The organism is Rhodanobacter spathiphylli B39 (assembly GCF_000264295.1).
Lineage (GTDB): Bacteria > Pseudomonadota > Gammaproteobacteria > Xanthomonadales > Rhodanobacteraceae > Rhodanobacter > Rhodanobacter spathiphylli.
On the sequence record NZ_AJXT01000043.1, the window covers coordinates 1 to 114,315 of the forward strand.

Consider the following 114,315-nt stretch of genomic DNA (forward strand, 5'->3'; position numbering starts at 1 on the left):
GTCCGGGCATGTACCGGACGTGCGACGGAAGAAAACCACAGGAAGTGGTTTTCTTCACAGGCTCTGCGCGAGCGGATCAGCCGCCGTTCTTCGCCAGCCAGGCGTCGATCGCGGGCAACCGTTCCTTGCGCACCATCTGCCGGTACTGGATGTTCGCGATCACCGTCTCCGCCGCGCGGCGCGAGCCCTTGGCGATGTGCGCGTCGGCGTAGGCGTTGATCTTGTCGATCATCGCCGGATCATTGGAACTGGCGCCGATGCCCGGGTAGTAGCGGCTGCTGGAGGTGGAGTCGACCAGCTTGTCGATCTGCGCCCGGTGCGCCATCGCGAATTCCCAGGCCATGTCGGGGTGCTCGTAGCCCACCGCAGCGATCATGCCGGCACTGTTGGTGGCGCCCGGTTCGTCGGTCAGCGCCAGCTCCAGCGCGCGTTTGGCCAGCGCCTTGTCCTTGCTGATCGAAAGCAGCGCGTACAGGCGGTCCTTGATCAGCGGCGTGGTCTCGGCCTTGGCCTTCGCATGCAGCTGGTCCCAGGTCGCCGCGTCGGCGTTGCGCGCCACCACCGCGTAGATGGTCTTGCGCAGGGCCGCCGGCACGGCCTTCGGATCGGTGTCCTGCGCGGCGTAGCGACGCTGCACTTCGCTGATCACGTCAGCATCGCCGAGGTCGGCCAGCACGCCGATCAGCTGGGTGCGCAGGATCGTGGTGGGGTCGCCCTCGTCGGCCTTCGCCTCCCAGCCCACGCGGGCAAACACCGGCTTCAGCTGCTTGACCGCGAACGCATCAAGACGCGCCTGACGGGCGTCGTCGCCACGGTAATAGCCGTGCAGGCCGGCGAAGCTGCCCGCGATGTCGCCCCAGATCTGCGGGTCGGCATCGGCCGGGGTGACCTGGGCCAGGTCGAGGTAGCTGGACGCCGGCTGCAGGCCGGCCATGCCCAGCGCCCAGCTGTCGCCCATCAGGCCCATCTGGTCGATCGGCGCCAGCTTGGCGAACTGGCCCTTGATCGCGGCGAATTCCGCCGGCGTGTACAGCGTGCGGTAGTAGCCGCTCTGCCCCGCGTTCACCAGCACCGGGCCGCAACCGGCCACCTCCAGCGTGGCCTTGCCGTCCACCACGGTGCGGGCGACCTCGCTGCCGCCGATGCTCTGCGCGATCACCGGCACGTGCCACTTCAGCGGCGTCTTGTTCGGGCGATCCTTGGTGAACTCGCCCTGGCTCAGGGTCAGCGTGGTCTTGCCGTTGCTGCACGCGGAGGACGCCACGCGGATCAGCGGAATGCCCGGCTGCAGGGTGAAATCGTGCGCAATCTGGGTGACCGGCTTGCCGGCCGCGCCCTGCACTGCCTTCCACAGGTCGTCCGACACCGTGTTGCCGTAGGCGTGGGCCTTGATGTAGTTGCGCACGCCGGCGCGCCAGGCATCGGGGCCGACATAGGCTTCCAGCATGTTGATCACCGCCTCGCCCTTGGCGTAGGTGATCGCGTCGAACGCCTGGCTGGCCTGCTCCACCGTCTCCACGTGCTGCACCACCGGGTGCGTGGTGGCGACCGCGTCGCGCGACATCGCGCCCTCGCGCGTGCCCACCGCATCCAGGTGGGTATGCCATTCCGGGTGCAGCTTCTCGGTGGTGCGCGCGGCCATCCACGAGGCGAAGCCTTCGTTGAGCCACAGGTCGTCCCACCAGCGCATCGTCACCAGGTCGCCAAACCACTGGTGCGCCATTTCGTGGGCGGCGGTGTTGAACACGTTCTGCTTGTCCGACTGGGTCGAGAAATTCGGGTCCAGCAGCAAGGCGTATTCGAAGGTGTAGATCGCGCCCCAGTTCTCCATCGCGGAGAAGAACTGGCTGCTGCCCGGCGAGGCGATGTTGTCCAGCTTGGGCAGCGGATACGGCACGCCGAAGTAGTCGTTGTACTCCTTCAGCACGGCCGCGCCGGACTGCAGGGTGAAGCCGGCCTGCGCCTTCTTGCCCTTCTGCGTGATCACGCCGATCTCGGTGCCGTCGGCCATGGTGGTGGCGCGCTCGAACTCGCCCAGGCCGAAGAACAGCAGGTAGGTCGACATCTTCGGCGACGGCTGGAACGTCACCCGGCTCAGGCCATTGCCCAGGTCCTTCGTCGAGGCGACCGGCATGTTGCTCACCGCCATCTCGTCGCTGGGCACGGTCACGGCGAGGTTGAAGGTGGCTTTGTAGGCCGGCTCGTCCCACGACGGGATGAAGCGGCGGGCGTCGGAGTTCTCGAACTGGGTGTACAGCGCGCGCTTCTTGCCCGCGGTGGTGTCGTAGTCGATCGCGAACAGGCCGTTGGCCTGGGTGCCGATCTTGCCGGTGTAGCTCATCGCCAGCTGGTAGGTGCCGGCGGGCAGCGGCTGGGCAAAGGTGAACGTCGCCGTCTGCGCCTTCGCATCCACCGTCACCTTGGGCGCGGCGATGGCGATCTTCAGTTTCGTCGGGGTCAGGCGCACCGACGAGAACGTCATGTCGATCGCGTTGAGCGTGATGCTGCGGGTCGGCTGCAGCACGTCGACGGTCACCGTCACCTGGCCGTCGAAGCTCAGCTTGTCCGCATGCGGCGTCACCGCCACGTCGTAATGGCTGGGCCGCACCGTGCGCGGCAGCTGGGTGGTGGCCAGGTCGGTCGCGGACGTCGCCGCCGGCGTGGCCGCCATGGCCGTCATCGAAACGCCGGCGAGCGCCAGGGCGATCGCGGAAACCAGCAAGGTGCTGCGCATGAGTATCTTCCGTGTCAGGGTGGGCGAAGTGCGGAATGCCGCGGGCCGACGAAAAACCGGCGCCGAGGCGGTCATTCCGGCGATGGTGGCGCGCATGCCCCGGCGCCGGAAAGCGCCGGAAGTCATGGACGAGCCCGGTCGCCCTTCGCCCGGCAGCGTCCGGCTCAGCGCGCCCGGGCCAACGCCCGGCCCAGGTGCAGGCTGCGGTTGCGGCAGATGTCGAAGCCCTGCACCGTCATCTGCCGCCCGTCGACGAAGTCCACGCGGAAGTCGCGGCGGCAGCCGCCTTCGCGCTGCACCGCCAGCGTGATCACGCTGTTCGCCTGCAAGGAGCGGTAGCCGACGGCCAGCGGCTCCCAGCGCAGGCCGTCCCTCGTGGCGGACACCGCCGTCACGTTGCTGGCCGAATCGTTGACCACGTCGACGTAATGGACCGAGGCCGCCTGCGCCATCGACAACACGCCACCAGACAACAGCAGAACCAGAAGTGCACGCATCAGTCATACCTCGCGGAGTCATTCGGGGGAACCGGCCGGCGTCTTCGCGGCGCCGCCGGGTGATCGGGCAGATCCTTCGTGAGGCGCGCGAAACCCCTGCAAGCCGCGCCACCCATGGATCATGGATGCGACCGGCGCGCGCGGGGTTGCGCGTGACTGATGGCACGGGTTCGTCGCGGGCGCCGCCAGAACCGGCCTGTCGCGGTGCTGAACCGCAGCGCTTGCGGTGACCCGTCACGCCGTCAACGCGCGGCGCGGAGCGGCGTTCTCCTTCCGGCATGCCGCCGTTCGTCCGGCACGACATGGCAGTACCCCAACGCCGGCCTCACACACTGAAGGACACCGTCATGAACCACGCTTCGATGATCCGCCTCGGTCTGCTCAGCCTGATCGCCTGCACCGCGTTCGCCAGCGCCAGCGCGATGGCCACCGACACCACCGTCCCCGGTCACCCCCGCGTCAACGAGGTCAACCAGCGCATCGACAACCAGCAGGCGCGCACTGCCAAAGGCGTCGCCAACGGCACCATCACGCCGCAGCAGGCGGCCAACGACGAACGCCGCGCCGCCAACATCGCCCAGCGCGAAAGCGCCGCCGAAGCGAAGCACAACGGCCACCTGACCAAGGGCGAAACCCGCCGCCTCAACCGCGCGGAAAACCGCAACAGCCGCGTAATTCACCGCCAGCGCCACTGATCGCCGGCACAAATGAAGAAGGCCCCGTCGACGGGGCCTTCCTGCGCTGCAACCCGGGCCGGCCGGTCCTCAGGCGTCGGCCGCCGGCTCGGGCTTCAGTTTTTCCTGCAGCTCTTCCAGCCCGGCGATCGCCTGCTCCAGCGCCTCATGCAGCTGTGCCTGCCGGTCCATCAGGTCGGCGATCCTCTGCGCCTGCTTCAGCTTCGACAACTCGCCGTCGTACAGCAGCCACGCCGTGGTCAGCGTCTCCACGTTGTTCTTCGCGTAGTGCCGCATCTCCTTGAGCTGCACCAGCGTGTCGCCGATGTGGTCGAGCGGTGTCTTGGCGTGTTCGTCGGACATGGTGTTCTCCCGCTGCGGTTGACCCGGTCGCGGGCACCGTAGATCGGCGGATGCGAAGTTCAGGTCAACACGCTGCAGCAGGGAAAGCGTCGACGCCCCTTTTGACATGCCAACCAAAGGCTGGAGCGGCTCTCCTCGCTAAAGCACCATGAAAAAGCCCCGCGATGCGGGGCTTCTTTCTCAGCGACATTCGCGATCAGGCGAACGGATCATCCAGGCTGATCGTGTCATCACGATCGGCACCAGTAGCGACCAGGGCCAGCTTGCAGCCCGACAGCTCCTCGACGGCGCGCAGGTACGCACGCGCTGCCGGCGGCAGCTTGTTCCATTCGCGGATGCCGGCGGTGGATTCCTGCCAGCCGGGGAATTCCAGGTAGACCGGCTTGCACTCGTCCCAGCCGTCGGCGTCGAGCGGGGCCAGTTCGCGGCGCTTGCCCCGGTATTCGTAGGCAATGCAGACCTTGATGGTTTCCAGGCCGTCGAGCACGTCGAGCTTGGTGATGGCCAGGCCGTTGATGCCGTTGATCTGGGTGGCGCGCTTCAGCGCGACCAGGTCGATCCAGCCGCAGCGGCGCGGGCGGCCAGTGCTGGCGCCGAATTCGTTGCCGACCTTGCGCAGGCGCTCGCCCATCTCGTCGTGCAGTTCGGTGGGGAACGGGCCGCTGCCGACGCGGGTGGCGTAGGCCTTGCAGATGCCCAGCACGTAGTCGATGTCGCGTGCGCCCACGCCGGTGCCGGCCAGCGCGCCGCCGATGGTGGTGTTGGACGAGGTGACGTAGGGATAGGTGCCGTGGTCGATGTCGAGCAGCGCGCCCTGGGCGCCCTCGTACAGGATGTTGCCGCCTTCGGCGCGCACGTCATGCAGGATGGTGGCGACGTCGTCGACCAGCGGGCGGATGTATTCGCCCCAGGCCAGCGCGTCGTCGAGAACCTTCTGGTAGTCGACCGGCTCGACCTTCAGCCACTGGGTGAGGATGAAGTTGTGGTAGTCGACCGCGGTCTTGATCAGTGCCGGCAGCTCGTGCGGGTACATCAGATCGGCCACGCGCACGCTGCGGCGGGCGACCTTGTCCTCGTAGGCCGGGCCGATGCCGCGGCCGGTGGTGCCGATGGCCTTGCCGCCGGCGGCGATCTCGCGCGCTTTGTCCACCGCGATGTGGTACGGCATGATCAGCGGCGTGGCCGGGCTGATCTTGAGGCGCGAGCGCACTTCGACGCCGTTGGCCTCGAGCTCGGCGATTTCCTGGATCAGCGCCTCGGGGGACAGCACCACGCCGTTGCCGATCAGGCACAGCGCGTCGTCGCGCAGGATGCCCGAGGGGATCAGGTGCAGCACGGTCTTCTTGCCCTTGATCACCAGCGTGTGACCGGCGTTGTGGCCGCCCTGGAAGCGCGCCACCGCACTGACCCGCTCGGTCAGCAGGTCGACGATCTTGCCCTTGCCTTCGTCGCCCCACTGGGCTCCGAGGATGACTACTGACTTGCCCATTGCATTACTCCGGGAGGTTTCGATCAGGTTTTGCGCCGCCGGGATGGGCCGCGCGTATCAATGAAAAATCTGCAGCAGCACCGGTGCGGTCACTTGCATGACCGATCCGCGACCGGCCGTCCCTGGCCGGGCTCAGAGGCTGAAAAACTCAGCGCTTGGAGCTGGACTGTTCGAAGTAGCGCAGGAACTCGTCGTCGGGCTTCAGGATCATCACGCCCTTGCCGTCCTCGAACGAACTGCGGTACGCCGACAGGCTGCGGTAGAAGCTGAAGAACTCCGGGTCCTGGTTGTAGGCCTGCGCGTAGATGGTGGCCGCCTGGGCGTCGCCTTCGCCGCGGACCTTGGCCGCATCGCGCTGGGCATCGGCGCGCAGCACCTGGCCCTGGCGGTCGGCGTCGGCCTGGATCGTCTCGGCCGATTCCTGGCCGGTGAAGCGCAGTTCGTTGGCCAGCTGCAGGCGCTCGGCACGCATGCGCTTGTACACCGATTCGCTGACCTCGTTGGGCAGGTCGATGCGCTTGATGCGCACGTCGACCACGGCGATGCCGAGGTTCTTGCGCGCCGACGCGTCGGTCTGGGCGCGCACGCGCTCGGTGATGTCCTTGCGGCCGCCGGAGATCAGGTCGGGCAAGGTGCGGGCGTTGAACTCGAAGCGCAGCGCGTCCTTCACGATCGGGGTCAGCCGCTGTGCGGCCTGCAGCTGGTCGCCGCCGGTGGCGCGGTAGTAGGCGGCGTTGTCGGCGACGCGCCACTTCACGTAGAAGTCGACGTTGACGCTCTTCTTCTCGGAGGTGAAGTAACGCTCCGGCGGCGCGTCCAGCGACAGGATGCGCTTGTCGAAGTTCATCACCTGCTGGATCACCGGCAGCTTGAAATGCAGGCCGGGCTGGTAGTCGGTGCGCACGATGCGGCCGAACTGCAGCAACAGGGCGCTGTGCCCCTCGCTGACCACGAACATGCTGTTGATGCCGAGCAGGGCGATCAGCACGGCTAGGACGATGGAGCCCATCTTCATCATGGCTGCGCCCCCTTGCTGGCCGCATCGCCGGTGGCGGGTGCGACCACCGTGCCCACCACCGCCGAGTCGGGCGACGTGGTCGTGGCGCCGCCCTGCAGCGTCGGCAGGTTGATGATGTTGCGACCGCCGGAGCCGTCGATCACCTTCGGGTTCTTCGCCATCACCTGTTCCATCGTTTCCAGCCACAGCCGCTTGCGGGTCACTTCCGGCGCGGCCTTGTATTCCTTCAGCAGCAGGTCGAAGCGCGCCGCGTCACCCTGGGCGCGGGCGATGCGCTCGGCCTTGTAGCCGGCCGCTTCGGCCGCGATGCGGGCGGCGTCGCCGCGGGCCACCGGCACCACCTTGCTGGCGTAGGCCAGGGCGCCGTTCTCGATGCTCTGCTTGTCTTCGCGGGCGTTGTTGACGTCGTCGAAGGCGTCCTTCACCTCGTTCGGCGGCGCCACGTTCTGGAAGCTGACCTCGGTGACGCGCAGGCCGGAGTCGTAGCTGTCCAGCGTCTTCTGCAGCGCCTGCTGCGCCTGGGCGACCAGGCTGGCGCCGGCGGCCGACAGGATCTGGTCCATGTCGCTGCCGCCGATCACCGAGCGCACGGCGGCCTCGGCCGCGGCGCTGATGGTGCCGTCGGGATCGTTCAGCGAGAACAGGTATTTGCGCGAGTCGTCCACCTGGTACTGCACGGTGAAGTCGATCGTGATGATGTTCTCGTCGCGGGTCAGCATGGCCACCTTGTCGGTCACCGAGCGGATGCGGGTGGCCTCGACCTTGTTCACCGACTCGATCGGCTGCGGCAGCTTCAGGTGGAAGCCCGGCGCCAGGGTGCGCGAATACTGGCCGAACCGCAGCACCACGCCCTGCTGGCGCGCGCCGATGATGGTGTAGCTGCTGAACAGCAGGCCGACCACCAGCAGCACCACGACGCCGGTGAGGATGCTGCCCGGCCCCTGCCCCATCTTGCCGACGCGGTTCCGGGCCTTGTTCAGCAGGTCATCCACCGGCGACTTGCCGCCCTGGCGATTCCTGTTCCACGGATCTTTTTGCCCGTTGTTGCCGGGTTCATTCCATGCCACGAGTCGGTCTCCTTTGGGGACGTCCGGGGGCCGGCAACCACGGTCGAAACACGTGTTGCACCGGGTTGCATTGAGATTCAGCCGAGGCTGTCGAAAATCCTGTGCGAGCCGCCCTTCGCGGCCGCGCAAACATCGGGGATTCTATCAGAGCGCGCCTGCCGCCGCGCGCCGGGAACGGCGTCATTCCGCCACGGCCAGCAGCTCCTGCAGCAGTTTCGCCTCGACCGGATCGCCGCCGCCAAGCGGGGCGATGACACTGCGCGGGGCGTCGATGTGCAGCTGCCAGCCATGTTCGTCGATCGACTCGCCGCTGATCGCGCCCGCCGCCTTGAGCCGGGCGTGCAGGCGCCCGGCCGACAGCGGCAGGTGCAGCGGCGAGCGCACCCGCTCGCCGCCCAGCAGCTCGCCCAGCGCCTGGCGCAGCAGGTCGAGGCCGACGCCGGTGGCGGCGGACAACCAGACCCGCACCGGCTTGCCGCTGGCATCGCGTTCGATCCGCGGCTCGGCGCCGGCCAGGTCGATCTTGTTCATCACCCGCAGTTGCGGCACGTCACCAGCGTCGATTTCCTCCAGCACGTTGTCGACCACCCGATGCAGCCGCTCGCGCTCCTCGTCGGCGGCGTCGCTGACGTGCAGCAGCAGATCGGCGTCGCGAGCCTCGGCCAGGGTGGCGCGGAAGGCGGCCACCAGGTCATGCGGCAACTCGCGGATGAAGCCCACCGTGTCCGCGATCACCGCAGGTCCGCAGCTGAGGTCCTCCAGCTTGCGCACGGTCGGGTCGAGCGTGGCGAACAGCAGGTCGGCGGCGAACACGTCGCCGGTGGTCAGTGCGTTGAACAGGGTCGACTTGCCGGCGTTGGTGTAACCGACCAGGGCCACCCGCGGCACCGTGTTGCGCATGCGCGCACGGCGCTGCTGGCCGCGCTGGACCTGGACCTTTTCCAGGCGTTTGGTGAGCTGCTTGACCCTCTCGCCGAGCAGGCGGCGGTCGGTTTCCAGCTGGGTTTCGCCGGGACCGCGGTTGCCGATGGCGCCGCCGCGCTGGGCGTCCAGATGGGTCCAGCCACGCACCAGGCGGGTGGCCAGGTGCTTGAGCTGGGCCAGTTCCACTTCCAGCTTGCCTTCGTGCGAACGGGCGCGCTGGGCGAAGATGTCGAGGATCAGCCCGGCGCGGTCGACCACGCGCACGCCCAGGTGCTTTTCGAGGTTGCGCTCCTGCACCGGGGTCAGCAGGTGGTCGACCAGCACCAGGTCGGCGTCCAGCGCACGCGCCGCCTCGGCGACCTCGTTGGCCTTGCCGCTGCCGATGTAGTAACGGGGGTTGGGATCTTCGACGCGGGCGCTGATCACGGCGAGCACCTCGGCGCCGGCGGACTTCACCAGTTCGGCGAACTCCTCCGCACGGCGTGCCGTGTCGCCCTCGCCACGCGAATGCGGCAGGACGAGGACGGCACGATCGCCTTTCTTTTGACGGTCAAACACGAGTGGGCGTGATCCTTCGGGAGCAAACCTTCTTCATGCGGGCTGACCGCCGCGGTATCAAGCGTCAGCGTCGGCACCGCCCGAGGCATCTGCCGGATGGTCGTGGCCATCGTGGCCGTCATGACCATTGCCGATGCGCACGTTGCGACTGGGCACCACGGTGGAGATGGCGTGCTTGTAGACCATCTGGCTGACCTGGTTGCGCAGCAGCACCACGAACTGGTCGAACGACTCGACGGTCCCCTGCAGCTTGATGCCGTTGACCAGATAGATGGCCACTGGCACCCGTTCGCGCCGCAGCGCATTCAAAAATGGATCCTGCAACGATTGCCCCTTGGACATTTCTTGTTCTCCCCTTGCACCAAACAGACCGGAGAAAAAACGCCAGTGGCGCCCCGGCCCAACATGACTCGATGTTAACTGCTTTCAAATGCTTGATGAAAGAAGATTTTTGCGCCCCGCAAGTGCGTGCCGTCACATTGGCGGCACGGATTCTCCCGGGCTGTCGACAAACAGCTGCACCGCGCCGGCAACGCGCGTCGCCATGCCGGCCTGATCGGGCTCGAACAGGCGTGCGCCGTAGTCGCTGCGCAGCCAGGTGATCTGGCGCTTGGCCAGCTGGCGGGTGGCGAAGATGGCCCGGTCGCGGAACTCTGCGGCGTTGCTGCGGCCATCCAGGTGTTCCCACGCCTGCCGATAGCCGACGGCGCGGATCGCCGGCAGGTCGGCATCGAGATCGCCCCGGGCACGCAACGCGCGCACCTCGTCGAGGAAGCCATCGGCCAGCATGTCGTCGAAACGGTGCGCAATGCGCTGGTGCAGCCGCTGCCGATCGGCCGGCAGCAGGGCGATCTTCAGCACCCGCCACGGGAACACCGCGCCCGCCCCGCCCCGCTGCAACTCGGACAATGGACGGCCGGTCAGCTCGAACACTTCCAGCGCACGCTGTAGGCGCTGCGTGTCGTTGCTGTCGATGCGGCTCGCCGCGACCGGATCGACCTGGGCCAGCCGCGCATGCAGCGCCGGCCAGCCGGACTGCGCCGCCTCGGCGCCCAGCCGCGCCCGCGTGGCCGGGTCGGCCTCGGGCAGGTCGGACAGGCCCGACTGCAACGCGCGGAAATACAGCCCGGTGCCGCCGACCAGCAGGGGCACCCGGCCCTGCGCGCTGATCCGCTCCATCACCGGCACCGCATCGGCGCGAAAATCCGCGGCCGAGTACGGCTGGGCGGGATCACGGATGTCGACCAGTGCGTGGGGGTGGCGCGCCAGCGTCGCCGGGTCGGGCTTGGCCGTGCCGATATCCATGCCGCGGTAGACCAGGGCCGAATCGACGCTGACCAGATCCAGCGGGAAACGCTCGCTCAGTTCGCACGCCAGCGCAGTCTTGCCGGAGGCGGTGGGGCCCATCAGGAAGATGGCGAGGGGGCGGTGATCGACGGGCATGGCGCTAGTTTAGAGGTTGCCGCAACGCAAAGGCCCGCGTCGATGACGCGGGCCCGGTACTTGCGCAAACCAGCGGGTTACTTCGCCGGCACGCCCATTTCCTTCAGCAGGTTGTCGGCGTGGTCGAGGTGGTGCATCACCCACAGCATGTAGCGCACGTCGACCTGGATCGAGCGGTTGAGCTCGGGATTGAACAGCCAGTCACCGCTCACCGATTCCCAGTTGCCGTCGAACGCCAGGCCGACCAGCTGGCCGTTCGCGTCCATCGCCGGCGAACCGGAGTTGCCGCCGGTGATGTCCAGGTCGGCCAGGAAGTTGACCGGCAGCGTGCCCAGCTTCGGCGAGGCATAGCTGTCGAACGCCTTGGCCTTGATCGCATCGAGCTCGGCCTTCGGCGCGTCGAACGGTTCGGCGCCGGTGTACTTCTCGACGATGCCCTGGGCGGTGGTGAACGGCGCGTAGCTGACGCCATCACGGGGCGCCACGCCCTGCACGTTGCCGAAGGTGACCCGCAGCGAGCTGTTCGCATCCGGGTAGACCGGCAGCTTCTGCGAATCCTTCCACGCGATCATCGCCTGCATGTAGCGCGGGCGCAGCTTGCTCATCTCGCCGTCGCGGGCATCACCTTCGTCTTCCAGCGCCTTCAGCTGCGGCTGCACCGCGCGGGCGAGCTTGAGCATGCTGTCGCTGCTGGCGTCGATCGCCTTGCTGTCTGCAGCGAACCACTTCATGCGCTCGTCGACATTGCCGAGCTTGCTGCCGGCATACAGCGCGGCAACCTTCTGCCTGAGCTGGGCTTCGGTCTTCGCACCACCCAGCCAGGCGTCGAGCGCAGGCAGACGCTGCGCCTGCGGCAAGGCCACGTAGCGCGTGAGGCCGTAGACCATGAACTGCTGGTCGACGCCCGGATCGTAGCGGCGATCCATCTGCTTCAGGCCGCCTTCGATGCGCACCCAGTCGCGCTGCTGGTAACCGGCATCGCGTTCGAGGTCGGCCTTCGGCCGCTCCTTCGCCAGATGGGTCAGGCGCACCGCCGTGCTGAACAGCGACGCGCGGGTCACCAGGCCGATGGCCAGGTCGCGATCGCGGGTGGCCTGGTTGGCGGCGATCTGCTGGCGCAGCTTGCCGATGTCCGCCGCCAGCGCGGCGTTTTCCGCCCCGCCCTGCTGCTTCAGCCAGGTTTCCAGCGCCGCCTCCTGGTTGCGCTTGACCTCGACCGCGTCGGCACGACGCAGGCCTTCGAGCTGGCCGCCGAAGTTCTTCAGGTAGTTGTTGAGGCCGGCGACCATGCTGGCGTACTTCACCGCCACCTTGGGGTCAGCCTTGCCGGCAGTATTGATGATGTCCAGCGTGTCCTCGTAGACCTTGATCTGCGTCGGGTACATCCAGTCGATCGAGCTCTGCACCTCGTCGGCGAGGCGGTAGCGGTTGGTGCGGCCGGGGTAGCCGGCCACCATCACGTAGTCGCCCGCTTCCACGCCCTGCGGGTTCACCTTGAGCACGTGCCTGGGCTGATACGGCACGTTGTCCTTCGAGAAGGCGGCCGACTTGCCGTCCTTCGAGACGTAGGCGCGCAGGTAACCGAAGTCGCCGGTGTGGCGCGGCCACATCCAGTTGTCGACGTCGCCGCCGAACTTGCCGATGGAATCCGGCGGCGCGTAGACCAGGCGCACGTCCTTGATCTCCAGCTGCCTGATCAACTGGTAGCTGTAGCCGCCGTGGAAGGTGTAAACGTCGCAGCGGTAGCCTTCGCTTTCGCAGGCCTGGACCTGTTCCTTGATCGCCAGCTCGATCGCCTTGTAGCGCTCGGCGCCGCTCATCGCATCGGTGAGATTCGCATTGACCTGCTTCGTGACGTCACGGATTTCCTCGGTGACGAAGATCCTCGAGGTGGGGCCGGCGGAGAGTTCGTCGGCTTGCGTCTTCGCCAGGAAACCCTTCTCGATCAGGTTGTTTTCCGGCGTGGAGTTCAGCTGCAGCGCGCCGTAGACGCAGTGATGGTTGCTCACCACCAGGCCTTGGGGCGAGACGAAGGAAGCGGTGCAGCCGCCCAGGCTCACGATCGCACCCATCGGATAGGCGGTCAGATCGGTCAGGCTGGCCGGGTCCAGCTTCAGTCCATGCTGTTTCAGCGTGGCGGCGATTTTCGGCAACTGGGCGGGCTGCCACATGCCTTCGACGGCACGGGCGGTACCGGCAAGACCGGCGGTCAGCGCGGCAGCAAGCAGGACACGACGCATGGAGCACTCCTCGGAGAAAGGGGGAAAGGGGGCCGAATCGCATTTTCTTGCGATTCGGCCGACCTTTATGCCGCAAACCCGTCGCCCACCGGTAGTGACTTTCGGCAGGGTGGGACCGCCTGTCACAGCCCGTCCCGTCGCGCCGCTGCCTTCGGGGCTGCCTGCGATCGCTCTATAATTGCCGCTTCCCTGCCCGCCGCGCGGGCCAACCGATGGATTCCCCATGTCGCAGACGATGAAAGCCCTGGTCAAGCGCAAGCCCGAACAGGGCATCTGGATGGAAGAGGTGCCGATGCCCGTGGTCGGCCCCAACGAAGTGCTGATCAAGATCGAGAAGACCGCGATCTGCGGCACCGACCTGCACATCTACAAGTGGGACGAGTGGAGCCAGCGCACGATCAAGCCCGGCCTCACCATCGGCCATGAGTTCGTGGGGCGCATCGCCGAGATCGGCCCGGGCGTGACCGGCTACAAGGTCGGTGATCGCGTCTCCGCCGAAGGCCACATTGTCTGCGGCCACTGCCGCAATTGCCGTGGCGGCCGCCCGCACCTGTGCCCGAACACCATCGGCATCGGCGTGAATCGCAACGGCGCGTTCGCCGAATACATGAGCATGCCGGCGTCCAACCTGTGGCCCATCCCGGACCAGATCCCGTCTGAGCTGGCCGCGTTCTTCGATCCGTACGGCAACGCGGCGCACTGCGCGCTGGAATTCGACATGATCGGCGAGGACGTGCTGATCACCGGCGCCGGCCCGATCGGCATCATCGCCGCCGGCATCGCCAAGCACATCGGCGCGCGCAACGTGGTGGTCACCGACGTCAACGACTACCGCCTGAAGCTGGCTGCCGACATGGGTGCCACCCGCGTGGTCAACGTCACCAACCAATCGCTCAAGGACGTGATGAAGGACCTGCACATGGAGGGCTTCGACGTGGGCCTGGAAATGAGCGGCAACCCGCGCGCGTTCAACGACATGCTCGAATGCATGTACCACGGCGGCAAGGTCGCCATGCTCGGCATCATGCCGCGCGGCGCCGGCATCGACTGGGACAAGGTGATCTTCAAGGGCCTCACCCTGCAGGGCATCTATGGCCGGAAGATGTACGAGACCTGGTACAAGATGACCCAGATGGTGCTGACCGGCTTCCCGCTGCAGAAGGTGCTGACCCACCAGATCCACATCGACGACTTCCAGAAGGGCTTCGACCTGATGGACGCCGGCAGCTGCGGCAAGGTCGTCTGTTCCTGGCATTGAGCTTCGGGAGGGCCGCCAGTCGGCCGTCCCGAAACCCCGGGGCATGACCGCTCGCGACCAGACTGAAAGTCGCGGGCGGCATCCCCTGCAAATCGCGGTCGCGGTAGATTTCGTCATCGGCCCTCCCGCGTCGAACGCGTCGGGTCGGATCAAGCCATTCAGTGTCTTCGGGGGGTCGGTATGTCCGGGTCGAGCTTGTCGCGGCTGCGTACCTCCCTGCGTGCAGCGTGGGATTCCGCACGAACGCGTGCACGGCAGCTGAGCCACTCGTCCCGCGCTCGCCGCATCGCCGCCATCCTCGCGGCCGTGCTGCTGGTCTACGCCCTGCTCGGCTTTCTTGCCGTTCCGCCGCTGCTGCGCAGCTACCTGCAGCACCATTCCGCGGAGGTGCTGGGTCGGCCGCTGAGTCTCGGCCAGGTGCGCTTCAATCCATTCACGCTGAACCTGCGGTTCGGCAAGCTGCACCTTCCCGAGACAGACGGACAAACCCCGTTCGTCGACATCGACCAGCTCACGCTCAACGCCTCGTGGAGCTCGCTGTTCCGCCTGGCTCCGGTACTGGACGAACTGCGCCTGGATCAGCCTCGGATCGCCATCACGCGAGGCAGGAACCAGCGCTTCAACTTCAGCGACCTGATCGAGCGCTTCACTGCCAAGCCGGCGCCGCCGGACAGCCAGCCGGCGCGTTTCTCGCTGTCCAACATCAGCGTCCATGGCGGCGACGTCCGCTTCGACGACCGCCTGCTGGGCGCGCGGCATCACGTCGAGAAGCTCGAACTGGGCATCCCGTTCCTGGCCAACCTGCCCAGCTCCACCGACATCTTCGTGCAGCCACTGCTGGCCATGACGGTGGACGGCAGTCCGCTGCGCATCGACGGCCAGACCAAGCCGTTCGCCAGCAGCCGAGAGTCGACCATCGGCTTCCAGCTCGACCGGCTCGACCTGCCGCGCTACCTGGGCTACGTACCGGCGACGATGCCGGTGGCCATTCCCGAGGGCCTGCTCAGCGGCAAGCTGTCCCTGCACTTCGTGCAGACGCAGCCGACGCCGCAGCTGCAACTCACCGGCAAGCTGCAAGTTGACGACCTCGCTCTCGACAGCAGCCGGGGCGAACCCATCGCCAAGCTGGGACACGGCAACTTCGAACTGACCGACGTGCAACCGCTGGCCTCACGCTACCATTTCGGCGCAATGCGGCTGGAACGGGCCGCGTTGTTCTACACCCGGCGTGCCGAGGGCCACGACAACTTCGACACGCTGATGTCACCTGCGGCCAGCAAGGCTGACAAGGCGCCGCCGACCGACCTGCGCATCAGCGCGCTCACGCTGCAGGACAGCGCGCTCACCTACGCCGACGCCAGCCAGGCCAAGCTGCAGCTGACCCGGCTGCAGGGCAGCCTGCTCGGCCTGGGCACGCTCGCCGGGCCGGCCGCCAAGCTCGAGCTGAGCGGCCGGCTCGCCGGCGGCAGCCTCGGCGCACGCGGCGACGTCGACCTCGCCGCCAGCCACTATGCCGGTGCACTCGAACTGAAACAGGTGTCGCTCGTGCCGCTGCAGGCGCTGGCCGCATCCGCCACGGCGGCGCGCATCGCGAAAGGCCGGCTCGACGCCAGCGGCCAGCTGCGACTGGACTGGGGCAAGGCATCCAACCTGCACATCGAACCGGCCCAACTCGGCATCAGCGACTTCGCGCTGGAGCCGCAGGCCAGCGGGCTGGCGACCCCGGTGGCATGGCGCCAACTGGATGCCGGTATCACCCGGCTCGATCTGGCCACCCGCAACGCGCAACTGGGCAAGGTCACGGCGAACGGCCTGCAGGTCGACGCCGTGCGCGAGCGCGACGACCGGATCAACCTGACCAGCCTGTTTGCCGGCAAGCACTCCGTACCCACTAGCGGTGACGAAGGTCCGGCCTGGCGCTGGAGCATCGCCCATCTTGGCGTCGAACAGGGCTCGCTGCGCCTCACCGATCGCAGCATCAATGGCGCCAGGCCGACGCCGCTGCTCATCGAGGCGCTCAACGGCAATGTCGAAGCGCTCAGCGACAAGCTCGACCAGCCACGTCGGATCAAGCTGGAGGGTCGCATCGGCAGAGGCAATTTCGCCGCCGCCGGCACGCTGCAACCGCTGCCCGCAGTCGCCGAACTGCAGCTGATCACCAAACGACTGGACATCGCCGGTTTCGTACCCTACGCCAGCGTGCCGCTGAACGTGGATGTCACCAGCGCCCGTCTCAGCAGCGACGGCAGACTGCATTACGACGGCCGCCACTCCGAGCCACGTTTCGACTACATGGGCGACGCCGCGTTCGAGCGCGTGCGCATGCAGGACAAGGTCACCGGCGACGACTTCATGCGCTGGCGTTCGCTGCGCGGCTCGCGCATCGACCTGCGCTACGGCAGCGGCACGCCGCGCGTGCATCTGGGCGCTCTGGTGCTGGATGCGTTCTACGCGCGCGTCATCGTCAACAGCAACGGGCGCCTGAACCTGTCCGACGTGATCGCCAACGGCGAGCAGGCCCCGGTGTCGGTGACCCGCGCCGCGAGCAACACGCCGGCGGCGCCGCAACCGGCGTCCAGTGCAGCCTCGGCGCCCGCCGCCGACATCCGCATCGGCGAGGTTACCCTGGCCAATGGCCAGCTCAACTACACCGACAACTTCATCAAGCCGAACTACACCGCCAACCTCACCAGCCTCGGCGGCAGGATCGGCGCGTTTGGCACCACCGCCGGCGAGCCGCCCGCCGAACTCGTGGCGCAGGCGAAACTGGACGATGCCTCGCCGGTCGACATCAGTGGCAGCATCAACCCGCTGCTGCCGGTGGCCTTCCTCGACATCAAGGGCAAGGCGACCGACATCGAACTGACCCGGCTCAGCACCTATTCCGGCAAATACACCGGCTACCCCATCACCAGGGGCAAGCTGACCGCCGACGTGCACTACCTGCTGGACCAGGGCAGGCTCAACGCGGACAACCACCTCTTCATCACCCAGCTGACCTTCGGCGAGCGCGCGAACAGCCCCGGCGTGTCGCACCTGCCGGTGAAGCTGGCGGTGGCACTGCTGAAGGATTCCCAGGGCAATATCGACGTGAACGTGCCGGTATCCGGTTCGCTGGATGATCCGCAGTTCAGCCTCGGCGGCATGATCATGCGCGCCTTCGGCAACCTCATCGCCAAGGCAGCCACCGCACCGTTCCGCCTGCTCGCCGCCGCGTTCGGTGGTGGCCACGAGGATCTTGGTCATGTCGAGTTCGCCCCCGGCTCGGCGGTGCTGGATGCCCCCGCTAGGGAGCGCCTGGGACAGATCGTGCAGATGCTCAGCCGCAAGCCCGCGCTCACCCTGGACATCAGCGGCCGGGTGGATCCGTCGCTGGACGAAGCCGGTTTGCGCAAGGTGACCGTGGATGACCAGATCCGCCGCGAGAAGCTGGCCAGGGAGTCAGGTGACGATGTCGCCGCAGACGCCTCGGCGGCGGTGCTGGCGGAGGTGACCGTGACGCCGGACGAATACGAACACTATCTGCGGCGCGCCTATCGGCACGCCGACTTCGAAAAGCCCAGGAACATCCTCGGGCTCAGCAAGTCGTTGGAACCGGACGAGATGCGCAGCCTGCTGGAAACCCACGTGAACACGGACGCCGCCGCGATGCGCGCACTGGCCGCGCGCCGCGCCGCCGCCGTGCAGGACTGGCTGCATGGCAAGCTGGACGACAAGCGGGTCGCGATCAAGCCGCCCCGACTCGACGCCAAGGGCATCGACGACAAGGGCAAGACCACTCGCGCGGACTTCGGCCTGCATTGATCGCCGCGCAGTACATACGCATGCGCAGCGAACACCTGGCGCCCTACAATAGCGCTTTGTCCAACGGCCGGAATTCACCATGAGCTACTCAGCCAAGGCGCGCTACGCCAGCGAACTCGAATCCATCCGCGAGCAGGGCCTGTTCAAGGCCGAACGCATCATCACCTCGCCGCAGTCCGCCGAGATCGAGCTGGAAGGCGGCCGCAAGGTACTGAACTTCTGCGCCAACAACTATCTGGGCCTGGCCGATCACCCCGAAGTGATCGCCGCCGCCAAGGACGCGCTGGATACGCACGGCTTCGGCATGGCCAGCGTGCGCTTCATCTGCGGCACGCAGGACCTGCACAAGCAGCTGGAAGCGAAGATCGCGGCCTTCTTCGGCACCGAGGACACCATCCTCTACGCCGCCTGCTTCGACGCCAACGGCGGCCTGTTCGAACCGCTGCTGGGCGAAGAGGACGCGGTGATCTCCGATGCGCTCAACCACGCCTCGATCATCGATGGCATCCGCCTGTGCAAGGCCAAGCGCTTCCGCTACGCCAACAGTGACATGGCCGACCTGGAGAGGCAGCTGCAGGCCGCCGACGCGGCCGGCGCGCGCACCAAGCTGATCACCACCGACGGCTCGTTCTCGATGGACGGCTTCATCGCCAGGCTCGACGAGATCACCGCGCTGGCCGCGAAATACGATGCGATGGTGCATATCGACGAATGCCATTGCACCGGCTTCCTCGGCGACACCGGTCGCGGTGCGGCCGAGGTCAACGGCGTGATGGACAGGATCGACATCTTCACCGGCACTTTGGGCAAGGCGCTGGGTGGCGCCCTGGGCGGCTTCACCACCGGCCGCAAGGAAGTGATCGAGCTGCTGCGCCAGCGCTCGCGCCCTTACCTGTTCTCCAACTCGCTGCCGCCGCACGTGGTCGCCGCCGCGATCAAGGTGTTCGACATGCTGGCCAGCGCCGGCGACCTGCGCGAACAGCTCAAGGAGAACACCCGCTACTTCCGCGAGCAGATGACCGCGGCGGGATTCGACATCAAGCCCGGCGTGCATCCGATCGTGCCGGTGATGATCTACGACGCACCGAAGGCCCAGGCGATGGCCACGGCCTTGCTGGAGGAAGGCATCTACGTCACCGGCTTCTTCTACCCGGTGGTGCCGCAGGGCCAGGCGCGCATCCGCACGCAGATGAGCGCGGCGCATACCCGCGAACACCTCGACCGGGCGATAGCCGCGTTCACCAGGGTGGGACGAAAGCTGGGCGTGATCGCGGGCTGATTCCGCGCACAGCCAGGGCATCGCCGCCGGCGGTGCCTTATGACTGGGTGACGAGGGCTCGCACTTCGTCCTGGTCGAGTCGCCGCCACTGGCCTTTCGCCAACTCGCCCAGGGCAAGTGGGCCAATCGCCACCCGGATCAGTCGCAAGACATCGAAACCCAGGGCAGCCAGCAACCGGCGGATATGCCGGTTGCGCCCTTCGTCGAGCACCACTTCCAGCCACGCATTCTTCTCGCCCACGCGCAGCAGCGTGGCCTTGCGCGCCTTCAGCCGATCACCTGCATCCTCGACGCCAGCCAGCATCGCCTGCAGCACCGCGGCATCAGGCTGGCCCGCCACCTGCACGTGGTAGGTCTTCTCCAGGTGCGTCGCCGGATCGGTGATGCCCGCGGCCCAGGTGGTGTCGTTGCTCAGCAACAGCAACCCCTCGCTGGCCTTGTCCAGACGACCGACCGGCCCCAGCCACGGCAGGCCGGCTGCGGCCAGGGCGGTATACACCGTCGCCCTGCCGTGTTCGTCGGCCGCACTGACCACGATGCCGCGCGGCTTGTTGAAAACCACGTAGACGCTTTCACTTCGCTGCACTGGCTGGCCATCGACCGCAAGACGATGCCGGTCGATCAGGGTCGGCTGATGGGGATCGCGAACCACGCGGCCATCCACGCTGACCCGACCGGCGCGAATCCACTGCTCGGCCTGGCTGCGCGAACAGGCACCCAGTTTTGACAGCACACGAGCCAGACCATGCCGCGGCGACTGCGCGGATGGCGTCGCTGCGGCTGCACGACGGAAAGAAGGAGGGCGGGGCATCGCGCTAGCGTATAAGGCCGCGCCGTGATGCGCCAACCCGACTCGTGCCCGTTTGAGGCAGGCAGACAAAAAAAACCCGGCCGAAGCCGGGTTTTTTCCGATTTACCGCGGTTCGATTACTGCTGAACCTGCAGTTCCGTACGACGGTTCTGCGCGCGACCGGCGTCGGTGTCGTTGTCACCGATCGGGTTGCTTTCGCCGTGACCGATCGGGCCTTCCAGACGGCTGGCATCGATGCCGTGGCTGGTCAGGTAGTTGTAGACGATCGAGGCGCGACGCTCGGACAGGCTCTGGTTGTACTCGTCGGTACCCTTCGAGTCGGTGTAACCGGCAACCGTCACCTTGACCTGCGGGTAACGCTGCAGGGTATCGACGGCCTGGTTCAGCACCGCGATGGAGTCGGCGCTCGGCTCGGCCAGCGACTTCGAGATGTCCGTCTCACCCTTCTTCGGGCGGTCAAACTTGAAGTTCACGCCACGCAGGTCGATCACGACCTTCTGCGCGCAACCATCAGGTCCGACGATCGTGCCAGCGGCGGTGGCCGGGCACTTGTCTTCGCAGTCGTTCACGCCATCGCTGTCGCTGTCCATCGTCGAGCAGTCAGCCGGCGGCGGGGTGGCGGCGACCGGAGCAGCCGGAGCAGCCGCCGGGGCGCCGAAGCGCGAAACGATGCTGAGGCCCAGGAACCAGTCACCGTAGCCATCCATGGTCGGCTGGCTGTCGTTGTCCCAGTCGTAACGGTAGCCGGCTTCCACGCGGAAGTCGGAGCTGTCGTCGATGGTCTTGGACAGACCGCCACCCAGCTCGGCCGCCGGAGCCCAGCCGCTGCCATGCACGCCATGATGATTGCTGCCCATCACGCCAGCCAGCAGGTACGGACGCCAGGCGTTCCAGTCACCCGCGTAGAAGCGCACCGCGGCGCCGACGCTGTTGTTGGACCAGCTGCCGATACCGTCAGCATCACGCTTGGTGCGATCGATGAAGATGTCCAGCGAGGTGTTGGAGGAAATGAAACGGCCAACGCCCAGACCGTAATAGACCTGACGGCTGTTGGTGTTGCGGTCGGTATCGTTGTAGTAACCGCCGACCGTGGGGGCGATGTACCAGCGGCCGTCGTAGGACGGCGAGGTCATCGAGCTGGAGGTGTCGGCCGGAGCGGCTGCGTCCTGCGCATGAACGGCACCTACGCCGCCCAGGGCCAGCGCGATCAGAAAATACAAGCCCTTACGTTTCATCAGGTGTCTCCTCAATTATTAGAATTTCGCGTCCGTTCAACCCTGACCGGAACTCCCGCATCAGACTGAACTACGTCACTCAGAGCTTTTAAAGCCCCTGCTTGGCGTTTATGCGACAAGCGGTGGGGATTGTAGCAAAAGCGTTAAGCCGTGATCGAATTAACACTATTCAAAACAACTACCGGTGAGGTTTCATTCAGGAAAGTCGGTTTTGCAAGGAATACGGCCCTGCTTGAAACACGGAAACGCAGGGACGAAGTAATGCCCTTTTCGGCGCTCGACCCTGTGTTAATTTTCCACTCACGTCGTCTTTACAACGTGAAGAGCCCGAGGAAGTGATGCAGCGGCATCGCATCCAGCCCTGCGGGGTCCCGGGTGGCCGCCATGATGGCCTTGACCTTGTGGGCGGGCATGTGGCCCCGCATGGCGGCCTCGAATTTCTGCAGCAGTACCGGAATGCCCTCGGCGCGACGCTTGCGATGGCCGATGGGGTAATCGATCGAAACCTTTTCCGTGCTGCTGCCGTCCTTGAAGAACACCTGAACCGAATTGCCGATATAGCGCTTGGCCGGGTCGAAGTAGTCCCGGGTGAATTGCGGGTTTTCGACGACCGTCATCTTCTCGCGCAACGCATCGATGCGCGGATCGGCGGCGATGTCGTCGTTGTAGTCGCTGGCCAACAGTCGACCGTGGATCAACGGCACGGCCACCATGTACTGGATGCAGTGATCGCGATCGGCGTAATTCGCCAGCGGACCGGTCTTGTCGATGATGCGGCAGCCGGCTTCCTGTGTCTCGATGGCGATCCTTTCGATCTGCTCGATCCGGCCAGCGGCCTGCGAATGCAGTTGCATGGCGCACTCCACCGCGGTCTGCGCATGGAATTCGGCCGGATAGCTGATCTTGAACAGCACGTTCTCCATCACGTAGCTGCCGAACGGGCGCTCGAACTCGAACGGCTTGCCGCCGAACGCCACGTCGTAGTAACCCCAGGTCTTCGCCGACAGTGCCGACGGGTAGCCCACCACGCCGCGGTAGACCGCATTGATGGCGTGGGTCACCGCGCGGCGGCACGCATCACCGGCGGCCCAGCTCTTGCGCGGCCCGGTGTTCGGCGCATGGCGATAGGTACGCAGCGCGCCGTTGTCGATCCAGCTGTGCGACAAGGCCGTTGTGACTTGTTCCCTGCTCCCGCCAAGCATCGCGGTGGCCACGGCGGTCGACGCCAGCCGCACCAGGATCACGTGGTCCTGACCCACCTGGTTGAAACTGTTCAGCAGTGCGTAGCAGCCCTGGATTTCATGGGCCTTGATCGCGTAACCCAAGACATCGCGTACGGTCAGTGACTGTCCACCTTCACGCTCGGCCTTGCGGCTCAGGTAGTCCGCCACGGCGAGGATCGCGCCGAGATTGTCCGAAGGATGCCCCCACTCCGCGGCCAGCCAGGTGTCGTTGAAATCCAGCCAGCGGATTTGCGTGCCGATCGCAAACGCCGCCTGCGCCGGGTCAAGCTCATGACTGGTCCCCGGGACGCGCGCACCACCCGGCAAGATGGCGCCAGGCACCAACGGCCCGAGATGCTTCACGCACTCGGGGAACTTCATCGCCATCATCGCCGTGGCCAGCGAGTCCAGCAGCATGTAGCGTGCGGTGTCGTACGCTTCGTGAGAGTCGATCTTGTAGTCGACGACATAGTTGGCGACCTCGACCATCGGCTGGTCGGGATCTGGACGCTTGGCGGAGCGGATGTCGTGCGTACTCATGAGTGCTGGTCTCCATGACGGCAGGAGTGCTGCCATTGTTCGAAATGAACCATCCGTGTCGCTTGACGCTTATCCTGTCAGAGGCCACCTGAGCATGTGGTGGCCCGAAGGGGAAACTTCCCCGCCCTGCGGAATCACGCTGCGGGCGCGCGCACCCAGCCTTCCATCAGCACGCGCGCGCTTCGGCTCATGATCGCCTTGGTGACGGTCCATGCACCATCAACCTGCGTTGCCTCCGCACCCACGCGCAAGGTGCCCGACGGATGACCGAAGCGCACGGCCTGTCGCTCACCACCACCTGCCGCAATGTTCACCAGCGTGCCCGGAATGGCCGCGGCGGTACCGATAGCCACCGCCGCCGTGCCCATCATGGCGTGGTGCAGCTTGCCCATCGACATCGCGCGCACGAGCAGATCGATGTCATCCGCCTTGACGGCCTTGCCGCTCGATGCGACGTAGTCGGCCGGCCTGGCGACAAATGCGACCTTGGGCGTGTGCTGCCGCGTGGCGATCTCGTCGGGTGACTTGATCAGACCCATGCGGAGCGCGCCATGGGCGCGAATGGCCTCGAACATCGCCAGAGCCGTGGCGTCGCCATTGATGGCCTCCTGCAGCTCCGTGCCGGTGTAGCCGATCGCGTCGGCTTGCACAAAAATCGTGGGGATGCCGGCGTTGATCATGGTCGCCTTGAGCGTACCGACACCCGGCACTTCCAGATCGTCCACCAGATGCCCGGTGGGAAACATGGCCCCGCCAGCGCCGTCTTCCTCGGCTGCCGGGTCCAGAAATTCCAACTGCACTTCGGCGGCAGGGAACGTCACGCCATCCAGCTCGAAGTCGCCGGTTTCCTGCACCGCGCCGTCGGTCATCGGCACATGGGCGATGATGGTCTTGCCGATGTTGGCCTGCCAGATGCGCACGGTGGCGATGCCGTCGCGCGGAACGCGCGCGTGATCCACCAGGCCGCCCGCGATGGCGAACGGACCGACCGCCGCCGAGAGGTTGCCACAGTTGCCGCTCCAGTCGACGAAGGCCTTGTCGATCGCCACCTGGCCGAACAGGTAGTCCACGTCGTGATACGGCCGGGTGCTGCTGGAGACGATCACCGCTTTGCTGGTGCTGGAGGTGGCGCCCCCCATGCCGTCGATCTGCTTGCCGTAGGGATCGGGGCTGCCGATCACGCGCTGCAGCAGCGCATCGCGCGCGGCGCCAGGCACCTGCGCGGTCTCGGGCAGGTCCTGCAGGCGGAAGAACACGCCCTTGCTGGTGCCGCCGCGCAGGTAGGTGGCGGGAATGCGGAGCTGGGGGAGCTGTGCCATGTATCCGTGATCCTGTGGTGACTGTGCCGCGCCGGCAATTCATGCAGGCGCAACTGCCAACCGCATGGTGATGCCTTGCGGCATCACCCGCGGAACAACGCGCGGTCAGGCCGCCTGCGAAGCCTCGATGAAGTCCTGTGCGAAGCGTTGCAGCACACCGCCCGCTTCGTAGATCAGCACTTCCTCGGCGGTGTCCAGGCGGCAGATCACCGGCACTTCGATGCGTTCACCATGCTTGCGGTGGATGACCAGAACCAGCTCCGCCAGGGGGCTGCGTACGCCGACGACGTCAAAGGTTTCGGTGCCATCGATGCCCAGCGTCTTGCGGTTGGTGCCCGGCTTAAATTCCAGTGGCAGCACACCCATGCCGATCAGGTTGGTGCGATGGATCCGCTCGAAGCCTTCAGCCGCGATCGCCTCCACGCCCGCCAGGCGCACGCCCTTCGCCGCCCAGTCACGCGACGAGCCCTGGCCGTAGTCCGCACCGGCGATGATGATCAGCGGCTGCTTGCGCTCCATGTAGGTTTCGATCGCCTCCCACATGCGCATGACCTTGCCTTCCGGCTCCACGCGGGCCAGCGAACCCTTCTTCAGTTCGCCATCGACCACCGCCATTTCATTCATCAGCGTGGGATTGGCGAAAGTGGCGCGCTGCGCGGTCAGGTGGTCGCCGCGATGGGTCGCGTACGAATTGAAGTCCTCTTCCGGCAGGCCCATCCTTGCGAGGTATTCGCCGGCGGCGCTGTTACGCATGATCGCGTTCGACGGCGACAGGTGGTCGGTGGTGATGTTGTCGCCAAGCACCGCCAGCGGACGCATGCCAGTGAGCGTGCGCTCACCCGCAAGGGCGCCCTCCCAATACGGCGGACAACGGATGTAGGTGCTCTGCGGGCGCCAGTCGTACAACGGCGCGGCGCGGGTGCCGGCGTGGCCGGTGCGCGCGAACATCGGCTCGTAGACCTTGCGGAACTGCTCCGGCTTCACGCTGGAGGAGACGATCGCGTCGATCTCTTCATCCGTGGGCCAGATGTCTTTCAGCGTCACCGGCTGGCCGTTGGCATCCAGACCGAGCACGTCCTTTTCTATGTCGAAACGGATGGTGCCGGCGATGGCATACGCGACCACCAGCGGCGGCGAAGCCAGGAAGGCCTGCTTGGCATACGGGTGGATGCGACCATCGAAGTTGCGGTTGCCCGACAGCACGGCGGTCGCGTAGAGATCGCGATCGATGATCTCCTGCTGGATCGCCGGATCGAGCGCGCCGGACATGCCGTTGCAGGTGGTGCACGCGAACGCGACGATACCGAAGCCGAGCTTCTCCAGCTCGGGCAGCAGGTTCGCTTCTTCAAGGTACAACTGCACCGCCTTGGAACCTGGTGCCAGCGAGCTCTTCACCCAGGGCTTGCGCGTGAGTCCGCGCGCATTGGCGTTGCGCGCCAGCAGCGCAGCCGCGATCACGTTGCGCGGGTTGCTGGTGTTGGTGCAGCTGGTGATGGCGGCAATGATCACCGCGCCATCAGGCATCTGGCCCGGTTGTTCTTCCCACTCGGCAGCGATGCCGCGCGCGGCGAGATCCGATGTCGGCAGGCGCTTGTGCGGGTTGGACGGGCCAGCCATGTTGCGCACCACGGAGGACAGGTCGAACGTCAACGTGCGCTCGTACTGCGCATGCAGCAGCGTGTCAGCCCACAGGCCCGCAGCCCTGGCGTAGGTTTCCACCAGCCGGACCTGCTCGTCGCTGCGGCCGGTAAGGCGCAGGTAGTCGAGGGTCTGCCCGTCGATGAAGAACATCGCGGCGGTGGCACCGTATTCGGGCGCCATGTTGGAGATCGTCGCGCGATCGCCCAGGGTAAGGCTGGCGGCGCCTTCACCGCGGAATTCCAGATACGCGCCGACCACCTTCTGCTTGCGCAGGAATTCGGTGAGCTCAAGCACGATGTCGGTGGCGGTAATCCCGGGCCCGCGCTTGCCGGTGAGCTCCACGCCCACGATGTCAGGCAGGCGCATCCACGAGGCGCGGCCAAGCATCACGCTCTCGGCTTCCAGACCGCCGACGCCGACGGCGATCACGCCCAGCGCGTCCACGTGCGGCGTGTGGCTGTCGGTGCCCACGCAGGTATCCGGGTAAGCCACACCGTCCTGTACCTGCACCACCGGCGACATCTTTTCCAGGTTGATCTGGTGCATGATGCCGTTGCCTGGCGGAATCACGTCGACGTTTTCGAACGCCTGCTTGGTCCAGTCGATGAAGTGGAAGCGGTCTTCGTTGCGGCGATCCTCGATCGCGCGGTTCTTCGTGAACGCGTCCGGGTCGAAGCCGCCGCACTCCACCGCCAGCGAGTGATCGACGATCAACTGCACCGGCACCACCGGATTCACCTTGGCCGGGTCGCCGCCGCGTTCGGCAATCGCGTCGCGCAGACCGGCCAGGTCCACCAGCGCCGTCTGGCCCAGGATGTCATGGCACACCACACGCGCCGGGAACCACGGAAAATCACGCTCGCGCTTGCGCTCGATGATCTGCTTCAGCGACTCGACGAGAATCGCCGGATCGCAACGACGCACCAGGTTCTCGGCGAACACGCGCGAGGTATAGGGCAGCCCGTCATAGGCGCCCGGCTGGATCGCCTCCACGGCGGCGCGCGCATCGAAATAGTCCAGCGACGTGCCGGAAAGGGATTGGCGATAGACAGTATTCATGAATGCTGGGGAACCCTGGAGATAAATACCCGGTTGAACGCAGGTCGATGCGTTGTCTGCGCTGCCGCCCGACAACGGCTGTTCATGGCAAACCGGTCATGGGGGCGAAGCGGGAGAACTAGATCATTGGACGACTGATTGTAGCGGGAGCAGGCGTTTTCCTTAAGGGCTTGGCTTGACTGGTGTGCGCGACGGCATCGACAATGCTCGGACACCTTCCCAAAAGGGAGTAGTTCCCGCGGCAGGCTTTGTCCCGCCCCGGTGCGACGATCGTCAACACGAGCGAGGTCTCGCTCCGGTCGTCCAGCAGTTGCCTGCGAACGAGACTTTTGCGGTGGTCACGGGCCGCGCGCGTCCGTGCCCACTGCATTGTCCGACGCGCAAGGAAACCTCGATGGATTTCGCTGCTCCCGACTTTCTCTCCGGCCTGCTGGCCATCATCCTGCTCGACCTGGTGCTGGCCGGCGACAACGCCATCGTCATTGCGATGGCCGCCAGCCGGTTGCCGAAGGAGCTGCAGAAGAAGGCGATTTTCTGGGGCACGTTCGGCGCCATCGCGATCCGCTTCGCACTGACTGCGGTGGTCGTCTATCTGCTGAAGCTTCCCGGGCTGATGCTGGTCGGCGGTCTGCTGCTTTTTCCGATCGCCTGGAAACTGCTGAACCACGGTGACGACCAGGGCCCGGACATCAAGTCGGGCAACACCTTCTGGGCCGCGCTGCGCACGATCATCGTCGCCGACGCGCTGATGGGCCTGGACAACGTGCTGGCCATTGCCGGCGCCTCCAAGGGCCATTTGCTGCTGGTCATCCTGGGACTCCTGATCAGCGTGCCGCTGGTGGTCTGGGGCTCGACGATGATCCTGAAACTGATCGATCGCTACCCGATCATCATGTACATCGGCGCCGCGGCCATCGCGATCACCGCCGGCCGCATGATCACCCACGACCACCTGCTGAGCAGCTGGTTCGAGGCGCACGCATGGGTGAAGTACGGCGTCGATGCGCTGGCCGTGATCGGCATCTGCGGTGGAGGCTGGCTGGTGCACCGGCGCAGGGAACAGGCCAGGCTGGCCGGCCACTGAACCGGGATACCAACCGCAGCAAACCGAACCGATCCCGTTGCGACGATGCCCGTCGACCAGCCAGGGAATCCGGGACCCCTGCCCCGGATTCGCCGTCATTGCTTCAGCGCTTGTCGATCGCCACGTAGGCCTGGTCTTCCGGGCCGGTGTAGTTCGCGCTGGGGCGGATGATCTTGCCGTCCTGGCGCTGCTCGATCACGTGGGCGCTCCAGCCGGAAGTACGCGAGATCACGAACAGCGGGGTGAACATCGCGGTGGGCACGCCCATCATGTGGTACGCGCTGGCCGAGAACCAGTCGAGGTTGGGGAACATCTTCTTGACCTCGCCCATCACCTTCTCGATCCGCTCGGACACCTCGAACAGGGTCGGGTTGCCGCCGTCGGTGCACAGCTTGCGCGAGACTTCCTTGATGATCTCGTTGCGCGGATCGGACACGGTGTAGACCGGGTGACCGAAGCCGATGATGATTTCCTTCTTCTCGACGCGGGCGCGGATGTCGGCCTCGGCATCGTTCGCGTTGCGATAGCGCGCGATGATCTCCATCGCCACTTCATTGGCGCCGCCGTGCTTCGGACCGCGCAGCGCGCCGATCGCGCCGGTGATCGCCGAATACATGTCCGAACCGGTGCCTGCGATGACGCGGGCGGCAAAGGTGGACGCGTTGAATTCGTGCTCGGCGTACAGCACCAGTGACTTGTCCAGCGCCTGCGCATGCAGGTCGCTGGGCTTCCTGCCATGCAGCACATGCAGGAAGTGCGCGGCGATCGAGTCGTCGTCGGTCTCGGTCTCGACGCGCTTGCCGTTGTGGCTGAAGTGGTACCAGTACAGCAGCATCGAACCGAAGCTGGCCATCAGGCGGTCGGCGATGTCGCGTGCGCCGGTGACGTTGTGGTCGTCCTTCTCCGGCAGCACGGTGCCCAGCACCGAACAACCGGTGCGCAGCACGTCCATCGGATGGGTCGAGGCCGGCAGCAGCTCCATCGCGGCCTTCACCGGCGCAGGCAAGCCGCGCAGGCGCTTCAGCTTGGCCTTGTAGTTCTGCAGTTCGGTCCAGGTCGGCAGCACGCCGTGCACCAGCAGGTAGGCCACTTCCTCGAAGCAGCCCTTGGCCGCCAGGTCATGGATGTCGTAACCGCGGTAATGCAGGTCATTGCCGCTGCGGCCGACCGTGCACAGCGCGGTGTTGCCGGCGGCGACGCCGGACAGGGCGACGGATTTCTTGGCCTTGGGCAGGACTTGTTCGCTCATCGGGTTCTCCAGGGTGCGGTTTTTTTGCTTGGCGTATGCGTTTGCGCAGGGATCAGCCCTGCTTCGAAAACAGCGCGTCGAGCTTGTCCTCATAGGCGTGGTAACCGAGGAAGTCGTACAGCTCCTCGCGCGTCTGCAAGGTATCGATGATGTTCTTCTGGGTGCCTTCGCGGCGCACGGTTTCGTAGAAGTTGAGCGCCGCCTTGTTCATCGCGCGATAGGCACCACAGCAGTACAGGGCGATGTCCACGCCGGCCTCGCGCAGTTCGTCGGTGGTGAAGAACGGGGTGGAGCCGAATTCGGTGAGGTTGGCCAGGATCGGCACCTTCACCGCGGCCTTGAACTTGCGGTAATCCGCCAGCGTCTTCATCGCCTCGGGAAAGATCATGTCGGCACCCGCCTCGACGTAGGCCACCGCGCGCTCGATCGCCGCGTCGATGCCTTCCGCGGCCGCCGCGTCGGTGCGCGCCATGATCACGAAGCCCGGATCGGTGCGCGCATCCACCGCCGCCTTCACCCGGTCGACCATCTCGTCCTTCGGCACCACTTCCTTGCCGGGACGATGGCCACACCGCTTCTGGCCGACCTGGTCCTCCATGTGCACGGCGGCCACGCCCACGCGCTCGAACGAGCGGACCGTGCGGGCGATGTTGAACGCCCCGCCCCAGCCGGTATCGATGTCGACCAGCAGCGGCAGGCCGGTGGCGTCGACGATGCGGCGCGCGTCGGTGAGCACGTCTTCCATGGTGCTGATGCCCAGGTCGGGCATGCCCAGCGAATTGGCGGCCACGCCGCCGCCGGACAGGTACAGCGCCTTGTAGCCCACGCGCCTGGCCATCAGGCCGGCGTAAGCGGTGATCGCACCCATTACCTGAAGTGGCTGTTCGGCGGCAACGGCCGTACGGAAACGTGTACCGGGGGATGCGGGCTGAGTCATGTCGCCTCCGTCAAAACGGGCATTTTAGCCCACCGGGGCATCCCGCCGGGATTGGACCTTCCGACACCCCTGCCATCGCCTCGAACACCGTCTGGCGCCGGGCTGGCGGCAAACCGCAATTTCTTGCGTGACGAATCCGTCGCCGCCCCGTACATTCGAGCCATGAGCACATCGACTCCTCTCGCGAAGCGCATCCTGTGGGGCCTGGTGATCGGCGTGGTCGCTGCCGTGGCCACCCTGGGCATCGGCCAGTTGCATCCACCCACGCTGACCTTCATGCAGAAGATATCCTCGGCAGTGTTCGACCCGTTCGGGCAGATCTTCCTGCGCATGCTGTTCTTCGTGGTGATCCCGCTGGTGTTCAGCTCGCTGGCCTCCGGCGTGGCCCAGCTGGGCCGACTGGACCGGCTGGGGCCGCTGGCCGGACGTACTTTTGCGCTGTTCTCCGCCAACATGCTGATCGCCGTGGCGATCGGCCTGGTGATGATGAACACCGTGCAGCCCGGCCATCACCTGGACGAGCAGGCGCGTACCCAGCTGATGCAGGAATACGGCAGCAGCGCGCAGAAGACGATCGACACCAGGGCCGCCCAGCCCAGCATGAGTTTTGCCACACTGGTGGAGATGTTCATGCCGCGCAACCTGGTCGGCGCGGTGGCCGGCCCCAGCCGCAATGCGCTGGGCGACGTGCTGCCGCTGATCCTGTTCGCGATCCTGGTCGGCGCCGCCGCCACCCAGTTGCGCGAGAGGGAGCGCAAACGGGTGCAGGTGGCGCTGGACACCATCACCGACCTGATGACGAAGATCGTGGGCTTCGCCCTGCAACTGGCGCCGTATGCGGTGCCGGCGATGATCTACAGCGTGATCGTCAAGGTCGGCGTGGACGTGCTGCTGGCGCTGTCGGTGTTCGTGGTCGGCTGCAGCGTGGCGCTGGCGCTGCACCTGTTCGGCACGATGTCGCTGTGGTTGCGTTTCCTGGCCAGGCGTTCGCCGCTGGCGTACTTCCGGCAGATCCGCGCCCTGCTGATCACCGCGTTTTCCACCAGTTCCAGCAACGCCTGCCTGCCCGCCTCGCTGGCGCTGGCCCGTGACGAATTGAAGCTCAACCCGAGCACCGCAGGCTTCGTGCTGCCATTGGGCGCGACCATGAACATGAGCGGCACCGCCCTGTTCGAGGGCTGCGTGGTGCTGTTCGTGGCGCAGGCGTTCGGCGTGGAGCTCAGCCTGAGCCACCAGGCCATCCTGATGCTGCTGTCGGTGCTGAGCGCGGTGGCAGTGGCCGGGATTCCCGGGGGCTCGCTGCCGATGATCGCCGGTCTGCTGGCTACCTTCGGCATTCCGCCCGAAGGTATCGGCATCATCATAGGCGTGGATCGCATCCTGGACATGATGCGCACTACGGTGAACGTGGGCAGCGACATCGTCACCGCCACCGTGGTGGATCAGCAGCTGCCCGGGCGACTGGCCGCGCCATGAAGCTGCAGGCACGGCCGAAATGCGGGCTTGAAGCAGGCCGGTTCGGCCACAGATCGGGACAGGACACCTGATAGCCCAGGCCAATCGTTGCGATGCCGATAATCAATTAGATTTATCGTGTCCACCCTCGTAGCATCGTCCCCACTGTTCAACCACCACGGGAAAACCAAGATGTCCCTGATCAATACCGAAGTGAAACCGTTCAAGGCCCAGGCCCTCAAGGCCGGCAAGTTCATCGAAGTCAGCGAAGCGGATCTGAAGGGCAAGTGGTCGGTGGTGTTCTTCTACCCGGCCGACTTCACCTTCGTCTGCCCGACCGAGCTCGAGGACTTGGCTGACAACTACGCCGAGTTCCAGAAGCTGGGCGTGGAGATCTACTCGGTCTCGACCGATACCCATTTCGCGCACAAGGCCTGGCACGACACCTCGGATGCGGTGAAGAAGATCAACTACACCATGGTCGGCGATCCGACCGGCACGATCAGCCGCAACTTCGAAGTGATGATCGAGGAAGCCGGCCTGGCCGACCGCGGCACGTTCGTGATCGATCCGGCGGGCAAGATCCAGATCGTCGAGATCAATGCCGGTGGCATCGGCCGTGATGCGTCCGAACTGCTGCGCAAGGTCAAGGCTGCCCAGTACGTCGCCGCCCACCCGAACGAGGTCTGCCCGGCCAAGTGGAAGGAAGGCGAGAAGACCCTGGCGCCGTCGCTGGACCTGGTCGGCAAGATCTGATTCACCGCTGCATCGGAACCGGGCGCCGCGGCGCCCGGTTCCAACCCGCCCGGATGCTTGTGTCAGCGGCTTGCGCCCGGCACCGCTCCCCGCCCTGCCGCCTCCCCTCCGGCGCAGGCTGCTGTCACAAGCCTCTTCTCTCCCCACGATTCCCACGCATCCATCACTGGAGTGGTAGCCATGCTCGACGAAACCCTCAAGACCCAGTTGCAGGCCTACCTGGAAAAGCTGGTGCAGCCGATCGAGCTGGTCGCTTCGCTGGACGACAGTGCCAAGTCGCAGGAACTGGACGAGCTGCTGCAGCAGATTGCCGCGCTGTCCGACAAGATCAGCCTGCGCCGTGACGACAGCGACGCGCGCAAGCCGTCTTTCGCGATCAATCGCGTCGGCACCGACATCGGCGTGCGTTTCGCCGGCCTGCCGATGGGTCATGAATTCACCTCCCTGGTGCTGGCCCTGCTGCAAGTGGGCGGTCACCCATCCAAGGCGGCCGCCGATACGATCGAGCAGATTCGCAATCTCGATGGCGACTTCAAGTTCGAGACGTATTTCTCGCTGTCCTGCCAGAACTGCCCCGACGTGGTGCAGGCGTTGAACCTGATGAGCGTGCTCAACCCGCGCATCCGGCACGTGGCGATCGACGGCGCGCTGTACCAGGACGAGGTGGAAAAGCGCCAGGTCATGTCGGTGCCCACCGTGTTCCTCAACGGCGAAGTGTTCGACCAGGGCCGCATGAGCCTGGAGCAGATCGTGGCCAAGCTCGACACCAGTGCCAGCGCCCGCGAGGCGGAAAAGATCAAGGCCAGGGCCGCGTTCGACGTGCTCGTGGTCGGCGGCGGCCCCGCCGGCGCGGCAGCGGCGATCTATGCGGCGCGCAAGGGCATCCGCACCGGCGTGGCGGCCGAGCGTTTCGGCGGCCAGGTGCTGGACACCATGGGCATCGAAAACTTCATCTCGGTGACCTATACCGAAGGCCCGAAGCTGGCCGCCGCGCTCGAACAGCACGTGCACGAATACGACATCGATGTGATGAACCTGCAGCGCGCCGAGAAGCTGGTGCCGGCCAGCGACGCCACCGGGGGTCTGGTGCAGATCGAGCTGGCCAACGGCGCCACGCTGAAGTCGAAGACGGTGATCCTCTCCACCGGCGCCCGCTGGCGGCAGATGGGCGTGCCCGGCGAAGACGAATACCGCAACAAGGGCGTGGCCTACTGTCCGCACTGCGACGGCCCGCTGTTCAAGGGCAAGCGCGTGGCGGTGATCGGCGGTGGCAACTCCGGCGTCGAGGCGGCGATCGACCTGGCCGGCATCGTGTCCCACGTCACCCTGATCGAATTCGACGGCAAGCTGCGCGCCGACGAAGTCCTGCAGCGCAAGCTGCGCAGCCTGCCCAACGTCGACATCATCGTCAGCGCGCTGAGCACCGAAGTGCTGGGCGATGGCCAGCGGGTCAGCGCACTGGTCTATCGCGACCGCACCAGCGAGCAGATGCACACGCTGGAGCTGGAAGGCATCTTCGTGCAGATCGGTCTGCTGCCGAACACCGAATGGCTGAAGGGCACGCTGGAACTGTCGCCGCGCGGCGAGATCGTGATCGACGAACGCGGCCAGACCTCCCTGCCCGGCGTGTTCGCCGCCGGCGACGCCACCACGGTGCCGTACAAGCAGATCGTGATCGCGATGGGTGCCGGCTCCACGGCAGCGCTGAGCGCGTTCGATCACCTGATCCGCAGCCCGCTGGTGGTCACGGAAGACCGGAAGGAAGCCGTCGCCGCCTGATCGAAATGCACGGGGCCTGCGGTCCCGTTCACCGCTCCGCCGGGCGGCGGTGCCCGCCCGGCGTCAGCTGCCCTGATCGGGCCCGTGGTCCAGCGCCTGGCGAATGCCTTCCAGCGCCCCGGGATCATCCAGCGTTGACAGATCGCCCGGATCGCGATGCTCCGCCAACGCCTGCAACGAGCGACGCAACAGCTTGCCGGAGCGGGTCTTCGGCAAGGCATTCACCACATAGATGCGTGAGGGCCTTGCCACGCCACCAAGCTGGTCGACCACGCGCTGCTGCATGGCTTTGGCCACGTCGGCGGCTCCGTCACCGGCATCGCGCTTCAAGGTGGCGAACACGATCGGCACCTGCCCTTTCAGCTCGTCCTTCACGCCGACCACGGCCGCCTCGGCCACCGCCGGATGGCTGGCCACTGACTCCTCGATCTCGCGCGTGCCCAGGCGATGGCCGGCCACGTTGATCACGTCGTCGGTGCGCCCAAGCACGAAGGTATAGCCGTCCCCATCGCGCACCGCCCAGTCCAGCGAGCTGTACAGCAGCTCCCTGAAGTGGCTGAAATAGCTGTACACGTAACGATCGTCGTCACGCCAGATGGTACTGAGGCAGCCTGGCGGCAACGGCGGCTGCAGCACCAGCACGCCCTTGCTGCCGTCGGGCACTTCCACGCCGGTGTTCTCGTCGATCACCTTCATCCGGTAGCCCGGCGCCGGCAGGCCGGGCGAGCCGAACTTCACCGTCTTCAGGTCCAGCCCCGGCATCAGCGTGATCGCCGGCCAGCCGGTTTCGGTCTGCCAGTAGTTGTCGATCACCGGCACGCCCAGCGCGCCGGTGATCCATCGGGCGGTCGGCTCGTCCAGCGGTTCGCCGGCGAGGAACAGCCACTTCAACGTCGACAGGTCGTATTTCTTCAGCCAGCTTTCATCCTGCTTCTTCAGCACGCGGATCGCGGTGGGCGAGGAGAACATGGTGCGCACCTTGTAACGCTCGCACAGTTGCCACCAGATGCCCGCATCGGGCCGCGTCGGCAGGCCCTCGTACAACAAGCTGGTGGCGCCGCCGATCAACGGCCCGTAGACGTTGTAGGAATGCCCCACCGCCCAGCCCACGTCGGAGGTGGAGAACATCACCTGTCCCGGTGCGATGTCGAACACGCGGCGGATCGACAAGGCCATCGCCACGGCATAACCGCCCACGTCACGCTGCACGCCCTTGGGCTTACCGGTAGTGCCCGAGGTGTACAACAGGTAGCTCGGCTCATTCGATTCCAGCCAGGTCACCGGCACCTCGGCATCCGCGTGCTGCGCGCGCAGGCTGGCGTAGTCCAGGTCGCGCCCGGCCACCCGGGTCATCTGCCGATCCAGCCCGCGATCGATGATCAGCACATGCGGCGGCGGTGCCGACGCCTCGTTCAGCGCCGCATCGACCAGCGGCTTGTACGGGATCACCTTGCCCGCGCGCATGCCGGCATCGGCGGCAATCAGCAGCTTCGGCTGGGCGTCGTCGATGCGCAGCGCCAGGTTGTGCGCCGCAAAGCCGCCGAACACCACCGAGTGGATCGCGCCGATCCGCGCGCAGGCCAGCATCGCGAACACCGCCTCGGCCATGTTCGGCAGGTAGATCACCACCCGGTCGCCCTTGCCCACGTCCAGCGACTGCAGCACCGCGGCGAACGTGTTCACCTCGCGATGCAGCTGGCGATAGGTGAACTCCCGGGTGGCATCGGTCTCGCTGGAAATCGCCACCAGCGCCAGTTGCTCCGCGCGCTCGGCCAGGTGGCGGTCGACCGCGTTGTAGCAAAGGTTGGTCGTGCCGCCCACGAACCAGCGCCGGAACGGCGGATTCGACTGATCGAGGATCTGCCGCGGCGGCGTCTCCCAGTGAATCAGCCGCGCCTGCTCGGCCCAGAATCGCTCCGGCTCCTCGACGGATTGCCGGTAGAACTCCTCGTAGCGCATGGGCGGACTCCAGGGTTTCGTTGCCACCAGCCTAGACCAGGCCGGCGGCCGCATCATCGCGACAATGGTCGTAGCCAAGCATGACCTTTCGCCACGCTTGACCCTCACGTAACGTGAGGCCCCAGTGTGCACGGCGCACACCGGAGGAGAAGGCTGACCATGTTGTTGACCGTGGGCGAACTCGCCAGGCGCTGCGGACTGACCGTCCGCACGCTGCATCATTACGACACCATCGGATTGCTGACACCCTCGGTGCGCTCCGCTGCCGGCTACCGACACTACGATGGGGCGAACATCGAACGCCTGCACCGTATCCAGGCCCTGCGTCAGCTGGGCCTGTCGCTGGCCGACATCGGCAAAGCCCTGTCCGGGCCGCTGCAGCCACTGGCCGAGGTGGTCGACCGGCAGATCACGCAGATCGACCTCGAACTCGCCGAAGGCACCCGCCTGCGCGAGCGCCTGGTGCATTTGCGCGGGCAGCTGGCGAACGGACAGTCCCCCGACCTGGCCGACTGGCTGGACACGCTGGAGCTGATGACGATGTACGAGAAGTATTTTTCACCCGAGGAACTGAAGACCCTGCCGCTGCACACCAACCCGGACGTGCTGACTGACTGGAGCGCCCTGGTCAGCGCCGTGCAATCGGCGATGGATCGCGGCGCCACGCCGGACGATCCCGACGCGCAGATCCTGGCGCAACAGTGGATGACGATGGTCGGCCGCGGCACCGGCGGCAACCCCGCCTTCCTGATGCGCCTGCATGCGATGAATGAAAACGAACCCGGCCTGCGCGAACGCAGCGGCATCACCCGCGAGCTGGAGCAGTTCGTGGAGCAGTCGCTGGTCGCGGGGCGACTGGCGATCTTCGAGCGCTACCTCACGCCGCACGACATGCAGCGCATGGGCGAGCATTACGGCAGGCAGATGTATGCCTGGCCGCCACTGATCGCCGAGCTGCGCCAGGCGATCGCCGACCACGTGCCCGCCGACGATCCGCATGCGCAACGGTTGGCAAGCCGCTGGATGGAATTGTTCCGTGCCTACGCCGGCGATGATCCGGCGACACATGCGCGCATCCGCCAGGCCTATGCCAGGGAGCCGGACCTGCGCAGCGGCAGCGCGGTGGACGACACGCTGCTGGATTACGTGCGGCAGGCAGTTGAGGGCCTGGCGCACACTCCGCACTGACCGGCGCGCACAAAAAAGGGTGGCCGATCGGCCACCCTTTCAGGGCTCCCTGCGGGAGCCGGCCTGTTACTTCGCGAACAGATGCTCGACGCCGGCGCGCTCCTCGCGCAGTTCCTTGTCGGTGGCATCCATGCGGGCGCGCGAGAAATCACTGACCGGCAGATCCTGCACGATCGTGTACTTGCCGTCCCTCACCGTCACCGGGTAGCCGTAGATCACGCCCGGGGCGATGCCGTAGGAACCGTCGGACGGAATGCCCATCGAAACCCAGTCGCCCTCGGCCGTGCCCAGTGCCCACGAACGCATGTGGTCGATCGCGGCCGACGCGGCGGAGGCCGCGGACGAGGCGCCGCGCGCCTTGATGATCGCCGCGCCGCGCTGCTGCACGGTGGGGATGAAGTCGCTCTCGTACCAGGCCTGGTCGACCAGGCTCAGCGCCGGCTTGCCGTCGACGGTGGTCTGCGAGAGGTCCGGATACTGGGTGGAGCTGTGGTTGCCCCAGATCGTCATCTTCTTGACGTCGGTGTTGTGCTTGCCGGTCTTCTCGGCCAGCTGCGCCTTGGCGCGGTTGTGGTCCAGGCGGACCATCGCGGTGAAGCACTTCGGGTCCAGGTCCGGCGCGTTCTGCTGGGCGATCAGCGCATTGGTGTTGGCCGGGTTGCCGACCACCAGCACCTTGACGTCGCGCTTGGCGTGGTCGTTGATCGCCTTGCCCTGCGGGCCGAAGATCGCACCGTTCGCTTCCAGCAGGTCCTTGCGCTCCATGCCCGGGCCACGCGGACGGGCGCCGACCAGCAGCGCGTAATCCACGTCCTTGAACGCGACGTTGGCATCGTCGGTGGCAACCACGCCGGCCAGGGTCGGGAAGGCGCAATCGTTCAATTCCATCACCACGCCCTGCAGCGACGGCAAGGCCGGGGTGATTTCCAGCAGGTGCAGGATCACCGGCTGATCCAGGCCCAGCATGTCGCCGGCGGCGATACGGAACAGCAAGGCATAACCGATCTGGCCGGCAGCGCCGGTAACGGCAACGCGAACGGGGGCTTTCATCATTTGTTCTCCGGGAAGGGGGAATCGGCAAAGGAAAATCGGAAGAGCGGAGCGGGCCGATGCCCGACTCCCCATGACCGATTCACGGGTTCAATTCAGTTCGGCGAAAAATTCGGCAATGCGTTGCAGACCCGGCTGCAACTGCGCGGCCGGACAGGTGTACGAGATGCGCATCGCACGCGGTTCGCCGAAGGCGGAACCGGGGACGCAGGCGACGCCCTTGGCCTCCAGCAGCGCGGCGCAGAATTCCACGTCGTTGCCGATCGCCACGCCGCGGTGGCTCCTGCCGAAGGCCACCGAAACGTCTGGGAAGGCGTAGAACGCACCCTGCGGCCGCGGGCAGACCACGCCGGGAATCGCGCTGAGCGCGGCAAACACGGCATCGCGACGGCCGGCGAATTCCTCGCACTTGGCCTGCGGGATGTCCTGCGGTCCGCTCAGCGCCGCCACGGCCGCGGCGGTGATCACCTCCGGCAGGCTGGTGATGTGGTTGGAGTTCAGCGTGGTGACGGCCTTCGCTACCGCTTCCGGCGCCGCGATCAGGCCTACGCGCCAACCCGGCATGCCATAGGTCTTGGAAACCGAATCGACGAAGATCACCCGCTCCTTCAGCTCGGGCCTGGCGAACACGAAGTTGTGGTAACCAAGGCCGTCGAACACCATCGAGTTGTAGATGTCGTCGGTGATCACCCAGGTGTCCGGGTGCCTCACCAGCACTTCGGCCAACGCCGCGATCTCCTCGCCCGTGTAGACCATGCCGGTCGGGTTGGAGGGGTTGTTGAACAGGAACACCTTCGGCTTGCGCGCCAGCGCGGCATCGAGTTGGGCCGGGGTGAGCTTGTAGTTCTGCTCCGGCCCGCAATGCATCACGTTGATCTTCGCGCCCACGATGTCGGCGATGTCGCGGTAGGTGGTCCAATACGGCGCGGCAAAGCAGATCTCGTCGCCCTCATCCAGCAGCGCCTCGGCCAGGTTGTACAACACCTGCTTGGCGCCGATGCCGATGGACAGGTTGATGCGCCCGTAGCCGGAAAAACCCAGTGCCTCGATGTGCTTGAGGAACGCGTCCAGCAGCGCGTCGGCGCCGCGGTTGCTGCCGTACTGGCCGGAGTCATGCGACAGCGACTCGCGCGCCGCGGCGTACACGTGCTCGCCCGGCAGGAAATTCGGTACGCCGATGGAGAAGCTGATGATGTCGCGGCCGGCAGCCTTGAGCTGTTTCGCCTTCTCGGCAATCACCATGATCGCGCTGGGTTTGGCGCGGCCGACACGCTGGGCGAGCTGGGGCATGGGTATCTCACGCTGAGGGGAGGAAGCAAAGGCGGTGATTTTATCACGCCATCCGGACCCGGCGCTGGTCGTGCACCCCGCGTCCACGCGAACCGGGCATGATGGCCACGCCCGCACGACGGGCGGCTCACTCAACACGGAGGAGATCCACATGCACTGGCTTTGGGTATTCGTGATCGGATTGATCGTCGGCATCGTGGCCAAGCTGCTGATGCCGGGCAAGGACCCGGGCGGCTTCATCATCACCGCCATCATCGGCATCGCCGGCTCGCTGCTGGCCACCTGGGTCGGCCAGAACGTGTTTGGCTGGTATCAGGAAGGGCAGTCGGCCGGATTCATCGCTTCGGTGATCGGTGCGATCGTGTTGCTGCTGGTCTACCACCTGCTCAGGCGCAAGTCCGCCTGAGCAGCGATCCCGGCGGAGCGCTGCTCTGCCGGGATGTTTCCGCCCAGGCTCACCTGATCGTGCCGGGCTTCATCAAGCCTGCTCATCAGGCCTGCGCCAGCCCGCCCAGCAGCTTGCCGGCCAGACCTTCAAGCATGCTGGGATCGAAGCCGCCGCCCTGCCCTGCATCCGGCACCTGGCCATCCGGCGTCATGTGATCGACCGCGTGCGGCAGCACGTGCGACAGCCCGCTGAGCACCACGCCCGGATCGACACCGAGCCTGCCGGCAGCCTCCTGCACCAGCGAACCCATGCCACCGTTCTGCAGCGCCTGACCGAGCTGCTCCCCCGAGACCGGCTGGTTCGCGCCGGTGCCCACCCATGACTGCACCGCACCGCCAAGCCCGTGCTGCTGCAGCATGCTGATCAGGCCCTGCACGCCGCCGGCGCGCTGCAGCAGATCACCCGCCACCGAGATCATCGAGCCGGCACCGCCGGCCTGCTGCTGTCCCTGGCCGCCAAGCAAATCGTCGAGGAATGACATGGTCGTTCTCCCTGATGAATGAACAAGCGTGAAGCCAGTCGATCATAGGCTGATGAAACCGGCGCGACCATGGCCTTCGACCCAAAAAAATCGCCGGCTGACGCCGGCGATTTCCTGCGAATCCCGAGAATGGAATCAGCCGCGCTGGTCGAGCACCGCGTTCCATTCCTTGACTCGATCCGACTGCGCCGCCAGCAGGGCATCGACGTCGCCGTCCACGGTGACCTTCTCGATCGTGTCGCCCTGGTTGATCGCGTTGACCACGTCCATGTCGGCGGCATCGACCACTTCGCCGAACACGCTGTGCTTGCCGTCCAGCCACGGGGTCGGGCCATGGGTGATGAAGAACTGGCTGCCGTTGGTGCGCGGACCGGCGTTGGCCATCGACAGCACACCCGGCTTGTCGTGCTTCAGCGAGGCGTTGAACTCGTCCTCGAACTTGTAGCCCGGACCGCCGCGACCGCTGCCTTCCGGGCAACCGCCCTGGATCATGAAATCGGCGATCACGCGATGGAACGACAGGCCGTCGTAGTAGCCACGCTTTGCCAGGTTGACGAAGTTGGCCACCGTGACCGGGGCCTTGTCTTCATGCAGGCGCAGATGGATCGGGCCGCGGTTGGTGGTGAAGGTGACATTGATGGTCATGGCAAATCCTTGGGTTCAAGAGCTGCACCGTGCCACGGCACGGATGTCGGGGTCGTGAAGGATAACCCAGCCCGGCCGGTCGATCAGCCACCTCCGATCGCCGATGCTCAAGGCAGGCCCAGCATGCCGCGATCGAGCGCAGCGGCGCCACGCGGCCGGGCCGCGGGCGTCGGCACGTCGACCGGCCATGCTTCGCCCTCGTACAGGTGTCCCCACAACCGCTCCAGCGCTGCGTAACCGTAGGGCAACAGCGGCACGTGGCGCTCGCCGAAACCTGGCAGCGCCAGGAACGCATCGAAGTGCTGCGCATGCGGCACCTTCCAGTAGATCGGCCGGCGCCCTTCGTCGCGCAGCCATTCGACGTACGGCTCGGAACTGAAGGCCGTGGGCAGCAAGCCATCGCTGGCGCCGTGCAGCACCCACAGCGGGAGATCCGCCCGCGGCAGGCGGGCGGCGGTTTCGGCCACCGCGGCATGCAGCGCCTGCGCCTCGTGGTCTTCGCCGGTCCACAACGCGCGCAGGCATTCGCTGCCGATCAGGGTCGGATCGGTCGATACATTGACGCCGCCGTAGAGCCCGATGCCATTACCCGGGGGAATGCCCGAACCATCGGCCCACCACGCCGCCCGCGTCGTGGCGTCCGCCACGCCCGGCGCGCCACCGGCGCCGATCGCCGCGTAATGAAATCCGCAAGGCATGTCGCCCGCGCCGCGCCGCAGGTAGGACGAGGCGTAGCCCGCCGCGACCACCCGCCACAGGTCGAACGCCGTGGTGGTCGCGGCCGTGCTCATTGCCTCGTCGGTCCAGCCCCGCGCGCGCAGATAATCGCGCGCCTGCTCCGACTGCTGGGCCAGCGTGTTGCCACTGAGCTTGCCCTGCGCGCGCAGGCTGGCGCAGCGGATCGGCCATGCCGGCAACGCCGCGCCGCGTGGCCCGCGCGCCATCGGCACGCCGGCAAACTGTTCCGCGCTCAGGGCGCAGGGCAACCAGATCGCTGCCTCGGTGGCGTAGTCATACAAGGCGCGGCCGCGATCCTTCACGTGCACATTCGGTTCCAGCGCGACCACGCCGGCGAAGAATCCGTCGTGATCCAGCCCGGCCGCCTGCAACACCGCGCCGCCGCCGTTGGAGATGCCGGTGGCGATGATCTTCGTGTTCTGCGGCGTGAACGGGGCCTCTTCCGGATACGCCCGATCGAGCATGGCCAGGCCGAACTGCGCGGCCTGGATCACGTGCCTGCCCCAGGCTGCCTCCGGGTTGTCGCCCGAATGCATGTGCTTGATCGCGATGCCGGAGACCGGCGGCCCCGGCATCGGCTGGAATTCCAGCGCCGCCTCGCCCTTCCTCGCCCGACGCCCGTCCAGCGCCACGCCGCTGTTGTCGGCGAAATCGAAGTAGCCCGTGCCGGTGCCCTTGTCGGTATACGCCACCGCGCAACCGTGCGGCAGGCCCCAGGCGCCTGCCAGCGAAATGGCGCCGTACACACCGCGCGATCCCGAAGAAGCCGTCACTACCAGACAGCGCTTCTGCCTGTCGAAGTTGTCCGGCAACTGCAGCAATACGCGATGCGGGGCGCGTGCGCCGGGAATCCGGGCAAACGCCGAATACTCGCGCCCGGGCACGTCCGGCACCGCGCCGTACACCGTGCCGTAGCCACCCAGCGGACCCAGGTCGGCGATGCCCTTCCAGCTGGCCTGGATCGCGCGGCGCCGCAGTTCTTCCGCGCCGGGGTCGAGTGGATCGGTGAAGGGCAGCGGCGCGCCGGCGAGGCCGGCAAGGCCCAGCCCTGCACTGAGCAGATCATCGTGACCGCGATGCTCGGTCACCCGCACTTCCCCGTAGTCGACCTCTGGCATGGCAGCTCCCTTCCTGTTGGCATGGCTGGCACAAGCGGACAGCATGACGGATATGGCCATGAAGCAGAACAGCCAGGACGGGCGACGGGCGGAATTTTTCATTCCCGCACCATAGCAAGCACGAGGCGCCTCGCCATCGTACGAAAGTCCATCGCCGCCGCGGCAAACTCGACGCGGCCGCGGCGGACAGCTAACTTCAGCGTCATGACCAGCCTGCTGATTGCCGACGACCATCCCCTGTTCCGTGCCGCGCTGCGGCTGGCCGCGAACGACAGCCTGCCTGGCTGCGAGATCAGGGAAGCCGGGGACCTTGCCGAGGCGCTGCAGTTGCTGTCTGCCGCGCCCGATACCGACCTGGTCCTGCTCGACCTGCACATGCCTGGCAGCCAGGGGCTATCCGGCCTTGCCGCCTTGCGCGGCCAGCACCCGGGCGTCGCCGTGCTGGTGGTTTCCGCCCATGACGAACCACGCATCGTGCGCCGAGTGCTCGATCACGGCGCCGCCGGCTTCATCCCCAAGAGCGCCAGCCCTGCCGAAATCGGCGAGGCGATCCGCAGCGTGCTCGACTGCGGCGGCTGGCTGCCGCCCGTCCTCGCCAACGCCGTCGCCGCCCTGCCCGCCGATCCCGCCGACATCGACCTCGCCAGCCGCCTGGCCCGTCTCACCGAACAGCAGTCGCGCGTGCTGGCCCTGCTGGCCGAAGGCCTGCTCAACAAGCAGATCGCCGACCGGCTGGCGATCCAGGAGCGCACGGTGAAGGCGCACGTCACCGCGATTTTCGAGAAGCTGAAGGTGCGCAACCGGACCCAGGCGGGGATGCTGCTGAAGTCGCTGGAACTGGGCGAACCGGCGCGCTCGGTGTAGGCAGCTCCACCGCCTGCGCCAACCTTCCCGATCGCGCCGCTCGACCAGCGCCAGTGGAAGCGCGGTCACCGCCTGTTACCCGCGGCCCGCTCCGGTCGCCACCCGCTGCAACACCTGCCGCAGCGCCAGCGGCTTCAACGGCTTGTACAGCACGCCGATCCCCGCATCGAGCAGTCGTTGCCGCAGTTCGCCGTCGCGATCCGCGGTGAGCATCACCGTCGGCACGTCGGCATGACGCTCGCACAGGCGCTGCCATACATCCAGGCCGGTCTGCCCGCCATCCAGATGGAAATCGAGGATGTGCAGGTCCGGTCGCCACGGCGCGGCCAGTGCCTGTTCCGCGTTGCGGGCCGGATGAACCTGCCAGCCCCAACTGCTCAGCAGGCTGCCCAGCGCGGCGAGCGCGGCCGGTTCGTTGTCCAGCAGCAGCGCGCGCCCCGTCGGCAACGACTGCGCCACGCCAGCGGCCATCGGCAGGCGTGCAGCTGCCCGCGCCAGTGGCACGGCGAGGTGGAAGACGCTGCCGTGACCCGGCCAGGAACGCAGCCCCAGCGGATGGCCGAGCAGCTCGGCCATGCGTTGCGCGATGGAGAGGCCCAGTCCGAGCCCCTGCCCGCCCGCGGCGCTGCCACGGCGGAACTCCTGGAAGATCAGTTCCTGCTCCGCCACGGCGATGCCCGGGCCGGTGTCCCACACTTCCACGCGCAGGTGGTCACCGGCTCGACGCACGCCGAGCAGCACGCGACCGTGCTCGGCATAGCGCAAGGCATTCGACAGGAAGTTCTGCAACACCCGGCGCAGCAGCTGCGGATCGGAATGCACCCACGCGCGCGTGCCAACCACGTCCAGCCGCACGCCGCGGTCGAGCGCGATGGCGCTGAACTCGGCAGCCAGCGGATCGAGCACCTCGGCCAGCGCAAACGCGCGCGGCTGCGGATGCAGGCGACCGCCCTCCAGCCGGGCCACGTCGAGCAGGCCGGTGAGCAGGCCCTCGGTGGCGCTGAGCGCACCGTTGAGATGCTGCGCGATGGCGGCGTCGCCGCCACGCTCGGCAAGAGAGTGCGCGAACAGCTGCGCGGCGTGCAGGGGCTGCATCAGGTCGTGGGTGACCGCAGCCAGGAAACGGCTCTTCGAGGCATTCGCCGCTTGCGCTTCGGCCGAGGCTGCGGCCAGCTCGCGGGTGCGTTCCTCCACCCGCAGCTCGAGTGTCTCGTTGACCCGCTTCAGCGCCGCCTCGGCCTGGCGGAAGGCAGTGACGTCGGTGAAGGTGGCCACGAAGCCGCCGCCAGGCATCGGGTTGCCGCGGATCTCGACGATGGTGCCGTCGGGAAAACGCCGCTCGGACAAATGCCGCGTGCCGGTGCGCATGTGCGCCAGCCGGCGCTGCACGCGCGCCTCGACCTCACCCGGACCCAGCATGCCGGCGTCGATGTTGTGGCGGGTCAGCTCGGCCACCGGCCGCCCCACCTGCAGCATTCCCGGCGGATAGTCGAACAGGCATGCATAAGGCGTGTTCCACGCGACCAGTTGCAGTTCGGCATCGACCACGCAGATGCCCTGGCTCATGTTTTCCAGCGCCGCCTCCAGCACGCGCTGGTTGAAGCGCAAATCCTGCGCCGCCTCACCCACGATGGCGACCACCGTGTCCAGGTCGTCGCGGCCCTGCCGGTGCACCACTTCCAGCAGCAGCCGCGCGGATGCCGCGCCGATCACCGCCGCCAGTTCGTGCTCGACCTGGGCCACCCGCGCACTGCCGGCGGAACCGGTCGCCGGCGCGCTGGCAAACAGCAGCGCGACCCGCTCCGGCGGCAGGAATCGCGCCGCGAGCGCCCGCAATTCGACCAGACCCACGTCGCCCACGCTGACGGCGTGCGCGGAACGGCCGTATCGGGAGCCGGCCAGCGCCAGCATCACCACGATGTTGACCAGCAGACTGACCACCACCGCGCGCCCCAGCCGGTTCCAGTTGCCCAGCCCCAGCAGGCCATCCGGCGCCAGCCAGTGCAGGCCGAACGGACCGCTGTGCAGCCAGGCTGGCGCGGCCGGCAACAGCGTCGGCAACACGGCATACATCCACACCAGGGTGCCTGCGGCCAGCCCGGCCATCACCGCGCGCGGCCCCAGTTGTGGCCGATACACCGCCGCCAGCAGCGCCGGGGTCAGGCCGGCCAGCGCGGAGAACGAAATCGCGCCGATGTCGGCCAGCGCCTCGTTGCGCGCCAGCAAGCGGCTATACGCCCAGGCCAGCAGGATCACCAGCAGGATCGCCACGCGCCGATGGTTCAGCAGCTCACCGCGCAGGTCGCCATGTTCGTCGCGCCCCCAGCCGGAGCGCACGCGCAGCGGCGCGATGAAATGATTGACCACCATCAGGCTCAGCGTCAGCGTGGCGATCACCACCATGCTGGTCGCCGCGCTCAGGCCGCCGAGGAAGGCGATCAGAGCCAGCCCGTGTTCGCCACGGGCCAACGGCAGCGCCAGCACGTACATGTCCGACGACACCCCGCTCGCACCCAGCCACGCATCGCCCAGCCGCGCCAGCGGCAGGATCGGCAGCGAGATCAGCAGCAGGTACAGCGGAAACAGCCAGCGCGCGGTGCGCAGCTGGCCATCTTCGCGGCATTCCACGATGCCCGCGTAGAACTGGTGCGGCATGGTGAACATCGCCAGCGCGCCGAGCAGGATCAGGGCGGGGAACCCGCCACTGTCAGGCGCCTGCGGCACGTTCACCGGCAAGCCGGGCGGCAACGCGGCGAACAGCAGCGTGCCCAGCGCCAGCATCGCGCCGAGCTTGAACAGCGACTCGAACGCCATCGCCAGCACCAGCCCGCGGTTGTGCGCCATGGTCGACGCGCGGCGGGTGCCGAACAGCATCGCGAACAGCGCCATCAGCAGCGCCACGTATAGCGCGCTGTCCTGCCAAGGATCGGATTCGGCCAGTTGTCCCTGGCTGAGGATGCCGTAGCTCATCGCCACCGCCTTCAGCTGCAGCGCGATGTAGGGCACGATGCCGATCACCACCACCGCCGTGACCAGCGCCGCCAGTCCCGAATGCCGCTCCAGCCGCACCGCGATCAGGTCGGCCAGAGAACCGGCGTTGTACTCGCGCACCAGTTGCACCAGCCGGCCCAGGAATTTCAGCGCGAACAGATACATCAGGATCGCGCCGACGAACGTCGGCGGCAGCCACCAGCCGGAGCGACTGGCCTGGGTCACGGTGCCGTAGAACGTCCACGAAGTGCAGTGGATCGCCAGCGACAGCGCATACACGATCGCCCAGCGCTTCTCGAAAATGTGCGGGCGGCGTTCGCCCAGCAGCGCCACGCCGAACAGCAGGCCCAGCCAGCACAAGGCGGCGATGGCGATGACGCTGGCGCTCAGCATGCGAAGCACATCCGTGGGGGCGACTTCCGTCGCGATGTTCCGGGCGCGGCATGCCCCGTCTTCGATGTGAAGAGGTTTCGTCCGCTCGCATCCGCAGGAGCACGCCTCGTGCGCGATGCTCTTGCTGTTGGTGGGTTCAGAGCCAAGAGCTTTCGTCCTCCTTCGGAGGGCGAGTTACTTTTCTCTGGGTGGCCACGCAAAGAGAAAGCAACTCCGCTGCCAAAGGCAGACGAAAGCCTTTCAGCTCTGCTTGATCTTCGCTCTGAATGCACAAGAGCATCGCGCACACGGTGCGTTCCTACGACAACATCGAGGCCATCGGCGTGCGGGGCCATCAATGGCCGGCGGGCAACCCCAACGCCCGTACCGCGTTCACCACCCAGCGCAACTGCACGCCGTGGCGTGTGTCGTAGTCGGCTCCGGAATAACCCCACCAGTCCCAGCATGCTTGCGGATTCAAGGGCGCGAAACTTGCGCGGGTCTGAGGATATAGCACCGCCACGTCGTAGACGTCAGCCCAGCGGTTGAAGCCGGCGTCCTCGACGAAAGCCTTGCCCACCGCATCGGCGTTCTGCTTGCAGCCGTGGAACGCCACCAGCACGCCGCAGGACTTGCCGGCGAGACAGGCGGGCGGCAGGTAGACGTAGCCGGTCCCGGCCATGAACGCATCGGCACCGTCGGGACGCAGCGCGTCCTGATCGAAGCTGCGCAACTCGCCCTTGGCCGTGGTCGCGGCGTGCGCCGGGCGGCCGAACATCTGCGCGAAAATTTCGCCCGCCGCGTCGAAACCGCAGTGGCCGAGGTAAGGCGTCACCGACTTGTCGCAATCGTCGCCGATGGCCGCCACCGGCAGATTGTGTGCGAACGCGCGCTGGCCATCGTCATGCACCTGCATGCCCCCTAGGCCCGGCGTGCCATCGCGCAGTTGTTCATAGAAATGGGCGCCGGCTTCGGCCACGGCCGGCGCCACCAGGGCGTCGTCCCTGCCGTGCAGCAGGTAGACGCGAGCATGCGCCAGGTCCTTCAACGCACCGATCTCGCCCTCGGCGGAACGTTTGCCGGCACTGGCCACCAGCGCGGCGACGTCCGGCGCGGGCACGCCCTTCATGCAGCTGCCCAGCGCCACGTCCAGCTTGCCGCCAGCGCAGCCGTACGGACCGCCGGCGACCATCGCCGCGTTCGGGAACAGCTCCGGATAGGCCAGTTGCGCCTGGGTGGCCATGTAGGCACCGGAGGAAAGACCGACCACCGCGGTGCGTGCCGGGTCGATCTTCAGCTTCGGCAAACTGACGTCAGGGCCTTTGGCGCAGGCACTGCCGGCGCTGGCCAGCAAGGCCAGCCACAGTACGCGGGTTGTCCATCGGGTGTTCATCGGTCCGCTCCACAGATTCGGTTCGACGTGGATTGTAGGGCGGGCACTGCCCGCCGCCCTGCAATGTTCTGAAGCATGGAGCCGGCGGGCACTGCCCGCCCTACGAATCCTGCAGATCAGAAGTTGTAGCGCACGTTGGCGTACCAGTTGCGCGGCATGCCGTAGTAAGCGGTGCGGATGTTGCCCACGCTGGAGAACTCCTGTCCGTCGGTCTTGTAGACCTTGTCGCCCAGGTTGCGCACGCCGGTGCGGAACTGCCAGTGACCATCGGCCGAGTCATAGATGCCGAACAGGCCGGTGACCGAGTACGCCTTCTGGCTCAGGGCGTCGTAGTTGTCCACGCTGAGCCAGGTCTCGCTGCGGTACGACCAGTCCGCACCGACCGTGATGGCGCTGCCGCTGCCCAGGTTGAACACATGGGTGGCCGCGACGCGCGAAGTCCAGCTCGGCGAGAACGGCACGTGGTCATGCAGGCGGGGGTTGTACAGCGGATCGCTGGGGTCCAGGCGATGGTCGACGAACTTGGCGTAGCGGGCATCCAGATAGCCGACCTGGGCCGACAGCCGGGTGCCGTCGTCGAACACGGCGGCGCCCTCGAACTCCACACCGTCCATCTTCAGCTTGGCCGCGTTGATCACCGGAAAGGCGAATGTCGGGGTGATCGAGCCGGGGTTCTGCACTTCGGACACGCGGGCCTGGAAGTCGGTGTAGTCACTGTGGAAGGCGGCCAGGTTGGCCTGCAGCTTGTTGTCGGCCGAGCGCCACTTCAGGCCCAGTTCGTAGGTCCACACGTACTCGGGATTGTATTCGGCGGTGCGCGTCTCCGCGGTGGAGTTGGCGCGGCCGTTGAAGCCGCCGGACTTGAAGCCGCGGCTGGCTGAAACATAACCCATGGTCTGCGGATTGAACTGCTTCTGCAGGCTGATCGTGGGCGTCCACGCGTTCCAGCGCTTGTCGCCGGTGAAGGCGACGGTCTCGTTGATCGCGGTGAACGGCTGGCCCCAGAACGTGCTGGTGGTGCGGTCGTAGTCCTTGTGGTCGCTGCTGTAGCGCACGCCGGCAGCCAGCGTCCAGCTCGGCACGAACTGCCAGTTCATGTGGGCGAAGCCGGCGTACGTCGTGGTGGTGAGGTCGTCGTCGATGGTGCGCAGGAAGGTGATCGGGGTGCCGGCGAGCGCGAACAGGTCATCGGCGTAAGCCTCCTGGTGCGACGGCACCGTTTCACGCAGGTAGTACAGGCCGTAGACCGCCTGCAGGTTGCTGCCGTTGTCGTACTGCAGCTGCAATTCCTGGCTGGCCTGCTTCTGGTGGAAGTCGACCAGCACGTCGCCCAGCTCGAATTGCGAGGCGTCGATGTCGATGTAGGAGTCGCTGTCGAGCTTGCGGAATGCGCTGATGCTCTTGAGGTTCCACTGCTCGGACAGCTTCCAGTCCAGGCTGAGCGCAGCGCCCTTGTGTTCAAGCTGCTGGCCCTTGTCTGGGCTGAACGAGGTGCGCGTCTTGAAGTCGTACTTCTGGTCCGGAGTCGGGGTGTACAACGCCACCGAACCGAACACCAGGTCGGTGCGTTTCAACGTGGAGACCGGCTGGCCCAGGGTGAGACCGGTGTCCTGCTTGGTGTAGTCGAGGCTCAACACCGCATCGAAGTTCTCCGACGGGTGATAGCGCAGCTTGCCGCGCACCGACTTGCTGTCCTCGTCGTTGTACTTGTGGCCGGTGGAGGGGTCGGTGACGTAGCCGTCGGTCTGCGTGATGCCGCCGGCGATGGACGCCGACCACGCGCCGCCCAGCGGGCCGCCGAGGTAGAACTTGCCTTCGCGCCGGCCGTAGTTGCCAAAGCCGGCCTCGACCGAACCTTCGGTGGTGTCGCCCGGGTTCTTCGTCACCACCTTGACCGCGCCACCGGTGGAGTTTTTGCCGTACAGCGTGCCCTGGGGACCGCGCAGCACCTCGACGCGCTCGACGTCGAACAGGTTGATCAGACCGCCCTGGATGCGCGAGTAGTAGACGTCGTCGACGTACATGCCCACGCCCGGGTCGAAGGTCTGCAGCGCGTCGGGCTGTCCGATGCCGCGGATGAAGATGTTCACCGCCGAGGACGAACCGCGGCCCTGCACGATGTTCATGTTCGGCACCGCGCCCTGCAGGCCGTCGATGCTGTTCGCCTGCAGGTCCTTCATGTCCTCGCCGCTGAACGCGGTGATCGCCACCGGCACCTTCTCCAGCGACTCGTCGCGGCGCCGCGCGCTGACCGTCACTTCCTGCAGCTGCTTGGCGTCGGCCTGCTTCGCTGCCGTGGTCTTCGCGCCGGCATCCCCGTTCGCCTGCTGCGCCTGCAGTGGCGCCACCAGGACCAGGCCCAGAACCAGACCGATCGCCGAACTTAGATGCGTGCGTTTCATGACGTCCCCTTGCTGGTGAATGCATCGCTCGCGCGAATGCTGATGAGGGGAGCTTAGGTGGGCCTTGCCGCAGCAACACTTGTACCTTCGTACAGTGCCCGCATGGCCGGTGCTTCGGGATACTCGGCGCCTGTCGTTAGGGCTGAAACGGGGAGATTCACGGATGGCGTTCCTGATCGTGCTGGCCGCGCTGTGCTTCCTGATGTTCGCGGCGTACCGCGGCTACAGCGTGATCCTGTTCGCGCCGATCGCTGCGCTGGGCGCGGTGCTGCTGACCGATCCGTCGCTGGTCGCGCCGATGTTCACCGGCCTGTTCATGGACAAGATGGTCGGCTTCCTCAAGCTGTATTTCCCGGTGTTCATGCTGGGCGCGGTGTTCGGCAAGCTGATCGAGCTGTCCGGCTTTTCCAAATCGATCGTGGCCGCGACCATCGGCCTGGTCGGGCGCAGCCGCGCGGTGCTCTCGATCGTGCTGGTCTGCGCGCTGCTGACCTACGGTGGCGTGTCGCTGTTCGTGGTGGTGTTCGCGGTGTACCCGTTCGCCGCAGAACTCTTTCGCCAGTCGGACATTCCCAAGCGGCTGATCCCCGGCACCATCGCGCTGGGCGCGTTCACCTTCACCATGGATTCTCTGCCGGGCACGCCGCAGATCCAGAACATCATTCCCACCTCGTTTTTCGGCACCAACACCTGGGCCGCACCGTGGCTGGGAACGATCGGCGGCGTGTTCATCCTGATCGTGGGCCTGGGCTATCTGGACTGGCGTCGGCGCAAGGCCGCCGCGGCCGGCGAAGGCTACGGCGACAACCTGCTCAACGAGCCGGAACCCTTCGAAGCCGCGCGGTTGCCGCATCCGCTGCTCGCCCTGCTGCCGCTGGTGCTGGTCGGCGCGTGCAACAAGCTGTTCACCGACCTGATCCCGCGCGTCTATGGCGAAACCCAGTCGTTCCTGCCCGGCGTGGTCGGCGACGCGAAACCGGTGGTGCAGGAAGTGTCGAAAGTGGCCGCGATCTGGGCGGTCGAGGGCGCCCTGCTGGTCGGCATTGTGTGCGTGCTGGTGTTCGCCTGGCGCGCGGTGACGGGGCGGCTGGCCGCAGGCAGCCAGGCGGCAGTCGGCGGCGCCTTGCTGGCCTCGATGAACACGGCATCCGAATACGGCTTCGGTGCGGTGATCGCCGCCCTGCCCGGCTTCAAGCTGGTGGCCGACGCGCTGCACACGATCCCGAATCCGCTGGTCAATGAAGCGGTCACCGTCACCGCGCTGGCCGGCATCACCGGCTCGGCCTCCGGCGGCATGAGCATCGCGCTGGGGGCGATGGCCGATACCTTCATCGCCAACGCGAACGCCGCCGGCATCCCGATGGAAGTGCTGCACCGGATCGCCGCGATGGCCTCCGGCGGCATGGACACCCTGCCCCACAACGGCGCGGTGATCACCCTGCTGGCGGTGACCGGACTGACCCATCGGCAGGCCTACAAGGACATCTTCGCGATCACCTTGATCAAGACTCTGGCGGTGCTGGTGGTGATCGCGGCGTACTACTTCCTCGGCGTGGTCTAGACCACCACCCGAACGACGTCGCCTCCCCCGACCGGTGTTGCCGGTTGCCGACGCCGACCGATCCGGGGCCGCCTGCATGCGGGCGGCTCCTTCCGTTCCGCGCGAGCGGGACTGTCGTGAAGCAAAGGGAGACATGAGCGATGTCGATCAAGACGTATGGACTGGGCCTGCTGGCCGTCCTGCTGTTCCTGCCCGCGCTGTCTGCGCGGGCCACCTGCCATGACACCGTGGTGCTGGTGCACGGCAATACCGGCAGCCCCGCCGACTTCCAGAACACCTACGACCGGCTGCGCCAGCAGGGCTGGAGCGACGCGCAGATCGTTGCGCCAGCCTGGGGCAACGCCTACTGCGCCGCCTGCAACGACCACAGCGGCAGCGAGGAGACCCCGGTAAGGAACGCGATCAGCAGCGCCATCGCCGGCTCCTGCAGCGGGCATATCGACGTGATCGGCCATTCGATGGGCGTGACCCTGGCGATGCGCGAGATCGACAGGCTCGGCGTGGCCGGCAAGGTCGACGTGTTCATCGGCATCGCCGGCGCGGTGCACGGGCTGTGGTCGTGCGGCATGTATCCATGGAACGTGGCCACCGCCACCTGCGGCGCGCAGGGCCTGTCCGTGGGCAGCCCGCTGCTGCAAGGCATGGCCGGGCACCGGTTCGGAACGCATATGTACTCGCTGAAATCGTGGGGCGACGAGATCAACTGCTACGGCAGCTGCCTCGTCTATGGCGTGCATACCTCGACGATCCCCGGCGAGGATTACAGCTTCGACTATCCCTACGGCCACTATCAGCTGCTGTGGCTGACCGCCGCCGACCAGGTGAGTCTGCTGGAGTGAGGTGCTGGCGGGTGGCCGACCACGGCCACCCGCCCCAGCGGCGGGCATCGCGCCCCTGAATGCCCTGTTCAACGAAAACGGGCAAGTTGCCGCATAAATCCGTATAATCGACGGGTTAACCCTCTGATAACCCACGTGGTGGCTCCAAGCGCCACCCGAGTCGATCCCATGTCCATCGAAAATCTGCGCAACATCGCCATCGTCGCCCACGTCGATCACGGCAAGACCACCCTCGTCGATTGCCTGCTCAAACAGTCCGGCACGCTCAACGAGCGCACCGTGCTGGCCGAGCGCGTGATGGACTCGAACGACCAGGAGAAGGAACGCGGCATCACCATCCTGGCGAAGAACACCGCCATCACCTGGCAGGGCAACCGCATCAACATCGTCGACACGCCGGGACATGCGGACTTCGGCGGCGAGGTGGAGCGCGTGCTGTCGATGGTCGACTCGGTGCTGATCCTGGTCGACGCGATGGACGGCCCGATGCCGCAGACCCGCTTCGTGACGCAGAAGGCGTTCGCGATGGGCTTCAAGCCGATCGTGGTGATCAACAAGGTCGACCGTCCCGGCTCGCGCCCCGAGTGGGTGGTGGAACAGGTCTGGGACCTGTTTGATCGCCTGGGCGCCACGCCGGAGCAGATGGATTTCCCGATCGTCTACGCCTCGGCCCTGAACGGCTACGCCAGCCTCGACGAGAACGTGCGCGAAGGCGACATGACCCCGCTGTATGAAGCGATCATGCAGCACGTCAGCAAGCCGGACGTGGACCCGGAAGGCGCGTTCCAGATGCGCATCAGCCAGCTCGACTACAGCAGCTTCGTCGGCGTGATCGGCATCGGCCGCATCCAGCGCGGCACCCTAAAGAAGGGCATGCCGGTCAGCGTGGTCGACCGCCACGGCAAGAAGCGCCAGGGCAAGGTGATGCAGGTGCTGGGCTTCCTCGGCCTGGAGCGGATCGAGCAGGACAGCGCCGAGGCCGGTGACATCGTGGCCATCTCGGGCATCGCCGAACTGACCATCTCCGACACCGTCTGCGCGCTGGACACCCCCGAGGCGCTGCCCGCGCTGACCGTCGACGAGCCGACGATCTCGATGACCTTCCAGGTCAACAATTCGCCTTTCGCCGGCAACAAGGACCTCTCCGGCGGCAAGTTCCTGACCAGCCGCCAGCTGCGCGACCGCCTGGAGCGCGAGCAGGTGCACAACGTGGCGCTGAAGGTCGAGGAAGGCTCGGACGCCGACAAGTTCCTGGTCTCCGGCCGCGGCGAACTGCACCTGTCGGTGCTGATCGAGAACATGCGTCGCGAAGGCTACGAGCTGGCCGTGTCGCGCCCGGAAGTCATCATCAAGGAAATCGACGGCCAGAAGATGGAGCCGATCGAACAGCTGGTGGTCGACGTGGAGGAGATCCACCAGGGTGCCGTGATGGAGCGCCTTGGCGTGCGCAAGGGCCAGCTGAAGAACATGGAGCCGGACGGCAAGGGTCGCGTGCGCCTGGATTACGAGATCCCGGCGCGCGGCCTGATCGGCTTCCAGAACCAGTTCAAGACCCTGACCCAGGGTTCGGGTCTGCTGTTCCACGTGTTCGACCATTACGGTCCGAAGGAAGACGGCCAGATCGCCAAGCGCCTCAACGGCGTGATGATCGCCAACGCCGGCGGCACCACCCCCGCCTACTCGCTGGGGCCGCTGCAGGATCGCGGCAAGCTGTTCGCGGCCGAAGGCGACAACGTGTATGAAGGCCAGCTGGTCGGCATCCACGCCAAGGACAACGACCTCACCGTCAACGTGATCAAGCCCAAGCCGCTGACCAACATGCGCGCCTCCGGCAAGGACGACGCGATCCAGCTGACCCCGGCGATCAAGTTCACCCTGGAACAGGCACTGGACTTCATCGACGACGACGAGCTGGTCGAGATCACCCCGAAGGAAATCCGCCTGCGCAAGAAGCACCTCACCGAGAACGACCGCAAGCGCGCTTCGCGCGGTTGAGTTGCCGGGTGAATGAGTGAACAGAAGGCCGCCGCAAGGCGGCCTTCTGCGTTCATGCCTCGCCTGAACCGGTATCTCAGGCCTTGCTGCCGCGCACCCGCAAACCCGGCCGTTGCCGCGCCAGCTTGCGCAGCAATTCGGCGAATGCCTGCAGGTCGTCGTGCCAGGGCGAGGCGTCGCGCCAGTACAGGGCGATCTCGCGGCCGCTCGCGGGGCCTTTCAAGGTCGCCAGCGCGATGTTCGGCATCGAGGCCAATCGTTCGCGAGCCAGCGCCGGCACCAGCGCGTAGCCACCACGCAGGCTGACCAGGGCGGCCAGGCTTTCCAGGCTGACGTCCTGCACATGACCGTGTTCGCTGCCTTCGCAATGCAGGCCGTCGGCGTGGCTCTCGGCCATCAGCGTGGCCTCGGCCGGGTCGAGCTGGGTCATCGCGATGTCCCGCTGCCCGGCCAGCGGGTGGTCGGCGCGCAGCATCAGTTCCCACGGCTCGAAGAACAGCGGGCGTGATGCGATGCCGCTGACCGTCGCGGTCGGCGGCGCCAGCACCGCATCGAGCTCACCTTCGCTGAGGCGACGCAGCAGGCCGCGCGGCTTGCCTTCGGAGATGCCCAGCCGCGCACCGGGAAAATGCTGCGGGAACGGCGCGATCAGGTGCGGCAGAAGATACGGTCCCAGCGAGGCGGGCACGCCGAGGCGCAGCTCGCCGCCGAAGGCGACTTCGCCGGCGCGGGCGACCTGCTGCAGGTGTTCGGCCGCAGCCAGCACCGCGTCGATCTGCTGCAGCAGCCGCTGGCCGCCCGCGGTAGGCACGATCTTTCGCCCGCCGCGCTCGAACAGCGGCGCACCCAGCGCCTGTTCCACCTTCTGCACCTGGTGCGACAGGCCGGACGGACTGATGTGCATCGCCCGCGCCGCGCTGTTGAAACTGCCGTGGCGATGCACCGCCTGCACCAGCGCGAGGTCGCGCAGCGAGACAGCCGCCAGGCCCATCGAAATCATCGAATGCTGCATGTGATCAAAGGCGTTTGCTTGCGGTGATCATCGGGGCCATCCTGTGCGGTGAAGTGCGGCCACGCGCCGTTCGCGCAGTGTACTTGGCGGCATGAGCCAAAAGGCGTCAGACCGGCCATGTCATCCCGTCCAGGTCGCTTGTCCGGTTCGCGGAGATGCGGGGTTTGCGCGATAATTGCGTTTTTTACCGGACTGGTGGACCCCACGCGCCGTCCGGCGTCGTTCAGTCGTCCCAGCCGCAGGATTCAGCCAGGAGCTTCCCCATGAAAGATACCTTTTCCGCACGCGACACCCTCGAGGTCAATGGCAAGCAGTACGCCTTTGCCAGCCTGGCCAAGCTCGGTCAGCGCTTCGACCTGAAGCGGCTGCCGTACTCGATGAAGATCCTGCTGGAAAACCTGCTGCGCCACGAGGATGGCGTGGACGTGACCTCGAAGGAAATCGAAGCGGTCGCCAACTGGGACGCGAAGAAGGAGCCGGATACCGAAATCTCCTTCATGCCGGCGCGCGTGCTGCTGCAGGACTTCACCGGCGTGCCGTGCGTGGTCGACCTGGCGGCGATGCGCGACGCGATGAAGGCGCTGGGTGGTGACCCGACCCTGATCAACCCGCTGTCGCCGGCCGAGCTGGTCATCGACCACTCGGTGCAGGTCGACGTGTTCGGCAGCGAGGACGCGCTGGAAAAGAACGTCGCGATCGAATTCGAGCGCAACCAGGCCCGCTACAGCTTCCTGCGCTGGGGCCAGAAAGCGCTGGCCGACTTCAAGGTGGTGCCGCCGCGCACCGGCATCGTGCACCAGGTGAACCTGGAGCACCTGGCCCGCGTGGTGATGGCCAATGAAGTCGACGGCCAGCAGTGGGCCTATCCGGACACCGTGTTCGGCACCGACTCGCACACCACCATGGTCAACGGCCTGGGCGTGCTGGGCTGGGGCGTGGGCGGCATCGAGGCCGAGGCCGCGATGCTGGGCCAGCCCTCTTCCATGCTGATTCCGCAGGTGGTTGGCTTCAAGCTGTCCGGTCGCCTGCCCGAAGGCGCCACCGCCACCGACCTGGTGCTGACCGTGACGCAGATGCTGCGCAAGCAGGGCGTGGTCGGCAAGTTCGTCGAGTTCTTCGGCCCGGGCCTGCAGCACTTGGCCCTGGCTGATCGCGCCACCATCGGCAACATGGCGCCGGAGTACGGCGCCACCTGCGGCATCTTTCCGGTCGACGCGGAATCGCTGCGCTACCTGCGCCTGTCCGGCCGCAGCGACGAGCAGGTCGCCCTGGTCGAGGCGTACGCCAAGGCCCAGGGCCTGTGGCACGACGAGAACAGTGTGCACGCCGATTTCAGCGCCACGCTGGAACTGGACCTGGCCGACGTCAAGCCGTCGATGGCCGGTCCGAAGCGTCCGCAGGACCGCGTGCTGCTGACCGACGTCAAGCAGAGCTACAACGACAATCTCGGCGCCACCACCATCAAGCGCAACGGTGCCGAAGCCCGCTTCGCCAATGAAGGCGGCGACACCGCCGTCGGTCACGACCAGAGCGAGAGCGCACCGGGTCAGCACGTGTCGATGAACGGCCAGGACTTCCGCGTCGGCGACGGCTCGGTGGTGATCGCCGCGATCACCTCGTGCACCAACACCTCCAACCCCGCCGTGATGCTGGCGGCGGGCCTGGTCGCGAAGAAGGCCGCCGCGCGGGGCCTGAAGGCCAAGCCGTGGGTGAAGACCTCGCTGGCCCCCGGCTCCAAGGTCGTCACCGACTATCTGGAAAAGACCGGCCTGCTGACCGAGCTCGAGAAGACCGGCTTCTACCTGGTCGGCTACGGCTGCACCACCTGCATCGGCAACTCGGGTCCCTTGCCGCAGGAAATCAGCCAGGCGATCAGTGCCGGCGACCTCACCGTCGGTGCGGTGATTTCCGGCAACCGCAACTTCGAAGGCCGCGTGCACGCCGAAGTGAAGATGAACTACCTGGCCTCGCCGCCGCTGGTGGTCGCCTACGCGCTGGCGGGCTCGCTCGACATCAACCTCACCACCGAGCCGCTGGGCCAGGGCTCGGACGGCAAGGACGTGTTCCTCAAGGACGTCTGGCCGACCAATCAGGAAATCAGTGACCTGCTGGCCAGCGCGGTCACCTCGGACATGTTCAAGAAGAACTACGCCGACGTGTTCAAGGGTGACGAGCGCTGGAACGCGATCGCCTCGCCGGACGGTGCGCTGTACGCGTGGGACGAAGCGTCCACCTACATCAAGAACCCGCCCTACTTCGACGGCATGACCATGGAAGTGGGCAAGGTCGAAGACATCCACGCTGCGCGCTGCTTGGGCCTGTTCGGCGACTCGATCACCACCGACCACATCTCGCCGGCCGGTTCGATCAAGAAGGATTCGCCCGCCGGCCGTTTCCTGATCTCGCGGGGCGTGCAGCCGATCGACTTCAACTCCTATGGCTCGCGTCGCGGCAACGACGACGTGATGGTCCGCGGCACCTTCGCCAACATCCGCATCAAGAACCAGATGCTGGATGGCGTCGAGGGCGGCCTCACCCGTCATGTGCCCAGCGGCGAACAGCTGGCGATCTACGACGCGGCGATGAAGTACAAGGAAGCAGGCACCCCGCTGGTGGTCATCGCCGGCAAGGAATACGGCACCGGTTCCTCGCGTGACTGGGCGGCCAAGGGCACCTTGCTGCTGGGCGTGAAGGCCGTGATCACCGAGAGCTTCGAGCGCATCCACCGCTCCAACCTGGTCGGCATGGGCGTGCTGCCGCTGCAGTTCAAGGATGGCGAAAGCGCCAAGTCGCTGGGCCTGACCGGCAACGAAAGTTTCGACATCACCGGTCTGGACAACGGCAATGCCCGCGAGGCCACGGTAGTGGCTACCGCCGCCGACGGCAGCAGGAAGCAGTTCAGCGTGCACGTGATGCTGCTGACCCCGAAGGAGCGCGACTTCTTCCGTCACGGCGGCATCCTGCAGTACGTGCTGCGTCAGCTGGCAGGCAAGAAGGCCGCCTGAGTCCAGGCGTGACTTTCTGCAACGGCAAGACCGCCCCGGATACCGGGGCGGTCTTGCATCAGCTCATCGGAAGATCGTCAGAGCGCATGCTTCCAGCTTGCCGTGTAGCAGCGCCATTCGCCGTCTTCCTGGCGCCATGCGGATTCGACCTGGTACAGACCCATCCGGTCCGGCAGCAACTTGCCGCCACTGGTCAGGGTGACGGTGAACGTGGCCACCATGCGCTCGCCACGCTGCTCGATCGAGACCGGCCCCATGGTCACCCCGACGTGCTCCCCGCGCAGCGCCAGCAGGCGGACCATCGATGTCAGGCTGCGCCGGTCCAGCTCGCCGCCGTTGCCGTCGAAGTCCTCGCTGATCGGCTTGCCGAGATCACCGGCCGAGCCCGCCTCCGCCGCCGCGGCGACGGCAGCAATCGCAGCCCTCACCCGCGCCTCGTCGGAGTCGTGTCGACAGGCCACCAGAGCCAGCGTGAACACCACGCAGGCAAGCCCGCGGCAAAGCATCTTTCTCGTCATCATCATCGGGCTACTCGTTGCAGTGCGGCTTGCCGCTGTACGCGGGCGTATGCTCAAATCACCCGACGCATGATCCATGATGGATGCAAGCCGATCCCGATTCCATCATCTGATCCATCGTCCTCGACCAACAGGGAATCCCAAGCATGAGCAATGAGCGTCCGTGGCTGGAGCAGTATCCGGCCGGCGTGTCCGGGCAGATCGACGTCAGTCAGTACGCTTCGGTTCCTGCGGTGCTGGAAGAGGCCTTCGCCGCCTTCAGTGATCGCCCGGCGTTCGCCAGCTTCGGCCGCCAGCTCAGCTATGGCCAGATCGATGCGATGAGCCGCCAGTTCGCCGGTTATCTCACCGGCGTGCTCAAGCTGGGCAAGGGCGATCGCATCGCCATCATGATGCCCAACGTGCTGCAGTATCCGATTGCCCTGTTCGGCGCCTTGCGCGCGGGCCTGATCGTGGTCAACACCAACCCGATGTACACCGCGCGGGAACTGAAGCACCAGCTGGAGGACTCCGGCGCCAAGGCCATCCTGGTGCTGGACAACTTCGCCCACACCCTGCAGCAGGTGGTGGCGGAAACCGGGGTGCAGCATGTCATCACCACCGGCATCGGCGACCTGCTCGGCTTTCCCAAGGGTGCGCTGATCAACTTCGTGCTGAAGCACGTGAAGAAGATGGTGCCGGCCTACGACCTGCCGCAGGCCGTGCGCTTCCGCGATGCCCTGGCTCGCGGCGCGGCGCATCCGCTGCAGGCCGTCGCGCTGGGGCACGGCGACATCGCGTTCCTGCAATACACGGGCGGCACCACCGGCGTGGCCAAGGGCGCCATGCTGACCCACGGCAACATGATCGCCAACATGCTGCAGGCCAGCGAATGGATCGGCGGCAGCGCCAAGCCCGGCGAAGAGGTGATCATCACCGCCTTGCCGCTGTATCACATCTTCTCGCTGACCGCGAACGGCCTGGTCTTCATGCGCCTTGGCGGATTGAACTGGCTGATCACCAATCCGCGCGACATGCCGGGGTTCGTGAAGGAACTTCGCAAGTCCGGTTTTACCGCGTTGACCGGCGTCAACACGTTGTTCAACGGCCTGCTCAACACGCCCGGTTTCGCCGAGCTGGATTTCTCGAAGCTGCACCTCACCCTCGGCGGCGGCATGGCCGTGCAACGCGCCGTGGCCGAACGCTGGAAGAAGACCACCGGCTGCACGCTGGCCGAGGCTTATGGTCTGACCGAGACTTCGCCGGCGGTCTGCATCAACCCGCTGGACCTGAAGGAATACAACGGCTCGATCGGCCTGCCGGTGCCGTCCACCGATGTCGCCATCTGGTCGGACGAGGGACAGCCACTGCCCGTCGGCGAAGTGGGCGAACTGATGGTGCGCGGCCCGCAGGTGATGAAGGGCTACTGGCAGCGCCCGGAAGAGACCGACAAGGTGCTTGGCGCGGACGGCTGGCTGCACACCGGCGACATCGCCAGGATGGACGAGCACGGCTACTTCTACATTGTCGATCGCAAGAAGGACATGATCCTGGTGTCCGGCTTCAACGTCTACCCGAACGAGGTTGAAGACGTGGTGATGGAGCATCCGGGCGTGCTCGAGGTCGCCGCAGTCGGCGTTGCCGACGAACATTCGGGCGAGGTGGTGAAACTGTTCGTGGTGCGCAAGGACCCGCAACTGACCGAGGAAGCGCTCAAGCAGTTCTGCCACGACCGCCTCACCGGCTACAAGCGGCCGCGCCAGATCGAATTCCGCACCGAATTGCCCAAGAGCAACGTGGGCAAGATTCTCCGCCGCGAATTGCGCGACGAGAAGAAACCCGCCGCCTGATTCCTGCTTCGCGAACAGAAACGCCCGCCTGGATCAGGCGGGCGTTGTCGTTTGCATGATGCGCGGGGACGCCGTGCGCGTCAGCCGTCCTTCCAGTATTCGAGGATGTCGGCGTAGCCGCCCAGCAGGTTCCACAGCGGGACCTGCTTGTCCTCGGGAATCCGGCTGTACGAAAAACCGATGTGATGGTCGGAGATGCGGACGACCGCGGCCTCCAGGTGAATGTGCAGGTTGTGACCGAAGATCATGTCGAGCACCCAGCTCTGACCCACCTCTCCCGACCACCCCAGCGGGCGGCGCAGCAAGGCGCCGGTCGCCGATATGTCCACCAGCTCCGTCGGGTGCGACTCGCCATGACGACTCATCAGCACCGTCGTCTCGATCTGCATGCGCGCCGGACGCAATTGCTCCGGTCCGCCTTGTCCATTCTTGTCGGTCGCCATCAGTTCCACCATCCGTTTGTGCTTGCGCCTGCTGTTGCTCTTGTTTTCCGCAAACGCCGTTTCGCGTTCATCCTGAATTCGTCGTGCCGCTTCCTGTGGGACGACGCAACCACGCAACGATTGCACCAGTCGAACTGTTCGAAAGCAACCACCGTGCCAGCCCAATCCCGATCGATCCCTCCGCCGCCACCAGCCCCGATGCACGGGAAAAACAGCAGGAAACAGCGAGCCGGCGCCACGATGTGGCGTTCTTCCAACTCGCCACGCCCGGGCAACCGCCGTTGAACCTTTCGCGTCATGTCGGCGAGCGCATCAGGCCTGACGCAGGCTGACCGCTAGCCGACGCATTAGGTCACATGGCGCCCTCGCCTTTCCAGGCAACCCGCTGCGAAGGCACAATCAGGATATTGTGCCTGCCTGCAGCCATGCTGTGAAAGCGGCCACTTGCCCGTCAGGTCCTGCCCGTTCCAACAGTCATGCCTGCTTGCGCTGGACTTGACGCTGGCCAGCCGCTACTCTTGCACCACGCATGGCACCACGGAACCTGCTCGCGCGAGCGACAGCGGCGCGCCTTGGCTTCCATTCGAAGGCTTTCGACTCGACCGGTGAAATGGCGCGATCTGATCCGCCGTCATCGGTCAGGCGCAGCTGATGTGGCTGACAACCCTCAGTTGGCGCGATTGGTCGCTGGCGACCTGCCTGACCGAACCACCAACGCGTGGCTTCATCATGCCCGTCGCGACGAGTGCGTACGCCACGCCTCGATTTGTGTGATTGACGAACGCAGCACCGGGAATGCCGCCTAACCGCCGTGTTCCGAGTACGGACATCCGCATGTCGCGACGGCATGTGAATGACTCCGATCCCGTAGAACGTACTGCCAGCCGCCGAAAGCGGCCCCATGACATGCATTGATGAGCACTGAGCCCGTCGTCGAGCCGCAGAGTCCGGTACCTGCAACGCAGGACGCCTTCGCGTCGGTGCCGCAGCAGCAGGAAATGCCGCTGGCCATCGTGCGCGGCGAGCCGATGCTGCAGATGCCACAGGATCTGTACATCCCGCCGGATGCGCTGGAAGTCATCCTGGAGTCGTTCGAGGGTCCGCTGGATCTGCTGCTGTACCTGATCCGCCGGCAGAACCTGGACATCCTTGACATCCCGGTTGCCGAGATCACCCGGCAGTACATGAGTTACATCGAGCTGATGCGCGATGTCATGCGGCTGGAGCTGGCCGCCGAATACCTGCTGATGGCCGCGATCCTGGCCGAGATCAAGTCGCGGCTGCTGCTGCCGCGACCGCCGACCGAGGAAGGCCTGGAAGAGGATCCCCGCGCCGAACTGGTACGGCGATTGCAGGAGTACGAACGATTCAAGCGGGCCGCCGAGGACATCGAGGCGCTGCCGCGGCAGGAACGCGACAGCGTGGTGGTCCACGCCGACGTGGGTGAGCGCAACGTCATCAAGTTGCCGCCGCCCCTGGAGCTGACCGAGCTGTTGCTGGCACTGAAGGACGTGATGCACCGGGCCGAACTGTTCGGGCACCACGCGATCAAGCGCGAGGCGCTCAGCGTGCGCCAGCGCATGGGCGAACTGCTGAGCCGGCTCGACGACACCAGCTTCCACCGCTTCGAGAGCCTGTTCGACATCAGCGAGGGACGGCTCGGCATCGTGGTGACCTTCCTGGCGATGCTGGAGCTGGCCAAGGAGATGCTGGTCGAGATCGTGCAGGAAGAACCGCTGGCGCCGATCTACGTGAAGGCGAAGACGAGCCACATCGAGGAAGCCGCCGAATTGCCGCTGGATGCAGCACAAGACGGCGAGCCGGCCGTGATCGAGGCATCCGGCGAATGAACGACACCCTTTGAACGACAGCGACCGAAACGGCATCCGACCCAAGGTTATGCAGATCGAGCAACTCAAATCCATCATCGAGGCCGCCCTGCTGGCCTCCACCCAGCCGATGACCGTGCAGCAGCTGGGCGACCTGTTCGTCGAGGCCGACGAGGTCACGCGCGAGCTGATCGCCCGGGCGCTGGAGTCGCTGGCCGGGGACTGTGACGGCCGCGGGGTCGAGCTGAAGGAAGTGGCATCGGGGTTCCGCTACCAGGTGCGCCAGGACGTGCATCCGTGGATCTCGCGGATGTGGACCGAGCGGCCGAGCCGCTACTCGCGTGCGCTGCTGGAAACGCTGGCGCTGATCGCCTACCGCCAGCCGATCACCCGGCCCGAGATCGAGCAGATCCGTGGCGTGGTGGTGTCCTCCAACATCATCAAGACGATGGAGGAGCGCGAGTGGATTCGCGTGGTGGGCTACCGCGACGTGCCCGGCAAGCCGGCGCTGTTCGGCACCACCCGCGCCTTTCTCGACTACTTCAACCTGAAATCGCTGGACCAGTTGCCGCCGCTGTCGGAAATCCGCGACATGGAAGACCCGCAGATGCGCTTCGAGCCTGAACCGCTGCCCGCCCGCGTCGCACGCGATCTGCCGATCGACCCGGACGAAGAAGCTCCGGAAAACAGCAGCCCGGACAACGACGGCGCGATCGACGACGAACACGAACACCCGGTATCCGCCGACGTCGCGGATACCGGCCACAGCGACACCACGGCCGACGCCGATGCGCCGACCACGACACCCGAGGCCGTCGAGCCTGGCCCCGAATCGGGCCCACTTGCCGACCAACCGATTGCCACTGCCGACGAGGCAGCGAACCCCGCCGCGGATGCCGACACCGGCTCCGCCAGCCAAGATACCGAGGAGTACCGCGCATGACTGCGCCGCAAAAATCCGTTTTGTCCCTGAAGCGCGAACCGCGCATCGACACCGACGCACCCGCACTGGAAGAGCGCCTGCACAAGGTGCTGGCGAACGCCGGCCTGGGCTCGCGCCGCATGCTGGAGCAACGCATCCAGTCCGGCGAAGTCGAGCTCAACGGCGCCCCCGCCGAGATCGGCATGAGCGTGAAGGCCGGTGACCGCGTGGTCATGGACGGCAAGCAGTTCGTCGTGGCCACCGACAGCCGCGACGACGCCGAGGTGCTGATCTACCACAAGCCCGAAGGCGTGCTGACCACCCGCGACGATCCCGAAGGCCGCCCCAACGTGTTCGAACAGCTGCCGCGCCTGAAGGGTGCGCGCTGGGTCGCGGTGGGTCGTCTCGACATCAACACCACCGGCCTGCTGCTGCTGACCACCGACGGCGAACTGGCCAACGGACTGATGCATCCCAAGAGCGGCCTCGAGCGCGAATACCTCTGCCGCGTGCATGGTGAAGTGCCCGACGAGATCATCGAGCGGCTGAAGGCCGGCGTGGAGCTGGAAGACGGTCCCGCCCGCTTCGACGAGATCGCGGTGATCAGTCGCGGCGGCAGCCACAGCTGGTTCCGCGTGGTGATCCGCGAAGGCCGCAACCGCGAAGTGCGCCGGCTGTGGGACTCGCAGGGCTTCCTGGTCAGCCGCCTGAAGCGCATCCGCTACGGCAAGATCGAACTGCCGCGCAACCTGCGTCGTGGCGAATGCGAAGCGCTGGACGCCGAAAGCGTCAAGCAGCTGCGCCAGACCACCGGCCTGGGTGCGGCGCAGCCGGTGCTCACGCTGAGTCCGGTGCTGCACCAGCGTCGCGCCAGCCGCAGCGTCACCGAATATCGTCCCGAACGCGGCGCCGGCACGGCCTGGACCGGCGGCCAGGACGAAGCACGCGAACTGCGCGCCTACGACCGCATCCGCGAGGAACCGGTCCGCGGCCGCAAGCCGCCGCGGCGTGACGGCCGGGAAGTGAACGGCAATGTGGCGCGCCCCGAGCGTGGCGCGGGCGGTGGCGCCCGAGGCGGCAAGAGTCGCCGTGTGGCGCCGGGGCAGGAACTGCCCTCGGTGCGCACCTGGTTCGCCGGCGAAAGTCGCGACGGCGGTGCCGGTCGCCCCGGTGCACCGCGCGGCAATGCCGGCGCCCCGGGCAATCGTCGTCCGGCCGGTGGCAAGCCGTTCGGCGCACGTTCCGCGGGTGAAGGCCGCAGCGCAGGCGCTGCCGGTCCGTACAGCGGTTTCGGCGGCGAATCACGGGGCAACAGTGCAGGAGGCAATCGCGCTCCGGGCAATCGTGGTCCGCGTCCGCAGGGACAGGGACAGGCCCAGGGCAACCGTTCGCATGGCAACCAGGCACGCCCGCAAGGACAGGGCGGCAATCGCCCCCAGGGTTCCGGTCGACCGCAGGGTCAGGGCGGCAACCGTCCGCACGGCGGCGCGCGGCCCGCGGGCTCCGGCGGTGGACGTCCGCCAGGCCGCGGCGGCAACCGCTCGGGCAATCGCTGAGGCCTGACCGATGGTGCGGATCTATCACAACAGCCGCTGTTCGAAATCGCGCGCCACGCTGGCGCTGCTGCAGGAACGCGGCGCCGACGTCGAGGTGGTCAACTACCTCGACACGCCGCCGACCGCCGCCGAGCTTTCGACCCTGCTGCAGCAACTGGGGATGACCCCACGCCAGTTGCTGCGCCAGGGCGAGGACGATTACCAGGCGCTGGGTCTGGACCATCCCTCGCTTGACGACCAGGCCCTGATCGCCGCGATGGTCGCGCACCCGAAACTGATCGAGCGACCGATCGTGGTCGCCAACGGCAAGGCGGCGCTCGGCCGTCCGCCCGAGGCCGTGCTGGCGATACTCTGAGCCGTCGCCGACCCATCGAGAAAAGCCGCCTTCGAGGCGGCTTTTTGTTGTCCGGCGAACGACGATGCGGCGCGTCGGTCAACCCGGGTCGAGCGAGAACGCGTCGGCATCCATCCATGCCGGGAAGCGTTCGCGATGGGCCAGCAGCGGTGCCGGGTCCAGCGTGATCGTCACCATCTGCTCCTGCGCACCCAGTTCCACCAGCGGTTCGCCGACCGGATCGAGTACCGCGCTGTCGCCGGCATACGGGATCTCGTTGCCGTCCACGCCGACCCGGTTCACCCCGACCACGTAGCTGAGGTTCTCGATCGCGCGGGCGCGCAGCAAGGTGCGCCACGGCTGCCGGCGCGGTGACGGCCAGTTCGCCACGAACACGGCCAGATCGTAGTCCATGCCGCCGGTAGCGGTCGCCAGCCGGCGGTTGCGCAACCACACCGGGAAACGCAGGTCGTAGCAGACCTGCGGCAGGACGCGCCAACCCTTCAGCTCCACGATCAGCCGCTGGTTGCCGCCGCCGTAGCGGGTATGCTCGCCGGCCATGCGGAACAGGTGGCGCTTGTCGTACTGCTGGAAGCTGCCGTCCGGCTGCATCCACAACAGGCGGTTGTAGACCACGCCATCCTCGCGGATCGCCAGGCTGCCGCAGACCACCGCGCCGACCTCGATCGCCAGCGCGCGCAGCCAGGCCACGCCCTCGCCATCCATGCTGTCGGCACTGGCCTGGATGTCGTTGCTGAAACCGGACAGGAACGTCTCCGGCAGCACGATCAGGTCGCTGCCCCTGGCTTGGCGCACCAGCGTGCCGTAGTAGTCGCGATTGGCCGGCGCGTCGTGCCAGCGGGTGGCGCCCTGCACCAGCGAAACCTGCAGTGGCTGCATGCTCATAGCTTGCACAGGCGCTCCGCCGCCGCTTCCATGGTGGCGTCGCTCTTGGCAAAACACAGGCGCAGCAATCGCGTTCCCGGCGCCTGTTCGTAGAACGGCGTCAGCGGGATCGCCGCCACCCCGCCCTGCTCGACCAGCCAGCGGCTGACGCTGAGGTCGTCCCCGTCGCGGATCGCCGAGTAGTCGACCAGCTGGAAATAGCCGCCCGGCACGTCGAGCAGCTTGAACCGCGACGGCGCCAGCAGTGCACGGAAACGGTCGCGCTTGGCCTGGTAGAACGCCGGCAATTCCAGGTAGTGCTGCGGCGTGCTGGCCATGAATTCGGCGAACGCCACCTGCGCCGGATGGAAGGTGCAGAAGGTGAGGTATTGATGCACCTTGCGGAACTCGGCGGTCAGCGCCGCCGGTGCCACCGCGTAGCCGACCTTCCAGCCGGTGCAGTGATAGGTCTTGCCGAAGGAGGACACCACGAAGCTGCGCTCGGCCAGTTCCGGATGGCGCAGCACGCTTTCGTGCTGGGCGCCGTCGTAGACGATGTGCTCGTAGACCTCGTCGGACAGCACCACGATCGCCGTGTCGCGCACGATCGCGGCCAGCTCGTCCAGGTCCGCGGCCGACAACACCGCACCGGACGGATTGTGCGGGGTGTTGATCAAGATCATGCGGGTCTTCGGCGTCACCGCATCGCGCACGCGCTGCCAGTCGATCGAGAATGCCGGCACGGTCAGCGGGATGTGCACCGCGCGCGCGCCCTGCAGGTCGATCGCCGGCTCGTAGCAGTCGTAGGCCGGATCGAACACGATCACTTCCTCGCCCGCGCGCACCGTGGCGGCGATCGCCGCGAAGATCGCCTCGGTGGCGCCGGAGGTCACCGTGATGTCGGTATCGACGTTGAGCTTTCGGCCGTACAGGCGCTCGGTCTTCAGCGCGATCTGCTCGCGCAGCGCCGCGGTGCCGTGCATCGGCGCGTACTGGTTGCGGCCGTCGTTCATCGCGTGATTCAGCGCGTCGCGCAATGCCTGCGGCGGCTCGAAGTCGGGAAAACCCTGGCCCAGGTTCACCGCCTTGTGCTCCAGCGCGAGCTGGCTCATCACGCTGAAGATGGTGGTGCCGACTTTCGGAAGCTTGGTTTCGATCATTGTCATTCGGCCGTATGGATGTCCATAAAGGTTCAAGCGTAGCGCATCAGGACTTCGGCAGCGCATCCAGCGGGCGCTGCTTGCACTGTTCGTGCTTGAGCAGCGTGGTGACCGGCAGGCGCTCGGCCAGGAAATCCACCAGCGCCCGCACGCCGGGCAGCATGCCGCGCCGGCTGGGGTAGACGAAATGCATGGTGCCCTCGGGCATGCTCCAGTCCGGCAGCACCACTTCGAGATCGCCCGCCGTGATCGCCGGCGCGCAGACGAACTCCGGCAGCAACGCCACGCCCATGCCGCGGCGGGCGGCTTCCAGCAACACGGCGAAATCGCCGGTGATCAGGCGTGCATGCACCTCCACGTTGACCTGGGCGCCGCCCGCGTCGATCAGCTCCCACGTCTGCGCGCCTTCGTGCTCGCGCATCGACAACGCCGGCAGCCGGGCCAGCTCGTCCGGCGAGGTCGGCCGCCCCTGCGCCTTCAGCAATGCCGGACTGGCGACCAGCTTGGTGCGGGAGTTGCCAAAACTGCGCACCACCAGGTTCGCATCCGTATCCAGCTTGTTGCGCACGCGGATCGCCAGGTCGTAGCCCTCGCCGATCACGTCGACCCGCCGATCGCTGGAAAGCAGGCGCACCTGCATCTTCGGATACTGCGCCAGGAATTCGGGCAGCAGGTAGGCCAGCACCGTCTGGGTCAGGGACACCGGGCAACTCAGGCGCACCACGCCACGCGGCTCGGCACGCAACTCGTCCACCGCATCCTGGGCGGCCTGCGCCTCTTCCAGCACGGCGCGGCAGTGCGCGTAGAAGCGCTCGCCCACCTCGGTCACCACGAAGCGCCGGGTGGTCCGCTGGAGCAGACGCACGCCGAGCCGTTCCTCCAGCTGGGCGACCCGCTTGCTGAGACGCGATTTCGGCACACCCAGGGCGCGGCCGGCGGCGGAGAAACCGGCGTGCTCCACCACGGCGGCAAAGAAGTAAAGGTCGTTGAGGTCCTGCAGGGCGCCGCTCAATACGGTCATCGTCGTTTCCATTTGGGGACGATTGATCAGAAAGGTCACATCCACCGTCAGATTGTTCCGAATATAGCCGCTTTGCATCGACGGTCAATCGAGTCGCAGCGGTTTGCTCGCGGTGGAAAAAACGGGCCGGGGCAGACACACTGGGTCTCGCCCATCCGTCATCGGACCCCGCCCATGATCCGTTCGCTCCGCTTCTCCCTGCTGGCCCTGCTGGTGCTGGCACCGGCGGCTTCGGCCGCCGATCTGCTGGTCAGCAACGTCAACGGCTACACCCTCGACAGCCATGGCAGGCTGCAGCACTTCCAGGCCTTGCTGGTGGACCAGGGCAAGGTCGTCGCCACCGGCACCAGCGCCGACCTGATCAAGCGCGCCGGTGGCGCGAAGGTCGTCGACGGCCACGGCAAGACCCTGCTGCCGGGGCTGATCGACGCTCACGGTCACGTGCTCGAACTCGGCTACGCCCGCAACAGCGTGGATCTCAGCACCACGAAATCGCTGGACGAAGCGCTGGCGAAAGTGAAGGCGTACGCGGCGGCCCATCCCGACGCGACCTGGATACGCGGTGGTGGCTGGAACCAGGAAATCTGGAAGCTGGGGCGTTTCCCCACCGCGCAGGAGCTCGACGCCGTGGTGTCCGACCGACCGGTATGGCTGAGCCGCATCGATGGTCACGCTGCATGGGCGAACTCGGCGGCGATCAAGCTGGCCGGCGTCGGCAAGACCACCCGGGAACCCAGTGGCGGACGCATTGAGCGCGACGCCCACGGCAACCCGTCCGGCGTCTTCGTCGATGGCGCCGTGGACCTGGTCAACGCCGTGGTGCCGGCATTGACCCAGCAGGACCGGATCGAGGCGCTGGACACCGCGCTGGCCGAGATGGCCAGCGTCGGGCTTACCGGGATCAGCGATGCAGGCATCGATCTGGAGAACTACCAGCTGTATCGGCAGTACGCCGACGCGCACAAGCTCACCGCGCGCATCTACGCGATGATCCGCGACACCGGCGAGGCCTTCGACGCGATCAGCAAGGACGGCCCGCTGATCAGCTACGGCAACGACTTCCTCACCGTGCGCGCGGTCAAGCTGTTCGCCGACGGCGCGCTGGGCAGCCGCGGCGCGGCGATGCTGAAGCCCTACTCCGACGATCCGCACAACAGCGGCCTGCTGTTCCTGCCGCCGGCGGTGATGACTTCGAAAATCGAGAAGGCCTTCGGCAAGGGCTACCAGGTCGGCATCCATGCCATCGGCGACCACGCCAACCGCGAGGTGCTGGACAGCTTCGCCGCCGCCTACAAGACCCATCCGGAGGCGGTCGCCCTGCGCAACCGCGTCGAACATGCGCAGATCGTTTCGATGCAGGACATCCCGCGCTTCGTGAGCCTGCACCTGATCGCCTCGATGCAGCCCACCCATGCCACCTCGGACATGAACATGGCCGAGGACCGGATCGGCCACGAGCGCATCAAGGGTGCCTATGCCTGGCAGAGTTTCCTCAAGCAGGGCACCGTGATCGCCGCCGGCTCGGACTTCCCGGTGGAATCGCCCGATCCGTTCTACGGGTTGTATTCGGCGGTGACCCGCGAAGACCATCAGGGTCAGCCCCCGGGTGGCTGGTACCCGCAGCAGGACCTGAGCCTGACCGAGGCCTTGCGTGCATTCACCCTGGACGCGGCCTACGCCGAGCATGCCGAGAAAACCCTGGGCACGCTGGAACCGGGCAAGTGGGCCGACTTCATCCTGATCGATCACGACGTGATGAAGGATCCTTCCAGCAAGATCTGGAACACGAAAGTGTTGCAGACCTGGGTCGGCGGCAAGCAGGTCTACGTCGCCAGGGACTGACCACCGGCCCGCAAGGGCCGGCATCCGTGTCGGCCCTTGCCGTGGTGGCGCTCAGATCGTCGAGGTCTTGCCGCCATCCATCGGGATGATGGCGCCGGTGACATAACTGGCCCGCACCGAGGCGAGGAAAACCGCGACGTCGGCAATCTCGGCGGGCTCGGCCATGCGCCCCAGTGGAATGCCGGCCAGCTGACTGGCCAGCACCGCCTCGCGCGCTTGCCCGCTGGCCCGCACCGCAGCCGCCAGTCCTTCGTCAACGCGACCGGTACGGGTTATGCCCGGGTTGATGGCATTCACCCGCACGCCCTTGGCCGCGTAGGCATTGGCATAGCCCACTGTGGCCAGCATCAGGGCGGCATTCGCCGAACCGCCACCGATGTGCTGCGGATTGGCCTGGCGGCCACCCTGCCCGATCACGTTGACGATGCTTCCCGTGCCGCGCGCCGCCATCGCACGAATCACCGGATCGATCGCGTGCATGTAGCTGAGGTACTTCGCCTGCATCGCCGCGAGCACGGCGGTCGCGTCCAGTTCGTCCGGCGGCGTGCGCCGGGCGGCGCCCGCGCAATTGACCAGTACGTCGATGGGCCCGTGGTCGTTGACGATGCGTTCCATCACCAGTTGCGCCGCCACGCTGTCCTTGAGATCCGCCGGGTCGACATCCATGGCCAGGCCCAGCGACGCCAGTTGCTCCTGCGCGACACGCAGGTTGGCCGGATCGCGGGAAACGCCGATCACGCTGGCGCCTTCGCGGGCGAAGGCGATCGCACAGGCCAGCCCGATGCCCTTGCTCGCGCCGGTGACGACGACGATGCGACCAGCCAGTTCAAGCTCCACGTCCACCTCCGGATTGAAGCCAGGTATTGAAGCACGAAGCCGGCGCAGCGCGGGCCAACGGCGCAACCGCCTCCGCCGGATGGACGTGACGTCCCGCCCGGACGCCAAGGGGGACCCCTGCCATCAGTCATGTTGCCAATTCGGCTTCAGCCTATTGACCGTCCGAAAGTCGGTGTTATAGTTCACTACAACACCACCCAACGAGGTCACCAAGGAGGCCCGTCATGAAAGCGCACAACCTGATCGCCAGCGCCGCCGCCGTCCTGCTCACCGTCGCGAGCCTGAGCGTCGTCAACTACAACGTCGACAGCCAGCCGGCCGCAGCTGCCCAGCAGGGCGCCGCCCGCGTCACCAACCTGGCACCGGTCCAGGTTCGCCCCAGCGCGGCGGAAATGCGCAGCGCGGCCCTGCTGCCCGGCAACGACACCGCCGCCATCGGCACGATGTCGGTACTGGGCAACCTGGGCGAGTCTGGCACCTCGGGGCAGTTCAGCCTGCTCGGGTCGCAACTGGCCATGCCCTACTATTCGTTCGGCAACAAATTCGGTCGCATCAGCAAGGAATAAGACATGACCATTACCTGGAACGACAGCGTCCCGATCTATCGCCAACTGCACCAGCGTGTCGTGGCGATGATCCTGGACGGCGCCTTGAACGAGGGCGACCCGCTGCCGTCGGTACGCCAGGTGGCAGCGGAGTATCAGATCAATCCGCTGACGGTATCCAAGGCATACCAGGAACTGGTCGACGAACAACTGGTTGAGAAACGGAGGGGCTTGGGCATGTTCGTCATTGAAGGCGCTCGCGAGGCGCTGCTGAAATCGGAACGCGAGCGCTTCCTGCGCGAAGAGTGGCCGGCGCTGTTTGCTCGGCTGCAGCGGATGGGGCTGGATCTCAAGACACTGCTGCGCGAAGCCGCCACGGACAAGGAGGAAGGATCATGAGCGCGGTAATCACGGCCAACGGCCTGACCAAGCGTTACAAGTCGGCGCTGGCGCTGGACAACACCAGCTTCCAGATCGAGCCCGGCCGCATCGTGGGCCTGATCGGTCCCAACGGTGCCGGCAAGACCACCGCGCTGAAGGCGATCCTGGGATTGACCGATTTCAGCGGCGAGCTGAACGTGCTGGGTTTCGACCCGCGCAAGCAACGCGACAAGCTGATGGGCGAGGTCTGCTTCATCGCCGACGTGGCCGTGCTGCCGCGCTGGATCAAGGTGAGCCAGGCGATCGACTTCGTCGCCAACGTGCATCCGCGCTTCGACCGCAAGAAGTGCGAGGCCTTTCTGGCCCGCACCAAGCTGCAGCCCGACCAGCGCGTGCGGCAGATGTCCAAGGGCATGATCGTGCAGCTGCACCTGGCCCTGGTGATGGCGATCGACGCCCGCCTGCTGATCCTGGACGAACCGACCCTGGGCCTGGACATCCTCTATCGCAAGCAGTTCTACCAGAACCTGCTGGAAGACTACTTCGACGAGAACAAGACGATCATCGTCACCACCCACCAGGTCGAGGAAGTCGAACACATCCTCACCGACCTGATGTTCATCCGCGACGGCAGGATCGTGCTGGATGCGGACATGGACGCAGTGGGCGAACGCTTCATCGAGGTGATGGTGGGCGCCGACAAGGCCGACGCGGCCCGGGCATTGAAGCCCATCGACGAACGCCAGGTCTTCGGCAAGAGCATTTTTCTGTTTGACGGCGCGAACCGCGCGGTGCTGGAACAGCTGGGCGAAACCCGCCGGCCGTCCATCAGCGACCTGTTCGTCGCCACCATGAAGGGAACCTACGCATGAAAACCTTCTACTGGCTGGTAAAGCGCGAATTCTGGGAACACCGGGGCGGCTTCTTCTGGGCGCCGGTCATCACCGGCGGCATCTTCCTGCTGCTGAACATCATGGGCATCATCACCGCCGAGGTGCTCGGCGCCCGCCAGGGCATCAGCTTCGGCGCCAGCGGCGGACTGCGCAAGGTCATCGAGGGCATGGACGCCGGCGACATGAGCAAGGTCGGATTCGCCCTGGACATCGCGATGTACTCGGCAATGGGATTGCTGATCGTGGTGCTCGGCTTCGTGGTGTTCTTCTACTGCCTCGGCGCGCTGTACGACGACCGCCGCGACCGCAGCATCCTGTTCTGGAAATCGCTGCCGATCTCCGACGCCAGCACCGTGTTGTCCAAGGTCGTCAGCGCCACCGTCGTCGCCCCCATCGTGGCCGTGATCGTGGGCATCATCGTGGGCATGCTGCAACTGCTGATCGTGGCGATCACGCTGTCCTTCCACGGCGTCAACGTGTGGCAACTGCTGGTACTGGCGCACCCGTTCAAGGTGATGTTCAACCTGATCGGCTACATCCCGCTGTATGTGTTGTGGGCTGCGCCGGCGGTGGGCTGGTTGCTGATCTGTTCGGCCTGGGCACGCAGCAAGCCGTTCCTGTGGGCGGTGGCACTGCCGGTCGGCGCCGGTCTGCTGGTGAGCTGGTTCGGCATCATGGGCCTGTTCAACCTGCCGGCCACCTGGTTCTGGAAGAACATCGTGCAGCGCGCCCTGTTCAGCGTGTTCCCCGGCACCGGCAGCATCTTCAGCGCGGACAGCGACAACATGGTCAGCCACGTCACCGGCAACGGCAGCGACGTCCTGGACCTGGTCAACACCTGGCACCTGGCAGCCTCGCCGAACCTGTGGATCGGTGTGGTGATCGGCGCCGCCCTGCTGGCCGGTGCGACCTGGTTCCGCCGCTGGCGCGACGACAGCTGAACATCCGAACGAATCACAAGGGAGAACACACGATGAAAAGCCATCTCTTCGCCAGCGGCATCCTCGCATCGGCCCTGCTGCTGCCACTGGCCGCCTGCAGCCACTCGGACCAGGATGCCCCGGCAGCAAGGCAGGCCAGCACCCAGACCTCGTCCTCGTCGATCGCCGCCAAGGTCCGTGAGGGCATCGAGCAGGCCAAGCAGGAACTGGCCACCAAGGACATCAGCATCGGCGACGTCCACTTCAACACGGAACCGGGCGTCCACCGCGACTCCTCCCTGCCCAAGGCGGCGATCACCCCGCAAGGCAACCTGGTGATCGCGGGCAAGCCGATCGATGCCACGCCGGAGCAGCACGTCATGCTGGTCGACTACCGACAGCAGGTCCTCGGCATCGCCGAGGCCGGCATGGACATCGGTGCACAGGGCGCGGACATCGGCGTCACGGCGGCGAAGCAGGCCATCTGGGGTGCGCTCAGCGGCAAGGACGACAAGGAGATCGAGGCGAGCATCAAGCCGCAGACCGACAAGATCCAGGCCGCCGCCATGGCCCTGTGCAAGCGGCTGCCGGACCTGCTGGCCTCGCAGCAGAAACTCGCCGCGGCCATGCCGGCGTTCAGGCCGTACGCCACGATGACGCAAAAGGACATCGACGACTGCGGCAAGGAGATGACCGACAAGGATGGCAAGAAGGGCTTTGCCGTGTTCTCCGACTGAGCGGCCCAGGCTCCGCCAGCCGCCCCGGCGACTGGCGGAGCTGCCATCGGACGATCACAAGTCTTCTCTTGAACCGAACAACGGACCTGTCATGAAAGCTCTCGCCCGCCCACTGCTTCTCGCCGTACTGGCATGCACGCTTGCTGCCTGCAACACGCCCGATACCGTCATGGCCAATGGTGCGATCACTCTGGATGGAAACCAGGTGACCCTGCGCGTCATCGGCACGTCGAAGGCCACGATCGATGCTGACGGCACGTTCGCCGTCGACGGCAAGGCTGTCGTCACCACGCACGCCGAACGCAGCCTGCTGGCCCAGTACAACCAGAGCGTGCGCTCGGTGCATGAAACCGGCCTGGCCATGGGCAAGGCCGGCGTCCGCATGGCGGCCAAAGCGGTCGTGGCCAGCACGTCCTCCGCGCCGGGCAATGCTGGCGAGACAGCCGAGGCTGGAGCCGGGCAAATGCAGCAGCTGAGCCTCGACATCTGCAAGGCGCAGGCTTCGATCAAGACCGTGCAGGACCAGCTGGCCACGCAACTGGCGTCCTTCAAGCCCTACGCTTCGATCGTCAGCTCATCCGACGTGGCGGACTGCGAGAGCGACGCCAAGGACTGACCTGACGAGGGACCATCCGGCACGCGTGCCGGACGAGCCCCTTCCCGCGCGGATACCGCCTGTATCCACCCTTCCGCTCCACCGTTCATTCCACGAAGTCGTCCCGACTGCGTCGGCCTCCCGCACCCCGAGGAATCACCATGCGCCTCCTGCCCTGCCTGCTGCTTGCACTGACTCTCGCCACGCCACTGGCGCAAGCCTCGCCATCCCCCGCCAGCCATGCCACGGCACCGACCGGGACCGTTCTGCTGGTTGGTGACAGCCTGAGCTCGGCGCACCGCATCCCGGCCGAAGCGGGCTGGGTGAACCTGCTGCAGCAGCGCGTCGACCACGCCACGACGACTCCGCCTTCGATCGTCAACGCCAGCCGCGGCGGCAAGACCATGGAGGACGCACTGAAGGAATTGCCCGCATTGATCATTGCTCACCATCCGCGGCTGATCATCCTCGAGCTGGGCGCCAACGACGCCATCCTCGGCGCCAATCGGCAAGCGCTGGAGCAGCACATGACCCAGCTGATCGACCTGGCCCAGGCCTCCGGAGCAAAGGTCGCCGTACTGGGTTTCGAGATCCCGGCCAAACTCGACAAGGATCACTGCGCAGACACCCTGCGGCAGGTCTATGCCAGGGTGGCGAAGGATCAGCACGTCACGCTGTTGCCGTCCCTGATGGCCGGCATTTCGGACAAGCCCGCCCTGCTGCTGGATGACGGCGTGCATCCGACGGCGGTCGCCCAGCTGCGCGTGCTCGACAACGCATGGCCCACGCTGCGTCCCTTGCTGATCAACTGAAGACCGCGACAAGTCGACGGAAGTGGCCGGCATGATGCGGGCCACTTCCTTTCCAGGCTGCAGACAGGCTATTTGCCTTCGCCGTGGATGCCGCCACGGGTCAGTGTCAGCGGATCAAGCAGCTTCTTCAATTCGCTCTTCGACAAGCCGGTGGTTTCCAGCGCCACGTCCATGATCGGCCGGTGCTGCTTGTAGGCGAGCTTGGCGGTGGCCGCACCTTTCTCGTAGCCGATCACCGGATTCAACGCGGTGACCAGGATCGGATTCATCGCCAGCGCCTGGTCGACCCGCGCCCTGTTGACCTTGAACCCGGCGATCGCCTTGTCGGCCAGCAACACGCTGACGTTGGCCAGTATCCCGATCGACTGCAGCAGGTTGTGCGCGATCAGCGGCAGCATTACGTTGAGCTGGAAGTTGCCGGACTGGCCGGCGATGGTGATCGAGGCGTCGTTGCCGATCACCTGGGCGGCGACCATCGCCACCGCCTCCGGGATCACCGGGTTGACCTTGCCCGGCATGATCGACGACCCCGGTTGCAGCGCCGGCAGCTCGATCTCGCCCAGGCCAGCGAGCGGACCCGAGTTCATCCAGCGCAGGTCGTTGGCGATCTTCATCAGCGCCACCGCCAGCGTCTTCAGCGCGCCGGACAACTCGACGGCGGCGTCTTGTGCTGCCATGCCCTCGAAATAATTTTCCGCCGACTCGAACCTCACCCCGGTCAGCTTCTTCAGCTGCAGCGCCATCGCCGGGCCGAACTTCGGGTCGGCATTGATGCCGGTGCCCACCGCCGTGCCACCCTGCGGCAAGCGGCGCATGCGCTTCAGGGCATCCTCGATCCGTTCGATCGCCGAGCCGATCTGTGCGGACCAGCCCGACAGCTCCTGGCCGAAGGTGATCGGCATCGCGTCCATCAGGTGGGTGCGGCCGGTCTTGGGCGTGTTCTTCAGCTCGCGGGCACGCTGGTCGATCGCCTTCTTCAGATGCTTCAGCGCGGGCAGCAACTGCTCGGTGGTGGTCAGCGTGGCGCTGACATGGATGGCGGTGGGGATCACGTCGTTCGAGCTCTGCCCATAATTGACATGGTCGTTCGGATGCACCTTCGCGCCCGCCGCCACCGCCAGGTGCGCGATCACCTCGTTCGCGTTCATGTTGGTGCTGGTGCCCGAGCCGGTCTGGAAGATGTCGATCGGGAACTGTGCGTCATGCTGGCCTTCCGCCACCGCCATCGACGCCTTGCGGATCGCCGCGGCCTGGTTCTTCTTCAAATGCCCCATCGCGACGTTGACCTCGGCCGCGGCCGCCTTGATCAGGCCCAGGGCGCGGATGAACGGGCGCGGCAAATGCAGGCCGGAAATCGGGAAGTTGTCGATCGCGCGCTGGGTCTGCGCGCCGTACAGCGCGTCGGCGGGGACTTTCAGCTCGCCCATGCTGTCGTGTTCGATGCGGAAATTGCTCATGGGGAAGATCCTTGGGAAATGGATGGATCGGGGCGGCGCCACGTCCGGGATACAGGGAGAACGGATGCGTCCGCCCACTATAAGCCGCCGGGCACGGACGCGCGGTCAATGTAAAATGGCGGTTTCCCCTCGCCGGAACGCCCCGATGTCCAAGCACGCCCTCACCGCCCTGTCGCCGCTGGATGGCCGCTATGCCAGCAAGGTCGAAGCGCTGCGCCCGATCTTCAGCGAATTCGGCCTGATGCACCGCCGCGTGCAGGTGGAAATCGAATGGCTGCTGGCGCTGGCCGCCGAACCGAAGATCGTCGAGCTGCCGTCTTTCGACGCAGCCCAGGTCGCCATCCTGAAGGCCATCGCGGAAAACTTCAGCGAAGCCGACGGCGAGCGGATCAAGGCGATCGAGGCGACCACCAACCACGACGTCAAGGCGGTCGAGTACTTCATCAAGGAAAAGATCGGCGCCGACGCCAGCCTGGCGCAGGCAAAGGAGTTCGTGCACTTCGCCTGCACCAGCGAGGACATCAACAACCTGTCCTACGCACTGATGCTGCGCGACGCCCGCAGCGGCGTGCTGCTGCCGCAGCTCGACGCCGTGATCGGCAAGCTGCGCGACATGGCCCACGACAACGCGAACCTGCCATTGCTCTCGCGCACCCACGGCCAGACCGCCTCGCCCAGCACCCTGGGCAAGGAAATCGCCAACGTGGTGGCGCGGCTGGAGCGCCAGCGTCAGCAGCTGGTAGCGGTCGAAGTCTCCGGCAAGATCAACGGCGCCGTGGGCAACTACAACGCCCACGTCATCACCTACCCGGACGTGGACTGGCGCGCGTTCTCGCAGCGCTTCGTCGAAAGCCTGGGCCTCGACTACAACGCCTACACCACCCAGATCGAGCCGCACGACAACGTGGCCGAATACTGCGACGCGGTGCGCCGCGCCAACATCATCCTGATCGACCTGGCCCGGGACATCTGGGGCTACATCTCGCTGGGTTACTTCAAGCAGACGCTGAAGGCCGGCGAAGTCGGCTCCTCGACCATGCCGCACAAGGTCAACCCGATCGACTTCGAAAACGCCGAAGGCAACTTCGGCCTCGCCAACGCGCTGCTCGGCCACTTCGCCGAAAAGCTGCCGATCAGCCGCTGGCAGCGCGACCTCACCGACTCCACCGTGCTGCGTGCGCTGGGCACCGCGTTCGGCCACGGCCTGGTGGCGCTGGAGTCATTGAAGAAGGGTCTTGGCAAGCTCAACGTCAACGCCGAGCGCATCGGCGCCGACCTCGACGCCAGCTGGGAAGTGCTGGCCGAGGCCGTGCAGACGGTGATGCGCCGCTATGGCCTGCCGCAACCTTACGAACAGCTCAAGGCGCTGACCCGCGGCCACGGCATCACCAGGGACTCGATGCGCGAGTTCATCGCCAGCCTGGATCTTCCGGCCGAGGCGAAACAGCGGTTGCTGGAACTGACGCCCGGCAGTTACATCGGCGTGGCCGACGGACTGGCAAAGACCATCTGAGGGCGGGGCCACAACGTCGGCCGTAGCGGTCGGGGCGAACCTTCGGATTCGCCCTGCACCGCCAGCCTGGTGACTTCATCAGGGTCGCGCGTTTCGGATTCCGCAAAGAGAACAGCCACCCGAGTTTCCCTGGGTGGCTGTTTTATTGGTGGGCCGTCACAGATTCGAACTGTGGACCAATTGATTAAGAGTCAACTGCTCTACCAACTGAGCTAACGGCCCATGAACTGATTGTATCCGCATGGACGGATTTGAAACTGGGGTGGATGATGGGATTCGAACCCACGACAACCGGAATCACAATCCGGGACTCTAACCAGCTGAGCTACATCCACCATCGTTTGATACTGGTGCGCCAGACAGGACTCGAACCTGCAACCGTCGGCTTAGAAGGCCGATGCTCTATCCGGTTGAGCTACAGGCGCCGTCCTGTCGGCAGAACGTGTCGCTGGTCGGGGCAGAGGGATTCGAACCCCCGACTTTTGCGTCCCAAACGCAACGCTCTACCAGACTGAGCTATACCCCGCTTTCGAATCCCCGGTCATGTCGCACCGAAGCCTTGAAATGTTACGGGTGACGCCTCGCCCAGTCAATCGTATCGAAGCACACCTTGGTATTTCCTCACCACCGTTTTCAACGCGGACCGTGCAGGCTCCTGGTTGAAAACAGGACGGATGCAGACACCCTGTCCCGGAATAAAAATGGTGCGCCCGGAGAGATTCGAACTCCCGACCACCTAGTTCGTAGCCAGGTACTCTATCCAACTGAGCTACGGGCGCACTGTGAAACTTTTCAGCCGAACCGGCGGTTGTCTGGGGAACAAGCCGGCGAAGCCAGAAGCGGAATTATTCAGACTCCGACCTCTTGCGTCAACCCTTTTCGCAAAATTTCTTCACCAAATTTGTCGCCGATGGTCCGACCATGAAAAAGGCGACCATCGGTCGCCCTTTCCCGGTTGCTCGAATAGCCGTCCAAACGACGATCAGCCATTCCACCTGTCGCGGCTCTGCGGCGCCGGATCACCGACCTTGCCCACGGCCGAGCCGGTGTCGCCCTTCGGCGGCGGCGGTGGCGGCGTGCTGCCGGTGGAGGCGCTCTTCGTCCAGTCCGCCGGCGGTCCGGGAACACGCCCGGCCATGATGTCGTCGATCTGGTGTGCGTCGATCGTCTCGTACTGCAGCAGGGCGTCGGCCATCATGTGCAGCTTGTCCAGGTTCGCCGTCAGCAGTTCCGTGCTGCGCGCATAGGCGCGATCCAGGATGCCCCGCACCACGCCATCGATCTTGCTCGCGGTTTCGTTGGAGATGCTCTTGTGCTGGGTCACCGAGCGGCCGAGGAAGACCTCGTCCTCGTCCTCGCCGTAGGTGATCGGACCAAGCTCGTCCGACAGGCCCCACTTGGTGGCCATGTTGCGCGCCATCTTGGTGGCCCGCTCGATGTCATTCGATGCACCGGTGGTGACCTTGTCGGCGCCGAAGATCAGCTCCTCGGCCACGCGACCGCCATACAGCGAACACAACTGAGACTGGATGGCTACGCGGTTGATGCTGTACTTGTCGCCTTCGGGCAGGTACATGGTGACGCCGAGCGCGCGCCCGCGCGGAATGATGGTGACCTTGTAGACCGGATCGTGCTCGGGCACGAGGCGCCCGACGATGGCATGGCCCGCCTCGTGATAGGCGGTGAGTTTCTTCTCGTCCTCGCTCATCGCCATCGAGCGACGCTCGGCGCCCATCAGGATCTTGTCGCGTGCCTTGTCGAGGTGGCTCATGCGCACTTCACGCGCGTTCTCGCGCGCGGCGAACAGGGCCGCCTCGTTGACCAGGTTGGCCAGATCGGCACCGGAGAAGCCGGGGGTGCCGCGGGCGATCGTCATGGCGTTGACGTCGCTGGCGGTCGGCACCTTGCGCATGTGCACCTTGAGGATCTGTTCGCGACCGCGCACGTCGGGCAGCCCCACCACGACCTGGCGGTCGAAGCGGCCCGGACGCAACAGGGCCGGGTCGAGCACGTCCGGACGGTTGGTGGCCGCGATCACGATGATGCCTTCGCTGCCCTCGAAGCCGTCCATCTCGACCAGCAAGGCATTCAGCGTCTGCTCGCGCTCGTCGTGCCCGCCGCCGAGACCCGCGCCACGATGACGGCCGACTGCGTCGATCTCGTCGATGAAGATGATGCAGGGCGCGTGCTTCTTGGCCTGCTCGAACATGTCGCGCACGCGGCTGGCGCCGACGCCGACGAACATCTCGACGAAGTCCGAACCGGAAATCGAGAAGAACGGCACCTTGGCCTCGCCCGCGATGGCCTTCGCCAGCAGGGTCTTGCCGGTGCCGGGAGGACCGACCATCAGCACGCCGCGGGGAATCTTGCCGCCGAGCTTCTGGAACTTGGACGGATCGCGCAGGAACTCGACCAGTTCGCCGACCTCCTCCTTGGCTTCGTCACAACCGGCCACGTCGCTGAAGTTGACCTTGATCTGGTCCTCGCCCTGCAGCTTCGCGCGCGAACGGCCGAAGCTCATCGCGCCGCGGCCGCCACCACCGGACTGCATCTGGCGCATGAACCAGATGAACACGCCCACGATCAGCAGCACCGGCAGCCAGCTCACCAGCAGGCCGATCAGCGAGAAACCTTCGGACGGGTCCTGCCGGACTTCGACGCCCTTGTCCTGCATCTGCTTGACCACCTGGCTGGTGGAAAAGCCCAGGATCGGGGCGACGGTGCGGAACGCGCTGCCATCCTTCAGCTTGCCGCTGATCGTGGCGGGCTGGTCGGCACCGATCGTGGCGTTGGCCACGTTGCCGTTGTCCACGCTCTGCACGAACGCGCTGTAGGCCATGTCCGTGGAAGCGGCGCCACGCGGATTGAAGTTCTGGAACACGGTGAACAGCACCACCGCGATGATTACCCAGAGCAACACATTTTTCGCTGTTTCATTCATGCACGGTTCTCGCCCGGTGACGCCGCGGCGGGCTTGCGGCCCGTCGCCAGCGCATATACCTCACGCGAACGCGCGCGGGAGGCCTTAGGTTTACGCATCGTCACGCGGCTGAAGTCCGCGCGCAAGCTGCGCAAGTAATCGTCAAAGCCGACACCCTGGAACAACTTGATCAGGAACGATCCGCCCGGCTTCAGCCATTCCCGGCTGAAGTCGAGCGCCAGTTCGCACAAAGCCATCGCGCGGATCTGGTCGGCCAGGGCCACTCCACTCATATTGGGGGCCATGTCGCACAGTACAAGATCGACCTTGAGGCCATCCAGGCGCGACTCCAGCTCCTTCAACACGCTTTCCTCGCGGAAGTCGCCCTGCAGGAAGTCCACCCCGGCAATGCTTTGCATCGGCAGGATGTCCAGGGCGAAGACCTTGCCGCTGTCGCCCAACCGGTTGCGCACCAGCTGGGACCAGCTGCCCGGCGCCGCACCGAGGTCGACCACGTTGATGCCCGGCTTGAGCAGCCGGTCGCGTTCGAGCAGTTCCTCCAGCTTGTAGACGGCACGCGAGCGCAGGCCCTCGGCCTGGGCCTTTTTCACGTATTCGTCGTTGAAATGTTCGCGCAGCCATACTGCACTGCTTTTGCTGCGGGCCATGTCGTGCAATCGTCGATTGGGGAACGGGATACCCGCATGATACCCTTTGCCGTTCATCAACCGTGAATCGAGTCCCACCGCATGGCCCTCACCTCCTCGCAGATCCGTTACCTGCGCAGCCTCGCCCATGACCTGAGCGCGGTCGTCCTGCTGGGCAACAAGGGCGCCACGGAGGCCGTGGTGAAGGAACTGAACCAGGCGCTGGACATCCACGAACTGGTCAAGATCAAGCTGTCCGGCGGCGACAAGGAAGAGCGCCAGGCGCAGATCGACGTGCTCACCGGCGGCACCGGCGCCGAGCAGATCCAACAGATCGGCCATGTCGTGGTGCTGTTCCGCCGCAATGTCGACGAACCGAAGATCGCCCTGCCACGCTGATGGATCTGTCGCTGGAACGCCCCGAAGGCTATCTGTACGTGCGCCGGGTGGCCGCGCACGGCATCACCCTGATTGATCGCGAACTCACCTCAAGCTTTCTGCTGGCTCCGGACAGGGCGATCGAGAACTGGCCCGTCACGGCTGTCGAGACGCTCGATGCCGGCCATGTCGAAGCCTTGCTGGCAATGAACCCCGAGCTGGTCGTGCTGGGTACCGGGGCGCGCCAGGCCTTCCCGGCGGCCGCGTTCATGGCGGGCTTCCTGCGCAGGAACATCGGCATCGAGGTGATGGACAACGCCGCTGCAGCGCGCACCTACAACCTGCTGGCCGACGAAGGCCGCCGGGTGGTCGCCGCCTTCATCCTTCGGCCCGGCTGATTGCCCCTGCGCGCAGGCCGCGGCCGCGTGCCCGACCGCATCAACGCTGCGGCAGATAGCCCAGCGGATCGACCGGATTGCCATCCTTGCGGATCTGGAATTCCAGTTCGTTGCGGGTGGTACCGGTCGAGCCCATCTCGGCGATCTGCTGCCCCCTGCTCACCTGCTGCCCTTCCTTGACCAGCCGCTTGCGGTTGTGGCCATACGCCGACAGGAAGCTGTCGCTGTGCTTGATGATCACCAGTTCGCCATAGCCGACCAGGCCGTTGCCGCTGTAGACCACCACGCCATCGGCGGCCGCCCGGATCGGATCGCCGGACTTGCCCGCGATCTCGATGCCGGGAATCGCATCGGCGCTGTTGAAGCGACCCACCAGGTTGCCCTCGGCTGGCCAGTGCCACTGCACGCCGCTGACCACCCGCGAAACGCCCGCCGCCGGCGTGGCCGGGGGCGGCATCGCGGCCGCTGGCACCGGCGCAACGCCGGCGACCGGCACGACACTGGCGGCGGCGGCAACCGCAGGCCTGACCGGCTTTGCCGTCGTGGCCACCGGCGGAGCTGCCTGCCCGGCAGCCGGATGCGCGGCGGCCGGAACCCCCGCGGCCGCCGCCGTGGCGGGTGATGCCGGCGTCGGCACGGACTCGAACACCGGCGCGGCGGCGACGCTCGACCCAGTTGCCCGCACCGGCGCAGCCGCGTTCGACGGTGCCACCACACGCCTGCCCGGCGGCGCCAGCGTCAGGCGCTGCCCCGGCCAGATCGTGTACGGCTCGGCGATCCCGTTCCACTGGGCCAGATCGCGAAAATCCACGCCCTTGCGGAATGCGATCGAATAAAGCGTGTCGCCATGCAATACCTGGTAGCTGCCACCGGGTATCGGCGTACGCGCGGGAACGGGCGGCGGAGTGACCACGGCGGCGTGGCGATAGGTCGTTCCGGCCGCCGGTTCCACCACCACCGAGCTGCGCATGGTGCCGCAAGCGGCAAGCAGCGAGGCTGCGACCAGCAACGCCGGCCATTGAAGATATCGATCCATGGGCATCAGCATACCGAGGCAGACAGTGATTTTCATGCGACGTCACCGTGGCGGGAGGCCGCCAGGCTCGCCCGACTTGAAAAATTCACCACTTCAGCGCAGGACGAACCACCACACCAGCAGCAGCGCCAGCGCCAGCAAGGCCGTCCAGCCGATCCACTCGACGTATTTGTGCAGGATGCGCTCGGCGCGTTCGCCGAACAGGCGGATCAACAGGGCAAGCAGCCACACGCGCTTGCCACGGCCGAGCCCGATGCAGGCCAGGAACGGCAGGATCGGCACGCCGATGATGCCGCAGGCCCAGGTGACGAACTTCATCGGCACCACCGGCTGCAGCGCGGCCAGGATCAGCACGCCGAACATGCCCCAGTGATGCTCGACCATCTGCTTGCTCAGCACCGCCACGCCCTGTTCGATCGGCGTCAGCAGATGCAGCGCATCCAGCGCGGGCCGCAGCGCATGGAAGGCCCAGTGGCCCAGCACGTAGCCGACCAGGGCGCCCAGCAGCGAAAACAGCAGGCTGATGTTGGCGAAAAAGAACGCCTTGTGCCGCTTGCCCAGCATCATCGGCGCCAGCATCACTTCCGGCGGAATCGGAAAGATGAACGCCTCGACGAAACTGAGCCCGGACAGGTAGTACAACGCTCTGCGATCGCGCGCCCAGCTCAGTGCACGCGCGTACAGCCCGGCAAACAGGCGCATCAGCCGATACCGCCAAGCAGGGGCACGAAGCTGACCGGGCCGAGTTCTTCCTGGATGAAGTCACCCTGCCCGTCGCCACGCATGCGGATCAGCGTTTGCCGGCTGGGTGAACCCACCGGCGCCACCAGCACGCCGGTCGGGCTGAGCTGATCGAGGATGCGGGTGGGAATGGTGTCGCCGGCGGCGGTGAGGATGATCGCGTCGAACGGCGCCTCGTCGGGCCAGCCCAGCTTGCCGTCGTCGTGGCGCGAACGCAGGTTGGTCAGGCCCAGTTGGCGGAAGCGGCGGCGGGCCTGGCGCAACAGCGCCTCGATCCGCTCCACCGTGAACAGCTGCGGCACCAGCGCGGCCAGCACGGCGGCCTGGTAGCCCGAGCCGGTGCCGATTTCCAGCACCTTCTGCGGCATGCCCTGCCTGGCGTCGAAATGCTCGAGCAGCGCCTCGGTCATGCGCGCCACCACCCACGGTTGCGAGATGGTCTGGCCATGGCCGATCGGCAGCGCGTCGTTCTCGTAGGCGCGCGAATGCAGCGCCTGATCGATGAAGTGATGGCGCGGCAGGTTGCGGATCACTTCGATCACCCGCGCATCGCGAATGCCGCTGTCCTTGAGCATCGCGGCCAGCCGGTCGCGGGCGCGCTGCGACGTCATGCCCTCGCCCTTCAGCTCTGCCGCCGGCAGTGGATAGACCGTCATGGCTCAGGCCACCTCGTTCGTGGGTTTGCGGCCGTCGGCCATCGCGTCGCTCATCTCGTCGCTGAGCGGCTGCATCCAGCTGCTGACTTTCTCCAGTGCCTGGAACCGGGTCAGATCAACATGGATCGGCGTCACCGAGACGAAACCTCGCCGCACGGCGTTGAAGTCGGTGCCGGGGCCGGCGTCATCGGCCTCGCCGGCCGGGCCGATCCACCAGATCGGCCGCCCCCGCGGATCGGTCTGCGCGATGCAGGGGGCCGCGCGATGGCGACGTCCGAGCCGGGTGACCTCGAAGCCCTGGATGTCGGCCCAGGGAAGGTCGGGCACGTTGACGTTGAGGATGGTGTCGGCGGGCAGCGGATCGACCAGCAGGCGGTTCATCAGCAGCAGCACCGCTTTCGCGGCCGAGTCGTAGTGCACGCCCTTGTGGTCGTGGCTGACCAGCGACACGGCGATCGCCGGCAGCCCCAGGAAGCGTCCTTCCATCGCCGCCGAGACGGTGCCGGAATAGATCACGTCGTCGCCGAGGTTGGCGGAGTTGTTGATGCCCGACACGACCATGTCCGGCTCTTCATCGAGCAGGCCGGCCAGCGCCAGATGCACGCAATCGGTTGGCGTGCCCGCCACCCGGTAATAGCCGTTGGCCATCGGCAACACCCGCAAGGGTGCGTCCAGGGTCAGCGAATTGCTTGCGCCGGAGCGATCCCGGTCGGGCGCGACCACGGTCACGTCCGCCACTTCGCCCAGACGCTCGGCCAGCACGCGGATGCCCGGGGCATCCACGCCATCGTCGTTACTTACCAGAACTCGCATGATGCTCCGTGGAAAGCGACACGCAGGCGCGCATTCCATCCTGCGGCAGCGCACTGCTGAAGCCTCGAAGTCTACCGGAGCGCGTCCCCGGTTTCACGCCGTTCTTCGGCGCTTCTGCCAGTCGCCCGGCCGCGCCGCATTGGGTAGCATGGCCCGATGAAGCGCCGTCCGCCCGCTCCGATCACCGATGCCGACAGCCAGCTGTTTCGCGAGGCGATCGGCGAGGTGCGCGTGCTCGATCCGGTGGCCGCACCGCCGGCCGCGGCGCGACCGGCGCCGCACCCGCACATGCTGGAGGCCGACGAAGCGGCCGTGCCGGGCGAGCTGCTGGACATGGCGTTCGACCCGGCCGTGCTCGAAGTCGGCGAAGAGCTGGGCTACCTGCGCGACGGCTATCCGCCGAAGCTGCTGCGCCAGCTCAAGCGCGGCCAGTTCAGCGTGCAGGACGACCTCGACCTGCACCAGATGAACGCCGCCGCCGCACAAGCCAGCATCGTGGCCTTCCTCGCCGAAGCGAAGCAACACGGGCTGCGCTGCGTGCGCATCGTGCATGGCAAGGGCTTGCGCTCGAAGTCCGCCGGGCCGGTACTGAAGGGACTCACCGATCGCATGCTGCGCCGGCGCGACGACGTGATCGCGTTCGCCTCGGCGCGGCCGGCGTTGGGCGGCACCGGCGCGGTCGTGGTATTGCTCAAGGGCTGACTCCGGCAACACAACCCGCTACACGATCGTGGCCAGCTCGCGCACGACGACGGTGGCATAAGCGCCCGCAGGCAATTCGAACGACAGCTCCAGCGCATCGTCGGCGAGCCAGTGCCAGCGCAAGTCCTTCGGCAGCAGACGCAACGGCCGGCGCTCCTGGTCCATCCGCGCCGCCACCAGGCCCGCCACGAGGTCACTGTCATGCGCGGCGACCTGGCGTTCCAGCTCACCCACGTCATCTTCGGAGGGCGGCTCGCCCTGCCCCCACAACGGGCCGGAGGGATGGATGTCGGCGCGGGCCAGGCGCTCGGCCAGCTCGGGCGTGAACGGCTCGGGCCCGAACCAGGAACGCGAGCCGGCCAGCGACCAGATCTCGCCCTGCAGCGGCGTATCCCACGCGTTGCGCTCGACCCGCGCCGCCAGCACGTTGTTGAAGATGTGCGAGCGGGCCGCCGACAGCAGCATCGAGCGCTTGTCGCGGTCGACGCGGCGCCCGCCGAACATCGCGCGGGCTTGGGCGACGTTGCCGCCTTCCCGGCCGAAGCGCTGTTCGCCGAAGTAGTTCGGCACGCCCCGGGCAGCGACCTGCGCAAGCACCGCCTCGGTCGCGGCGCGGTCGCCCGCGGCTTCGCGCAATACCAGCACGAAGCGGTTGCCGCGCAGCGCACCGCGCTTGAGTTTGCGCGAATGGCGGGTGGCGGCCAGCACCTTTACCTCGGCATGGGGAAAGGCCGACCAGTCCGGATCGGGCTTGCCGGCCAGTTGCACCGAAAAGGTCTGGCGGGTCACCGCGTGGCGATCCTTCATGCCGGCAAAGCCCACCGCCAGCGGGGGCACGCCGGCGAACTTCGCCAGTTCGCGGGCGACCCAGTCGGTGTTCGCGCCGCGCTTTTCCACCCACAGCAGGGCGTGCTCGCCGGTGCCGTCGGCGTCATGGCCCAGCACTTCCTCGACCTGGAAATCCTCGGCGCTGACGCGCATCCGGGCAGTCAGCGGAGGATGGCCGAAGGCTTGGGGAAGTTCAGACATGGGGGTTCCCGGCAACGATGATTCGGAATGGCGTGCAGCGGCGGGCGCGCCAGGCCCGGACTAGACCAGAAAGATCGTGGCCAGTCCGAGGAAGATGAAAAAGCCGCCGCTGTCGGTCATCGCGGTGATCAGCACGCTGGAACCCAGCGCCGGATCGCGCCCGAATTTCGTCATCAGCACGGGAATGCCGACACCGGCAAACGCCGCCAGCAGCAGGTTCAGCGTCATCGCCGCCGTCATCACCAGGCCCAGCGAGAGGCTGTCGTACAGCAACCACGCCACCAGGCCGATCACCCCGCCCCAGATCAGGCCGTTGACCAGCGACACGGTCAGTTCCTTGCGCCACAGGCGCTTGGCGCTCTCGGCGGTGATCTGGTTCAGCGCCAGCGCGCGCACGATCATGGTGATGGTCTGGTTGCCGGAATTGCCGCCGATGCCGGCCACGATCGGCATCAGCGCGGCCAGCGCCACCAGCCGCTCGATCGAGCCCTCGAACAGGCCGATCACCCGCGAGGCGATGAAGGCGGTGACCAGGTTGATCGCCAGCCACGACCAGCGGTTCTTCAGCGAAGCCCACACCGAGGCGAAGATGTCTTCCTCCTCGCGCAGGCCGCCGCGGCTGAGTGCCTCGCTTTCGCTCTCCTCGCGGATCACGTCGACCATCGCGTCGATGGTGATGCGACCGATCAGGTGGCCGCGGTCGTCGACCACCGGCGCGGTCACCAGGTCGTAGCGCTCGAACGCCTGGGCCACGTCGTAGGCGTCGTCGGCGGGATGGAAGGTGTTGACGTCCGGCGCCATCACCTCGCTGACCATCTTCTCCGGCGAATTCACCAGCAACCAGTGCAGCGGCAGCACGCCGGTCAGCAGGTTGTCCTGGTTGATCACGAACAGCTTGTCGGTCTGCGCCGGCAGTTCGTCCCAGCGGCGCAGGTAGCGCAGCACCACTTCCAGGCTGACGTCCTCGCGGATGGTGACCATCTCGAAGTCCATCAGCGCGCCGAGCTGGTCGTCCCCCCAGGACAGCGCCGACTGCACCTGCTCGCGCTGCTGCGCATCGAGGCCGGCCATCAGCTCCGGCAGCATCGCCGTGGGCAGGTCCTCGACCAGGTCGGCCAGTTCGTCGGCGTCCAGCGTTTCGGCCGCGGCGAGGATCTCGTGCCGGTCCATGTCCGCGATCAGCGACTCGCGCACCGCGTCGGACACTTCCAGCAGGATCTCGCCGTCGCGATCGGCCTTGACCAGTTGCCAGACCGCGAGACGGTCGTCCAGCGGCAGCGATTCGAGGATGAAGGCGATATCGGCCGGGTGCAGCGCATCCAGTTGCAGGCGCAACTCGGCCTGCAGCTCTTCGGTCAGCGGAACATCGTCGTCCTGCCGGTGCAGCACGCCCTGAATGGCTTCAAGCTGGTCATGCAGTCGACCGACCGCGCTGCGGGTCTCGATCTCGCTCACACGCGCTCCAGCAGGACGCAGGCCTGGGCCGCGATCCCTTCGCCACGGCCGCAAAAGCCGAGTTTCTCGGTGGTGGTTGCCTTCACGCTGATGCAGCCGACCCCGCAGTCCAGGTCGACCGCCAGGTTCTCGCGCATCGCCTGCGCGTGCGGGGTGACCTTGGGCGCCTCGCCGATCACCGTGACATCGGCATTGCCCAGCCGGTAGCCGTGCTGCGCCATCAGCATCGCCGCATGGCGCAGGAACTGGCGGCTGTCGGCATCCCGCCAGCGTTCGTCGGTGGGCGGAAAATGCCGGCCGATGTCGCCCAGCGCCAGCGCGCCGAAGATCGCGTCGCACAGCGCGTGGATCACCACGTCGCCATCGGAATGCGCCACCACGCCCCGTCGATGCGCGATGCGCACGCCGCCGAGGACGACATGGTCGCCTTCGCCAAAGGCGTGGACATCGAAACCTGTACCGATGCGCATCATGCAGTCCTTGAAAGCAGGAATTCGGCCAGCGCGAAATCCGCTGCCGTGGTCACCTTGATGTTGTCTTCGGCGCCCTCGACCAGCAGCGGTGCGAAGCCGGCCTGTTCCATCGCCATCGCCTCGTCGCTGACATTCACGCCGCGCCGCGCCGCGTCACCCAGCGCCGCCGACAGTTGAGCACGACGGAACATCTGTGGCGTGAAGGCGCGCCAGCGCAGATCGCGTGCTTCGGTGGATTCGCTGCACCCGCCCGCGTTGGCCCGCTTCAGCGTGTCGCGCAGCGGCGCGCCCAGCAGGCCACCGTCCCTGGTACTGGCCAGTTCGATCAGTCTGGCGATATCCGCCGTGCGCACACACGGCCGCGCGGCGTCGTGCACCAAGACGAAATCATCGGGGGCCACCGATGCCGGCAAGGCCTGCAGCCCTGCGAGCACCGAATCGCTGCGCTCCGCTCCGCCGACCGCGGCCAGCACCGGCTTGCCGTGCAGCGTCTGCACGCCCGACCAGTGCGCATCCGTGGCGGCCAGCGTCACCAGCAGGCCGGCAATCCGCGGATGCGCGGCGAGCCGTTCCAGGGTGTGCTCGATCAACGGACGCCCGGCCAGCGGCAGGTACTGTTTCGGGCAGTCACCGCCGACCCGGGTACCGCGCCCTGCGGCCGGCACCACGCACCACAGCCGAGCCGCGCTCATGGTGATCCGGCGGGTTGGGCGACCGGCGGTGGCGTGCTGCTGCCTGCGCCGGCAGGCGGTTCGACCACCTGGTAGAACACTTCGCCCGGCTTGATCAGGCCCAGTTCGGTGCGCGCCCGCGCCTCGACTGCCTGGTCGCCGTGCTTGAGATCCTGCACGTCGGCACCGACCGCCTGGTTGCGCTGCAGCAGCTTTGCGTTGTCGTCCGTCTGCTTCTTCACCGCCACGCGCAAGGTGTCCACCTCGCGCATGCTGCCGTTGCCGGTCCACAGCTTCAGCTGCAGACCGATCAGCAGCAGGATCAGGATGACGGCGATCCAGCGCAGCATGGGAGCGGGCTGCCCGCTCAGCCCGGCAGGCGGCTGAGGTTGGGGAAGGCGTCGCGCCCGGCGTAGCGTGCCGCCGAACCCAGCGCCTCCTCGATGCGCAGCAACTGGTTGTACTTGGCCACGCGGTCGCTGCGGCACAGCGAGCCGGTCTTGATCTGGGTGGCCGTGGTGGCGACCGCGATGTCGGCGATGGTGGTGTCCTCGGTCTCGCCGGAGCGGTGCGAGATCACCGCCGAATACTTCGCCGCGTCGGCCATCGCGATCGCTTCCAGCGTTTCGGACAGCGTGCCGATCTGGTTCACCTTGATCAGGATCGAGTTGGCGATCTTCTTCTCGATGCCTTCGCGGAAGATCGTGGGGTTGGTCACGAACAGGTCGTCGCCGACCACCTGCACGCGATCGCCGATGGTGTCGGTGAGCAGCTTCCAGCCGTCCCAGTCGCCTTCGGCCATGCCGTCCTCGATGGTGACGATAGGGTACTGCCTGGCCCAGCCAGCCAGCAGGTCGACGAACTGGGCCGAGCTGTACTGCTTGCCTTCGCCGGCCAGGTCGTACTTGCCGTCCTTGTAGAACTCCGAGCTGGCGGCATCCAGGCCGAGCAGGATCTCGCTGCCGACCTTGTAGCCGGTCTTGTGGATGGCTTCGAGAATGGTGTCGAGCGCCTCGATGTTGGAACGCAGGTTCGGCGCGAAGCCGCCCTCGTCACCCACCGCCGTGTTGAGGCCCTTGCCCTTCAGCACGCTCTTCAGCGCATGGAAGATCTCCGCACCCGCGCGCAGCGCCTCGGCGAAACTGGGCATGCCCACCGGCAGCACCATGAACTCCTGCACGTCGATGTTGTTGTCCGCGTGCTCGCCGCCGTTGATGATGTTCATCATCGGCACCGGCAGCGCGCCGGGCTTGCCGCCAGCCTGATTGAAGCTGGACAGGTACTTCCACAGCGGCTCGCCGCGCGAGGCGGCCACCGCGTGCGCCGCTGCCATCGAAACGCCGAGCAGCGCGTTCGCGCCGAGCCTGCCCTTGTTCGACGTGCCGTCCAGCGCGATCAGCTTGCCGTCCAGGCCTTTCTGGTCGGCCGCATCGAAGCCTTTCAGCGTATCGGCAATCGTGCCGTTGACGTTGGCCACCGCGTTCTTCACGCCCTTGCCGCCGTAGCGCGACTTGTCGCCGTCGCGCAGCTCGACCGCCTCGCGCGAACCGGTGGAGGCTCCGCTGGGCACGGCCGCACGACCGAAGCTGCCATCGGCCAGGGTGACTTCGGCTTCCAGCGTGGGGTTGCCGCGCGAGTCGAGGATTTCACGGGCGTGGATGCAGGTGATCTGGGTGCTCATGCGGTTTCCGTAAGCTGTTGGTGAAAGAGTTGGAACGGGCGCATCGCTGCGCCCGGTGTTTCAGGAAACATCCTGCTCCAGGAAGCGGTGCCGCTTGGTCACGGCATCCAGCTCCAGCAGCGTTTCCAGCAGCGCTTCCATCTTGCCCAGTGGCCAGGCGTTGGGGCCGTCGGACAGCGCCTTGCTGGGATCGGGATGGGTCTCGGCAAACAGGCCGGCCACGCCCACGGCCACCGCCGCGCGCGCCAGCACCGGCACGAACTCGCGCTGGCCGCCCGAACTGGCGCCCTGCCCGCCCGGCAACTGCACCGAGTGGGTCGCGTCGAACACCACCGGGCAGCCGGTCTCGCGCATCACGCTGAGCGAGCGCATGTCCGACACCAGGTTGTTGTAGCCGAAGCTGGCGCCGCGCTCGCACACCATGATGTCGTCGTTGCCCACGGCCTTGGCCTTGGCCACCACGTGTTTCATGTCCCACGGCGCCAGGAACTGGCCCTTCTTGATGTTCACCGGCTTGCCGGCGCGCGCCACCTTCTGGATGAAGTCGGTCTGCCGGCACAGGAACGCCGGCGTCTGCAGCACGTCGACCACCGAGGCCACCTCGTCCATCGGCGTGTATTCGTGCACGTCGGTGAGCAGCGGCACGCCGATCTGGCGCTTCACCTCGGCCAGGATGCGCAAGCCTTCTTCCAGGCCCGGGCCACGGAAGCTGTCACCGGACGACCGGTTCGCCTTGTCGAAGCTGGACTTGAAGATGAAGTGAACGCCCAGCCGGCCGGTGATTTCCTTCAGTGTGCCGGCGGTGTCCAGCTGCAACTGTTCGGACTCGACCACGCAGGGGCCGGCGATCAGGAACAGCCGCTGATCCAGGCCTACCTCGACGCCACAAAGCTTCATGCCACGGACTCCTGCGCCAGTTTGTCGCCTGCATGGACGGCCTTGAACTCGCGCGCGGCGTGCACGAAGCCGCTGAACAGCGGATGGCCATCACGCGGGGTCGAGGTGAACTCCGGATGCGCCTGGCAGCCGAGGAACCACGGATGCTGCTGTTGCGGCAGCTCGACAATCTCCACCAGCAGGTCATCCATCGACTTGCCCGAGATCACCAGGCCCAGGTCCTCGAACGGCTGGCGATAGCGATTGTTGAATTCGTAGCGATGGCGATGCCGCTCGCGCACCACGTCCTGGCCGTACATCTCGCGCGCCAGCGTGCCCGCCTTCAGGCGGCATTCCTGCGCACCCAGGCGCATGGTGCCGCCGAGGTCGGAACGGTCGCTGCGCTGCTCCACCTCGCCGGTGGCGGTGGTCCATTCGGTGATCAGTGCAATCACCGGATTGGCGGTATTGCGGTCGTTCTCGCTGGAGTCGGCGTCAGCCAGGCCGGCGACATTCCGGGCGAAGTCCACCACCGCCGCATGCATGCCGTAGCAGATGCCGAAATACGGCACGCCATGCTCGCGGGCGTACTTCGCGGCCAGCACCTTGCCCTCGAAGCCGCGCTTGCCGAAACCGCCGGGCACCAGGATCGCATCGACCTTGCCCAGCACGCTGGCGGCGCCATCGGCCTCGATCTGCTCGGAGTCGATCCAGTCCAGGTTCACCCGCGTCTGCTGCTTGATGCCGCCATGACGCAGCGCCTCGCCCAGCGACTTGTAGGCGTCCTTGTGCTCGACGTACTTGCCCACGATGGCGACGGTGATCTCGTCCTTCGGATGCTCCACCGCGTCCACCGTGCGCTGCCATTCGGACAGGTCGGCCGGCTTGGCGTCCAGGTTCAGGCGCTTGACCACGATGTCGTCCAGCCCCTGCTCATGCAGGTACAGCGGCTGCTTGTAGATGATGTCCACGTCGGCCGCGCTGATCACCGCCTGCTCCGGCACGTTGGTGAACAGCGCGATCTTGCGGCGCTCGCCTTCGGGCAGCGGCTGCTCGCAGCGACACAGCAGGATGTCCGGCTGGATGCCGATCGAGCGCAGTTCCTTCACCGAGTGCTGGGTGGGCTTGGTCTTGATCTCGCCGGCAGCCTTGATGAACGGCACCAGGGTCAGGTGCATGAACACCACCTTCTCCGGACCGTGCTCGATGCGCAGCTGGCGGATCGCCTCCAGGAACGGCAGAGACTCGATGTCGCCCACGGTGCCGCCGATCTCCACCAGCGCCACGTCGAAGCCGCGGGTGGCCTCGTGGATGCAGTGCTTGATCTCGTCGGTGATGTGCGGGATTACCTGCACGGTGGCGCCCAGATAGTCGCCGCGGCGCTCCTTGCGGATCACGCTTTCGTAGATCTTGCCGGTGGTGATCGAGTTCTTGCCGGTAAGGCGCGTGCGCAGGAAGCGCTCGTAGTGGCCAAGGTCGAGGTCGGTCTCGGCGCCGTCGTCGGTGACATATACCTCACCGTGCTGGAACGGACTCATCGTGCCCGGATCCACATTGATGTAGGGATCGAGCTTCATCATGGTGACCGAGAGGCCGCGGGCTTCGAGGATGGAAGCGAGCGACGCCGCAGCAATGCCCTTGCCAAGCGAGGACACCACACCGCCGGTGACGAAAATCAGGGGGGTCATGGAAAGCAGCCGTGCGGAAATTAGGCATTTTAGCTGCAGAAGCGTTCCACTGCGAGATGGCAGATGAATTTTCCTCGCGATCAGTTCATTTACGCGCTCCCCGGGGAGCGTGAAACCGCCGTGGGCGCCCTGCTAGCATGACCGGATGAACAGCCCCGTCCCCGCCCGTCTTGCCGCCTTGCGCGCGGCCATGCAGCAGCATGGCGTTGCCGCCGTGCTGGTTCCCAGCGCCGATCCCCACCTGTCCGAGTACCTGCCCGCGCATTGGTCCGCCCGGGAATGGCTGTCCGGTTTCACCGGCTCGGCCGGCACCCTGATCGTGGGCCGCGACGAGGCCGGACTGTGGACCGACTCGCGCTATTTCTTCCAGGCCGAGCAGCAGCTGGCAGGCAGCGGCATCCGCCTGATGAAACTGCGCGTGCCGCATACCGCCGAACACCTGGCGTGGTTGCAGCAGCACCTGCACCAGGGTGACGTGCTGGCCGTGGCCGGCGACAGCGTGTCCGTCACCACGCGCCAGCAGATCGAACGGCATCTGGCCGGCACCGGCGCCAGCGTGCGCACGGATCTGGACCTGCCCGGCGCGATCTGGCCGGATCGACCCGCGCTGCCGCAGGCGGCGGTGGTCGAACACGACCTTGTTTACGCCTGCATTGCGCGCGCGGACAAGTTCAGCCGCCTGCGCAAGGCCATGCACAAGCTGGGCGCCACCCATCACCTGCTGTCCAGCCTCGACGACATCGCCTGGCTGACCAACCTGCGTGGCAGCGACGTCGAGTGCAATCCGGTGTTTCTGGCCCACCTGCTGGTCCAGGCCGATCAGCGCGCCACGCTGTTCGTCGGACGCGCCAAGCTCACCGATGCCCTGGTCGCGCGGCTGGCCGCCGACGGCATCGCCATCGCCGACTACGCCTCGGTCACCTCCGCGCTGAACGAGCTGGGGGCGAACGAGCGCCTGCTGCTGGACAGCAGTCGCGTGGTCGACACCATTGCGGCCGCGATCGCGCCGGAGGTTACGCGGATCGAGGCGGCCAACCCCAGCACCGCCTTCAAGGCGGTCAAGAGCGCCGCCGAACTCGAACATGTCCGCGACGTGATGCGCCGCGACGGCGCCGCCCTGGTGCGCGGATTCCGTCGACTGGAGCAACGCCTGGCCGCGGGCATGACGGTCACCGAACTGGACGTGGACACGGTGCTGCGCGAAGAGCGCTCGGCCCAGCCGGGCTGGGTGGGCGAGAGTTTCGCCACCATCGCCGGCTACCAGGCCAACGGCGCGCTGCCGCATTACCGCGCCACGCCGGAAGCGCACAGTACGCTGCAGGCGAAGGGTCTGCTGCTGATCGACTCGGGCGGCCAGTACCTCGGCGGCACCACCGACATCACCCGCGTGCTGGCCTTGGGCGAGACCACCGCCGAGCAGCGCCGCGATGCGACCCTGGTGATGAAGGGCATGATCAACCTGTCGCGGGCGCGCTTCCCTAAGGGCGCCAGCGGCCCGCAGCTGGATGCCCTGGCGCGGGCGCCGCTGTGGGCGGCCGGGATGGATTACGGCCATGGCACCGGTCACGGCGTGGGCTACTTCCTCAACGTGCACGAAGGCCCGCACGGCATCCGCGCGCCGGTGCCCGGCGGTGCGCTGGTGGCGCTGGAGCCAGGCATGATCAGCTCGATCGAGCCGGGCCTGTACAAGCCCGGCCGACACGGCATCCGCCACGAGAACCTGGCGGTGGTGGTCGAGGCCGAGCAGACCGAGTTCGGCGAGTTCCTCGCCTTCGAGACGCTGACCATGTGCCCGTTCGATCGCCGCGCACTGGAGCCTGGCCTGCTCAATCCGGAAGAGCGCGCCTGGCTGGACGACTATCACGCCAGCGTGCGCGCCGCGCTCAGTCCGCTGCTGGAAGAAGCGGACCTGGAGTGGCTGAACCGCCACTGCGCAGCGCTGTAGGTCCTGCACGAATGCGGGGCCGGCACGACCGCTCCGCGAAACGCGCGACCGGGCTCAGCGAAAGTGCGTCGCGTCGACCTCGGCCATTGCGGGCTGCATGAAGTATTCGTGCAGGTACTTCTCACCCTCGTCGCAGAACGCCGTCACCACGGTTCTCAGTTCGGGGAAGTTCTGCCGGATCCGCTTGGCGGCCAGCAGATGCGCTCCCGAACTCGGCCCGCAGAACAGGCCGTGGGTTCGTGCCAGCCGCTTCATCTCGGCCACGGCGTCGGTGCTGGACACGCTGAGCACCTCGTTCACCAAGCTGGCGTGGCGCTGGAAGATGCCCGGCACGAAGCCGTCGGAAATGCCCTCGATGGTATGCGTGGCGATCTCGCCGCACAGGATCGTGCACGACTCGGACGGCTCCATCGCGAACAGCCGCACGTCCGGATTGACCGCGCGGAACGCCTGGCCCACCCCGATCAGGGTGCCGCCGGTGCCGACGCCCAGCACCAGCGCGTCGGGCAACCGGCCGGCCGGCAGCTGGGCGAGGATCTCCGGTCCCAGCACCACGCGATTCTCCTCGACATTCCATTCGGACTCGAACTGGGCCGGAGCGAAGTAGCCGGGCTGCTGGCCGAGTTCGCGCGCACGCTTCAGCGCCTCGTTGACATGGAAGTTGCCGCAGAACAGCACCTCGGCCCCGAATGCCCGCGAAATCGCTACCCGTTCGCTGGACAGCCCCTCGGGCATCACCACCAGCATGCGATAGCCTTTCACCGCCGCCACCATCGACAGCGCATTGCCGGTGTTGCCGCTGGTCGCCTCGACGATGGTGTCGCCAGGCTTGAGCAGGCCTTCCTGTTCGGCGCGCTCGATCATGTATTTCGCGATGCGCGCCTTGATCGAGCCGGAAGGATTGAGGAATTCGAGCTTGGCGTAGACGCCCTCGATTTCCAGCAGCGGCGTGTCGCCCACCGCGTCGAGAATGCTGGCAGATACTCCGGCGTAACGCGTGGCCATCTCAGGCGACTCCATGCTGGTGAGACATCACGTCCAGCGCCAGCGTGGAGTGCGCGTATGCGCCGCCGGCACGCATTTCCGCAGCCACCCAGATCGCCTCCATGATCTGCGCTTCGCTGGCGCCCTGCTTCAACGCCTCGGCGGTGTGCCCCTTGATGCAATAAGGACACTGGGTGACATGCGCCACCGCCACCGCGATCAGCTGCTTGGTGACATTCGGCAAGGCGCCGTCGGCGAAGACTGCCGCACTGAAAACCTTGAAGGCCTGCAGCGGCACGGGTGCCAGTTCGCGCCGTTTGCGCGCGGTTTCCGCCGTGGCAGGCGGGTACATTGATGCGTCCATTTCATCCTCCTCGATGATCCGGAATGGGGTGGCTCGGCCTCGTCGCCGACGGGTATCAGTGCGGCAGGAGCGCGGCGCCCTGCACCCAGCCCGGCGGGTCGCTGGCGGGGAAGCTCTGCGCCAGTTCCTCATCGATGCGTCGCTCGCGGGCTCGCACTTCAGCATCGCGATCACGGCCAAACCGCGCCGCAATCAGGGGAGCGCCAGCCTGGCGCGGAGTCGGCTGGTGGCGAAGTGGCATGCAATCGTGGCTGACCATGTCTGTCCACCTCCCGATGGTTTTCATGCACTGTCGCGCACACGGTGCACGGGCGCACTGATACAGATCAACCGGTTCGGAGCGCTGCCTGCGCGCGGAATCGCGCGCAGGCGCGACGGATCAGCTGCGCTTGGGCGGCACCAGCTTCAGTCGCGCGGGCACGGGCGGCTGGTTCGGGCACAACAGATAGCGCACCTCGTCCGGTTGCAGCGGACGGGAATACAGGTAGCCCTGCCCCTCGACGCAGCCACTGCGCAACAGGAAGTCGTGTTGCGCCTCGGTCTCGATGCCCTCGGCGATGGTCACCAGGCCAAGACTCTTGGACATCACCAGCATCGCTTCGGTGATCGCCGCGTCGTTGGCATCGCCGGGCAGTCCGGTGACGAAGGAGCGGTCGATCTTCAGATAGGCCACCGCCGGCAGCTTCAGGTAAGCCATCGACGAATAACCGGTGCCGAAATCGTCGATCGCCACCTCGATCCCCAGCGCATGCAGGGTTTGCATGGTGCGTTCGATGTCGTCGCCCAGGCGCAACATCGCGCTCTCGGTGATCTCCAGCAGCAGGCGACTTGCCGACAGCTGCCTCGACTGCAGCGCTCGGCTGACCCCGTCGACAAAGGCGGGGTGGCCGAACCAGCGGGCCGAGATGTTCACCGCCACCCGGATCGGCGGCACGCCGGCCAGGTCCCATGCCTGGATCTGGGCGCAGGTGGTCTGCATCACCCACTCGTCGATGCGCCGGATCAGGCCCAGGCCTTCGGCGACCGGAATGAATTCGCCCGGCAGTATTTCGCCGCGTTCCGGATGCTGCCAGCGCAGCAGGGCCTCCACCGCCACGATGCGTCCGCTGCGCAGTTCCACGCTGGGCTGGAACACCAGGTGAAATTCGTTGCGGGCCAGCGCCTGGCGCAACTCGGTGGCCAGTTGCAGGCGTCGGCGCGTGTCGGCGTGCATCATCGGGGTATAGAAGCGGCAGGCGTTGCGCTCTTCCGCCTTGGCCGCATACATCGCCGCATCGGCGTTGGTGATCAGCGCCGCCGCGTTGGCGCCGTCCAGCGGATAGCCGGCCACGCCGATGCTGGCGCTGAGCACGATCTCGTAATCGTCGATCAGCAGCGGTTCGGACAGGCTGACCAGCAGGCGATTGACGATGGCGCGGGCGTCTTCGCGCAGGATCAGTCGCGGGATCAGCACGGTGAACTCGTCGCCACCGATGCGACCGGCCACGTCGCCATCGGAAAGCTGCCGGCGAATCCGCTCGGCTACCTTGACCAGCAGCCGGTCACCGATCGCATGGCTGTAGCTGTCGTTGACGATCTTGAATGCATCCAGGTCGATGAACAGCACCACCACTGCCAGCCGCTCGCGTTCGGCCACCGCGATCGCCTCGCTGCAATGACGCTCGAACTCGGCCCGGTTCACCAGGCCGGTCAACGGGTCGTGCCGCGCCATGTGCTCCAGCCGCTGCTGGCTGGCCTTGGCTTCGTGGATATCGGTGCACACGGCAACGTAATACTGCGGTTGCCCTTCCCCGTCGCGGATGGCGCTGATGCTGAGATGTTCGGGATAGCTGCTGCCGTCGTTGCGGGTGCTGAGCACCTCGCCGCTCCAGTTCCGTCCGGCCGCCACGCTGTCCCAGATCGACTGCGGCAACGGCTTGCCGTCGGGCAGGCGGCGGTGCTCGTCCAGGTGGTGGCTGATCAGCGCCTGGCTGGAAAATCCGGTCAGCCCCACATGGGCCTCGTTGGTGGAAAGCACCCGTCGTTCCGCGTCGGCGATGATCACGCCTTCGGCGATGCCCGCCAGCGCCTCCGCCGCGATGCGTCGCTCCTGCTCCATCTTCAGACGCTCGGAGATGTCGCGAATGATCGCCTGGCGCACCGGCTGGCTGCCCCAGTTGGCCAGGCTGGTCTGCAATTCCACCGGACGCGTGCTGCCCTGCTCGCCCAGCAGCAGGTTGCTGGCTGCCCGTCCGGCCTGCTGCCCGGCCATCGACTGCACGAACAGGTGCACGAAGCGGTCACCGACCAGTTCGCCGGCGCTGCGACCGGTCCAGCTGGAGGTGGTGCGGTTCACGTCCAGGATCCGCCCGCTGGACTCGTCGATCATCACGATCGCATCGGCGGCGCTGTCGAACAGCAGACGGTAGCGCTCCTCGCTGCCACGCACGCTGGCGAGAATGCGCCGTGCCATGTCCAGCCAGAGCAGCGCGGCGATGAGTCCGGCGCCGAACACGCCCCAGAACAGCACCTGGCCCATCCACACCGCGCCATCGGCGATCTTGCGGGAGAACAGGGTGCTGCGCGGCTCGATATAACTGTTGATCGCGTGGATGCGTGCGCGCTGGCGGGTGATCTCCGCCTGTCCCGGCACGCCGTTCGCGTAGCCGGCGGCCAGGGCATCGGCGATCGTGTTCAGATCCTGAATCGAGGTATCGGTGGAACGCCAGGCATCCAGCGCATCGCGCATGTAGGGCGCGCCGGAAAAATGGTGCAGCATGAAGACGACGCCGGGGATCGCGATGGTGACGGTGTTGCTGCGACGCAGGGCGCCGGCCACCTCCTCGTAGTCATAGCTGCCGGACAGGATCTGGTCGCGGGCCGAACGATCGGCCATCAGCACAGCGTAATTCTCGCGATAGTTGGCCAGGTCGGCCGGATCGCCCGAGATCGCGTAGCTCTCCAGCGCAATCACGCTCTGCTTCTGCGCCTTCGACCAGATGCTCTCGCCGTTGAGAAAACCGGCGAGAGCCACTTGCAGCTGCAGTGCGCCCCAGGTCAGTGCCAGGATCAGCACCAGCATGCCCACGAGCCCGTACACCAACGGCATCAAGCGTCGTGACAACGGTCGTTGCAAGCTGAGTCGCGAGCTTCGCATGGCGTCCCTTGGTTCGTGATCCACACGTCACGTTCTGGCAAGACACTGCCCGGAGCCTGGTTCCCTCAGGCTGCGGCTTCGTTCATCACATCCAGAACACGATGCGGCTTGACGCAGCGATCAGCAAGAATCCGCATGCTGGTGTAGCTGCGCTTGATGCATTCGCCGACGTGGGTCACCTCATCGGCGGAAGGTTCCGTCCCCAGCAGTGTACAGACTATCTCCAGCGCCTCCCATGGATGGGTGTCGTCATAGGCCGCATGCAGTTGCAACCAGCGCAACGACCCGGCCCGGCTCTTCTCCGGAAACCGTTCCACATAACGACGGCTGTCGAAGAGCAGTTGCGACCATTCTCCGGTGGCTCCTTCCACCGCATAGTTGGTGGCGGCAATGCCTGCGGCCAGTGTATCCCTGCGGCTGACGTCCTCGCACCAGTTGGCCAGCGTCTCGGTACCGTGCGGTGCCACCCCGTGCAGCACTTCCTCGCGGGCAATCCCCGCACCCTCGGCCCAGTTGAGCCAGTATTCGGCGTGGTTCTGCTCGACGCGGATGTTGCGTACCAGCCAGCGTCGCGCCAGGTTGTCGCCGGCACTGCGGCCGAACTGGGTCTTCAGCAGGCTTTGCGCCATGTAGGCCGGGAACCGTTCGATGACCGGCCAGATGCCGACCATGAAGTTGGTGGTTCCGGCCTTGCCCAGGCTGCCATTGATCATGGACTCCCACAGCGGGTGCTCGATCACGCTGCGCTTGGTGCCTTCGCAATCGGCCACCATGTCCTGGGCCCACTGGGGGTAGCTCGTCAGCTCGGTCTGCGGGCCGGTCAGTTTGAATTCGTTGTGCATTGCGTTCTCCTCGGTTTGGGCGGTTCAGTGAGTCACTGTCATTCGACCGACCCGGAATCCCCGACGCCGGCCGCTTCCCCGGCATGCCGCTGGCACGACCGGAAAATCTGCATCCGCCACTCGCCGAAGGCACTGCCAGCTTCGGCAGAGGATTTCCTGCACCGCTGGATCACGGCGGGAAAACTGCCCTAGCGAAGGCAGGCCAGAGGCCTACGATGCCGCAATCCTGCGGGACTTGTACTTTCGACCGTCGCGCCATGCGACTGAACCGGTCGTGAGACGCGCACACGACAGCGTCGGCAGCCGCGGCGCGGCACCGCGAAAAGCGGATGACAGCGTGGATCGGAAGATCGCCGATGGGCGCAGCATCGCGCTCCGGAATGACCGGGGACCGGCACCGCGGGCGCAGGCAGACCAGGCCAGCCCATCATCAGGCGGTGACAGGCACCAGGGAACGCGAAAGAGTCGAATGGAAGACGCCGGCGCTCAGGGCACGCGCATCTCTGCCTCGACCTGGGCGATGAAATGGCTCATCCGGATGGAGGCCGTGCTGGTCAGGAAGATGCCTTCGTAATACGCCAGCAACACGTCCAGCCGCTCCTGGTTCAATTCACTGGAGGCCCGGTACTCGGGCCCGGGCGGGCGGGTGATCGTCTCCACCATGTCGCCGAGCAACTCGCGCATGTCCTCGCGGAACAGATCCAGCCCCTCCGCCCAGCCTGTGTCCGGCTGGTTCAGCACCAGGCTGGCCGCCCGGACAAACGCCTGTCGGCCCGCGATCTCGTCGACGATGCTGTCGATGTTGTTGACGCTGCGGGGCAGCGAGACGCAGTCGGCAAACTCCAGCACCAGATGCCGGCGCAAGCCCTTGTTGCCCGTGATCATCGTCGGCAGCTTGCCATCGAGCTGCAGATGGCATGGGCAGGTGTGACAGGCATTGTCCACACCGCCGCTGCGGTCCACGTAGGCCTGCCACACCGCGCCCTTGCTTTCGACCAGCACCGGGACACTCAGCCGCTCGGTCTTCCTGACGATCTCGAACAAGGCGAGGATGCGCGCCACCGAGTGATAGCGGCGCTCGCCGTAATTCCTGAGCTTCTCTTCCATCGACCGCGAAGGCTGGCGTCGGGTGTGGTTGCCGCCCGAATCGATATGGATGCGGCTCTTGCCGACCCGGGTGCGCGAGGCAATCGTGTTCAGGCGGCTGCGAAAGAAGCTCGCGCTCTGCCGGTAATCGCTGGAATTGGGCATGTTCGTATCCTCGGCCGGAAGAACGTGGCGACATCGCATCGAAACGAACGCCGCCACGATCAGGCGGACTATAACCACGACGCAAGGCGCCGGAACGTCCATTTGCAGGGCGGGCGCAAGGCCTGGGCGAAATGCAGCCGTACCCTGCGCCGGCGCCGGCCTCGCGCCTACATGATGGTCTGGACAAACCCCACAGTCGCCCGCGGCCGCTGTCCGGACCGACCGGGCGCCCAACGGTGATGGCTGCCTCGGCGATGGCCAGCGGCATCTGCTCGGCAAGGCTGTGCCGCCGGAACGGGGCGCGGCTGACGCGCCCCGCCCTGATCAACCGGCGTAATCGACCACCAGGGCCACGCGGCGGTTGCTTGTGCCCGCGTCGCGCGATGCACCCTTTTCCACCTGGCGGTTGCCCGCCTCGCCATAACTGACCGCGCGCACCTGGCTGGCGGCCATGCCTTCACTGGAAACCAGATAGTCACGCACGGCGTCCGCGCGCTTCTGGCCCAGCCGCTGGTTGTAGGCCCGCGAACCGGCCGGATCGGTGAAGCCTTCCACCGTCACCACCGCGCCGGAGTGGTGTGCCTGCATCACCTGGGCGAAGTCTTTCAGCATGGCCTTGTCCTGTTCGTTCAAGTCGGCCTTGTTGAAATCGAAATGGGCCACCGTGTCCACGCGCAGGCGCCCCTGCATTTCCGTCAGGGTGGCATCGTATTTGGAGAAGCGCTGCTGCATGTCGGCGGTCAGCGCGTCCAGTTGCTGCTGCATGCGGGCGTCGGTGTCTTGCAGCTTGCTGATGGCGGCATCGAAGTCGGTGCGCTTGACGTAGCCGCTGCAGCCGGCAAGGGATGTGACTGCCGCCAGGGCAAGAGCGAGACAGGCGCCTCGGGAAGATCGATTCAACATGGGGAGTTCTCCTCTTCATATCGGAATGCTGCGGCGGTGATGCGCGAAGCCCCGCCACAACCTGTCCGATGCTGCCGCAGCAAAGCTGCACAGTCTGCGAACCCGGCGGCGAATTCCGGTCGCGCGAATTAATGCCGAGTTCAGTTGCAGGGCGATCGGCAGCGGGGGCTGGCCAGCTTTGCGAGCGCGGCGATCCGACCATGTGCATTCCCCGGAGCCGGCGACGCCGTGGCACCGGGCTTTGCACGGACAGCCCGGTAGTGGTCAACTCCACGTGGTACGGCAGCGCCAACGAACCGGGGATAACGAGCAGATGCATGCAATCATCTTGAACAAGGTGCGCCGATCGGCGCCATCCGCCCTGCTGCCGCGATGCCTGCTGGCAGCCACGTTGATGCTGACGGCCCTGCTGGCCACCGCCCGCAGCACACCGCCCTCGCTGGCCGACTGGCAACACCAGGCACAGGCGATCACGATCACCCGCGACGACTGGGGCATCGCCCACGTGCATGGCCGCACCGATGCCGACGCGGTCTTCGGCATGGCCTACGCCCAGGCCGAGGACGACTTCAACCGGGTCGAGACGAATTACCTGAACTCGCTGGGCTGGCTCGCCGAAGCCGAGGGCGAGTCGGCGATCTGGAGCGACCTGCGCCAGCAGTTGTTCATCGATCCCGTCGAACTCAAGGCGCAGTACGCGAAGAGTCCGGCCTGGCTGCAGGCCCTGATGGACAGCTGGGCGGATGGCCTCAACTACTACCTGGCCACCCATCCCGAGGTGCATCCGCGGGTGATCCGGCAGTTCGAGCCGTGGATGGCGCTGAGCTTCAGCGAAGGCAGCATCGGCGGCGACATCGAGCGCGTCTCGCTCGACCGGCTCGCCGCGTTCTACGGCAAGGCCGGAACGAAACTGGCCAGCGTGCAGACGCCGTCGAGCTGGGTCGAGCCGACCGGCTCGAACGGCTTCGCGATCGCGCCCAAGCTCACCGTGGACGGCCACGCGCTGTTGTGGATCAACCCGCACACCTCGTTCTTCTTCCGCTCCGAACTGCAGATGTCCAGCGACGAAGGGCTGGACGCCTACGGCGCGGTGACGTGGGGGCAGTTCTTCATCTACCAGGGTTTCAATCCGCACATCGGCTGGATGCACACCTCCACCGGCGCCGACGTGGTCGACGAATTCGCCGAGACCATCGTGCACAAGGGCGACCAGCTGTTCTATCGCTACGGCAAGGAACTGCGTCCGGTCACCGCGCGCACGATCAGGCTGCGCTATCGGGCGAAGGACGGCTCGCTGGCCAGCCGCAGCTTCACCGCCCGCTTCACCCACCACGGCCCGATCGTGCGCGCAGCCGACGGCAAGTGGATCGCCATCGCGCTGATGAACAAGCCGATGGAGGCGCTCGAACAGAGCTGGCTGCGCACCAAGGCCAGCGACTACGCCAGCTACCGCAAGGTGGCCGAGCTCAAGGCGAACTCCTCGAACAACACGATCTTCGCCGACGACAAGGGCGAGATCGCGTACATGCATCCACAATTCATCCCCAGGCGCGACAACCGCTTCGACTACACCCAGCCGGTCGACGGCAGCGACCCGGCCACCGACTGGCAGGGCCTGCACACGCTGGACGAGGCGCCGCACCTACTCGATCCGCCGAACGGCTGGATCATGAACACCAACAACTGGCCCTACTCCGCCGCGGGCAAGTTCAGCCCGCAGCAGAAGGACTACCCGCGCTACATGGATACCTTCGGCGAGAACCCGCGCGGCATCCACGCCACCCGCGTGCTCGATCGGGTACGCGACTTCAGCAAGGCCTCGCTGATCACTGCCGCGTTCGACTCCTATCTGCCCGCCTTCGCGCAACTGATCCCGGTGCTGGTGTCCGACTACGACAGGCTGCCCGACAACGATCCGCTGAAGCCCCGCCTGGCTGGCCAGATTGCCCTGCTGCGGGGCTGGGATTATCGCTGGGGCATCGCCTCGATGCCGACCTCGCTGGCGGTGTTCTGGGGCGACACGCTGTGGGATCGCGTGCATGCCCAGGCCGAGTCGGAAGACCAGTCGGTGTATGACTTCATGGCCGGCGACGCGGGCCCGAAGGCGCGCCTCGACGCGCTGGTAGCCGCCTCCAACCGGCTGGAGCACGACTTCGGCAGCTGGGGCGTGCCGTGGGGCGAGATCAACCGCTTCCAGCGCAACGACGGCGCCATCGTGCAGAGCTTCGACGACGGCAAGCCGAGCATCCCGGTGCCGTTCGTCTCCTCGCGCTGGGGTTCGCTGGCCTCGTTCGGCGCGCATCGCTGGCCCGGCACCAAGCGTTACTACGGCACCAGCGGCAACAGTTTCGTGGCCGTGGTCGAATTCGGCCCGAAGGTCAGCGCGCGCGCGATCACCGCTGGCGGCGAAAGCGGCCATCCCGGTTCGAAACATTTCAACGACGAAGCCGAGCGCTACACCACAGGCAATCTGCGCACCGTGTACTTCTGGCCCGAACAATTACAGGGGCATACCGAACGGGTTTACCACCCGGGCGAGTGAGACCGCCGGATATCAGCCGCTTACGCCAAACAGCATGCCGACGCCGGTGGTGATCGCCATCGCCAAGGCGCCCCAGAACGTGATGCGAAGGGCACCGACACCCATCTTCGCGCCGCCGGCCCATGCTGCCAGCGCGCCGAGCGCGGCGAGCAGCACCAGCGAGGTGACGAACACCATCGGCAGCAGCATGCTGGTTGGCGACAACGCCACCACCAGCAACGGCAAGGCCGAGCCCACCGCAAAACTCAGCGCCGAGGCTCCGGCCGCTTGCAGCGGTCGTGCCCGGAATGCTTCGGTGATGCCGAGCTCGTCTCGCGCGTGGGCATCGAGTGCGTTGTGCGCCATCAGCTGGTCGGCCACCTGCGTGGCCAGCGCCTGATCAAGTCCGCGATCCATGTAGATCGCCGCCAGCTCCTTGTGTTCAGCCTCGACATCGGTCTGCAATTCGTGGTGTTCGCGCTCGAGTTCGGCGCGTTCACTGTCAGCCTGTGAATGCACCGACACATACTCGCCGGCGGCCATCGACATCGCGCCCGCCACCAGCCCGGCGACACCGGCAACCAGCACGTTCTGCCCGCTGGCTTGGGCCGCCGCCACTCCCAGCACCAGGCTGGCCGTGGAAACGATGCCGTCGTTTGCGCCCAGTACGGAGGCGCGCAACCAGCCCATCCGGCCAGTGCGATGTCGTTCGTAGTGACGTCGATGCATGCGGGCGTTCTCTGCAAGGGTCAGGACATCGGAATGCAACCAGGACGACGGGGTGCCCGGTTCAGAGCATCCGCTTCAGCGTGCTGTCGCGTCGACCGAAGTGGTGCCACAGCGCGGCCAGGATGTGCAGTCCGATCACGTAGTAAAAGATCGTGCCGATGGTGCCGTGGATATCTTCCAGCTGATGCGACAACACCCGGTTCGGCAAATCGACAAACGAAGGCAGCAGGGTCAACCCGAACAGGGTCACCGGCTTGCCGCCGATCTGCAACGTGATGATGCCGAGGATCGGCTGGATCAGCAGGAACAGGTACAGCGACACATGCGTGACCTTGCCCAGCAGCTCGGTCCAGCGCGGCGGTGGCGGCAGGATCGACGGACGTCCGTGGCGCAGGCGCAGCAGCAAACGGGGCAGAACCAGCAACAGAACCGCCAATCCGGCGGTGTAGTGGGCGGCCAAGATGTTGCCGCGAGCGGCACTGCCTTTCGGGAATTGCCCGAACAGATTGATGCAGACGTAAGCCAGCAGCACCAGCACGAATACCGTCCAGTGCATTCGACGGACAGCGGCCGCATAGCGCGGCGGGGATTCGATCAGGGGCATGGAACATCTCCTGCGGGGGAATCATCCGGAATCGACGACAGGACTCGGCTGGGGCACTGCCGGTCATGACCGGCATTTTGTCCTGCTTGGCCGGCCAGGGGCGGAATGCTTCTCGTCCCAATGATCCGCCAGAGCATGCCCGCAGTTACGCAGAACAACGACCCTCCGCGAACGGCATGCTGCACCGGATAGGCGCCCTGATCCCCGGCCGCCGCGAAAAGTCACTTGCCGCCAGTCGAAACCCGGATCGACGCAGCGAGGCGGCCTACGGCAGCCAGCACGGCATGTCGTCCATCCTTGTCGGCAGCCGAGCCCGTGTAGTAGGCCGTCACCAGCAGTGGCTTGCGCTGCGGCGGCCAGATGATGGCGATGTCGTTGGTCTCCTGCTGGGCACCGCTGCCAGTCTTGTCGCCGATACGCCAGCCCGCCGGCAGGCCTGCGCGAAGCTGCTGCTTGCCCGTGGTGTTGCCGCACAGCCATTCGATCAGTTGCCCGCGCGATGCAGGGGAAAGTGCGTCACCCAGCAACAGCGCCTGCATATCCGCCAGCATCGCAGCCGGCGTGGTGGTGTCGCGCAGGTCGCCCGGACGGGTCCGGTTGAGTTCGGGCTCGATCCGATCGAGCCGGGTCAGCGGATCGCCCAGCGTTCGCACGAACGCGGTCACCGCCGCGGGTCCGCCCAGACTGGTCAGCAGCAGGTTCGCGGCCGTGTTGTCGCTCACCGTGATCGCGGCCTGGCACAGCTCGCCCACGGTCATGCCCTGGGCGCCCACATGACGGGAGGTTTCGGGCGCCCATTCCAGCAACACGTCCTTGCCGTAGGTGATGCGTCGGTCCAGTTGCTCGCTGCCCTGATCCACGCGCGCCAGCACCGCTGCTGCCGCCAGCAACTTGAACGTGCTGCACATCAGGAAGCGTTCGTCGGCACGGTGCCCGACATGTTGCCCGCTGCCCGTGTCGAGCATCGCCACGCCCAGCCGCCCGCCGTGCTGACGCTCCAGCGCCGCCAGATGTGCAGCAACTGCATCCACATCATGCGCAGCCGGCACGGCCGGCATTGCGAATGCCAAGCGATGCAATGGCAGCGCCGCTGCACCCAGCAAGATGCCCTGCAGCAAGCTTCGACGATTCATCGGTTCTCCTCGTGGCGGGACGCCAGCCGTCCAGAACGCCTGAAGCTAGCCAACCAAACAGGCGAACGACGGTCTGCGAGAAGGCAAAATCATGGCAAGCCTCAGCTCCGCCCCGGAATCGTCAGGCCACGCTGCACGGCCGGCCGCGCCAGGCCGCGTTCGAGCCAGGCCGAGACATTACCGAAGCTGTCGAACGCCACCAGTTCGCGCGCCTCGTAGAAGGTCACCAGGTTGTTCACCCAGCCCAGCGTGGCGATGTCGGCGATGGTGTAGTCGTCGCCCATGATCCAGTCGCGTCCTTCCAGCCGCGCGTCGAGCACGCCGAGCAGCCGCTTCGATTCGTCGACGTAACGCTGCAGCGGGCGCTTGTCCTCGTAGCTCTTGCCGGCGAACTTGTTGAAGAAGCCGACCTGGCCGAACATCGGTCCGATCGACGCCATCTGGAAGAACACCCACTGGATCGTCTCCCAGCGCCGCGCCGCATCGGCCGGGATGAACTGGCCGGTCTTGTCCGCCAGGTACAGCAGGATCGCGCCCGACTCGAACAGCGCCAGCGGTTCGCCGCCGGGGCCGTCCGGATCGATGATCGCGGGAATCTTGCCGTTCGGATTCAGCGCGAGGAATTCCGCCGTGTGGCTCTCGTTGTTGATGATGTCGACCAGGTGCGGCTCGTACGGCAAGCCGGTTTCCTCCAGCATGATCGACGCCTTGACTCCGTTCGGCGTGTTGAGCGAATACAGCTGGATGCGCTCGGGATGGGCGGCCGGCCACCGCGCCGTCACCGGAAAGTCGACAAGCTTGCTCACGTGACACTCCTGCATGCTGGGGGAACGCATCAACGTGGGTACGTCGGGCGAATGCTTCAAGCCGCGCAAAGGCTTCGCCCGACACTGCCCTGTGTTATCCGGGTGACTTCCCGACGCGCCGCATGCAGCGCTGCCAGCGCTGGTCGACACGCCTGGCGAACCAGGCGGTGGTGAGCTTGCGGGTGATCTTCGGGCTCTTCAAGGTGATGCCCGGCAGCTGCGCGCGCGGCAGCGGCTGGTGTTCGATGCCCTCGGCCAGCGCATACACGCGGGCGTAGAGCTTGCTGTCCGCGAAGTCATCCTGCTCGCCCTGCGCCAGAGCCCGATGGATCGCCGAGTCGCTCATGTCCAACCGTGCGGACAGGGTCCGCACCGCCAGTTCCGTCGCCCCGGGGCGATCGCCGAAACCGGCATCCGGCGACAGCAGGTCACCGTCCAACGCCAGCGGGATGCCGGAGGCGACGCTCACTGCATGCTGGAACGCGGCGTTGCGGCTGGCGTACCAGCCGGCGTTGAAATCGGCGAAGCGGTAGAGCGGCGCGGGATAGTCCGCCGGATATCCCAGCAGGTGCGTGATGCCGAAATACAGGCCGCCGCGCCGGCTGAACACCTCGTCGCGGATCGAGCCCTTGATCGGATACGGATAGTCCCGGGCATGCGCCTCGGCGAACGCGATGCTCACCTGCATCGGGCCGGCCGTATGCACGGGATTGAGCTCGCCGAACAGCCGCCTGCCCAGCGGCACCATGGCGATGAAGTCCTGGAAGATCCCGCTCAATTGCTTCTCGGTGCGCGCCGCCGACAGCCGCTCGCCGTAACGCCGGCCGTCGGGCGACTTCAGCCACAGCGCCGCATCCACCAGGAACCCGGGGACGTGCTTCGCCGCGGCGCGGCGGTCGATTTCCTGGCGCGCGATCCGGCCCAGTCCGGGCACCACCGGGTCCACCTTGAACCCCGACTCCTGTTCGGTCACCGCCAGCACCGCGCACAGGTTGGCCGTGCTCGGCGCGATCTGCCGGGTGGAAAACGCCGCCTGGATGTCGGTGGCCCAGCCGGCGCGATCGTCGGCACTGGCCGGGATCAGCCGCAGCAGTTCGCTGCGCACCTGCGCGGCGCTGCGCGCGTCCTGCACGGGCTGCGAGGCGCAGCCGACCAGCAGCAGTGCCAACAGCCAGGCCGGCACTCGCCACGGCGAGGAGAACGCGGAGTCGATCGCGATGAGCTTCATCCGGCCATGCTAACGCGCCGATGCCTCGCGTCGACCACCGTCCTGGCGTCGCTCACTGGCTTCCGGTTCAGATCAGCGGGAAGATCCAGTGCAGGGTTCCGTAGACCAGCACTTCGGCCAACACGAACACGGAAAAGCCCAGCACAAATTTCCCCGCGGGCTTTTCGTGCCACATCCTGTACGCATCATCGTCAAGCTTCGTCGCCCGGGCGGCGGTGACTTCATCCGTTCCAGCGTGATCCATGTGCCTGCTCCCTGTGTCGGTGACCCTGCCCGCCGCAAGGCGGACGCGCTACAGTCCATCGCCATCATCGTCGGCGCTTCCCGGCACGGCAAGCCCGCCCTGCAGGCCGCCTGTTTTTCCGTACCGCCAGCACCCATATCTGCGCCATGACCCCGCTCCAGCAATTCATCGACGACCATCCGCGCCTGTTCGTGCTGACCGGCGCGGGCTGCAGCACGGATTCGGGCATCCCCGACTATCGCGACCGCGACGGCCAGTGGAAACGCCCGCCGCCGGTGAACTACGCCGCCTTCATGCATGAGCCGGCCACGCGCCAGCGCTACTGGGCGCGCAGCCTGGTCGGCTGGCGGCGTTTCGGTCGTGCGCTGCCCAATGCCACCCACCGTGCGCTGGTCGCGCTGGAGCGGCGCGGCCAGGTCGAGCTGCTGGTGACGCAGAACGTGGATCGCCTGCACCAGCACGCCGGCAGCGAGCGCGTGCTGGACCTGCACGGACGCCTCGACGAAGTGCGCTGCATGGGTTGCGAGGCACGGCTGGGCCGCCACGCGTTCCAGCAGATGCTGGAGGAGCGCAACCCGGCATGGATGTCACTGGATGCCGGCGATGCACCGGACGGCGACGCCGACCTGGAAGGCCATGACTTCG

At 66.4% G+C, this 114,315-nt stretch carries 95 protein-coding genes and 5 tRNA genes (1 of these 100 only partly in view); 35 read left to right on the forward strand and 65 right to left on the reverse strand.

All coding sequences use genetic code 11. The features are described 5' to 3' along the window. Positions 1-76: 76 nt before the first annotated feature. Both UU7_RS12960 and UU7_RS12965 read right to left on the reverse strand, forming a co-directional pair. Positions 77-2,734, reverse strand: coding sequence for a M1 family metallopeptidase (locus UU7_RS12960; protein ID WP_007808992.1), 2,658 nt, complete (start codon positions 2,732-2,734; stop codon positions 77-79). Positions 2,735-2,898: 164 nt separating this feature from the next. Beyond that, positions 2,899-3,231 (reverse strand): hypothetical protein, encoded by a 333-nt coding sequence (locus UU7_RS12965; protein ID WP_007808994.1) that lies wholly within the window; start codon positions 3,229-3,231, stop codon positions 2,899-2,901. Between the two features lie 347 nt (positions 3,232-3,578). Between UU7_RS12965 and UU7_RS12970 the strand changes: the two genes are divergently transcribed. Then, positions 3,579-3,926 carry a hypothetical protein gene (locus UU7_RS12970; protein WP_007808996.1) on the forward strand — a complete coding sequence of 116 codons (348 nt, stop codon included), beginning with the start codon at positions 3,579-3,581 and terminating at the stop codon, positions 3,924-3,926. A gap of 69 nt (positions 3,927-3,995) precedes the next feature. Here UU7_RS12970 and UU7_RS12975 read toward each other — a convergent pair whose 3' ends face one another. From UU7_RS12975 to UU7_RS13010, 8 genes are all read right to left on the reverse strand, one after another. Then, on the reverse strand, positions 3,996-4,268 hold the full coding sequence (locus UU7_RS12975) for a hypothetical protein (protein WP_007808998.1): 273 nt from the start codon (positions 4,266-4,268) through the stop codon (positions 3,996-3,998). Between the two features lie 196 nt (positions 4,269-4,464). Then, positions 4,465-5,757: an adenylosuccinate synthase gene (locus tag UU7_RS12980; RefSeq protein WP_007808999.1), complete on the reverse strand. Its 1,293-nt coding sequence runs from the start codon at positions 5,755-5,757 to the stop codon at positions 4,465-4,467. 148 nt (positions 5,758-5,905) lie between these two features. Next, a complete protein-coding gene (gene hflC, locus UU7_RS12985; RefSeq protein ID WP_007809001.1) occupies positions 5,906-6,772 on the reverse strand; it encodes a protease modulator HflC in 867 nt (288 codons plus the stop codon). Beyond that, complete coding sequence (gene hflK / locus UU7_RS12990) at positions 6,772-7,842, reverse strand: FtsH protease activity modulator HflK (RefSeq protein ID WP_007809003.1); 1,071 nt, start codon at positions 7,840-7,842, stop codon at positions 6,772-6,774. The genes hflC and hflK overlap by 1 nt, the downstream gene beginning before the upstream one ends. A gap of 180 nt (positions 7,843-8,022) precedes the next feature. After that, complete coding sequence (gene hflX, locus UU7_RS12995) at positions 8,023-9,324, reverse strand: ribosome rescue GTPase HflX (RefSeq protein WP_007809005.1); 1,302 nt, start codon at positions 9,322-9,324, stop codon at positions 8,023-8,025. 57 nt (positions 9,325-9,381) lie between these two features. Then, positions 9,382-9,666: an RNA chaperone Hfq gene (gene hfq, locus UU7_RS13000; RefSeq protein ID WP_007809007.1), complete on the reverse strand. Its 285-nt coding sequence runs from the start codon at positions 9,664-9,666 to the stop codon at positions 9,382-9,384. Between the two features lie 132 nt (positions 9,667-9,798). After that, entirely contained in the window at positions 9,799-10,767 is a 969-nt protein-coding gene (gene miaA / locus UU7_RS13005; protein WP_007809008.1) for a tRNA (adenosine(37)-N6)-dimethylallyltransferase MiaA, read from the reverse strand. Positions 10,768-10,844: 77 nt separating this feature from the next. Further along, positions 10,845-13,007 carry a S46 family peptidase gene (locus UU7_RS13010; RefSeq protein ID WP_007809010.1) on the reverse strand — a complete coding sequence of 721 codons (2,163 nt, stop codon included), beginning with the start codon at positions 13,005-13,007 and terminating at the stop codon, positions 10,845-10,847. Positions 13,008-13,230: 223 nt separating this feature from the next. Here UU7_RS13010 and tdh point away from each other — a divergent pair, with 223 nt between their 5' ends. The 3 genes from tdh (at position 13,231) to kbl (ending at position 19,348) form a co-directional block, all read left to right on the forward strand. Further along, positions 13,231-14,265, forward strand: coding sequence for an L-threonine 3-dehydrogenase (gene tdh, locus UU7_RS13015; RefSeq protein WP_193385078.1), 1,035 nt, complete (start codon positions 13,231-13,233; stop codon positions 14,263-14,265). Positions 14,266-14,445: 180 nt separating this feature from the next. After that, positions 14,446-18,069, forward strand: a complete 3,624-nt coding sequence (locus UU7_RS13020; protein ID WP_157582260.1) for a DUF748 domain-containing protein — start codon at positions 14,446-14,448, stop codon at positions 18,067-18,069. 79 nt (positions 18,070-18,148) lie between these two features. Next, positions 18,149-19,348 carry a glycine C-acetyltransferase gene (gene kbl / locus UU7_RS13025; RefSeq protein WP_007809016.1) on the forward strand — a complete coding sequence of 400 codons (1,200 nt, stop codon included), beginning with the start codon at positions 18,149-18,151 and terminating at the stop codon, positions 19,346-19,348. Between the two features lie 37 nt (positions 19,349-19,385). Here the strand turns inward: kbl and UU7_RS13030 are convergent, their stop codons facing one another. The 5 genes from UU7_RS13030 to acnD form a co-directional block, all read right to left on the reverse strand. Next, a complete protein-coding gene (locus UU7_RS13030; RefSeq protein ID WP_040673438.1) occupies positions 19,386-20,159 on the reverse strand; it encodes a pseudouridine synthase in 774 nt (257 codons plus the stop codon). Positions 20,160-20,275: 116 nt separating this feature from the next. Further along, positions 20,276-21,394, reverse strand: coding sequence for an OmpA family protein (locus UU7_RS13035; RefSeq protein WP_040673439.1), 1,119 nt, complete (start codon positions 21,392-21,394; stop codon positions 20,276-20,278). A 311-nt stretch (positions 21,395-21,705) separates the two neighbouring features. Continuing rightward, positions 21,706-23,157 carry a bifunctional 2-methylcitrate dehydratase/aconitate hydratase gene (locus UU7_RS13040; protein WP_007809019.1) on the reverse strand — a complete coding sequence of 484 codons (1,452 nt, stop codon included), beginning with the start codon at positions 23,155-23,157 and terminating at the stop codon, positions 21,706-21,708. Positions 23,158-23,291: 134 nt separating this feature from the next. Further along, the gene (prpF, locus tag UU7_RS13045; RefSeq protein ID WP_007809020.1) at positions 23,292-24,476 is read right to left on the reverse strand and encodes a 2-methylaconitate cis-trans isomerase PrpF; all 1,185 of its coding nucleotides are present in this window, start codon (positions 24,474-24,476) and stop codon (positions 23,292-23,294) included. Between the two features lie 105 nt (positions 24,477-24,581). Further along, positions 24,582-27,176 carry a Fe/S-dependent 2-methylisocitrate dehydratase AcnD gene (gene acnD / locus UU7_RS13050; RefSeq protein WP_007809021.1) on the reverse strand — a complete coding sequence of 865 codons (2,595 nt, stop codon included), beginning with the start codon at positions 27,174-27,176 and terminating at the stop codon, positions 24,582-24,584. A 394-nt stretch (positions 27,177-27,570) separates the two neighbouring features. Here acnD and UU7_RS13055 point away from each other — a divergent pair, with 394 nt between their 5' ends. Beyond that, complete coding sequence (locus UU7_RS13055; protein WP_007809022.1) at positions 27,571-28,260, forward strand: TerC family protein; 690 nt, start codon at positions 27,571-27,573, stop codon at positions 28,258-28,260. A 103-nt stretch (positions 28,261-28,363) separates the two neighbouring features. On the opposite strand, the gene prpC is transcribed toward UU7_RS13055, so the two are convergent. Together prpC and prpB are read right to left on the reverse strand one after the other, a co-directional pair. Further along, positions 28,364-29,509, reverse strand: coding sequence for a bifunctional 2-methylcitrate synthase/citrate synthase (prpC, locus tag UU7_RS13060; protein ID WP_007809023.1), 1,146 nt, complete (start codon positions 29,507-29,509; stop codon positions 28,364-28,366). Between the two features lie 52 nt (positions 29,510-29,561). Further along, entirely contained in the window at positions 29,562-30,446 is an 885-nt protein-coding gene (gene prpB / locus UU7_RS13065; protein WP_007809024.1) for a methylisocitrate lyase, read from the reverse strand. 162 nt (positions 30,447-30,608) lie between these two features. Here prpB and UU7_RS13070 point away from each other — a divergent pair, with 162 nt between their 5' ends. From UU7_RS13070 to ahpF, 3 genes are all read left to right on the forward strand, one after another. After that, on the forward strand, positions 30,609-31,922 hold the full coding sequence (locus tag UU7_RS13070) for a dicarboxylate/amino acid:cation symporter (protein ID WP_007809025.1): 1,314 nt from the start codon (positions 30,609-30,611) through the stop codon (positions 31,920-31,922). Positions 31,923-32,093: 171 nt separating this feature from the next. Continuing rightward, entirely contained in the window at positions 32,094-32,657 is a 564-nt protein-coding gene (ahpC, locus tag UU7_RS13075) for an alkyl hydroperoxide reductase subunit C (RefSeq protein WP_007809026.1), read from the forward strand. Positions 32,658-32,837: 180 nt separating this feature from the next. Beyond that, positions 32,838-34,436 carry an alkyl hydroperoxide reductase subunit F gene (gene ahpF / locus UU7_RS13080; protein WP_007809027.1) on the forward strand — a complete coding sequence of 533 codons (1,599 nt, stop codon included), beginning with the start codon at positions 32,838-32,840 and terminating at the stop codon, positions 34,434-34,436. 63 nt (positions 34,437-34,499) lie between these two features. Here ahpF and prpE read toward each other — a convergent pair whose 3' ends face one another. Continuing rightward, the gene (gene prpE, locus UU7_RS13085; RefSeq protein WP_007809028.1) at positions 34,500-36,395 is read right to left on the reverse strand and encodes a propionate--CoA ligase; all 1,896 of its coding nucleotides are present in this window, start codon (positions 36,393-36,395) and stop codon (positions 34,500-34,502) included. A 159-nt stretch (positions 36,396-36,554) separates the two neighbouring features. Here prpE and UU7_RS13090 point away from each other — a divergent pair, with 159 nt between their 5' ends. Further along, positions 36,555-37,583 (forward strand): MerR family transcriptional regulator, encoded by a 1,029-nt coding sequence (locus UU7_RS13090; protein WP_007809029.1) that lies wholly within the window; start codon positions 36,555-36,557, stop codon positions 37,581-37,583. Positions 37,584-37,649: 66 nt separating this feature from the next. Here UU7_RS13090 and UU7_RS13095 read toward each other — a convergent pair whose 3' ends face one another. Both UU7_RS13095 and UU7_RS13100 read right to left on the reverse strand, forming a co-directional pair. After that, positions 37,650-38,633, reverse strand: coding sequence for a malate dehydrogenase (locus UU7_RS13095; protein WP_007809030.1), 984 nt, complete (start codon positions 38,631-38,633; stop codon positions 37,650-37,652). 90 nt (positions 38,634-38,723) lie between these two features. Then, on the reverse strand, positions 38,724-39,923 hold the full coding sequence (locus UU7_RS13100) for an aminotransferase class I/II-fold pyridoxal phosphate-dependent enzyme (protein WP_007809032.1): 1,200 nt from the start codon (positions 39,921-39,923) through the stop codon (positions 38,724-38,726). A 151-nt stretch (positions 39,924-40,074) separates the two neighbouring features. Between UU7_RS13100 and UU7_RS13105 the strand changes: the two genes are divergently transcribed. After that, positions 40,075-40,329 carry a GlsB/YeaQ/YmgE family stress response membrane protein gene (locus UU7_RS13105; protein ID WP_007809034.1) on the forward strand — a complete coding sequence of 85 codons (255 nt, stop codon included), beginning with the start codon at positions 40,075-40,077 and terminating at the stop codon, positions 40,327-40,329. Between the two features lie 85 nt (positions 40,330-40,414). On the opposite strand, the gene UU7_RS13110 is transcribed toward UU7_RS13105, so the two are convergent. The 3 genes from UU7_RS13110 to UU7_RS13120 all read right to left on the reverse strand — a co-directional run bounded on the left by UU7_RS13110 (position 40,415) and on the right by UU7_RS13120 (position 43,398). After that, complete coding sequence (locus UU7_RS13110; RefSeq protein ID WP_007809035.1) at positions 40,415-40,852, reverse strand: YidB family protein; 438 nt, start codon at positions 40,850-40,852, stop codon at positions 40,415-40,417. A gap of 135 nt (positions 40,853-40,987) precedes the next feature. After that, on the reverse strand, positions 40,988-41,497 hold the full coding sequence (locus UU7_RS13115) for a peptidylprolyl isomerase (RefSeq protein WP_007809037.1): 510 nt from the start codon (positions 41,495-41,497) through the stop codon (positions 40,988-40,990). 107 nt (positions 41,498-41,604) lie between these two features. Further along, positions 41,605-43,398: a 3-hydroxybutyrate oligomer hydrolase family protein gene (locus UU7_RS13120; protein WP_083845997.1), complete on the reverse strand. Its 1,794-nt coding sequence runs from the start codon at positions 43,396-43,398 to the stop codon at positions 41,605-41,607. 159 nt (positions 43,399-43,557) lie between these two features. On the opposite strand from UU7_RS13120, the gene UU7_RS13125 reads away from it, so the two are divergent. After that, positions 43,558-44,217 (forward strand): response regulator transcription factor, encoded by a 660-nt coding sequence (locus UU7_RS13125; protein ID WP_007809040.1) that lies wholly within the window; start codon positions 43,558-43,560, stop codon positions 44,215-44,217. Between the two features lie 75 nt (positions 44,218-44,292). Here the strand turns inward: UU7_RS13125 and UU7_RS13130 are convergent, their stop codons facing one another. From UU7_RS13130 to UU7_RS13140, 3 genes are all read right to left on the reverse strand, one after another. Continuing rightward, positions 44,293-47,601 carry a hybrid sensor histidine kinase/response regulator gene (locus UU7_RS13130; protein ID WP_007809042.1) on the reverse strand — a complete coding sequence of 1,103 codons (3,309 nt, stop codon included), beginning with the start codon at positions 47,599-47,601 and terminating at the stop codon, positions 44,293-44,295. Between the two features lie 334 nt (positions 47,602-47,935). Continuing rightward, a complete protein-coding gene (locus UU7_RS13135; RefSeq protein ID WP_007809044.1) occupies positions 47,936-48,973 on the reverse strand; it encodes an extracellular catalytic domain type 2 short-chain-length polyhydroxyalkanoate depolymerase in 1,038 nt (345 codons plus the stop codon). Positions 48,974-49,089: 116 nt separating this feature from the next. Then, positions 49,090-51,375, reverse strand: a complete 2,286-nt coding sequence (locus UU7_RS13140; protein ID WP_007809046.1) for a TonB-dependent receptor — start codon at positions 51,373-51,375, stop codon at positions 49,090-49,092. A gap of 163 nt (positions 51,376-51,538) precedes the next feature. Between UU7_RS13140 and UU7_RS13145 the strand changes: the two genes are divergently transcribed. From UU7_RS13145 to typA, 3 genes are all read left to right on the forward strand, one after another. Beyond that, positions 51,539-52,936 (forward strand): GntP family permease, encoded by a 1,398-nt coding sequence (locus UU7_RS13145; protein ID WP_007809048.1) that lies wholly within the window; start codon positions 51,539-51,541, stop codon positions 52,934-52,936. Between the two features lie 140 nt (positions 52,937-53,076). Further along, positions 53,077-53,775, forward strand: a complete 699-nt coding sequence (locus UU7_RS13150) for an alpha/beta hydrolase family protein (RefSeq protein WP_007809049.1) — start codon at positions 53,077-53,079, stop codon at positions 53,773-53,775. A 168-nt stretch (positions 53,776-53,943) separates the two neighbouring features. Further along, positions 53,944-55,770 (forward strand): translational GTPase TypA, encoded by a 1,827-nt coding sequence (typA, locus tag UU7_RS13155; RefSeq protein WP_007809051.1) that lies wholly within the window; start codon positions 53,944-53,946, stop codon positions 55,768-55,770. A 76-nt stretch (positions 55,771-55,846) separates the two neighbouring features. On the opposite strand, the gene UU7_RS13160 is transcribed toward typA, so the two are convergent. Further along, a complete protein-coding gene (locus tag UU7_RS13160; RefSeq protein WP_007809053.1) occupies positions 55,847-56,782 on the reverse strand; it encodes a LysR family transcriptional regulator in 936 nt (311 codons plus the stop codon). Between the two features lie 263 nt (positions 56,783-57,045). Between UU7_RS13160 and acnA the strand changes: the two genes are divergently transcribed. Further along, the gene (gene acnA, locus UU7_RS13165; RefSeq protein ID WP_007809055.1) at positions 57,046-59,787 is read left to right on the forward strand and encodes an aconitate hydratase AcnA; all 2,742 of its coding nucleotides are present in this window, start codon (positions 57,046-57,048) and stop codon (positions 59,785-59,787) included. A gap of 77 nt (positions 59,788-59,864) precedes the next feature. Here acnA and UU7_RS13170 read toward each other — a convergent pair whose 3' ends face one another. Then, positions 59,865-60,311: a hypothetical protein gene (locus tag UU7_RS13170; RefSeq protein ID WP_040673440.1), complete on the reverse strand. Its 447-nt coding sequence runs from the start codon at positions 60,309-60,311 to the stop codon at positions 59,865-59,867. A 140-nt stretch (positions 60,312-60,451) separates the two neighbouring features. Here UU7_RS13170 and UU7_RS13175 point away from each other — a divergent pair, with 140 nt between their 5' ends. Continuing rightward, complete coding sequence (locus UU7_RS13175) at positions 60,452-62,134, forward strand: long-chain-fatty-acid--CoA ligase (RefSeq protein WP_007809059.1); 1,683 nt, start codon at positions 60,452-60,454, stop codon at positions 62,132-62,134. 80 nt (positions 62,135-62,214) lie between these two features. On the opposite strand, the gene UU7_RS13180 is transcribed toward UU7_RS13175, so the two are convergent. Next, positions 62,215-62,577, reverse strand: coding sequence for a PilZ domain-containing protein (locus UU7_RS13180; RefSeq protein ID WP_040673455.1), 363 nt, complete (start codon positions 62,575-62,577; stop codon positions 62,215-62,217). Between the two features lie 914 nt (positions 62,578-63,491). Here UU7_RS13180 and UU7_RS13185 point away from each other — a divergent pair. From UU7_RS13185 to arsC, 4 genes are read left to right on the forward strand one after another with little or no spacing between them, the layout of a single operon-like run. Next, complete coding sequence (locus tag UU7_RS13185) at positions 63,492-64,427, forward strand: segregation and condensation protein A (RefSeq protein WP_007809063.1); 936 nt, start codon at positions 63,492-63,494, stop codon at positions 64,425-64,427. Positions 64,428-64,476: 49 nt separating this feature from the next. Then, a complete protein-coding gene (gene scpB, locus UU7_RS13190; protein ID WP_007809065.1) occupies positions 64,477-65,349 on the forward strand; it encodes an SMC-Scp complex subunit ScpB in 873 nt (290 codons plus the stop codon). After that, entirely contained in the window at positions 65,346-66,884 is a 1,539-nt protein-coding gene (locus UU7_RS13195) for a pseudouridine synthase (RefSeq protein ID WP_007809066.1), read from the forward strand. The genes scpB and UU7_RS13195 overlap by 4 nt, the downstream gene beginning before the upstream one ends. A gap of 10 nt (positions 66,885-66,894) precedes the next feature. Beyond that, complete coding sequence (arsC, locus tag UU7_RS13200) at positions 66,895-67,239, forward strand: arsenate reductase (glutaredoxin) (protein ID WP_007809068.1); 345 nt, start codon at positions 66,895-66,897, stop codon at positions 67,237-67,239. Positions 67,240-67,317: 78 nt separating this feature from the next. Here arsC and UU7_RS13205 read toward each other — a convergent pair whose 3' ends face one another. The 3 genes from UU7_RS13205 to UU7_RS13215 are packed head-to-tail and all read right to left on the reverse strand — an operon-like array spanning position 67,318 to position 70,284. Beyond that, positions 67,318-68,118, reverse strand: coding sequence for an amidohydrolase (locus UU7_RS13205; protein WP_193385080.1), 801 nt, complete (start codon positions 68,116-68,118; stop codon positions 67,318-67,320). 2 nt (positions 68,119-68,120) lie between these two features. Beyond that, positions 68,121-69,263: a pyridoxal phosphate-dependent aminotransferase gene (locus UU7_RS13210; protein WP_007809072.1), complete on the reverse strand. Its 1,143-nt coding sequence runs from the start codon at positions 69,261-69,263 to the stop codon at positions 68,121-68,123. A 46-nt stretch (positions 69,264-69,309) separates the two neighbouring features. After that, on the reverse strand, positions 69,310-70,284 hold the full coding sequence (locus UU7_RS13215) for a LysR substrate-binding domain-containing protein (RefSeq protein ID WP_040673457.1): 975 nt from the start codon (positions 70,282-70,284) through the stop codon (positions 69,310-69,312). A gap of 174 nt (positions 70,285-70,458) precedes the next feature. Between UU7_RS13215 and UU7_RS13220 the strand changes: the two genes are divergently transcribed. Beyond that, positions 70,459-72,126: an amidohydrolase gene (locus UU7_RS13220; protein ID WP_007809076.1), complete on the forward strand. Its 1,668-nt coding sequence runs from the start codon at positions 70,459-70,461 to the stop codon at positions 72,124-72,126. Positions 72,127-72,177: 51 nt separating this feature from the next. Here UU7_RS13220 and UU7_RS13225 read toward each other — a convergent pair whose 3' ends face one another. Further along, entirely contained in the window at positions 72,178-72,963 is a 786-nt protein-coding gene (locus tag UU7_RS13225; RefSeq protein ID WP_040673459.1) for an SDR family NAD(P)-dependent oxidoreductase, read from the reverse strand. A gap of 224 nt (positions 72,964-73,187) precedes the next feature. On the opposite strand from UU7_RS13225, the gene UU7_RS13230 reads away from it, so the two are divergent. The 7 genes from UU7_RS13230 (at position 73,188) to UU7_RS13260 (ending at position 77,846) form a co-directional block, all read left to right on the forward strand. Beyond that, entirely contained in the window at positions 73,188-73,529 is a 342-nt protein-coding gene (locus UU7_RS13230; RefSeq protein WP_007809079.1) for a hypothetical protein, read from the forward strand. 3 nt (positions 73,530-73,532) lie between these two features. Continuing rightward, on the forward strand, positions 73,533-73,907 hold the full coding sequence (locus tag UU7_RS13235) for a GntR family transcriptional regulator (RefSeq protein ID WP_007809080.1): 375 nt from the start codon (positions 73,533-73,535) through the stop codon (positions 73,905-73,907). Further along, positions 73,904-74,761, forward strand: a complete 858-nt coding sequence (locus UU7_RS13240; protein ID WP_007809082.1) for an ABC transporter ATP-binding protein — start codon at positions 73,904-73,906, stop codon at positions 74,759-74,761. The genes UU7_RS13235 and UU7_RS13240 overlap by 4 nt, the downstream gene beginning before the upstream one ends. Then, positions 74,758-75,723: a hypothetical protein gene (locus UU7_RS13245; RefSeq protein WP_007809084.1), complete on the forward strand. Its 966-nt coding sequence runs from the start codon at positions 74,758-74,760 to the stop codon at positions 75,721-75,723. Before UU7_RS13240 ends, UU7_RS13245 begins: the two co-directional genes overlap by 4 nt. Positions 75,724-75,755: 32 nt before the next feature. Then, positions 75,756-76,439, forward strand: a complete 684-nt coding sequence (locus UU7_RS13250) for a YggN family protein (protein ID WP_007809086.1) — start codon at positions 75,756-75,758, stop codon at positions 76,437-76,439. Between the two features lie 91 nt (positions 76,440-76,530). Then, positions 76,531-77,055, forward strand: a complete 525-nt coding sequence (locus UU7_RS13255) for a YggN family protein (RefSeq protein WP_157582263.1) — start codon at positions 76,531-76,533, stop codon at positions 77,053-77,055. Positions 77,056-77,195: 140 nt separating this feature from the next. Further along, complete coding sequence (locus UU7_RS13260) at positions 77,196-77,846, forward strand: GDSL-type esterase/lipase family protein (protein ID WP_007809090.1); 651 nt, start codon at positions 77,196-77,198, stop codon at positions 77,844-77,846. 68 nt (positions 77,847-77,914) lie between these two features. On the opposite strand, the gene UU7_RS13265 is transcribed toward UU7_RS13260, so the two are convergent. Next, on the reverse strand, positions 77,915-79,303 hold the full coding sequence (locus UU7_RS13265; RefSeq protein WP_007809091.1) for a class II fumarate hydratase: 1,389 nt from the start codon (positions 79,301-79,303) through the stop codon (positions 77,915-77,917). A gap of 145 nt (positions 79,304-79,448) precedes the next feature. On the opposite strand from UU7_RS13265, the gene purB reads away from it, so the two are divergent. Continuing rightward, positions 79,449-80,816: an adenylosuccinate lyase gene (purB, locus tag UU7_RS13270; protein ID WP_007809092.1), complete on the forward strand. Its 1,368-nt coding sequence runs from the start codon at positions 79,449-79,451 to the stop codon at positions 80,814-80,816. 146 nt (positions 80,817-80,962) lie between these two features. On the opposite strand, the gene UU7_RS13275 is transcribed toward purB, so the two are convergent. From UU7_RS13275 to rlmE, 7 genes are all read right to left on the reverse strand, one after another. After that, positions 80,963-81,038, reverse strand: a tRNA-Lys gene (locus UU7_RS13275). 36 nt (positions 81,039-81,074) lie between these two features. Then, a tRNA-His gene (locus UU7_RS13280) sits at positions 81,075-81,151 on the reverse strand. Between the two features lie 13 nt (positions 81,152-81,164). After that, positions 81,165-81,241 (reverse strand) — tRNA-Arg (locus UU7_RS13285). A 24-nt stretch (positions 81,242-81,265) separates the two neighbouring features. Beyond that, a tRNA-Pro gene (locus UU7_RS13290) sits at positions 81,266-81,342 on the reverse strand. A gap of 176 nt (positions 81,343-81,518) precedes the next feature. Beyond that, a tRNA-Arg gene (locus tag UU7_RS13295) sits at positions 81,519-81,595 on the reverse strand. Between the two features lie 203 nt (positions 81,596-81,798). Continuing rightward, complete coding sequence (gene ftsH, locus UU7_RS13300; RefSeq protein ID WP_007809093.1) at positions 81,799-83,757, reverse strand: ATP-dependent zinc metalloprotease FtsH; 1,959 nt, start codon at positions 83,755-83,757, stop codon at positions 81,799-81,801. Beyond that, positions 83,754-84,404 carry a 23S rRNA (uridine(2552)-2'-O)-methyltransferase RlmE gene (rlmE, locus tag UU7_RS13305; protein WP_007809094.1) on the reverse strand — a complete coding sequence of 217 codons (651 nt, stop codon included), beginning with the start codon at positions 84,402-84,404 and terminating at the stop codon, positions 83,754-83,756. The genes ftsH and rlmE overlap by 4 nt, the downstream gene beginning before the upstream one ends. Before the next feature lie 81 nt (positions 84,405-84,485). Here rlmE and yhbY point away from each other — a divergent pair, with 81 nt between their 5' ends. After that, positions 84,486-84,782 carry a ribosome assembly RNA-binding protein YhbY gene (yhbY, locus tag UU7_RS13310; protein WP_007809095.1) on the forward strand — a complete coding sequence of 99 codons (297 nt, stop codon included), beginning with the start codon at positions 84,486-84,488 and terminating at the stop codon, positions 84,780-84,782. Continuing rightward, positions 84,782-85,159, forward strand: coding sequence for an Mth938-like domain-containing protein (locus UU7_RS13315; protein ID WP_007809096.1), 378 nt, complete (start codon positions 84,782-84,784; stop codon positions 85,157-85,159). The genes yhbY and UU7_RS13315 overlap by 1 nt, the downstream gene beginning before the upstream one ends. A 40-nt stretch (positions 85,160-85,199) precedes the next feature. On the opposite strand, the gene UU7_RS13320 is transcribed toward UU7_RS13315, so the two are convergent. From UU7_RS13320 to surE, 4 genes are all read right to left on the reverse strand, one after another. Further along, entirely contained in the window at positions 85,200-86,207 is a 1,008-nt protein-coding gene (locus UU7_RS13320; protein WP_007809097.1) for a peptidoglycan DD-metalloendopeptidase family protein, read from the reverse strand. Positions 86,208-86,288: 81 nt separating this feature from the next. After that, positions 86,289-86,897, reverse strand: a complete 609-nt coding sequence (locus tag UU7_RS13325; RefSeq protein WP_007809099.1) for a YqaA family protein — start codon at positions 86,895-86,897, stop codon at positions 86,289-86,291. Then, complete coding sequence (locus tag UU7_RS13330; protein WP_007809101.1) at positions 86,897-87,592, reverse strand: protein-L-isoaspartate(D-aspartate) O-methyltransferase; 696 nt, start codon at positions 87,590-87,592, stop codon at positions 86,897-86,899. The genes UU7_RS13325 and UU7_RS13330 overlap by 1 nt, the downstream gene beginning before the upstream one ends. 3 nt (positions 87,593-87,595) lie before the next feature. After that, entirely contained in the window at positions 87,596-88,405 is an 810-nt protein-coding gene (surE, locus tag UU7_RS13335) for a 5'/3'-nucleotidase SurE (RefSeq protein ID WP_040673445.1), read from the reverse strand. A gap of 156 nt (positions 88,406-88,561) precedes the next feature. Here surE and UU7_RS13340 point away from each other — a divergent pair, with 156 nt between their 5' ends. Then, entirely contained in the window at positions 88,562-89,107 is a 546-nt protein-coding gene (locus UU7_RS13340) for a Smr/MutS family protein (protein WP_007809105.1), read from the forward strand. 18 nt (positions 89,108-89,125) lie between these two features. Here UU7_RS13340 and truD read toward each other — a convergent pair whose 3' ends face one another. Genes truD through pyrG form a run of 8 tightly spaced genes read right to left on the reverse strand, consistent with a single transcriptional unit; the run spans position 89,126 to position 96,980 of the window. Beyond that, the gene (gene truD, locus UU7_RS13345) at positions 89,126-90,136 is read right to left on the reverse strand and encodes a tRNA pseudouridine(13) synthase TruD (RefSeq protein WP_040673446.1); all 1,011 of its coding nucleotides are present in this window, start codon (positions 90,134-90,136) and stop codon (positions 89,126-89,128) included. A gap of 60 nt (positions 90,137-90,196) precedes the next feature. Further along, positions 90,197-91,591 (reverse strand): magnesium transporter, encoded by a 1,395-nt coding sequence (mgtE, locus tag UU7_RS13350; RefSeq protein ID WP_007809110.1) that lies wholly within the window; start codon positions 91,589-91,591, stop codon positions 90,197-90,199. Continuing rightward, positions 91,588-92,061, reverse strand: coding sequence for a 2-C-methyl-D-erythritol 2,4-cyclodiphosphate synthase (gene ispF / locus UU7_RS13355; RefSeq protein WP_040673461.1), 474 nt, complete (start codon positions 92,059-92,061; stop codon positions 91,588-91,590). The genes mgtE and ispF overlap by 4 nt, the downstream gene beginning before the upstream one ends. Further along, positions 92,061-92,756, reverse strand: a complete 696-nt coding sequence (gene ispD / locus UU7_RS13360) for a 2-C-methyl-D-erythritol 4-phosphate cytidylyltransferase (RefSeq protein WP_007809114.1) — start codon at positions 92,754-92,756, stop codon at positions 92,061-92,063. The genes ispF and ispD overlap by 1 nt, the downstream gene beginning before the upstream one ends. Next, positions 92,753-93,085, reverse strand: coding sequence for a cell division protein FtsB (gene ftsB / locus UU7_RS13365; RefSeq protein WP_007809116.1), 333 nt, complete (start codon positions 93,083-93,085; stop codon positions 92,753-92,755). Before ftsB ends, ispD begins: the two co-directional genes overlap by 4 nt. A 17-nt stretch (positions 93,086-93,102) precedes the next feature. Continuing rightward, complete coding sequence (gene eno / locus UU7_RS13370) at positions 93,103-94,416, reverse strand: phosphopyruvate hydratase (protein WP_007809118.1); 1,314 nt, start codon at positions 94,414-94,416, stop codon at positions 93,103-93,105. Between the two features lie 60 nt (positions 94,417-94,476). Beyond that, positions 94,477-95,313, reverse strand: a complete 837-nt coding sequence (gene kdsA / locus UU7_RS13375) for a 3-deoxy-8-phosphooctulonate synthase (RefSeq protein ID WP_007809120.1) — start codon at positions 95,311-95,313, stop codon at positions 94,477-94,479. Beyond that, complete coding sequence (gene pyrG / locus UU7_RS13380) at positions 95,310-96,980, reverse strand: CTP synthase (RefSeq protein WP_007809122.1); 1,671 nt, start codon at positions 96,978-96,980, stop codon at positions 95,310-95,312. The genes kdsA and pyrG overlap by 4 nt, the downstream gene beginning before the upstream one ends. Positions 96,981-97,125: 145 nt before the next feature. Here pyrG and UU7_RS13385 point away from each other — a divergent pair, with 145 nt between their 5' ends. Beyond that, the gene (locus UU7_RS13385) at positions 97,126-98,925 is read left to right on the forward strand and encodes an aminopeptidase P family protein (protein ID WP_007809124.1); all 1,800 of its coding nucleotides are present in this window, start codon (positions 97,126-97,128) and stop codon (positions 98,923-98,925) included. A gap of 54 nt (positions 98,926-98,979) precedes the next feature. Here the strand turns inward: UU7_RS13385 and UU7_RS13390 are convergent, their stop codons facing one another. The 6 genes from UU7_RS13390 to UU7_RS13420 all read right to left on the reverse strand — a co-directional run bounded on the left by UU7_RS13390 (position 98,980) and on the right by UU7_RS13420 (position 106,405). Further along, the gene (locus UU7_RS13390) at positions 98,980-99,930 is read right to left on the reverse strand and encodes a PLP-dependent cysteine synthase family protein (protein WP_007809126.1); all 951 of its coding nucleotides are present in this window, start codon (positions 99,928-99,930) and stop codon (positions 98,980-98,982) included. A gap of 1 nt (position 99,931) precedes the next feature. Next, a complete protein-coding gene (locus tag UU7_RS13395; protein WP_040673448.1) occupies positions 99,932-100,273 on the reverse strand; it encodes a carboxymuconolactone decarboxylase family protein in 342 nt (113 codons plus the stop codon). Positions 100,274-100,652: 379 nt separating this feature from the next. Further along, positions 100,653-103,361, reverse strand: coding sequence for a putative bifunctional diguanylate cyclase/phosphodiesterase (locus UU7_RS13405; RefSeq protein ID WP_007809131.1), 2,709 nt, complete (start codon positions 103,359-103,361; stop codon positions 100,653-100,655). A gap of 113 nt (positions 103,362-103,474) precedes the next feature. Beyond that, positions 103,475-104,251, reverse strand: coding sequence for an iron-containing redox enzyme family protein (locus UU7_RS13410; RefSeq protein ID WP_007809133.1), 777 nt, complete (start codon positions 104,249-104,251; stop codon positions 103,475-103,477). Positions 104,252-104,737: 486 nt separating this feature from the next. Next, positions 104,738-105,502, reverse strand: coding sequence for a hypothetical protein (locus UU7_RS13415; protein ID WP_007809134.1), 765 nt, complete (start codon positions 105,500-105,502; stop codon positions 104,738-104,740). A 324-nt stretch (positions 105,503-105,826) separates the two neighbouring features. Further along, complete coding sequence (locus UU7_RS13420) at positions 105,827-106,405, reverse strand: OmpA family protein (RefSeq protein WP_007809137.1); 579 nt, start codon at positions 106,403-106,405, stop codon at positions 105,827-105,829. Between the two features lie 313 nt (positions 106,406-106,718). On the opposite strand from UU7_RS13420, the gene UU7_RS13425 reads away from it, so the two are divergent. Continuing rightward, entirely contained in the window at positions 106,719-108,947 is a 2,229-nt protein-coding gene (locus UU7_RS13425) for a penicillin acylase family protein (RefSeq protein ID WP_007809139.1), read from the forward strand. 12 nt (positions 108,948-108,959) lie between these two features. On the opposite strand, the gene UU7_RS13430 is transcribed toward UU7_RS13425, so the two are convergent. The 6 genes from UU7_RS13430 to UU7_RS18460 form a co-directional block, all read right to left on the reverse strand. Continuing rightward, positions 108,960-109,655 (reverse strand): VIT1/CCC1 transporter family protein, encoded by a 696-nt coding sequence (locus UU7_RS13430; RefSeq protein ID WP_007809141.1) that lies wholly within the window; start codon positions 109,653-109,655, stop codon positions 108,960-108,962. Between the two features lie 61 nt (positions 109,656-109,716). After that, complete coding sequence (locus UU7_RS13435; protein WP_007809143.1) at positions 109,717-110,259, reverse strand: cytochrome b; 543 nt, start codon at positions 110,257-110,259, stop codon at positions 109,717-109,719. 221 nt (positions 110,260-110,480) lie between these two features. Further along, positions 110,481-111,392 carry a class A beta-lactamase gene (gene bla / locus UU7_RS13440; protein ID WP_007809144.1) on the reverse strand — a complete coding sequence of 304 codons (912 nt, stop codon included), beginning with the start codon at positions 111,390-111,392 and terminating at the stop codon, positions 110,481-110,483. Positions 111,393-111,493: 101 nt separating this feature from the next. Further along, on the reverse strand, positions 111,494-112,198 hold the full coding sequence (locus UU7_RS13445) for a glutathione S-transferase N-terminal domain-containing protein (protein ID WP_007809147.1): 705 nt from the start codon (positions 112,196-112,198) through the stop codon (positions 111,494-111,496). A 94-nt stretch (positions 112,199-112,292) separates the two neighbouring features. Beyond that, a complete protein-coding gene (locus UU7_RS13450) occupies positions 112,293-113,426 on the reverse strand; it encodes a DUF1615 domain-containing protein (RefSeq protein WP_007809149.1) in 1,134 nt (377 codons plus the stop codon). Between the two features lie 67 nt (positions 113,427-113,493). Further along, complete coding sequence (locus UU7_RS18460; protein WP_157582271.1) at positions 113,494-113,670, reverse strand: hypothetical protein; 177 nt, start codon at positions 113,668-113,670, stop codon at positions 113,494-113,496. 137 nt (positions 113,671-113,807) lie between these two features. Here UU7_RS18460 and UU7_RS13455 point away from each other — a divergent pair, with 137 nt between their 5' ends. After that, positions 113,808-114,315: the 5' portion of an NAD-dependent protein deacetylase gene (locus UU7_RS13455; RefSeq protein WP_274378297.1), read on the forward strand. The gene runs 308 nt beyond the window's last position; only the first 508 of its 816 coding nucleotides appear in the window; its start codon is at positions 113,808-113,810; the stop codon falls past the right edge of the window.

Bases quoted from the DNA above. Each gene is read 5' to 3' on its own strand.
- UU7_RS12960 (WP_007808992.1), bottom strand. From the start codon at position 2,734: ATGCGCAGCACCTTGCTGGTTTCCGCGATCGCCCTGGCGCTCGCCGGC.
- UU7_RS12965 (WP_007808994.1), bottom strand. From the start codon at position 3,231: ATGCGTGCACTTCTGGTTCTGCTGTTGTCTGGTGGCGTGTTGTCGATG.
- UU7_RS12970 (WP_007808996.1), top strand. From the start codon at position 3,579: ATGAACCACGCTTCGATGATCCGCCTCGGTCTGCTCAGCCTGATCGCC.
- UU7_RS12975 (WP_007808998.1), bottom strand. From the start codon at position 4,268: ATGTCCGACGAACACGCCAAGACACCGCTCGACCACATCGGCGACACG.
- UU7_RS12980 (WP_007808999.1), bottom strand. From the start codon at position 5,757: ATGGGCAAGTCAGTAGTCATCCTCGGAGCCCAGTGGGGCGACGAAGGC.
- hflC (WP_007809001.1), bottom strand. From the start codon at position 6,772: ATGAAGATGGGCTCCATCGTCCTAGCCGTGCTGATCGCCCTGCTCGGC.
- hfq (WP_007809007.1), bottom strand. From the start codon at position 9,666: ATGTCCAAGGGGCAATCGTTGCAGGATCCATTTTTGAATGCGCTGCGG.
- miaA (WP_007809008.1), bottom strand. From the start codon at position 10,767: ATGCCCGTCGATCACCGCCCCCTCGCCATCTTCCTGATGGGCCCCACC.
- UU7_RS13010 (WP_007809010.1), bottom strand. From the start codon at position 13,007: ATGCGTCGTGTCCTGCTTGCTGCCGCGCTGACCGCCGGTCTTGCCGGT.
- tdh (WP_193385078.1), top strand. From the start codon at position 13,231: ATGTCGCAGACGATGAAAGCCCTGGTCAAGCGCAAGCCCGAACAGGGC.
- UU7_RS13020 (WP_157582260.1), top strand. From the start codon at position 14,446: ATGTCCGGGTCGAGCTTGTCGCGGCTGCGTACCTCCCTGCGTGCAGCG.
- kbl (WP_007809016.1), top strand. From the start codon at position 18,149: ATGAGCTACTCAGCCAAGGCGCGCTACGCCAGCGAACTCGAATCCATC.
- UU7_RS13030 (WP_040673438.1), bottom strand. From the start codon at position 20,159: ATGCCCCGCCCTCCTTCTTTCCGTCGTGCAGCCGCAGCGACGCCATCC.
- UU7_RS13035 (WP_040673439.1), bottom strand. From the start codon at position 21,394: ATGAAACGTAAGGGCTTGTATTTTCTGATCGCGCTGGCCCTGGGCGGC.
- UU7_RS13040 (WP_007809019.1), bottom strand. From the start codon at position 23,157: ATGAGTACGCACGACATCCGCTCCGCCAAGCGTCCAGATCCCGACCAG.
- prpF (WP_007809020.1), bottom strand. From the start codon at position 24,476: ATGGCACAGCTCCCCCAGCTCCGCATTCCCGCCACCTACCTGCGCGGC.
- acnD (WP_007809021.1), bottom strand. From the start codon at position 27,176: ATGAATACTGTCTATCGCCAATCCCTTTCCGGCACGTCGCTGGACTAT.
- UU7_RS13055 (WP_007809022.1), top strand. From the start codon at position 27,571: ATGGATTTCGCTGCTCCCGACTTTCTCTCCGGCCTGCTGGCCATCATC.
- prpC (WP_007809023.1), bottom strand. From the start codon at position 29,509: ATGAGCGAACAAGTCCTGCCCAAGGCCAAGAAATCCGTCGCCCTGTCC.
- prpB (WP_007809024.1), bottom strand. From the start codon at position 30,446: ATGACTCAGCCCGCATCCCCCGGTACACGTTTCCGTACGGCCGTTGCC.
- UU7_RS13070 (WP_007809025.1), top strand. From the start codon at position 30,609: ATGAGCACATCGACTCCTCTCGCGAAGCGCATCCTGTGGGGCCTGGTG.
- ahpC (WP_007809026.1), top strand. From the start codon at position 32,094: ATGTCCCTGATCAATACCGAAGTGAAACCGTTCAAGGCCCAGGCCCTC.
- ahpF (WP_007809027.1), top strand. From the start codon at position 32,838: ATGCTCGACGAAACCCTCAAGACCCAGTTGCAGGCCTACCTGGAAAAG.
- prpE (WP_007809028.1), bottom strand. From the start codon at position 36,395: ATGCGCTACGAGGAGTTCTACCGGCAATCCGTCGAGGAGCCGGAGCGA.
- UU7_RS13090 (WP_007809029.1), top strand. From the start codon at position 36,555: ATGTTGTTGACCGTGGGCGAACTCGCCAGGCGCTGCGGACTGACCGTC.
- UU7_RS13095 (WP_007809030.1), bottom strand. From the start codon at position 38,633: ATGAAAGCCCCCGTTCGCGTTGCCGTTACCGGCGCTGCCGGCCAGATC.
- UU7_RS13100 (WP_007809032.1), bottom strand. From the start codon at position 39,923: ATGCCCCAGCTCGCCCAGCGTGTCGGCCGCGCCAAACCCAGCGCGATC.
- UU7_RS13105 (WP_007809034.1), top strand. From the start codon at position 40,075: ATGCACTGGCTTTGGGTATTCGTGATCGGATTGATCGTCGGCATCGTG.
- UU7_RS13110 (WP_007809035.1), bottom strand. From the start codon at position 40,852: ATGTCATTCCTCGACGATTTGCTTGGCGGCCAGGGACAGCAGCAGGCC.
- UU7_RS13115 (WP_007809037.1), bottom strand. From the start codon at position 41,497: ATGACCATCAATGTCACCTTCACCACCAACCGCGGCCCGATCCATCTG.
- UU7_RS13120 (WP_083845997.1), bottom strand. From the start codon at position 43,398: ATGCTGTCCGCTTGTGCCAGCCATGCCAACAGGAAGGGAGCTGCCATG.
- UU7_RS13125 (WP_007809040.1), top strand. From the start codon at position 43,558: ATGACCAGCCTGCTGATTGCCGACGACCATCCCCTGTTCCGTGCCGCG.
- UU7_RS13130 (WP_007809042.1), bottom strand. From the start codon at position 47,601: ATGCTGAGCGCCAGCGTCATCGCCATCGCCGCCTTGTGCTGGCTGGGC.
- UU7_RS13135 (WP_007809044.1), bottom strand. From the start codon at position 48,973: ATGAACACCCGATGGACAACCCGCGTACTGTGGCTGGCCTTGCTGGCC.
- UU7_RS13140 (WP_007809046.1), bottom strand. From the start codon at position 51,375: ATGAAACGCACGCATCTAAGTTCGGCGATCGGTCTGGTTCTGGGCCTG.
- UU7_RS13145 (WP_007809048.1), top strand. From the start codon at position 51,539: ATGGCGTTCCTGATCGTGCTGGCCGCGCTGTGCTTCCTGATGTTCGCG.
- UU7_RS13150 (WP_007809049.1), top strand. From the start codon at position 53,077: ATGTCGATCAAGACGTATGGACTGGGCCTGCTGGCCGTCCTGCTGTTC.
- typA (WP_007809051.1), top strand. From the start codon at position 53,944: ATGTCCATCGAAAATCTGCGCAACATCGCCATCGTCGCCCACGTCGAT.
- UU7_RS13160 (WP_007809053.1), bottom strand. From the start codon at position 56,782: ATGCAGCATTCGATGATTTCGATGGGCCTGGCGGCTGTCTCGCTGCGC.
- acnA (WP_007809055.1), top strand. From the start codon at position 57,046: ATGAAAGATACCTTTTCCGCACGCGACACCCTCGAGGTCAATGGCAAG.
- UU7_RS13170 (WP_040673440.1), bottom strand. From the start codon at position 60,311: ATGATGATGACGAGAAAGATGCTTTGCCGCGGGCTTGCCTGCGTGGTG.
- UU7_RS13175 (WP_007809059.1), top strand. From the start codon at position 60,452: ATGAGCAATGAGCGTCCGTGGCTGGAGCAGTATCCGGCCGGCGTGTCC.
- UU7_RS13180 (WP_040673455.1), bottom strand. From the start codon at position 62,577: ATGGCGACCGACAAGAATGGACAAGGCGGACCGGAGCAATTGCGTCCG.
- UU7_RS13185 (WP_007809063.1), top strand. From the start codon at position 63,492: ATGAGCACTGAGCCCGTCGTCGAGCCGCAGAGTCCGGTACCTGCAACG.
- scpB (WP_007809065.1), top strand. From the start codon at position 64,477: ATGCAGATCGAGCAACTCAAATCCATCATCGAGGCCGCCCTGCTGGCC.
- UU7_RS13195 (WP_007809066.1), top strand. From the start codon at position 65,346: ATGACTGCGCCGCAAAAATCCGTTTTGTCCCTGAAGCGCGAACCGCGC.
- arsC (WP_007809068.1), top strand. From the start codon at position 66,895: ATGGTGCGGATCTATCACAACAGCCGCTGTTCGAAATCGCGCGCCACG.
- UU7_RS13205 (WP_193385080.1), bottom strand. From the start codon at position 68,118: ATGCAGCCACTGCAGGTTTCGCTGGTGCAGGGCGCCACCCGCTGGCAC.
- UU7_RS13210 (WP_007809072.1), bottom strand. From the start codon at position 69,263: ATGATCGAAACCAAGCTTCCGAAAGTCGGCACCACCATCTTCAGCGTG.
- UU7_RS13215 (WP_040673457.1), bottom strand. From the start codon at position 70,284: ATGACCGTATTGAGCGGCGCCCTGCAGGACCTCAACGACCTTTACTTC.
- UU7_RS13220 (WP_007809076.1), top strand. From the start codon at position 70,459: ATGATCCGTTCGCTCCGCTTCTCCCTGCTGGCCCTGCTGGTGCTGGCA.
- UU7_RS13230 (WP_007809079.1), top strand. From the start codon at position 73,188: ATGAAAGCGCACAACCTGATCGCCAGCGCCGCCGCCGTCCTGCTCACC.
- UU7_RS13235 (WP_007809080.1), top strand. From the start codon at position 73,533: ATGACCATTACCTGGAACGACAGCGTCCCGATCTATCGCCAACTGCAC.
- UU7_RS13240 (WP_007809082.1), top strand. From the start codon at position 73,904: ATGAGCGCGGTAATCACGGCCAACGGCCTGACCAAGCGTTACAAGTCG.
- UU7_RS13245 (WP_007809084.1), top strand. From the start codon at position 74,758: ATGAAAACCTTCTACTGGCTGGTAAAGCGCGAATTCTGGGAACACCGG.
- UU7_RS13250 (WP_007809086.1), top strand. From the start codon at position 75,756: ATGAAAAGCCATCTCTTCGCCAGCGGCATCCTCGCATCGGCCCTGCTG.
- UU7_RS13255 (WP_157582263.1), top strand. From the start codon at position 76,531: ATGAAAGCTCTCGCCCGCCCACTGCTTCTCGCCGTACTGGCATGCACG.
- UU7_RS13260 (WP_007809090.1), top strand. From the start codon at position 77,196: ATGCGCCTCCTGCCCTGCCTGCTGCTTGCACTGACTCTCGCCACGCCA.
- UU7_RS13265 (WP_007809091.1), bottom strand. From the start codon at position 79,303: ATGAGCAATTTCCGCATCGAACACGACAGCATGGGCGAGCTGAAAGTC.
- purB (WP_007809092.1), top strand. From the start codon at position 79,449: ATGTCCAAGCACGCCCTCACCGCCCTGTCGCCGCTGGATGGCCGCTAT.
- ftsH (WP_007809093.1), bottom strand. From the start codon at position 83,757: ATGAATGAAACAGCGAAAAATGTGTTGCTCTGGGTAATCATCGCGGTG.
- rlmE (WP_007809094.1), bottom strand. From the start codon at position 84,404: ATGGCCCGCAGCAAAAGCAGTGCAGTATGGCTGCGCGAACATTTCAAC.
- yhbY (WP_007809095.1), top strand. From the start codon at position 84,486: ATGGCCCTCACCTCCTCGCAGATCCGTTACCTGCGCAGCCTCGCCCAT.
- UU7_RS13315 (WP_007809096.1), top strand. From the start codon at position 84,782: ATGGATCTGTCGCTGGAACGCCCCGAAGGCTATCTGTACGTGCGCCGG.
- UU7_RS13320 (WP_007809097.1), bottom strand. From the start codon at position 86,207: ATGCTGATGCCCATGGATCGATATCTTCAATGGCCGGCGTTGCTGGTC.
- UU7_RS13325 (WP_007809099.1), bottom strand. From the start codon at position 86,897: ATGCGCCTGTTTGCCGGGCTGTACGCGCGTGCACTGAGCTGGGCGCGC.
- UU7_RS13330 (WP_007809101.1), bottom strand. From the start codon at position 87,592: ATGACGGTCTATCCACTGCCGGCGGCAGAGCTGAAGGGCGAGGGCATG.
- surE (WP_040673445.1), bottom strand. From the start codon at position 88,405: ATGCGAGTTCTGGTAAGTAACGACGATGGCGTGGATGCCCCGGGCATC.
- UU7_RS13340 (WP_007809105.1), top strand. From the start codon at position 88,562: ATGAAGCGCCGTCCGCCCGCTCCGATCACCGATGCCGACAGCCAGCTG.
- truD (WP_040673446.1), bottom strand. From the start codon at position 90,136: ATGTCTGAACTTCCCCAAGCCTTCGGCCATCCTCCGCTGACTGCCCGG.
- ispF (WP_040673461.1), bottom strand. From the start codon at position 92,061: ATGCGCATCGGTACAGGTTTCGATGTCCACGCCTTTGGCGAAGGCGAC.
- ispD (WP_007809114.1), bottom strand. From the start codon at position 92,756: ATGAGCGCGGCTCGGCTGTGGTGCGTGGTGCCGGCCGCAGGGCGCGGT.
- ftsB (WP_007809116.1), bottom strand. From the start codon at position 93,085: ATGCTGCGCTGGATCGCCGTCATCCTGATCCTGCTGCTGATCGGTCTG.
- eno (WP_007809118.1), bottom strand. From the start codon at position 94,416: ATGAGCACCCAGATCACCTGCATCCACGCCCGTGAAATCCTCGACTCG.
- kdsA (WP_007809120.1), bottom strand. From the start codon at position 95,313: ATGAAGCTTTGTGGCGTCGAGGTAGGCCTGGATCAGCGGCTGTTCCTG.
- pyrG (WP_007809122.1), bottom strand. From the start codon at position 96,980: ATGACCCCCCTGATTTTCGTCACCGGCGGTGTGGTGTCCTCGCTTGGC.
- UU7_RS13385 (WP_007809124.1), top strand. From the start codon at position 97,126: ATGAACAGCCCCGTCCCCGCCCGTCTTGCCGCCTTGCGCGCGGCCATG.
- UU7_RS13390 (WP_007809126.1), bottom strand. From the start codon at position 99,930: ATGGCCACGCGTTACGCCGGAGTATCTGCCAGCATTCTCGACGCGGTG.
- UU7_RS13395 (WP_040673448.1), bottom strand. From the start codon at position 100,273: ATGGACGCATCAATGTACCCGCCTGCCACGGCGGAAACCGCGCGCAAA.
- UU7_RS13405 (WP_007809131.1), bottom strand. From the start codon at position 103,361: ATGCCGTTGGTGTACGGGCTCGTGGGCATGCTGGTGCTGATCCTGGCA.
- UU7_RS13410 (WP_007809133.1), bottom strand. From the start codon at position 104,251: ATGCACAACGAATTCAAACTGACCGGCCCGCAGACCGAGCTGACGAGC.
- UU7_RS13415 (WP_007809134.1), bottom strand. From the start codon at position 105,502: ATGCCCAATTCCAGCGATTACCGGCAGAGCGCGAGCTTCTTTCGCAGC.
- UU7_RS13420 (WP_007809137.1), bottom strand. From the start codon at position 106,405: ATGTTGAATCGATCTTCCCGAGGCGCCTGTCTCGCTCTTGCCCTGGCG.
- UU7_RS13425 (WP_007809139.1), top strand. From the start codon at position 106,719: ATGCATGCAATCATCTTGAACAAGGTGCGCCGATCGGCGCCATCCGCC.
- UU7_RS13430 (WP_007809141.1), bottom strand. From the start codon at position 109,655: ATGCATCGACGTCACTACGAACGACATCGCACTGGCCGGATGGGCTGG.
- UU7_RS13435 (WP_007809143.1), bottom strand. From the start codon at position 110,259: ATGCCCCTGATCGAATCCCCGCCGCGCTATGCGGCCGCTGTCCGTCGA.
- bla (WP_007809144.1), bottom strand. From the start codon at position 111,392: ATGAATCGTCGAAGCTTGCTGCAGGGCATCTTGCTGGGTGCAGCGGCG.
- UU7_RS13450 (WP_007809149.1), bottom strand. From the start codon at position 113,426: ATGAAGCTCATCGCGATCGACTCCGCGTTCTCCTCGCCGTGGCGAGTG.
- UU7_RS18460 (WP_157582271.1), bottom strand. From the start codon at position 113,670: ATGGATCACGCTGGAACGGATGAAGTCACCGCCGCCCGGGCGACGAAG.